Raw genomic sequence first — 113,055 nt, forward strand, 5'->3', positions numbered from 1 at the left:
CGCCCCGGCCCCGCGGCACCGACCCCGGCCGCCGCGGCACCCGCGGCTCCGGCTCCGGCCCCCGCCCGGCAGACGCCCTCGCGTCCGGCGGAGACCCCGGCTCCCGCGAGCCAGGCTCCGGCCGCCGCCGAGTCCCGTCCGGCCGCGTCGACCCCGTCGGCCCCGGCCGCCGCCCCGGCTCCGGCCGGTGGCTCGGCGAGCCCGGCCGCCCCGTCGGCCCCCTCCGCGGGCACCGACAAGGCGGCAGAGAAGCCCGCCTCCGACAACGCGGCGCCTCGTCCCGGCGGCCCGCGTCCGGGCATCCCGCGCCCCGGCAACAATCCCTTCGCCAGCCAGCAGGGAATGCAGCGCCCCGGCGCCCCGCGCCCCGGCAACAACCCCTTCGCGAGCCAGCAGGGCATGCAGCGCGGCGGCTCGGGCGGCGGCGCCGGCGGCGCGATCCCGCGTCCCGGTGCTCCTCGTCCCGGCGCCCCGCGTCCGGGCGCCCCTCGTCCCGGCGCTCCGCGTCCGGGTGGCTTCCAGCGCCCCGGTACCGGTGCGGGCTTCCGGCCCGGCGCCGCTCAGGGTGGCGGCGCTCGTCCGGCTCCGGGTTCGCCCGGCTTCCGTCCGGGCGGCGCGCCCGGTGGCTTCGCACCCCGTCCGGGTGCGGGCGGCCGTGGCCGTGGGCCCGGTGGTGGAACCGCCGGTGCGTTCGGCCGTGGTGGCGGAAAGAGCAAGGCACGCAAGTCGAAGCGGACGAAGAGGGCCGAGTTCGAGCTACGGGAAGCCCCGTCGCTCGGTGGCGTCAGCGTTCCCCGCGGCGACGGCAACACCGTCATCCGTCTGCGTCGCGGCGCGTCGATCACCGACTTCGCCGACAAGATCGACGCGAGCCCCGGCAACCTGGTGACCGTGCTGTTCCACCTCGGCGAGATGGCCACGGCGACCGAGTCGCTGGACGAGGCCACCTTCCAGGTGCTCGGCGAGGAGCTCGGCTACAAGATCATGGTCGTCTCCCCCGAGGAGGAGGACCGCGAGCTGCTCGAGGGCTTCGACATCGACCTCGACCAGGAGCTGGAAGACGAGACCGACGAAGACCTGGAGATCCGTCCCCCGGTCGTCACCGTCATGGGTCACGTCGACCACGGTAAGACGCGCCTTCTGGATGCGATCCGGAACGCGAACGTCGTCGCCGGCGAGGCGGGTGGCATCACCCAGCACATCGGTGCCTACCAGGTCGTCACCGAGCACGAGGGCATCGAGCGACCGATCACCTTCATCGACACCCCGGGTCACGAGGCGTTCACCGCCATGCGAGCCCGTGGTGCCCAGGTGACCGACATCGCCATCCTCGTGGTCGCGGCCGACGACGGCATCATGCCGCAGACGATCGAGGCGCTGAACCACGCCCAGGCGGCCAACGTGCCGATCGTGGTCGCGGTCAACAAGATCGACAAGCCCGACGCCAACCCGGCCAAGGTGCGCCAGCAGCTGACCGAGTACAACCTGGTCGCCGAGGAGTACGGCGGAGACGTCATGTTCGTCGACGTGTCGGCGCGCAACGACATCGGCATCCAGGACCTCCTGGACGCGGTGCTGCTGACCGCCGACGCCGGGCTCGACCTGCGGGCGAACCCCAACAAGGATGCTCGCGGTGTGGCCATCGAGGCCAAGCTCGACAAGGGCCGCGGCGCCGTCGCGACCGTGCTCATCCAGTCGGGGACACTGCGCGTCGGAGACGCGATCGTGGCCGGCACCGCCTACGGGCGAGTGCGGGCGATGGTCGACGAGAACGGCGAGACCGTCACCGAGGCCACGCCGTCGCGTCCGGTCCAGGTGCAGGGTCTGTCGACCGTGCCCCGCGCGGGCGACACCTTCCTCGTCACCGAGGAGGACCGCACCGCTCGTCAGATCGCCGAGAAGCGTGAAGCCGCCGAGCGCAACGCCTCGCTGGCCAAGGCCCGCAAGCGCATCTCGCTCGAGGACTTCACCCGTGCACTCGAAGAGGGCAAGGTCGAGGCGCTCAACCTCATCATCAAGGGTGACGTCTCCGGTGCCGTCGAGGCACTCGAGGAGTCGCTGCTCAAGATCGAGGTCGACGACAGCGTGCAGCTGCGGATCATCCACCGCGGTGTCGGTGCGGTCACGGAGTCGGACGTCAACCTGGCGACCGTCGACAACGCCATCATCATCGGGTTCAACGTGCGACCCGACACGAAGGCGCGCGAGCGTGCGGCCCGCGAGGGTGTGGACATCCGGTTCTACTCGGTCATCTACAACGCGCTCGACGACATCGAGTCCTCGCTCAAGGGCATGCTCAAGCCCGAGTTCGAAGAGGTGCAGTCGGGTGTGGCCGAGATCCGCGAGGTGTTCCGCTCCTCGAAGTTCGGCAACATCGCCGGTGTCATCGTCCGATCCGGGACGATCACCCGCAACGCGAAGGCTCGTGTCATCCGCGAGGGTGTCGTGGTGGGGGACAACCTCGCCATCGAGTCGCTGCGTCGCTTCAAGGACGACGTCACCGAGGTGCGGACGGACTTCGAGGCCGGTATCGGTCTCGGCAAGTTCAACGACATCCAGGTCGGCGACGAGATCGAGACGATCGAGATGAAGGAAAAGCCCCGGGTGTAACCCGTGGTCGGGCCCGTCGGGGTTCCGGTTCTCCCTCACCGCTTCGGTCGGGCATTCGCCCGAAGGCGCGGAGAGGGAGAACCGGAACCCCGCCGGGCCCTTACGATTTACACTCGCTGCTGAGAGAGAAGAGGAAAGATGGCTGATCCGGCTCGGGCCGCCAAGATGGCGGACCGCATCAAGGTGATCGTGGCCAAGCGACTGGAGAAGGGGATCAAGGATCCCCGGCTCGGGTTCGTGACCATTACCGACGTGCGCGTGACGGGCGACCTCCAGCACGCCTCGATCTTCTATACCGTCTACGGCGACGAGAAGGAGCGCGCCGACTCGGCCGCCGCCCTCAAGTCGGCCACCGGGATGCTGCGCAGCGAGGTCGGCAAGAACATCACGGCGCGGCTGACGCCGTCGCTGGAGTTCATCGCCGACGCGCTGCCGGAGAACGCGAAGGTGCTCGAGGATCTTCTCGCCGAGGCGAAGGCCCGCGACGCGCAGGTCGAGGGGCTCGCGAAGTCGGCGACCTACGCCGGCGAGGAGGACCCCTACGTCAAGCCGCGGGTCATCGACGACGAGGACGACGACAAGTAGTCAGTCACCACACCTCTGCCCTCTCCTTCCCCACTGGGGCTAGGGGAGGGCGAAGGTGTCGTCGGCGGGCGACGTGATGAGGCCGTCCGCGAGGAGGCCGGCGATGGCGCGGCCGTACTGGGCGGCGTCGGGCACCGCCGCCGCGAGCTGCGCCGCGGTCACCGGATGCGCCTGCGCCCGCAGGACGGCGAGGATCGCGCCGCGGGCCTGGCGGTCCGACCCCTCGTACTTCTTCTGCGGGGCCCGGCGGGGCACCTCGGTGGCGGGGTAGCCGGCGGCGCGCCAGGCGCAGCGGTCGGCCAGGGGGCAGAGGTCGCACTTCGGGGAACGGGCCGTGCAGACGAGGGCGCCGAGCTCCATCATCCCCGCGTTGAAGCGGGCGGCGTCGTCGTCGTCCTCGGGGAGGAGCGCGGTCATCGCCGGCAGGTCGCGCCTGGCGTTCGGCGCCGGCGCCTCGGGGAGGCCGTCGACCGCCCGGGCGATGACGCGTCGGATGTTGGTGTCGACCACCGGATGGCGGGAGCCGAACGCGAAGACCGCGACCGCGCGCGCCGTGTAGTCGCCGACGCCCGGCAGGGCCAGCAGGGCCTCGACGTCGTTCGGCACGACACCGCCGTGCCGCTCGGTGATCGCGACGGCGCAGGCGTGCAGGTTGAGCGCGCGGCGCGGGTAGCCGAGCGACCGCCAGGCGCGCACGGCCTCGCCCGCCGGCTCCGCCGCGAGGTCGGCCGGCGTGGGCCAGCGGGTGAGCCATTCGTCCAGGCGCGGGATCACCCGCACCACCGGGGTCTGCTGCAGCATGAACTCGCTGACCAGCGTGCCCCAGGCCGGGAATCCCGGGCGACGCCACGGCAGATCGCGGGCATGCCGGGCGAACCAGGCGACGACGGGACCGGAGAGATCGGGGTTCCCGGGCATCCGTCAACTGTAAGGGAATTAGACTTCGGACATGTCCATCCCCGCCACCCCCGCGAGCGACTTCGCCGACGCCCTCGTGGGCGAGATCCGGCACAACTACCGGGCCGGCCGCGTGATCGTCGCCGTCGACGGGGTGGAGGACACCGGGCCCTTCGCGGCGACGCTGGCCGAAGCCTTCCGCCGCGACGGCGTGCACACCGTGCAGGCCTCGCTGGAGGACTTCCAGCGGCCCCGGGATGCCCGTGACCTGCGCGGCGCCGGTTCGCCCGAGGGCTACTACTTCGACCGCTACGACATCTCGACCCTGAAGCGCGTGCTGATCGAGCCGTTCCGGCTCGCCGGGAGCACCGGCTTCCAGACCTCCTCCTTCGACGCCGCACGCGACCAGCCGGCCGAGTCGCGGTGGCTGACGGCGCCCGCGGACGCGGTGCTCGTGCTCGACGGCCCGTTCCTGCAGCGACCGGGCCTCCGCGGCCAGATCAACTTCACCGTCTACCTCGAGGGCTCGTCCTTCGGGCTGCCGGCAGAGTTGCGGGGCGCCGACGAGCTCTACCAGGCCGAGGCCGGGCCCCGGTTCGGGGCGAGCGCGATCGTCTCGGTGGCCGACCCCGAGCATCCGCGGCGCGTCTTCGCCGACTCCTGCTGACTGTTAGCGTTGCAGGCGTGAGAACTGCGTCGTCGTCCGAGAGCGGCATCCTGCTCGTCGACAAGCCGGACGGCTTGACCAGCCACGACGTCGTGGCCCGCACCCGCCGCCTCGCCGGCACGCGGAAGGTCGGCCACGCCGGCACCCTCGACCCGATGGCGACCGGGCTGCTGATCCTCGGCCTGAACAGCTCGACCCGCCTGCTCACCTACGTGGTCGGCCTCGACAAGGAGTACCTCGCGACCGTGCGACTGGGCTCCGCCACCACGACCGACGACGCCGAGGGCGAGACCACGACCACGGCCCCGGTCGGCGCCGTGGCGGCGCTCTGCGCCGATTCGTTGGGTGCCGGCTCGCTCAGTGCCGATTCGCTGGGTGCCGGTTCGCTGGGTGCCGGCTCCCTCGCCGCGGCCTTCGCGGAGCAGACCGGCACGATCACCCAGGTGCCGAGCAGCGTCAGCGCCATCAAGGTCGACGGCCAGCGCGCCTACGCCCGGGTGCGGGCGGGGGAGGACGTCGTGCTCGCGGGCCGCACCGTGACGATCTCCGAGATCGAGCTGCTGGGGGCGCCGCGCCCGGCGGTCGCCGAGGGCCGGGACGTGCTCGACGTCGACGTCCGGGTGGTCTGCTCCTCCGGCACCTACATCCGGGCGATCGCCCGCGACGTCGGATCGACCCTCGGCGTCGGTGGGCACCTGACCGCCCTCCGGCGCACCCGGATCGGGCCGTTCCCGGTCGAGGACGCGCCCACGCTCGAACTCCTGCAGGCCGGCGTCGAGAGCGGCGAGCCGCTGCCGCTCCTTCCGGCGGCCGAGGTGGCCCGCGCCCTCTTCCCCGTCGAGGAGGTCGACCGCGACCAGGCGCTCGCGCTCGGCCACGGCCAGCGCATCCCGCTCGACCGGCCGGACGGCGGCCCGGTCGCGGCCGTCACCGCCGACGGCCGGCTGCTCGGGCTGCTGGAGATCAAGGACGGCACCGCCAAGAGCATCGTCAATTTCCCGCCCGACGAGTACCAGACCGCCCCCGAGCCGGGAGACCCCGCATGATCGAGTGGTTCACCGTCGTGCAGGTCGTCGTCGCCGTGGCGGCGGGCCTGCTCTGCATCGTGCTCGGCCTCGCCGGGCGCCGGCCCACCGACCTCACGATGGGCGCCACGGCCCTGGTCGAGCTGCTGCTGCTCGCCCAGCTGGTGATCGCCATCGTCTCCCCGGCGGTCGGCAACCAGCCCAGCGGCAGCCTGCTCGAGTTCTACATCTACCTGATCTCGGCGGTGCTGCTGCCGGTCGCCGGCGGGTTCTGGGCCCTGATCGAACGCAGTCGCTGGAGCACGGTCGTGCTCGGGGCCGTCTGTCTCGCCGTCGCCGTGATGGTGTACCGGATGAACGTGATCTGGTTCGTGCAGGGAGCCTGAGCCGCCCGGTGGCGGCGGTGCCATAAACTCATACTGCCATGGCTCACGACACCCTCGCTCCTCCCGCTCGACGAACCCGAACCCGGGGGATCGGGGCGGTGCTGATCATCGTGTACGGCATCCTCGCCCTCGCGGCCACCGGTCGGTCGGTCTACGAGATCATCGCGAAGTTCGACCAGGCGCCCGTGGCCTACACGCTCTCGGCGGTGGCCGCGGTGGTCTACATCGTGGCCACGGTCGCCCTGATCGCACCGGGCCGGTTCTGGTACCGCCTCGCCTGGGGCACCATCTCGTTCGAGCTGCTCGGCGTGCTCACGGTCGGCACGCTCAGCATCTTCCTCCCCGAGTTGTTCGCGAAGGCCTCGGTCTGGTCGTGGTACGGCATGGGCTACCTCTTCATTCCGCTGGTGCTGCCCGTGCTCGGCATGCTGTGGCTGCGGCGGAACCGGTGAAGACCTACCTCGGCCTCGACGCGATCCCCGCCGACCTGGGGCCCTCCGCGGTCACCATCGGCAAGTTCGACGGCGTGCACACCGGCCACCTCGCCGTGATCGACGAGCTGAACCGGGTCTCGCGCGAGCGCGGCCTCACCTCGGTGGTGATCACCTTCGACCGCCATCCGCTCGCCCAGCTCAACCCCGCGGCGCGGCCGGACGAGCTGGTGAGCAACGAGCAGCGGCTCGAGCTCCTGGCCGCAGCCGGGGTCGACGTCACCATCCTGCTGCCCTTCGACGGCGCCCTCGCCGCCATGCCTCCCCGCGACTTCGTCGAGCGCGTGCTCGGCTCGGCGTGCCGGGCCCGCGTCGTGATGGTGGGGGAGGACTTCCGGTTCGGTGCGAAGGGGAGCGGCACCCTGCAGACCCTCCGCGAGCTCGCGCCGGAGTTCGGCTTCGAGGTCGACGAGATCGCCGAGGTCACCCCCGATGCGCACGAGAGCGGTCGGAAGGTCTCCTCGACCTGGATCCGCGAGCTGCTCGCGGAGGGTGACGTGACCCGCGCGGCCGCCCTCCTCGGCCGGGTGCCGAGCGTGCGGGGCGTCGTCGTGCACGGCGCCGCCCGCGGCCGCGAGCTCGGGTACCCGACCGCGAACCTCTCGGCGGAGTCGGAGGGGCTGATCCCGGCCGACGGCGTGTACGCGGGCTGGCTGACCGACGACGGCATCCGCTACCCGGCCGCCATCTCGGTCGGCAGCAATCCCACCTTCGAGGGCGTGCCGCCCAAGCAGGTCGAGGCCTACGTGCTCGACCGCGAGCTCGACCTCTACGATCATGTGGTGGAGATCGCGTTCGTGGCGCGCATCCGGGGCATGGTGCGGTTCACCGGCATCGAGCCGCTGATCGCCCAGATGGACGACGACGTCGATCGGGTGCGCGGGCTGCTCGCCGAGCGGTGAGCGCGATCACGAACACGACCACGAACACCGAGTAGCACCGGCACGCGCGACAAGCGCGCGCGACCGACGAGCACGACCAGAATCAGCCAGCAGTCACCGACCGGGGGAGCACCAGATGACCGAGCCGGCGACACCGCCCCGCCGAGCGCCGCTGTGGGCCGGGCGCACCCTGGCCCTGCTGGCCATCGTCTTCACGGCGCTCAACCTGCGCACGGCGGTCGCCGCGCTCTCGCCGATCTTCGAGCAGATGTCCTCGGACATCGCCCTCGGCAGCATCGGCATCGGTTTCCTCGGCACCCTGCCGCCCATCTGCTTCGCCGTGGCGGGCCTGTTCGCTCCGTTGCTGCACCGGCGCTTCGGGCTCGAGCCGGTGGTCGTGGGGGCGCTCCTGGCGGTCCTGGCGGGCCACCTCGTGCGGGCCGCCTCGGGCGACTACCTGGTGCTCGTGCTCGGCAGCACGCTCGCCTTCGCGGGCATGGGCGTGGCGAACGTGCTGCTGCCGCCGCTGGTCAAGAAGTACTTCCCCGACCGGATCGGTCTGGTCACCTCGCTGTACGCGACCGTGATGGCGATCGGTGCGACACTGCCGCCGCTGGTCGCCGTGCCGGTCGCCGAGGCCGCGGGCTGGCGCACCTCGGTGGGCCTCTGGTCGGTGTTCGCGGTGATCGCGCTCGTGCCGATGCTCTCGCTGGCCGTCGGCGCGCGCCGGGCGACGGGACGGGCCACGCGGGAGTCCACGTCGCAGTCCACGCCGGACTCGACGCGGCAGGACGCGCGCGGCGCGTCCCCCGCCACGGGCCGGCCGGACGAGGAGCCGCGTCCGGCGAGCTTCGGCCGGGTGCTGCGGTCGCCCATCGCCTGGTCGCTCATGCTCACCTTCGCGCTCACCACGATGAACGCCTACGCCATGTTCGCCTGGCTGCCGGAGATCGTGACCGACGTCGCCGGCACCTCACCGGCCGACGCGGGCGCCCTGCTCTCGCTGTTCTCGGTCGCCGGGCTCCCGGCCTCGCTGATCGTGCCGCTGCTGGCGGCGCGGATGCGGAACGTCTTCCCGCTGATCATCGCGGGCGTGGCCGCCTACCTGATCGGGTACGCCGGGCTCCTGGTCGTGCCGACCGCCGCGACCTGGCTCTGGGCGCTGCTGATCGGCTTCGGCCCGCTGATCTTCCCGCTCACCCTGGTGCTGATCAACCTCCGCACCCGCACCCACGACGGCTCGGTGGCCCTCAGCTCCTTCACGCAGAGCTTCGGCTACGCGTTCGGAGCCCTGGGGCCCCTGGTGGTCGGCATCCTGCACGACGCGACCGGGGGCTGGACCGTGCCGATCCTGTTCCTGATCGTCACCGCCGTCTCCCTGCTGATCACCGGTGCAGTCGTCTCCCGCCCGCGCATGCTCGAGGACCAGTGGCAGAATCGACAGATGCGCACCAACAGTTCGGAGAACCCGTGACGATAGACAGAGCGGTCAGCCCCGCCCAGCGAGCCCTCGAGGTGCTCGGCGACGACCTGACCGAATCCACCCTCAAGCGCTACCTCGACGGCATCCCCGGCGTCGACGCCGTGGGCCTGGAGCAGCGTGCCGCGGGCCTCGGCACCCGCTCGATCAAGACCACCTCGAAGGCCTGGGCGCTCGACCGCATCATCGAGCTGATCGACCTCACCACGCTCGAGGGCGCCGACACCCCCGGCAAGGTGCGCTCCCTGGTCGCCAAGGCGCTGGTTCCGGATGCGGGCGACCCGTCGACCCCGCGCGTCGCCGCCGTCTGCGTCTACGGCGACATGGTGCCGTACGCGGTCGAGGCCCTCGGCGCCGCCCACTCGGCCGGCACCGACGAGGGCGTGAACGTCGCCGCCGTCGCCACCGCGTTCCCCTCGGGTCGCGCCTCGCTCGCCGTCAAGCTCGCCGACACCGCCGACGCGGTCGCCGCCGGAGCGGACGAGATCGACATGGTGATCGACCGCGGAGCCTTCCTCTCCGGCCGCTACGGCCTCGTCTTCGACGAGATCGTGGCCGTCAAGGAGGCCTGCCGCCGGGCCGACGGGAGCTTCGCGCACCTCAAGGTCATCCTGGAGACCGGCGAGCTGAACACCTACGACAACGTCCGTCGTGCGTCGTGGCTCTCGATCCTCGCGGGCGGCGACTTCATCAAGACCTCCACCGGCAAGGTCTCGCCGGCGGCGACGCTGCCGGTGACCCTGCTCATGCTGGAGGTCGTGCGCGACTGGAACCGCCTGACCGGCGAGAAGATCGGGGTGAAGCCGGCCGGCGGCATCCGGTCGTCGAAAGACGCCATCAAGTACCTCGTCACCGTCGCCGAGACGGTCGGTGAGGAGTGGCTTCAGCCCCACCTGTTCCGCTTCGGCGCGTCGAGCCTGCTCAACGACGTGCTGCTCCAGCGCCAGAAGCTCCGCACCGGGCACTACTCCGGCGCCGACTACGTCACGATCGACTAGGACCCCCTGATGTCATTCCTCGAATACGCCCCCGCCCCCGAGTCGACGGCGATCCTCGACCTCAAGCCCGAGTACGGCCTGTTCATCGGCAACGAGTTCGTGCCCGGATCCGGAGACTCCTTCGTCACGATCTCGCCCGCCACCGAGAAGCCGATCGCGCGCATCGCGAACGGCGACGCCTCGGACGTCGACCGCGCGGTCGCCGCGGCCCGCACGGCCTACGAGAAGACCTGGTCGCGGATGTCGGGCCGCGATCGCGGCAAGTACCTGTTCCGGATCGCGCGACTGGTGCAGGAGCGCGCCCGCGAGCTCGCCGTCGCCGAGTCGCTGGACAACGGCAAGCCGATCAAGGAGAGCCGGGACGTGGACGTGCCGCTCGTCGCCGCCTGGTTCTTCTACTACGCCGGCTGGGCCGACAAGCTCGACCACGCCGGCCTCGGCGGAAACCCCCGCTCGCTCGGGGTCGCAGCCCAGGTCATCCCGTGGAACTTCCCGCTGCTGATGCTCGCCTGGAAGATCGCGCCCGCCCTCGCGGCCGGCAACACCGTGGTGCTGAAGCCCGCCGAGACCACCTCGCTGACCGCGCTGCTGTTCGCCGAGATCGTGCAGCAGGCCGACCTCCCCGCCGGAGTCGTCAACATCGTCACCGGCGCCGGGGAGACCGGACGCCTGCTGGTGAACCACCCCGACGTCAACAAGGTCGCATTCACGGGATCCACGGCCGTCGGCCGCGAGATCGCCCGCTCGACCGCGGGCACCGGGAAGAAGCTGACGCTCGAGCTCGGCGGCAAGGCGGCGAACATCGTGTTCGACGACGCGCCGATCGACCAGGCGATCGAGGGCATCGTCAACGGCATCTTCTTCAACCAGGGCCACGTCTGCTGCGCCGGATCCCGCCTGCTGGTGCAGGAGAGCATCCACGACGACGTCGTCGACCGGCTGAAGGCGCGACTGGAGACGCTCCGGGTCGGCGATCCGCTGGACAAGAACACCGACGTCGGAGCGATCAACAGCGCCGAGCAGCTCGCCCGCATCCGCGAGCTCTCCGAGATCGGCGAGGCCGAAGGGGCCGAGCGGTGGAGCCCGGCCTGCGACCTGCCCGAGAACGGCTTCTGGTTTGCGCCGACGATCTTCACGAACGTGTCGACCAGTCACCGGATCGCGCGCGAGGAGATCTTCGGCCCGGTGCTGTCGGTACTGAGCTTCCGCACCCCGGCCGAGGCGATCGCCAAGGCCAACAACACCCCGTACGGCCTGTCGGCCGGTATCTGGAGCGACAAGGGCAGCCGCATCCTCGCGGTCGCCGACAAGCTGCGGGCCGGTGTGATCTGGGCCAACACCTTCAACCGCTTCGACCCCGCGAGCCCGTTCGGCGGCTACAAGGAGTCCGGCTACGGCCGCGAAGGCGGCCGCCACGGTCTGGCCGCGTATCTCAAGGAGGGGCTCAAGTGAGCAACCACGTCAAGGTTCCGAAGACCTACAAGCTGTTCGTGAACGGCGCCTTCCCGCGCAGCGAGTCCGGGCGGGTCTACGAGGTCGCCACGCCCAAGGGCGAGTTCCTCGCGAACGCCGCCAAGGCCTCGCGGAAGGATGCGCGCGACGCGATCGTCGCCGCCCGCGCCGCGGTCTCCGGCTGGTCGGGTGCGACCGCGTACAACCGCGGGCAGGTGCTCTACCGCGTCGCCGAGGTGCTCGAGGGCCGCCGCGCCCAGTTCGAGGACGAGATCGTGCGACTGCAGGGCGTCTCCTCCTCGGCCGCGCGCGACCAGGTCGACGAGGCGATCGACCGCTGGGTCTGGTACGCGGGATGGGCCGACAAGTTCGCCCAGGTCGCGGGCAACGCCAACCCGGTCTCCGGCCCTTACTTCAACCTCAGCGTGCCCGAGCCGACCGGGGTCGTGGCGATCGTGGCTCCGGAGGACTCGGCCCTCGTCGGGCTGGTCAGTGCGATCGCGCCGGCCCTCGTCTCCGGCAACACGGTCGTCGTGGTCGCGAGCGAGGCCTACCCGCTCTCGGCGATCACCCTCGCCGAGGTGCTGGCCACCAGCGACCTGCCCAAGGGCGTCGTCAACGTGCTCACCGGGTCGCCGGCCGAGATCGCGCCGTGGCTGGCCAGTCACGCCGACGTCAACGCGCTCGACCTGGTGGGCGCCGGAGCGCTCGAGTGGATCGATCTGGAGATCGCGGCCGCCGAGACGCTGAAGCGGGTGCTGCCGCCGGAGGACGGGGTGGATGCGGCCGCGCCGTCGTTGCGGCGGATCACGGCGTTCACGGAGGTCAAGACTGTGTGGCACACGAAGAGCTTGATCTGAGTTAGGCCGGCTGTTTTTTTGCCGCGCCGCCGCCTCTGCGGCGCGGGCGACGTGTTCGGGTGCGGTCAAGCGGCGCGGCCTTCGGTCGTGCCGCTTGGCCGCGCCCTCACCTTGGGGTGGGATTCGTAGGGCCTGTTGCGATGTGGCGCTGGAGTTGTGGGTAGGTTTTGCTGCGCGGTTTTCTGGGTGGCTGGGAGTCGCTCTGGGAAGGGAGCGGGTGTCGGGGGTGCGGGCTAGCTTGAAGAGATGAGCGACACGCGCAGGGCACTGGTGACGGGAGCGACCGGGTACATCGGCGGGCGGCTGGTGCCGCGGCTGCTGGCCGCGGGGTTCACGGTGCGGGTGCTGGTGCGCAACCCCGACAAGCTCCGCGACGTGCCCTGGGCCGGCGACGTCGAGATCGTACAGGGCGACCTGGGTGACCCCGAGGGTCTGGTGAAGGCCTGCGCCGACGTCGACGTCTTCTACTACCTCGTGCACTCCATGGGCGGCAAGAAGAAGAACTTCGAAGAGGTCGAGAAGGAATCGGCCGAGAACGTCGCCGTGGCCGCCGCCGCCGCGGGCGTGAAGCGGATCGTCTACCTCGGCGGCCTGCATCCCCTCACCGGCGAGCTGTCGCCGCACCTCCGCTCGCGGGTCGAGGTCGGCCGCATCCTGCTCGAGTCCGGTGTGCCCACGGCGGCGCTCCAGGCCGGCGTCGTCATCGGCTCCGGTTCGACGTCGTTCGAGATGATCCGGCACCTGACCGACGTGCTTCCCTACATGCCCGCCCCCAAGTGGGTGCGCAACTTCATCCAGCCCATCGCCGTGCGCGACGTGCTCTACTACCTGCTGAAGAGCGCCGACCTGCCCGAAGACGTCAACCGCACCTTCGACATCGGCGGCCCCGACCGCCTCCGCTACGGCCAGATGATGAACGGCTACGCCGTCGAGGCGGGGCTGAAGCAGCGCCCGATCGCGCAGCTGCCGGTGCTCACCCCCTGGCTCGCCTCGCAGTGGGTCAACCTCGTCACCCCGATCCCGCGCAGCCTCGCCATCCCGATCATCGCCTCGTTGCAGTTCGACTGCGTCACGCACGAGCACGACATCCGCAGCTACATCCCCGATCCGGAGGGCGGCCTCACCTCCTACCGCCGGGCCGTGCGGCTGGCTCTGGAGAAGGAGAAGGCCGGCGAGGTCGAGACGAGCTGGCAGGACGCCTTCGTCGAGGGCGCCGCGAGCGACCCGCTGCCGAGCGACCCCGACTGGGCCGGTCACACCGTGTTCACCGACGTGAAGCAGCGCACCACCAAGGCGGCCCCGGCCGCGGTGTGGCGGGTCGTCGAGGGGATCGGCGGTCAGAACGGCTGGTACTCCTTCCCGCTCGCCTGGGCGGTGCGTGGGCTGATGGACAAAGCGGTCGGCGGGGTGGGGCTCCGCCGGGGCCGCCGCAGCGCCACCCGCCTCAACACCGGCGACGCCCTCGACTTCTGGCGGGTCGAGGAGATCGATCGCGGCTCGTTCCTGCGACTGCGCGCCGAGATGAAGGTCCCCGGCCGCGCCTGGCTCGAGATGCGGGTCGCCCCGACCGACGACGGAGGCTCGGTCTACGACCAGCGGGCCGTCTTCTTCCCCCGCGGACTCAGCGGGCGACTCTACTGGTTCGCCATCCTGCCCTTCCACGGCGCCATCTTCAACGGCATGGCGAACCGCATCACGGCGACGGCGCTGGCGGCGGGCGCCGAGGCCTGATTGGCGCTCCCGGCCGAACCCGGGGAGACTGGAGTGCACCGAACGTCAGAGGAGGCATTCATGTCCGGCAAGCCGAAGACAGTGTTCGTGGGAGACAGTCTCACGGAGGGCGGACGATGGCAGGAGTGGTTCCCCGAGCTCGAGGCCTTCAACCTGGGCGTCGGCGGTGACACCACCGACGGCCTGATCGAGCGGATCGACGAGGTCGCCGCGCTCGACCCCGACACGGTCGTGCTGCTGATCGGCACCAACGACGTCGCCAATCGCCGCGCGGTCGAGCACGTCGTGCGCGGTATCGAGACCGTGCTGGTGAACCTCAGGTCGGCGATGCCGGATGCGCGCATCCTGGTGCAGTCGGTGCTGCCGCGCGGCGCCGAGTACGCCGAGTTCGTCAAGGAGATCAACCGCCACGTCTGGCAGTTCGCCGCGACCGTGCGCGCGCACTACCTCGACCTGTGGCCCGTGATGGCCCGGGAGGACGGCGAGCTCCGCCCCGAGTACACCGAAGACCGCCTGCACCTCAACGAGGCCGGCTACGAGGCCTGGCTCTCCGAGCTTGTGCCCGCGCTCGAGCGGGTGCACGACCTGCCGCCGTCGTCGCGGCCGATCCGGCTGCCCGAACTCGGCAGCGTCGACTAGGAGCTCCGGTTAGAGCCGGCGACCGGAGCAGGTGATCAGAGCCGGTACTAGAGCCGGCCGATCAGCCCCTCGTAGAACCGGATGCCGGTGAACCAGGTCGCGACCCGGATCCGCTCGTCCTTCGCGTGCAGGGTGCCCCGCTCCTCGCCCGACATCTCGAACGGGCTGAACCGGTAGACCGTGCGGCTCGCGCGCGTGAAGCGCCGCGAGTCGGTGGCGCCGGTCTGCACGTAGGGCGTGACGATCGCGTCCGGGTAGGTCGCCGAGATCGCGGCCGCGAGGAGATCCCAGACCGGCCCCTCCATATCCGAGACCGGCGAGGGCTCGTCGGCGCTCAGGATCTCGACCGCCACGAGCGGGTCGGCGATCGCCCGCTCGAGGTGCCGCCGGGTCTCGTCGACCGAGGAGCCGATCGCGATCCGCACGTTCACGACCGCCTGGGCCCGTTCGGCCAGGGCGTTGGCGGCGAGGCTCCCGGAGAGCTGGGTGACCGCCATCGTGGTGCGGACCATCGCGGCGGTGTCGACGCCGAGCCGCTGGAACGCCGCGACGATGAGCGGCCGGAACAGACCCACCCGGGTGAAGACGAAGCGCAGCGGATCGCGACCGGCCGCACCGACGGTCGCGATCATCCGCGCCGTCACCTCGTTCAGCCCCGACGGGAACGGATGCCGGGACAGGCGCACGATGGCCCGGGCCAGTCGATCGGTCGCCGGGTCACGCGGGGGAGTCGAGGCGTGCCCGCCGTTCTGCCGCACGGTCAGCGTGAAGTTCGAGGTGCCCTTCTCGGAGACGCCGACGACCGCGATCGGGCGCTCGACGGTGGGGAAGACCTGCTCGACCACGGCGCCGCCCTCGTCGAGCACGAGACCGATGCGCACGCCGCGAGCCTCGAGCAGTCGGGCCGCGGCCTCGGCACCGGTGCCCTCGGTCTCCTCGTCGTGGCCGAAGAAGAGGTAGACGTCTGCGGCCGGCCGCACCCCCGCGAGCACCGAGCGTTCCACGGCCTCCAGGAGGGCGACGCCGGAGCCTTTGTTGTCGAGCGTGCCGCGGCCCCAGAGCAGCCGTTCCGCTCCGCTGCCGGTGACGACGGCCTCGAACGGCGGATGCTGCCAGCCCTCGTCGGTCGCGGGCACGACGTCGTAGTGCGCCATCAGGACGGTGGCGGGCGGAGGGGATGCCGGGGGAGCATCGCCCGAGGCCGTGCCGGCCGTCGAAGCTGTGTTGGCCGTCGAATCCGTACCCGCCTCGTGCCCCGATCCGGATCCGGACCCCGATCCGGACCCAGCCCAGCGATACAGCAGCGACCCGCCCGGGAGCACCTCCCGCTCGAGCGCGCCGTGGACCGCCGGGTACAAGCGCTCGAGCGCATCCCGGTATGCGGCGAAGGCGGCCCCGTCGACCCGGGCCGCATCCGGAAGCGACATGGTCGGGATGCGCAGCAACGTTCGGAAGCGCTCCAGCGCCTCGTCGTCGACCTCGGCCCCGGTCATGCGACCTCCCGCTCGATCCGCGCGCCCACGCCCTCGGGCGGTCGGCCCCCGGAGGTCGTCACGGCGATCGCCGCACACCGCACCCCCTGGTGGCCGGCCCGGGTCAGTCGCTCCGGGGTCGCCGCGGCGCTCGTGACCGGCCCGCCGGCGAGCAGCGACGCCAGGAATCCGGCGCTGAACGCGTCGCCGGCGCCGGTGGTGTCAATCGGGTCGACGGGGAGCGCGGGAACCTCGACCGGGCCGTGGTGCCGGGTCGCGGCGAGCACCCCGCGACGGCCCCGGGTGAGGGCGACGATCTCGTAGTGCGCGAGCAGGGCCTCCAGCACCGCCCGCTCGTCGTCGAGACCGGTGAGGGCGCGGCCCTCATCGAGGTTGGGGAGGAAGACGGTCGCGCCCGCGGTGCCCGCGAGCACGCTGGTCGCACCGTGGTCGGCGATGAACCCGGCCGAGCCGGGATTGACGGAGACGGTCGCCCCCGCATCCCGCGCCGCCTGGATCAACCGCGCGAACGCGGCCAGGCGGGAGTCGTTCGTGTCGCTGAACAGGGAGTAGCCGGTGAAGTGCAGGAGCGCGCCCGGCCCGAGCAGGCCCGCGTCGACGTCGGCCGGACCCACCAGGGCGTTGGAGCCCCGCTCGGTCAGCATGGTGCGGGTGCGGTCGGCCTCGAGGATGACCACGATCGTGCCGGTGGGCAGCTCGGGGTCCTCCTCCAGGTGGGCGGTGACCCCGGAGCGGCGGAGCACCTCGCCGTGCAGGCCGCGGGTGCCGCGGCCCACCCGCCCGAAGAAGTCGGTGGGGAGGCCGAGCTCGCCGAACCAGGCGGCGGCGTTCGCGGCCGAGCCGCCCGCGCGCCGTTCGATCCGGGCCGTGGTGTCGGTGTCCGGGCGGATGCCGGTGGCCGGGGTGACGATGATGTCCTCGATCACGTCGCCGAAGACGACGACCCGGCCCGCGCCCGTCACACTCAGTCCTCGGGCTGTGCGGTCAGACCGCTCCAGGCGATCGCGATCTCGGCCGCGAGCCGCACGTTGTTGCGGGCGATGTCGAGGTTCACCTCGAGGCTCCGGCCCTCGGACGCGTCGACGATGTAGCCGAGGAGGAAGGGTGTGACCGCCTTGCCGGAGACCCCCGCCTGCTCCGCGGCCGCGAAGGCCGTCGCGAGCACGCGGTCGTGCTCCTCCGGATCCCACTGCTGCTCGGCCGGGAGCGGGTTCGCGACGACGATGCCCTGACCGTCGCCCAACTCGTCCTGCGCCTGCATGACCCGGGCGATCTCGACCGCGTCGTCGACCTGCCAGTCGATCCGGTACCCGGACTCGCGGAGCCAGAAGCTCGGGAAGTCGGTGGTGCGATAGCCGACGACCGGCACGCTCAGGGTCTCGAGGCGCTCGAGGGTGCCGGGGATGTCGAGCACGCTCTTGACGCCCGCCGAGACCACGGTGACGCCGGCCCGGGCGAGCGTGCTGAGGTCGGCCGACTCGTCGAACGACTCCGAGGCGCCGCGGTGCACGCCGCCGAGGCCTCCGGTCGCGAAGACCCGCAGGCCCGCGCGGCCGGCGAGATAGGCGGTCGCGGCCACGGTCGTCGCGCCGCTCGCCTTCTTCGCGGCGAGGATCGGCAGGTCGCGCACGCTGGCCTTCGTCAGGTCCTCGAACGCGATCCGGCGGACGCCCTCCTCGTCGAGACCGATCCGGGGCACGCCGTCGAGCACGGCGATGGTCGCCGGGGTGACGCCGGCGGAGCGGAGGATCTCCTCGAACTCCTGGGCGGCCTCGTGGTTGCGGGGTCGGGGGAGCCCGTGCGAGATGATGGTCGACTCGAGGGCGACGACGGGGCGGCCGGCGCGCAGCGCCTCGGCCACCTCGTCGGAGACGAGGAAGGGTGAAGCCACGGTGGGGCCTTTCTAGTGCAGTCGCGCCTTGAGCGCGGCGACGGGGTCGGTCGAGGTCAGGATGCCCGGACCGAAGCGGAGCATAGTGATCGTGTGCGAGACCGGCCCGGTGCCGGCGCTCAGACGGGTGGCGACGGTCGCGCGCTCCCAGATCAGGATGGCCTCCTGGGCGAGCTGCACCGTGAGGCCGAGTGGCTGGGTGTTGCCGGACCGCACGTCGGGAAGCGAGTAGCCGCCGAGGGCGGCGAGCGTCGAATAGACCTCGGAGACGTCCTTCTGGGGCAGCGGCACCGCTCCCTGACCGGTGAAGACCGCGACCAGCAGACGGGCGGCGAGCTCCTCGGGATCAGCGGTCCACAACCCTTCCGGACCGGCGAACAGGGGTGACGTGGAAGCCGAGGGGATCGTCATGGATTCACCCTACCGAGCCGCGCGTAGGATTGGCGAGACATGAGCAACCGACAGGCCGTACCGGCTTTCACCCGCCCCGCACTCGCCCCCGGACTCCTCGGAGCGATCGCCCTGATGGCCTTCATCGCCGTCGTCGACACCGACTGGTTCACGATCGCGCGGTACGTCGTGAGCATCCTCGCGTTGATCATCTGCGTGTTCGCCGGGCAGGCCAAGCAATGGTGGTGGCTGCCTCCGCTCCTGGCGGTGGCGGTGCTCTGGAACCCGGTGCTCCCCTTCGACCTGCCGCTGGTCGCCTGGTACATCGCCCACGTGGTCGGCGCCATCGTGTTCGTGGCGAGTGGCCTCCTGATCAAGGTGCATCGCGTAGACTAGTCGCACCGCGGGTGAACCGCTCTTCGCGCCGACCGTGACTCCCGTCACGTTGCTCAGGTGCCCAGGCCTCCCGTGGTTTCCGCAGACTCCCCAGGAGAACGATGTCAAGGTCCGGCACCCGCCGAACGCGCACGGCAGACAACACCGGTCTGATCCCCATCCTCGCCCGCAAGGTGCGCGAGGTCGAAGCGGCCGCCCAGCGCGGCAAGGTCGCACCCGCCAACCGCACGAAGTTCCTCGTGGTGGCGCTGCTGATGCGTGAGGAGCGCGCCTCGATCAAGGCCGACGAGGCGCTCAGCGACTCCGAGCGTGCCGAGCAGCTGAAGCGGCTCGACGGCATCGCCTCGATCCTCGCCCGCACCGCGGCGCGCGACACCTCGCTGATCGCGCTGCTGGAGAACGACGCGGCCATCTCGCCCGCCGCCCGCAAGATGAAGCGCGAATACCTGGAGGACGCCGGGTACGACGTGCCCGACGAGGAGCCCGAGCTTCCGACCCCCTCGGCCACCGTCGTGCCGCCCGAGCTCGCCGAGCGGCAGGTCGTGCCGACCTCGGTCAAGTCGCGTCAGCTCGCGAACCCCTTCATGGCCCCCGACCTCACCCCGGCGAAGCCGCACGGCGTGGGCCGGCTGTCGAACTGGGAGCTGCTCGGCCCCCTCTACCGTGCCTTCGAGTACGGCGCAGGCGGCCGGGCGGCCAGCATGGAGCTGCCCGAGGCTCCGACGATCGACCGGCTCTCGCCCGCCGGGCACGAGCTGATGGTGCACCAGTCGCGGTTCCTGCAGTCGGTGCAGGCCGGCCACCGCACCTTCCTGCTGGCCGACGAACCCGGCCTCGGCAAGACCGCGCAGTCGCTGCTGGCCGCATCCGTCGCCGACGCCTACCCGCTGCTGGCCGTGGTGCCCAACGTGGTCAAGATGAACTGGGCCCGCGAGGTCGAGATCTGGACCCCGCACCGCCGCGCCACCGTCGTCAACGGCGACGGCGAGAACCTCGACGCCTTCGCCGACGTCGTGGTCGTCAACTACGAGGTGCTCGACCGGCACCTCTCCTGGCTCGGAACCATGGGCTTCCGCGGCATGGTCGTCGACGAGGCCCACTTCATCAAGAACATGTCGTCGCTGCGCTCGCGCAACGTGCTGGCGCTGGCCGACCGCATCCGTCACACCGCACCCGGCGGCAACCCGCTGATGATGGCGCTGACCGGTACCCCGCTGATCAACGACGTCGACGACTTCCGGGCCATCTGGCAGTTCCTCGGCTGGATCGACGGCACCAAGCCCACCCCCGTGCTGATGGAACGACTCGAGGAGGTCGGGCTCACCCCGGCTGACACCGGCTTCTTCGCCGAGGCCCGCGAGGCCGTCATCGACATGGGCATCGTGCGCCGTCGCAAGATCGACGTCGCCGCCGACCTTCCCGCCAAGCGCATCGTCGACCTGCCCGTCGAGCTCGACGACGACCTGGGCCGCTCCATCCGCGAGGCCGAGCGCGAGCTCGGCGCCCGACTGGTCACCCGCTACCGCCGGCTGGTCGCCGCCCGGGCGAACGCGCGCGGCGACGACGCCGACGAGCTGCCGGACGACGACCTCATGCGACTGGTCGCCCGCCAGGAGCTGGAAGACACCAAGACCACCGAAGACGGCCTGAACGTCTTCACCATGGTGCGCCGCATCGGCACCGCGAAGGCCGGGCTCGCCGCCGACTACACCGCCCAGCTCGCCCGCTCGGTGGGCAAGGTCGTGTTCTTCGCCAAGCACATCGACGTGATGGATGCGGCGGAGGATCTCTTCGCCCGCCGCGAGCTCAAGACCGTCTCCATCCGCGGCGACCAGTCGGCGACGCTGCGCCAGCGCGAGATCGACGCCTTCAACAACGATCCCGATGTGTCGGTCGCGGTCTGCTCGCTCACCGCGGCGGGCGTCGGCCTCAACCTCCAGGCCGCCTCGAACGTCGTGCTGGCCGAGCTGTCGTGGACGGCGGCCGAGCAGACCCAGGCCATCGACCGGGTGCACCGGATCGGGCAGGAGGAGCCGGTGACGGCGTGGCGGATCATCGCAGCGCAGACCATCGACACCCGCATCGCCGAGCTGATCGACTCGAAGCAGGGGCTCGCGGCGCGGGCGCTGGACGGGTCGGACGTCGAGGTCGGGTCGTCGGATTCGGTGCAGCTCGACGCTCTCGTCGGTCTTCTGCGGACGGCGCTCGAGGGCTAATTCGGGCTCGGGCTCGGGCCCCGGCTTCGGCCGAGAACCGGGGTTTCCGGTCCGAGCCATCTCCGGCGTTCGCTGCGCGACCGCTGCCAGACCCAGCCAATGGCTCGGACCGGAAACCCCGGTCCTCGGCCGGAGCCTCCGTTTCGGGTCAGTCGGCCTTGTTCAGGACGTCGAGGGTCCAGGCGTACTCGTCGGCGACCTCGTGCCAGCGGGCGTAGCGGCCCGAGACACCACCGTGGCCGGCGGTCATCTCCGTCTTCAGCAGCACGGGGGCGTCGACGTCTCTGAGGCGGGCGGTCCACTTCGCCGGCTCGACGTAGAGCACCCTCGTGTCGTTCAGCGACGTGACGGCGAGGATGCGCGGGTAGGGCTGGTCGGTGACGTTCTCGTACGGCGAGTACGACTTCATGTAGGCGTAGACCTCGGGATCGTGCAGCGGGTCGCCCCACTCGTCCCACTCGATCACCGTCAGCGGGAGCGACGGGTCGAGGATCGAGGTCAGCGCATCCACGAACGGCACCTGGGCCAGGATGCCGGCGAACAGGTGCGGGGCCAGGTTCGCGACGGCCCCCATCAGAAGGCCTCCCGCGCTGCCGCCCTGGGCGACGAGCTGCCCGGGCGTCGTCAGGCCCCGGGCGATCACGTGCTCGGCGCAGGCGACGAAGTCGGTGAAGGTGGTGCGCTTGGCGAGGGTCTTGCCCTCCTCGTACCAGTGCCGGCCGAGCTCGCCGCCGCCACGGACATGGGCGATCGCGAAGACGACCCCGCGCTCCAGCAGCGAGAGCCGGGGCACCGAGAAGCCGGGATCGATCGAGGCCTCGTACGAGCCGTAGCCGTAGAGCACGAACGGCGCGGGATCCCCGGACTCCAGCACGTCCTTCCGCCCGACGATCGAGATCGGCACGCGGGTGCCGTCGGGGGCCGTCGCCCACTCGCGGCGCTCGGCGTAAGCCGCGGGGTCGTAGTCGCCGAGCACCCGCTGCTGCTTGAGCAGCGTCGAGCTACCGGCCGCCACGTCGTAGTCGAAGACCGAGGACGGCGTCACGAACGAGGTGAACCCGTACCGGATGGTGGGCTGCTCCCACTCCGGGTTGCCCGAGGTGCCGACCGAGAACAGCGGCTCGTCGAACTGCAGCTCGGTGAAGGCCGACCCGTCGATCGTCGTGCTCTCCGGGTCGAGGCGCAGCACGGCCAGGCGGGTCAGGCCGTCGCGCCGGTAGTCGACCGTGAGGTGCCCGGCGAAGGCGTCGACGTCCTCCAGGCGCACCGCGGGGTCGTGGGGGAGGACGGTGCTCCAGCGCGACCGGTCGACCGGGTCGGCCGCATCCACCGCGATCAGCTCGAAGTTGAGGGCGCCGTCGTTGTGCAGCACCAGCAGCTTGTCCTCACCGCCCACGACGGCGTGCTCGACCGAGTACTCCACGCCCTCGCGCCGCGGCCAGACGAGCGTGAAGGCGGCGTCCGCATCCGTCGTGTCCAGCAGCCACACCTCGGAGGTGATCTTCGAGCCGACCGCGATCTCGAGGTACTTCTTGCTCCGGGTCAGGCCGACGCCCACCCAGTAGCGCTCGTCGGGCTCCACGAAGACGGTCTCGTCGGCCTCCGCGGCCGTGCCGAGGCGATGGCGCCAGATCGTGTCCGGCCGCCAGGCGTCGTCGACCGTCGGGTAGTAGACGCTCCGGCCGTCGCCGGAGAAGACCGCTCCCGGGAAGGTGCCGGTGACCTCGTCGGCGAGATCCTCGCCGGTCGCGAGATCTCGGATGCGCAGGGTGTACCGCTCGTCGCCGACCGTGTCGACGGCGTAGGCCAGCAGCGAGCCGTCGGGGCTGATGTCGAAGGAGCCCAGCGAGTAGAACTCGTGGCCCTCGGCCTCGGCGTTGTCGTCGAGCACCAGCTGCTCGCCCTCGACCGGGACGCCCGGTTCGAGCAGCGGCGGGGTCCAGTCGTCGGGGCCGCTGATCGGAGCGCGGCAGTGCCGGCCGTACTGCGAGCCCTCGGCGGTGCGGGTGTAGTACCAGTAGCCGCCCTCGCGGACCGGCACGGAGAGGTCGGTCTCCTGCGTGCGCGACTTGATCTCGTCGAACAGCCGCTGCCGCAGGGGCGCCAGGTGCGCCGTCTCGGCCTCGGTGTAGGCGTTCTCGGCCTCGAGGTAGGCGATCACCTCGGGGTCGCCCTTGTCGCGCAGCCACTCGTAGGGATCGACGACGACGTCACCGTGGTGGACGCGTTCGAAGGGGACCTTCCGGGCACGGGGAGCGGGAGCAGAAGCCATGCCTCCAGCGTAGGACGCCGGTCGAGTTGACCTCGACCGGAGCGGGTGCGAGTATCGTCACGGCCGGTCGGCCACCCGACGCGCGTGAACATCCCGTGAACATCCGGAACGCGCGCCGAACCCGTGACGCAGTCTGGAGAACGCAGCCGGTGGACCCCGTTCTCATCGTCGTCCTGGTCATCGCCCTGGCCCTGTTCTTCGACTTCACCAACGGGTTCCACGACACCGCCAACGCGATGGCGACCCCCATCGCGACGGGTGCGCTGAAGCCCAAGGTCGCCGTGGCCCTCGCCGCCGGCCTCAACCTGGTCGGCGCGTTCCTCAGCACCGAGGTGGCCAAGACCATCTCGGGCGGCCTGATCCGAGAGGGCGACGGCGGGGTGCAGATCCTGCCCGAGATGATCTTCGCCGGGCTGATCGGCGCGATCGTCTGGAACCTGGTGACCTGGCTCTACGGCCTGCCCTCCAGCTCCTCCCACGCCCTGTTCGGCGGGCTGATCGGTGCGGCCGTGGTCGGCGCCGGCTTCGGGGTCGTCGACTACTCGGTGCTGGTCAGCAAGGTCGTGCTGCCGGCCCTGGTGGCTCCGGTCGTCGCCGGGCTCGTCGCCTTCGTGGCGACCCGCCTCGCCTACGCCATCACCCGGATGCCCGCCTCCAGCTCGCAGTCCGGCGTGCGCGGGCGGTTCCGCTACGGCCAGATCTTCTCCTCCTCGCTCGTGGCGCTGGCCCACGGCACCAACGACGCGCAGAAGACCATGGGCGTGATCACGCTCACCTTCATCGCCGCGGGCATCCAGAGCTCGGGCAGCGGGCCGGAGCTCTGGGTCATCGTCGCCTGCGCCCTCGCGATCGCGCTCGGCACTTACATGGGCGGCTGGCGGATCATCCGCACCCTCGGGGCCGGCCTCACCGAGGTCAAGCCGGCGCAGGGCTTCGCGGCCGAGACCAGCACCGCCGCCACGATCCTCGCCTCGAGCCACCTCGGCTTCGCCCTCTCGACCACGCAGGTCGCCTCCGGCTCGGTGATCGGGTCGGGTCTGGGGCGGAGGGGCGCGTCCGTCCGCTGGCGCACCGCGGGGCGGATCGCGCTCGGCTGGGCGATGACGCTCCCCGCCTCGGCGATCGTCGGCGCCCTGGCCGCGCTGATCGCCCGGATCGGCCCGGTGGGCATCCTGATCGACCTGATCGTCGGCCTCGGCGTGATCGTCACGATCTTCCTGCTCTCCCGGCGCAATCGCGTCGACTCGAACAACGCCATCAGCGAGGTCGACGCGGCCGGCGGCGCCGTGCGGAGCCCGAAGGCCACGCGCCGCAAGCGGAAGGCGACCTCATGATCGACTGGGGCGCGTTCGTCGTCGTCGCACTGGCCTCGCTCGTGGCGACCGCCGTGGTGGTGAGCCTGTACTCGTTCGGGCTGCGCTTCCACGGTCTGACCCGGCCCGATCCGCAGAGCGGCGAGCCGGTGCGGCCCAGCTACGCCACGGTGCTCGCCTTCACCTGCTTCGCCCTGAGCACCTGCGCCGTGCTCTACGGGATCTACCTGATCGTGCCTTTCCTGCACGGCTGAGCACTCCTACGATGTGGTCATGACGCTCGAGTCGCCCACCGTTCCCAGCAGTCCCGTCGTGCCGGTGCTCCGCGCCGCGTTCGACTCCGGCCTCACCTGCTCGCTGCGCTGGCGCACCCAGCAGCTCCAGGCCCTGAGACGGATGCTCGTGGAGCGTTCGGCGGAGTTCGAGGACGCCCTGTTCGCCGACCTCGGCAAGAACCCGGCCGAGGCGCAGCTGACCGAGATCGGCATCGTGCTCTCCGAGATCGAGTACACCCTGGCGCACCTGAAGACCTGGCTCCGGCCCCGCCGGGTGCGGGTGCCGCTCGCCATCGCCCCCGCGACCGCGTCGACGATGCTCGAGCCGCTCGGCGTCGTGCTGGTGATCGCGCCGTGGAACTACCCGCTGCAACTGCTGCTCGCCCCGGTCGCCGGCGCCCTCGCCGCCGGCAACGCGGTGCTGCTGAAGCCCAGCGAGCTGGCCCCGGCGACCTCGGCGCTGATGGCCGAGCTCGTGCCGCAGTACCTCGACAGCCGTGCTGTGACCGTGGTGGAGGGTGGCGTGGAGATCACGACCGAGCTGCTCGCCGAGAAGTTCGACCACATCTTCTACACCGGCAACGGCACCGTGGGCCGGATCGTCATGACCGCGGCGGCCAAGCACCTCACCCCGGTCACGCTCGAGCTCGGCGGCAAGTCGCCGGTCTACGTCGACGACACGGTCGACCTCGCCACGACGGCCCGCCGGATCGCCTGGGGCAAGTTCATGAACGCCGGTCAGACCTGCGTGGCGCCGGACTACCTGCTCGCCACCCGCGCGGTCGCCGACGCGCTGGTGCCCCACCTGGTCGATGCGATCGCCGAGCTCTACGACGGCGACCCGCGGTCGAGCTCGAGCTACGGCCGGATCGTCAACGACAAGCAGTTCAGCCGGCTCAGCGGGCTCCTCGAGGGCCAGACGGTGCTCACCGGTGGCCGCGCCGACGAGCGCACGCGCTACCTCGCGCCGACCATCCTCGCCGACGTCGACCGTGACGCGCCGGTGATGCAGCAGGAGATCTTCGGTCCGCTGCTGCCGATCGTGCACGTGACGGGCCTCGACGACGCGATCGGGTTCATCCGCTCGGGCGATAAGCCGTTGGCGCTGTACGCGTTCACGAACTCGAAGACCACGGCCCGGCGCATCTTGACCGAGACCTCGTCGGGGGCGGTCGGCTTCGGCGTGCCCGTCGCCCACCTCAGCGTGCCCGGACTGCCCTTCGGCGGCGTGGGCGAGAGCGGGATGGGCAACTACCACGGGCGGCGCAGCATCGAGACCTTCAGCCACGAGAAGTCGGTGCTGACCAAGCGTCTGGTGCCCGACACGCTGAAGCTCGTGTACCCGCCCTTCACCGAGAAGAAGGACGGCTTCATCCGGGGTCTGCTCCGAAGGCTGAGCTGAGCGGTAGAGTCGTTGCCGTCCAGCCACAAGCGACACGACACAGCAATGGAGCGAACCGTGACACCCACGACGGCCACCCGTACCGAAACCGACAGCCTCGGCAGCATCGAGATCCCGAAGGACGCCTTCTGGGGCATCCACACGGCTCGGGCGATGGAGAACTTCCCGATCAGCCGGCGGCCGATCTCGGTCTATCCCGACCTGGTCGACGCCCTCGCGATTGTGAAGCAGGCGGCCGCCCGGGCCAACCGCGAGATCGGCGTGCTCGACCCGCGGAAGGCCGACTGGATCGACGAGGCCTGCCAGCGCATCCGTAACGGGGAGTTCCACGACCAGTTCGTGGTCGGGGTGATCCAGGGCGGGGCCGGGACCTCGACGAACATGAACGCGAACGAGGTCATCGCGAACGTCGCACTGGTCGAGCACGGCTACCCGCAGGGCTCCTACGACGTGCTGCACCCGCTCGACGACGTTAACCGCAGCCAGAGCACGAATGACGTCTACCCGACCGCGGTCAAGCTCGCCCTCTGCTTCTCGCTCGAACGGCTGATGGCCGAGCACGCGCTGCTGCGCGACGCGTTCGGCGCCAAGGGGCACGAGTTCGCCCACGTGCTCAAGGTCGGCCGCACCCAGTTGCAGGATGCCGTGCCGATGACCCTGGGCCAGGAGTTCCACGGCTTCGCGACGACCCTCACCGAAGACCTCGAGCGGATGCGGCACACCCTGCCCCTGCTCTGGGAGATCAACCTCGGGGCCACGGCCATCGGCACCGGGATCACGGCCGATCCCGCGTACGCGGCCACGGTCTGCCGGCACCTGCGCGAGCTGACCGGGTTCCAGCACGTCACCGCCGCCGACCTGGTCGAGGCCACCAGCGACGCGGGTGTGTTCATGACGCTCTCCGGGGTGCTCAAGCGCTCGGCGATCAAGCTGTCGAAGATCTGCAACGACCTGCGCCTGCTCTCCTCCGGGCCCCAGGCCGGGCTCGGCGAGATCAACCTCCCGCCGCGCCAGGCGGGCTCGAGCATCATGCCGGGCAAGGTCAACCCGGTCATCCCCGAGGTGGTCAACCAGGTCGCCTTCTCCGTCGCCGGGGCCGACGTGACGGTCACGATGGCGGCCGAGGGCGGGCAGCTGCAGCTCAACGCCTTCGAGCCGGTGATCGCGCACTCGCTGCTGCAGAGCCTGGCCTGGATGACGGGCGGCTGGCGCACCCTGCGGGTCAACTGTGTCGACGGGATCACCGCGAACCTCGACCGCCTCGACACGATGGTGTCGACCTCGGTCGGCGTGGTCACCGCCCTCACCCCGTACATCGGGTACGCGGCCTCGTCGGCGCTGGCGAAGACCGCGCTGCTGACGCACCGGAACATCGCCGACCTCGTGGTGGAGGCCGGTCTGATGAGCCGGGAGCGGGTGACGAAGCTGCTGTCGCCGGCGCGGCTGTCGGGCATCGAGGCGATCACGCAGGCGATCCCGGTGATCGAGGTCGACGCCGTCGAGAGCTGAGGGCGGTGTCGGCGGGGCTCCGTAGAATCGGGGGATGACGACTTCCGAGGCCGTCGCCGAGCTCCGTGGGGCGCTGGGCGACCGGGTCAGCATCGACCCCGCCGTGCTCGACCGGCTGCGTACCGACAAGTCCGGCTGGTGGTCCGAGGGCGGTGCGATCGCGTTTGTGGACGCCGGCTCGGTGGAGGACGTGCAGGCCGCGGTGCGGATCGCGGCACGGCACGGCATCCCGATCGTGCCCCGCGGCGCCGGCACCGGTCTCGCCGGCGGCGCGACCGCGACCCCCGGCAGCATCGTGCTGGGCGTGGCCTCGATGAACCGGATCCTCGAGATCTCTCTCGAGGACGAGCTTGCGGTCGTCGAGCCCGGCGTCATCAACCAGCACCTCTCTGACGCGTTGGCGCCCCACGGTTACGTCTACTCGCCCGACCCGGCGTCGAAGGCGATCTCGAGCATCGGCGGCAACATCGCGACGAACGCGGGCGGCCTGCTCTGCGCGAAGTACGGCGTCACCCGCGAGGCCGTGCTGGGGCTCAGCGTGGTGCTCGCCGACGGCACGCTGCTGCACACCGGCCGGCGCACCGCGAAGGGCGTGACCGGGTTCGATCTGACGGCGCTGCTCACCGGGTCGGAGGGCACGCTGGGGGTCATCGTCGCGGCAACCGTGCGCATCCGCCCGATCCCCGCCGGGGCAGTGCACACGATCGGAGCCTTCTTCGCCGACGTGACCACCGCTGCCGCGGCCTGCACCGCGGTGACGGCCGCGCGCATCCGGCCCGCCCTGATGGAGCTGATGGACCCACTCTCGGTCGCGGCGGTGGCCCGACTGCTCGGCGAGACGCCGGCGGCGCCGGGGGCGACCTACCTGCTGCTGCAGACCGACGGACCGGGCGCGGCGGCCGAGGCCGAGGCGATCGGGGCGGTCTTGACGGCCGCGGGGGCGCTGGCGGTGCAGTCGACCGACGATCGCGACGAGGGGGAGCGGCTGCTGCAGTTCCGGCGGAGCATGCACCCGGCTTTCGCCGATCAGGGCGAGATGCTGATCGAGGACATCTGCGTGCCGCGGTCGCAGCTGGCGGCGATGTTCGCCGAGATCGAGCGGATCGGGGCGGAGTACGGGGTGCTCATCCCGACGATCGCGCATGCGGGGGACGGGAATCTGCATCCGAACTTCATCCTGCCTCCTGGGGTGGGGGGCTCTGCGGGGGGTGTCGGGCCGGCAAGTGCTGCGGCCGCGGGCGGGTCCGGGGTCGGCTCGACCGGGACTGGCGCGAGCGGGGCGGGCGCGGCCGGGGCTGGTGCGAGCGGGGTCGGGACGACCGAGGCGGGTGCGGTGCCCGAGCGGGTGTGGGCGGCGGCCGACGAGGTGTTTAGGGCCGGGATGCGGCTGGGCGGTACCCTGACCGGTGAGCACGGGGTCGGGGTGCTCAAGCGGCGCTGGCTCGCTGCGGAGCTCGGCGACGAGCAGGTGCGGCTGCAGCAGGGGATCAAGGCAGTCTTCGACCCCCAGGGGCTGATGAACCCGGGCAAGGTGTTCTGAGACCCGGCGGTCGGCTACGCTGGCGCCGACAGGAAGGCGAGGATTGCTCGTGACGATGTTCGAACCGCGGCCCAGGGCGGCGGCTGAGGTTGCGGCGGTGCCGGCGGCTGAAGTTGCGGCGGTGCCGACGGCCGGGGCGCAGCCGCAGTCGCAGCCGATGCCGAGCACGCAGCCGCAGGTCTTCCAGAATGCGCAGCCGCAGCCGGGCTCTCAGCCGCAGGTGCTACCGAACGCGCAGCCGCAGGCATTCCCGAGCGTGCAGCCGCTGCCCGGCGTGCAGCCGCAGGCGCTCCCGGACGTGCAGCCGCAGGCGTTCCCCGCCGCCCAGTCGATGCCGGGCGCGCAGCCGCAGCGCGGCACGCAGCCGATGCCGGGCGGGCAGCCGCAGACTCAGGTGGTGCCGCCCGGGCCGGCGCCGCGCACCAGCACGGCGGCCGCGGTGCTCGCGATCGTGGGGCTCATCCTGCTCGGGCTGCTGTTCCTCCTCGTCGCGGCCTTCCTGGCGCTCGCGCTCGGCCCGGTGGCGTTCGTCGTCTGCGGGTTGCTCGCGCTCATCCCGCTGGCGGTCGTCGTCACCGCGATCACGCTGATCGACCGGTGGGAGCCCGAGCCGCGGCCCGCGCTCTGGTTCGCGTTGCTCTGGGGTGCGGCGGCGGCCGTCGCGATCGCGCTGATCGTCGACCTCGGCTTCGAGTTGGCGGCGGGGGCGGCCGCCGGGGATCCGGCCGGAGCGGGCGAGGTGCTCGGCTCGGTGGTGCAGGCGCCGATCGTCGAGGAGAGCGCGAAGGCACTGGGTGTCCTCATCCTGCTGCTCGTGCTGCGGCGGCAGTTCGACGGTCCCGTCGACGGGCTGGTCTACGGTGCGACCGTGGCGGCCGGGTTCGCGTTCACCGAGAACATCCTCTATTTCGGCCAGGCGCTGGTCGAGTCGGGCGGGGTCGGGCTCGGGTTCACCTTCGTGCTCCGGGGCATACTGTCGCCGTTCGCGCATGTGATGTTCACCGCGTGCACGGGGGTGGCGCTCGGGTTCGCCGTGCGGCGGCGAAGCCGGCTGGCGGGCGTGGGCCTGTTCGTCGTGGGCCTCGCCCTGGCGATCGGGCTGCACGCGCTGTGGAACGGTTCGACCTACCTCGCCGAGGGCCTGGGCGGGTTCTTCCTGCTGTACCTCGTGGTGCAGGTGCCGTTGTTCGTGCTGGCGGTGGTCTTCGTGGTGCTGCTGCGCAAGGCCGAGCGGTCGCTGACCCGTGCCCGCCTGATCGAGTACGCGCAGGCCGGCTGGTTCACTGCCGCCGAGGTCGAGATGCTCTCGTCGGGGGCGGCGAGGCGCCAGGCGCAGCGCTGGGCCCGCACGCTGCCCGGCGACGGACGCCCGGCGATGCGCGCGTTCATCCGCGACGCCACCCGTCTGGCCTTCGCCCGCCAGCGCCTGGTCACCGGCCGTCCTGCCCCCGCCTACGCCGCCGACGAGGCCCACCTCCTGGCGTCCCTCCAGCACGACCGCCTCGCCCTGGCCGCTGCAGCCACCCCCCGCCCGCGCTGACCCGCGCCTGTTCCGCCTCCACCCCGCGTGTGCGGATCGAGGTGGGTCAGACGGGCGGGGCGTTGAGCCAGGGGAGCGGCAGTGCAGGGCACTCCTCGTCGCCACCGTCGGGTGCGGGCTTCGTCGAGGCGTCGGACGGGGGCATCGTCGAGCCGTCGGCGTGTTGCGTGGTCGGCGTGAGCGAGGCCGACGACTCGAGGATGACGAGGCCGTCGGCTTCGGCCAGGCCGCGCAGCATCGCAGAGCCGGTCCACGCCGTCGGCACGGCTCGGCCGTCGCTCAGACGGTAGGGGGTGACGAAGGCGCTGGGCCGGGTGGTCGGGCGCGCGTCCCGCTCCTCGGCGAGGCGGATGCGGCCGGGTTCGGCGAGCGGCACACCCGCCAGGCCGGCGATCGCGGGCGCGCCCACGAGCAGCAGCCCGACCATGGCGGCGAGCGGGTTCCCCGGCAGCAGCAGCACCAGCCGCCCGTCGGGCAGTCGCGCGAGCGAGGTGGGCCCGCCGGGCCGCACGGCGACCCGGTCGACCACGAACTCCGCGCCCGCGTCCACGAGCGCCTGCCGAACATGATCCACCGCCGACCCGCCGGTGCCCCCCGTCGTCACGATCACCGACGTCCACGGCAGCCCGCCCCCGTCCCCTCGGTGCCCGCCGTCCCGAGCGCCGAAGTCGATCGCGCCCCCGAAGGCCGCGCCGGCCTGTCCGCTCACGTTCTCACCGTCGGTTCCAGCGGGCGTGCCCAGGATGACGCCGCCGGCGTGTCCGCCTTCATCCCTGACCTCGGTTCCGGCGGGCGCGGACAGAGCGTCGGTGTCCACTCCATCATCCTGACCGTGGGTGCCGACGGGACCGTCCGCGACGACCGTGCGGGTAGTTCCGCTCTCACCGGCGGGGGCGGCGGGCGCGGCTGCGAAGACCGCGCGGGTGCGGGCGTAGTCGTCGCCGAGGCGGAGTTCGGCGACGGGCGCCGCGCCGAGCAGCCGCAGCAGGGGAGGCAGGCTGGGCCCGAAGCTGTCCCGCACCTGGCCCGGTCCGGGGGTGCCGGAAGTGACGACCTCGTCGCCGGTGAGCACGAGAGCGACCGTCGGATGCGCGAGAACGGACACAGCGTCGAGCCCGCAGGCGGCCGCCAGCGCCAGCTGGGCCGGGTTCAGCCGAGCGCCGGCCGCAACCAGGACTTCGCCCGCACCCGCCTCGGTCCCCGCTCGCCGGATGTGCTTGCCGTCCGCCCACTCGCCGTCATCCGCGTCTGCAGCGGGTACGACCCACCGTTCGTCGCTCGACGTCACTTCGTCTGCGGAAGCGACCCGCGATTCGAGCGGGTTCGGGGTGGGGGACTCGGAGGCTCGCTCGCTGCGGAGGACTGCGGTGGCGCCGGCCGGGACGATCTGACCGGTCGCTACGCGACAAGCCTCACCGGGGGCGAGCGGTGCGGCGGTTGCACTGCCGGTTCGAGGGCCGTCGGAGATGAGGCGCCAGGGCGGGCGACCTGCGACGGCCCAGCCGTCCATGGCCGAGGAGGCGTAGTGGGGGATGTCGCTCGGCGCGACCACGTCCGCCGCCAGCACCCGACCCGCCGCCTCCACGAGCGTCACCTCGACCGGCGCCAGCCCGGCGGCGACGCCTGCAGCGTGGGCTCGGGTGCGGGCGTCCGGCCAAGAAGAGGCGGCGGAGGGATGGGTCATTCGCCGGCGGCGCGGCGGGCCGCGTACTCCTGCAACAGGGCGTCGGCACGGCGCTCGACGGTGGCGAAGGCGACCGTCTTGTCGACGCGCTCGGATCCGCCGCCGTCGTCGTGCATCCCGGCACCGAGGATCAGGCCCGCGGCGTACCCCACCGCGAAGGTCGTGACGGGGGCTGCCGGACGCACGACCGCGTGCGCCGCCCGACCGGCGAGCGCCAGCACGGCATCGATGTCCACGTCGGAGGGATCGAGGCCGAGGCCGTCGAGCAGAGCCGCCGTCCACTCGACCAGCTTGGTCTGCGGGTCGCGCTGCTCGGCCGCGGGGGTGTCGTTCGTGGTCATCGGGGCTCCGTTCTCGTCGTCGGGGTGGTGCTGTGCTCGATCATGCCCCGGTGGCGGGCGTTCCGCGTCCCGCATTTGTCGGGCGGTCAGCGGACGGCCCCGCTGGAGGCACCGGGGCGGCCGGGAGGACGGAGGAGGCGGGGTCGGAGTAGCCGAAGCGGGTGGCGGCCTCGGGCGTGTCGATGTCGGAGACCGCCTCGGCCGGGAGCGGGACCTCGGTGAGCTCGAGGTCGGCCAGGAGGCGCCACATCGACTGGTCGACCAGACCCTCCGCGCCACCGTTCTCCGCGATCGCGCGGCGGAGGGCGTCAGTGCGCACCAGCACGAGGAGCTGCTGGCGCCTCCCGTCCTCGTCGACTCCGATCCAGCCATCTGCAGAACCGCCCGTCGCGGCGGTGGCGGCTGCGGCGAGCGCCGAGACCGCCAGGTCGACGGCGGGCAGATCGGATGCGACGACGAAGCAGAACGACCCGGTCGCCCCGAGACCGTCGAGACCGTCGAGGGCGTCGAGCGCGCCGATCCCGGCGGCGGTCGCGGCCGCCGGACCCGCGAAGGTCGGCGACTCCCGGGCGAAGACGACATCCGTGCCGAGACCTGCGACGGGCGACCGCACAGCCACGATGCGGTGCGCACCCGCGCGGCGGAGCGCATCCACCGTTCGGCCGAGCAGCGAGCGCCCGTCCCGCTCGAGCAGCGGCTTGTCGCGCCCGCCCAACCGCGACGCCCGCCCGCCCGCCAGCACGACGGCGTCGAACGTGAACGCAGGCACCGACGCAGACCCGGACGCCGACGCAGACCCGAATCCGAACCCACCGGGGCCGGCAGCACCCGACGTGGCACCACCGGGGCCACCCTGATCCGCGATGTCCGCCACGAGTCGCTGTCCTCCGATCAGGTCGAGGTGGTAGACCTTCAAGCATGGGCAGAATCACTGCACGACGCCGGGTCACCCGCCTCACCGTGGGCGGGTCGCGCACGATACGCGAAGACTACCTCGCCGCCGAAGAACCGCTCGAGATCCGCGTCGGAGGCACGTCGCTCGCCATCACGATGCGCACACCCGGCCACGACGTCGATCTGGCCGCCGGCTTCCTCGTCTCCGAGGGGATCATCCGGTCGGCCGACGACTTCGCCGCCGCCCGCTACTGCGTCAGCGCCGAGGGCAACGCCGGCGTCGACGGCAACACCTTCAACGTGCTCGACGTCACCCTGGCCCCCGGTGTGCCCAAGCCCGACCCGAGCCTCGAGCGCAACTTCTACACCACGAGCTCGTGCGGGCTCTGCGGCAAGGCCAGCATCGACGCCGTGCGCACCCTCTCGGCCTACGAGGTGCGCGACGACCTCGGCACGATCGACCCGGCGCTGCTGATCACCTTCCCCGACGCGCTCCGGGCCGGGCAGGACGTCTTCGAGAAGACCGGCGGCCTCCACGCGGCCGGCCTGTTCGACGCCGGCACCGGCGAACTCCTGGTGCTGCGCGAAGACGTCGGTCGGCACAACGCCGTCGACAAGGTCATCGGCTGGGCACTGAAAGAGGGGCTCCTCCCGCTCCGGCACACCGTGCTGATGGTCTCGGGCCGGGCGAGCTTCGAACTCACCCAGAAGGCCTCGATGGCCGGCATCCCGATCCTCGCCGCCGTCTCGGCCCCCTCCTCGCTCGCGGCCGAGCTGGCCGCCGAACTCCGGATGACCCTGATCGGCTTCTTGAGGGGCGACTCGATGGTGATCTACACCGGCTCCGAGCGCGTGCGAGCCGAGGCCCCGACCGCCGAGGTCGCGAACACCGCAGCCGCGACCACCGAAGCCCCGAGCCCCGAGGCCCCGACCACCGAACCCCACCACACCAGAACCCCCGCCCCCGTGGAAGCAGGATCCCGATGACCCGCAAGCCCCCCGTCGACGACCCCGACGCCTCGAACCCCACGGTCACGCATCCCGAGACCTGGGCCACCGGCATCCCGGCGATCACCCACTCGGTCGAGCCGGCCCTTCTCGACCTCGGCCCCCTGCGCAGCGCCAAGCTCTTCACGGCGATCAACCAGAAGGAGGGCTTCGACTGCATGAGCTGCGCCTGGCCCGACCCGGACAAGCGCAAGCACCTCGAGTTCTGCGAGAACGGCGCCAAGGCCGTCACCTGGGAGGCCACGCCCGTCACCGTGCCCGACACGTTCTGGGCCGAGCACTCGGTCACCGACCTGGCCGAGAAGAGCGAGTACTGGCTCGGTATGCAGGGTCGGCTCACCCGCCCGGTCTACAAGCCCGCCGGCGGCGACCACTACGTGCCGATCGAGTGGGACGAGGCCTTCCGCCTGCTCGCCGACACCCTGAACGGCCTCGACTCGCCCGACCAGGCCGCCTTCTACACCAGCGGCCGCGCCTCCAACGAGGTCTCCTTCATCTATCAGTTGTTCGTGCGCGCCTTCGGCACGAACAACATGCCCGACTGCTCGAACATGTGCCACGAGTCCACCGGCAACGCCCTGAGCGACGTCATCGGCGTGGGCAAGTCGACCGTCGTCTACGACGACTTCGAGCGCACGGAGCTCATCATCGTGATGGGCCAGAACCCGGGCACGAACCACCCCCGCATGCTCACCGCGCTCGAGGACGCCAAGCGCAAGGGCACGAAGATCATCGCCGTGAACCCGCTGCCCGAGGCCGGGCTGCTGCGGTTCAAGAACCCCCAGCGCCCCCGCGGCGTGGTGGGCGAGGGCACCAAGATCGCCGACCAGTTCCTCCAGGTGCGGCTCGGTGGCGACATGGCCCTCCTCCAGGCCGTCTCCAAGCGCGTGCTCGAGGCCGAGGCCCGCAACCCCGGCACGGTGCTCGACCATGACTTCCTCGCCGAGCACTGCGTGGGCCTCGAAGAGCTCACCGCCCACCTCGCCCAGCTCGACGAGGCCGAGGTGCTCGAGGCCACCGGTCTGACCTCGGCCGAGATCGACGAGATGGCCGACCGCTACCTCGCCGCCGACCGCGTGATCATCACCTGGGCCATGGGCATCACCCAGCACCGCAAGAGCGTCGACACGATCAAGGAGATCGCCAACCTCCTCCTGCTCCGTGGCAACATCGGCAAGCCCGGCGCCGGGCCCTCGCCCATCCGCGGGCACAGCAACGTGCAGGGCAACCGCACGATGGGCATCTGGGAGCAGATGTCCGACTCCTTCCTCGACTCGCTCGGCGCCGAGTTCTCCTTCGAGCCCCCGCGCGCCCACGGTGTGGATGCGGTGAAGGGGATGCGCGCGATGGAACGCGGCGAGATCAAGGTCTGGTTCGCCCTCGGCGGCAACTTCGTCGGCGCGATCTCCGACACCGCCTTCGCCGAGCGCGCGATGCGCGGCACCGACCTCACCGTGCAGGTCTCGACCAAGCTGAACCGCTCGCACGCGGTCACCGGCGCCGCGGCGATGATCCTGCCCACACTCGGCCGCACCGAGATCGACCACCAGGCCTCCGGCGACCAGTTCGTCACGGTCGAGGACTCGGTCTCGCTGGTGCACGCCTCGCACGGTCGCGTGGAGCCGGTCGCCCCCACGCTGCTCTCCGAGACCGCGATCATCGCCCGCCTCGCCGCCGCGACCCTGGGTGACCGCTACGGCATCGACTGGGCCGGTTTCGAGAACGACTACGACATCATCCGCGAGCACATCGCCCGCGTGGTGCCCGGATGCGAGGACTACAACCGCAAGGTGCGTCAGGAGAACGGCTTCCACCTCCCCAACGGCCCGCGCGACTCCCGCACCTTCACCAACGACATCGGCAAGGCGAAGCTGACGGTGAACGAGCTGGAGCCGGTCGAGCGCCCTGAGGGCCGCCTGCTGCTGCAGACCCTGCGCTCGCACGACCAGTTCAACACCACGATCTACGCGCTGAACGACCGCTACCGCGGCATCAAGAAGGGCCGCGACGTCGTCTTCGTGAACCCCCTCGACCTAGTCGAGCTCGGCTTCGCCGACGGCGACCGGGTGGACGTCTTCAGCGAGTGGAAGGACGAGCCCGACCGGGTGCTCCGCGGCCTCCGGGTCGTCGCTTACCCGACCGCGAAGGGGTGCGCCGCCGCGTACTTCCCCGAGGCCAACGTGCTGGTGCCGCTGGAGAGCACGGCGATCGGGTCGAACACCCCGGTCTCAAAGGCGATCGTCGTGCGGCTCGAGGCCTCGCAGACGGTGTCCTGACCCCGGCACGCGGGGTCGTGACCTCGGCACGCGGGGTTTTGACCTCGGCACGCGGGTGGGATTGGATGGAGTCATGACAGAAGACACTTCGACCAAGCCCGAGATCGACTTCCCCGAGGGCCCGGCCCCGACCACCCTCGAGATCGTCGACCTCGTCGAGGGAACCGGCAAGGAGGCGACCCCCGGCGCCACCGTCGAGGTGCACTACCTCGGCGTCGAGTACGAGACGGGCGACGAGTTCGACTCCTCCTGGGGCCGCGGCGAGACGATCAGCTTCCCGCTGAACGGCCTGATCGCCGGCTGGCAGGAGGGCATCCCCGGCATGAAGGCCGGCGGGCGCCGCAAGCTCACCATCCCGCCGCACCTGGCCTACGGCCCCGAGGGCAGCGGCCACTTCCTGGCCGGCAAGACCCTGATCTTCGTGATCGACCTGATCGACGTCCCGTAGGGCGTTCTCCCAGGGATCACCCGCGCGTCACCTCCGGCCGGATTCCGGCGAGTAGAATTACTTGCCGGATTCCGGGGAGGTGCCGTGGCGGAGACAGAGCTGGCGCGCGAGCGCGAGTACGTGGCGGGGCTGTACGCCCGCCTGGATCGGCTGCGTGCCGAGGCCGAGGCCGAGCTGGCCGCCGTCCGGCGGGAGAGCGTCGGCGGCAACCACCAGTCGCGGTCCGAGCGCGACGCCTTCGCCCGGGTCTACGAAGACCGGATCGCGCAGCTGCGCGAGGTCGGCGAGCGGCTGGCGTTCGGGCGGCTCGAGCTCGTCGATCCGGATGCCGACGGCTCCGACCTGCGGTACATCGGCCGCATCGGGCTCCGTGACGAGAACCTCGAACCCCTGCTGCTCGACTGGCGGGCGCCCCAGGCGCGGGCCTTCTACCAGGCCACGGCGGCGACGCCGCTCGGCGCGCGGGCCCGGCGGCACCTGACGACTCGGGGCCGCGACGTGGTGCGGATCGAGGACGAGGTCTTCGACAGCACCCTCCTCGACGAGGAGGGCACCCAGCTCCAGGGCGAGGGCGCGCTGCTCGCCGCGCTGTCGGCGCAGCGCACCGGCCAGATGCACGACATCGTCTCCACCATCCAGGCCGAGCAGGATCGCGTGATCCGCTCCGAGCTCTCCGGCGTGCTCGTGGTGCAGGGCGGCCCGGGCACCGGCAAGACGGCGGTCGCACTGCACCGCGCCGCCTACCTGCTGTACACCCACCGCGAGCGACTCGGCTCCAGCGGCGTGCTCGTCGTGGGCCCCAGCCGCGCCTTCCTCCAGTACATCAACGCCGTGCTGCCGAGCCTCGGCGAGACCGGCGTCGTGCTCTCGAGCCTCGGCCAGCTCTATCCCGGGCTCGACGTCACCGCCGAAGACACCCCAGCCGTCGCCGCGCTCAAGGGCTCGGCCGAGATGGCCGCACTGGTCCGCCGCGCCGTCCGCTCGCGGCAGCGCGTGCCCGAGGCCGATCAGGTGCTCGAGATCAACGGCGAGAAGCTCGTGCTCCAGCCGTCGGTGATCCAGGATGCGATGACCCGGGCCCGCGAGTCGGGCAAGCCCTACAACGAGGGCCGGGTCTCCTTCGTCAAGTCGGTGCTCGGCCAGCTGACCCGTCAGCTCGCCGACCAGCTGCGCCGGCGCGGGAGCACGGTCGACGACGCCGACCTCGCCTACCTGCGTGAAGACATCCGCACCGCCTACGACGTGCGTGTCGCGCTCAACACGGCCTGGATCCCGCTCACGCCCGAGAAGCTGATCGAGGATCTCTACGCCCGGCCCCAGTGGCTCGCCTCGATCACCGGGCACTGGTCCAAGGCCAAGCGCGAACTCCTCCGCCGCGAGCGCGGTGCGGCCTTCACGGTCTCCGACGTGCCCCTGCTCGACGAGGCGGCCGAGCTGCTCGGCGAGTACGACGCCGGCGACGCGGCCAAGCGCCGCGAGGAGAAAGCCCAGCGCAAGCGCGATCTCGAGAACGCCAAGAACGCGATCCGCAACATGGATGTAGCCGGCCAGGTCTCGGCCGAGTCGGTCGTCGCCGGTTTCGCCGAGCAGACCCTCGCGCTGACCACGGCCGAGCGCGCCGCGTCCGACCGCAGCTGGACCTACGGGCACATCGTGGTCGACGAGGCGCAGGAGCTCTCGCCGATGCAGTGGCGGGTGCTGCTGCGGAAGTCGCCGTTGCGCTCCTTCACCATCGTCGGTGACGTGGCCCAGGCCAGCTCCGCTGCCTCCACCACCAGCTGGGAGGCGACCCTGTCGCCCCTGATCGGCGAGAACTGGCGGCTCGAGGAGCTCACGGTCAACTACCGCACCCCCTCGCAGATCGTGGCTGCGGCCGAACGCGTCGCGGTCGCCTCCGGTCTCGAGGTCACCCGATCCCGCTCGGTGCGCACCACCGAGTGGCCGGTCCGGGCGCTGCCCACCGCATCCGAGTCCGAGTTCGCCGACCAGGTGGTCGCGCTGGCCGACGAGATGGAGGAGTCCGGCGGCACTACCGCGGTCATCGTCCCGTCGTCGCGGCTGGCCGCGCTCACCGGGGTGTTCGCCGAAGCCTTCGGCGACCGGGTCGGGGTCGGAGTGCAGGGGCTGTCGCGCCCGATCGCGCTGCTCGCCCCCGCCGACGCGAAGGGTCTGGAGTTCGACTCGGTCGTCGTGGCGAGCCCGGCCGGCGTGGTGCGCGAGAGCACGCGCGGCGCATCCGCTCTGTACGTGGCGATGACGCGGTCGACCCAGCGGCTCGAGCTGGTGCTGGCGCCGGGCGAGACCGCGCCGGAGGGCCTGGCCGCCGAAGCCGAGGCCTGAGCCTAAAGCTCGGGCTGGGCCTAGGGCTGCGGGTCGTGCGCGTCGTAGGCGCGGAAGCTGTGCACGAAGCGCAGGATGACGGCGGCCGCGGCGACGATCACGATGCCGCCGAGCAGCGGCGGGAACCACAGGGCGGCGAAGACCGAGAGCGCGCCGACGTAGAGGTCGCCCACGCGCGGCCCCCCGGTGACGACGACGGTGAAGACGCCCTGCAGGCGCCCCCGCATGTTGTCGGGCACGGCGGTCTGCAGCATGGTCGAGCGGAAGATCGCGCTCACCTCGTCCGAGGCGCCGGCGCCGGTGAGGGCGAGCGAGGCGAGCACCAGGGCGACCCAGTTCGCGTCGGCGAGTTCCTCCGAGGCTGGCGTGCCGCTCAGGGCCGCGGCCAGGGTCACGACCCCGAAGAGCGCGATGAACACCCCGTACGACTGCACCGCGCGGGCGATCGCCCTGCCCTGCCAGCGGACGTGGCCGAGTCGCCCGGAGAAGATGCTCGCGAGCATGGAGCCGACCGCGAACGCGGCGGTGAGGATGCCGACCGTGATCGGCCCGCCCCCGAGCACCAGCACACCGATCGCGGGGTACAGCACGCGCGGCTGGCCGAAGGTCATCGCGGCGATGTCGATCAGGAACGAGGCGCGGATGTTCGGGGCGCGCCGGAGGAACGCGAAGCCCTGCCGCAACGACTCCAGCCCCGGGCGGTGGATCTCGCCCTCGGGCAGGATCTTCGGCAGGCCCAGGATGCCCACGAAGGCCGAGACGAACAGGATCACGTCGACCGAGTAGGTCCAGCCGAAGCCGACGGTCGCGACGAGCACGCCGGCGAGCGCGGGCCCGACGGTCACCATCACGCCGATCGTGATGCCGTTCAGGGCGGCAGCGGCCGGCAGTAGCTCGCGGGGGAGGATGCGCGGGTAGATCGCCGAGCGGGTGGTCTGGATGACCGTGGCCGCGACGGCGTTCACGGTCGCGAGCGCGTACAGCGCGATCAGGCTGTCGGCGCCCGACCAGGCCAAGGCCGCGAGCGTGGCGGTGGAGCCCCAGGCGACGATCGCCGCGATCAGCGCGACCTTCCTCCGGTCGAAGGCGTCGGCGAGCATCCCGCCGTACAGCCCCGCCACGATCATCGGCAGCAGCGCGAACAGCGCGACGCCGGAGACCGCGACGGTCGACGAGGTGAGCCGGTAGATGTCCAGGCCCACCGCGACGATCGTCATCTGGCTGCCGATGCCCGAGATCGCCTGACCGGCCCAGAGGCGCGCGAACGCCGGGGACGCCCGGAGCGGGGTCAGATCGGCGAAGTGGCTCCGGCGCCGAACAGGTTCGTCCGAGCTCACGCCCGGCTGTTCTGGGCGGCGGCGGCCGCGTTCTTCTCCACGAGGTCCGAGTGGTGGAGGGCCGCGACGTCCGGGTGCGCCCGGAGCCGGCTCTTCAGCGCGTTCTCGCCGTAGGTGCCGAAGATCGGGTTGCCCGGGTCGACGGTGATGCCGTGGGCCTCGGCCGCGAGCTCGGCGGGAAGGGTCAGGACCGGGATCGTCGCGTCCAGCGCGGGGGAGTAGAAGAAGGGGATCGAGATGCGGTCGTCGCCGATCCGGGGCGAGATCACCCGGTGCACGGTCGCCTTGAGGTAGCCGTCGGTCGCGACCTCGAGCAGCTCGCCGATGTTCACCACGAAGGCGTCCTCCAGCGGGGGAGCGTCGATCCACTCGCCGTCCTTCTCCACCTGAAGTCCGCCCTTGCCGGGCTCGACCAGCAGCAGGGTCAGCACACCGCTGTCCTTGTGGGCGCCGACGCCCTGCTTGGGCTCGGGGTCGCTCTTGCCGGGGTAGCGCACGATCTTGATCAGGGTCGAGGGCCGCTCGGCGAAGGCGGCGTCGAACACGTCCTCGGGAGCGCCGAGCGAGACGGCCCAGGCGCGCAGCAGCGTGAGGCTGACCCGGCTGAGCTCGTCGTACCACTCGGCGACGGTCTGCTGCAGCTCGGGCAGAGCGGCCGGCCACTGGTTCGGACCCTCGAGGCGCAGGTAGTCCGGCGTGCCCTCGGTGCGCTCGACCGGCTCGCGCTCGGTGCCGATGTCGATCTGCTCGCGCCAGTCGACCTTGCCCTGGGTGAGCTCGCCGCCGACCCGGGTGTAGCCACGGAAGTGCGGACTCTTCAGGTTCTCGATCGCGAGCTTGTCGGCCTCGGGGAGGTCGAAGAACCGGCGCGAGACCGCCATCACCCGCTCGATCAGCTCGTGGGGCACCCCGTGCCCGGTGAGGTAGAAGAAGCCGTAGTCGTGCGTGGCCTCCCGGAGGTCGATGCGGAAGGCCTCCGCTTCGGTGTCGCCGTCGTTCAGACGGGAGAGGTCGAGCACCGGGAGAGTGGCGGTGCTGAGTGCGTCGAGTGTCATATGTCTGTATCCGTTCCGCGATCTACCAACACCGGACAACTCTGGCGTGTTCCCGCTTCGGAGTCGATTCCCCGGTCGAATTGTTACGGCCGTGTTTCTGGTAGTCTCTACAGGTTGCCGTTCGAACGGCCGCGGATAAAGAGAGCCTCAGCATCGGGCTGGCAGGCACCGCGCAACGAGAGAAAGGGGATCCCATCTATGGCACTCGAAGCAGACGTCAAGAAGGCGATCATCGAAGAGTACGCAACCCACCCCGGTGACACCGGATCCCCCGAAGTGCAGGTCGCAATGATGACCCGTCGCATCAAGGATCTCACCGAGCACCTCAAGGAGCACAAGCACGACCACCACTCGCGTCGTGGTCTGCTGCTGCTCGTGGGCCAGCGTCGTCGCCTCCTCGGCTACCTCCAGGACATCGACATCGACCGCTACCGTTCGCTCATCGAGCGTTTGGGCCTGCGTCGCTAGTCGCGTCTCCCTGGCTTCGAGAAGGCCGTCACCCTGCGGGGTGGCGGCCTTTTTCGTGCGCGGGAATAGAACGGCGGGGTGGTAGGTTGGAGTCAATGTTCATGCAAATGCATGAAGTTGGAAGCGCGACTTGAGAGGTCGACATGCAGTTCGGAATCTTCACCGTCGGAGACGTCACGACCGACCCGACGAACAACACCACCCCCACCGAGAACGAGCGCATCAAGGCGATCCTCACCATCGCGCAGAAGGCCGAGGAAGTGGGCCTGGACGTCTTCGCCCTCGGTGAGCACCACAACGAGCCCTTCGTGCCCTCGAGCCCCACCACCATGCTCGGGTACGTCGCAGCCAAGACCGAGAAGCTCCTGCTCTCGACCGCGACCACCCTGATCACCACGAACGACCCCGTGAAGATCGCCGAGGACTACGCGATGCTCCAGCACGTGGCCGACGGCCGCGTCGACCTGATGATGGGCCGCGGCAACACCGGCCCGGTCTACCCGTGGTTCGGCAAGGACATCCGCCAGGGCATCCCGCTGGCGATCGAGAACTACGCCCTGCTGCGTCGCCTCTGGGACGAGGACGTCGTCGACTGGGAGGGGCAGTTCCGCACGCCGCTCCAGGGGTTCACCGCCACGCCCCGCCCGCTGGACGGCGTCGCGCCCTTCGTCTGGCACGGCAGCATCCGCAGCCCCGAGATCGCCGAGCAGGCCGCCTACTACGGCGACGGCTTCTTCGCTAACCACATCTTCTGGCCCAAGGAGCACTTCCAGCGCCTGATCAACTACTACCGCCAGCGCTTCGAGCACTACGGGCACGGCAAGGCCGACCAGGCCTTCGTCGGACTCGGCGGCCAGGTCTTCATGGCGAAGAACTCGCAGGACGCGGTGAACCAGTTCCGCCCCTACTTCGACAACGCCCCGGTCTACGGACACGGGCCGTCGCTGGAGGACTTCACCGAGCAGACCCCGCTGACCGTGGGAAGCCCGCAGCAGGTCATCGACCGCACCCTCACCTTCCGTGAGACCTTCGGCGACTACCAGCGCCAGCTGTTCCTGATGGACCACGCCGGCCTGCCGCTGAAGACCGTGCTCGAGCAGCTCGACATGCTCGGCGAGCTCGTCGTGCCGACCCTCCGCAAGGAGCTCGACGCCCTGCGCCCCACGCACGTGCCGGACGGCCCGACCCACCAGTCGGAGATCGAGCGCATGGCCGCCCGGAACGCCGCCAAGGCGGTCCAGGATGCCGAGGCCCAGTCGGCCGTCGCCGCGGAGGCCGCGCGCTCGGCCGGCTCCACCACCCCCACCACCGCCCGCAGCGGTGCCGCCTTCGGACTCTGAGGAGCATCGTCATGACCGATCCCATCCGCCTGCAGCTGGTGGCCGTCTCCGCCGGCCTCAGCCAGCCCTCGTCCACCCGCCTGCTCACCGACCGTCTCTCGGACGCGACCGTCTCCGACCTCGACGGCCGGGGGGTCTCGGTCGAGCTCCGCACGATCGACCTCCGCGACCTCGCGCAGGAGATCACCAACAACCTCGTCACGGGCTTCGCCAGCACGAAGCTGCAGGATGCGATCGACGCGGTCGCGAACGCCGACGGACTGATCGCGGTCACCCCGATCTTCACCGCCAGCTACAGCGGGCTGTTCAAGTCGTTCTTCGACGTGATCGACAACACCGCACTGACCGGGCTGCCGACCCTGATCGCGGCGACCGGCGGGACCCCGCGGCACTCGCTGGCGCTGGACCACGCGGTGCGGCCGCTGTTCAGCTACCTGCGCGCGCCGGTCATGCCGACCAGCGTCTTCGCCGCCGCGGAGGACTGGGGCAACGGCTCCACGGAGGACGGCTTCGCCGCACTCCCGGACCGCATCCGCCGCGCCGCCGGCGAACTCGCCGGGGCGATGGAGCACTCCACCCGCTCCAGCCGAGTGATCGACCCCTACGCGCTCGAGGGGTTCAGCCCCGTGGGCGGGTACGGCGCGCAGTAACGCCTCCGGCACCTCGACGAAGGGCCCCGCGGACTCCGGTCTGCGGGGCCTTTTCCGTGAGCTCCGCCGCGACACTCCGGAGCCTGACCCGGGCGTCGGCCGATCGTGCTTACATGGGCCTTATGGCTGTCAGCGTGCGAACCATCCAGACCGCGGTGCCCTCCACCGTCCTGCATCAGGACCAGGTGCGCGACGTGTTCGCCTCGCAGCCCGGGCTGACCCGGCTCGGCACGCGGCTCGTCTCGGCCTCCTTCGACGGCTCCGGGATCGACACCCGGTACACCGTGATCGACGAACTGACGCTCGACACCCAGTCGGAGGAGCCGACCTTCTTCGACCTCGCCTCGGGCCGCCTGCTCGCCCCCTCGACCGGGGTGCGCAACGAGCTGTACATCGAGCGGGCCACCGAGCTCTACGTCGAGGCCGGCCGGAAGGCGCTGGCGGCGGTGCCGGGACTCGAACCCTCCGACATCACCCACGTCGTCACGGTCTCGTGCACCGGCTTCTTCGCCCCTGGCCCGGACTACGTGCTCGTGCGCCGGCTGGGCCTGGCCGCGAGCACCCTCCGCTACCACGTGGGCTTCATGGGCTGCTACGCCGCGTTCCCGGCGCTCCGGATGGCGAAGTCGTTCTGCGAGTCCGACCCGGATGCGGTCGTGCTGGTCGTCAGCGCGGAGCTGTGCACCCTGCACGTGCGCTCCTCGAACGAGTCCGATCAGATCGTCGCCTCCTCGGTGTTCGCGGACGGCGCGGCCGCCGCCATCGTCACGGCCCGCCCGCTGCCGGCATCCGCGACGCCCACGCTCGACCTGGATGCGTTCGAGAGCGTGCTCACCCCGGTCGGCGAGCAGGACATGGCCTGGAAGATCGGCGACGAGGGCTTCGAGATGGTGCTGAGCTCCTACGTGCCGAAGATCATCGACGAGCACATCACCGGCGCGCTCGAGCCGCTGCTGGCGCGCGCGCCGGAGCTCGCCGGTGCCCCCTCGGAGGCGATCGCGCACTGGGCGGTGCACCCGGGCGGGCGGAGCATCCTGGACAAGGTCGAGTCGAAGCTCGGGCTCTCCGAGGAGCAGCTGGTGCCGTCGCGGCGGGTCCTCCGGGAGTTCGGGAACATGTCCAGCGCCACCATCCTGTTCGTGCTGAAGGACATCCTGGAGACGAGCGCGTCCTCGACGGCCGCGACTTCGGGCGGCGCGTCGACGGGGCCCGAGCGGGTCTGCGCGATGGCGTTCGGCCCGGGGCTCACCGTGGAGACGGGGCTGATGACGGTGCGGTCGGGCGTCGGGGCCTGAGCCGTGACCACGTCGCTCCGGAAGCGCGCGGTGCACCTGCGCGAGTACATGGACGACCCGGCGTGCGACCCCGTGCTTCTCGACCGCACGTACCAGCAGTTCCGGCTGATCAACGCGGTCGTCGCCGGCTGGCACGGCACCTATCGCGAGCGGATCCGGCCCCTGCTGTCGCGGGAGACCACCTCCTCGCTCCTGGACATCGGCTGCGGCGGGGGAGATCTCGCGCGGGCGCTGGCCCACTGGGCGAAGAAGGACGGCCTGCAGCTGCAGGTCGCCGGGATCGATCCGGACGAGCGGGCCCTCGCCTTCGCGCAGCGCACCCCGAACCCGGACGGCGTGGTGTTCCGGCGGGTGGACAGCAGCGACCTGGTCGACGCCGGGGCGCGGTTCGACTTCGTGATCTCCAACCACGTGCTGCATCACCTCGACGCCGAGCAGTTGAGCGATCTGCTGATCGATTCCGAGCTGCTCTGCCGCACCCTGGCGATCCACAGCGACATACGGCGCAGCACGGTCGCCTACGCGCTGTTCTCGGTGGGCACGGTGCCGTTCTTCCACCGCTCGTTCATCCGCGACGACGGGCTGACCTCGATCCGCCGCAGCTACACGACCGCTGAACTGCGGGTCGCGGCGCGGCGGGGATGGAACGTGGAGGCGCAGGCGCCCTTCCGCAACCTGCTCACCTACGCGGCCAGCGCCGCCGCTCGCGAGGCCGAGCCGGATCCGGATGCCTGAGTCGGCCGCCGCTGACATCGCTGACGTCGCCGTCGCTGATGTTGCCGACGTCGCAGTCGCCGACGTCGCCGTCGTCGGGGCGGGGCCGGTCGGCGTCTTCCTGGCGGCGGCCCTCGCGGCGGAGGGGCTGGACGTCGTGTTGCTCGAGCGGCGGGCGGGGGAGCGGGAGCACTCGCGGGCGATCGGGATCCACCCGCCGTCGCTCGCGGCACTGGAGCGGCTCGGCGTCGGTGAGGAGATCATCCGGGCCGGGGTGCGGGTCGACCACGGGGTGCTGCGCATCGCGGGCCGCGACGCCGCCGCCCTCGACTTCGGGCGCGTGCCCGAGCGGTTCCCGTTCGTGGTGACCCTGCCCCAGGTGCAGACCGAGCGGATCCTGCGGGCCCGGCTCGAGTCGCTGGCGCCGGGGGCGCTCCGCACCGGGTTCACGGTGGGGCGGATCGAGCCGCTGGCCGGGCGGGTGCGACTGCATCCGGCGGGCGGGAGCGGCCCGGCGGTGCCCGTGGAGGCGCGCCTGGTCGTGGGCGCCGACGGCCCGCTCGGCATCGTGCGCCGCGCCGCGGGACTCGACGCCACGACGCACACCTACCGGCACCGGTACGTGATGGGCGACGTGGCCGACGAGACGAGCGACGGCGCGACGGCCGTGCTCCACCTGCATCCCGACGGGATCGTGGAATCGTTCCCGCTGCCCGGGGGCGTGCGCCGGTGGGTGACCCATCTGCCCGAGACGGCCGGCGAGCCCGGCGCCGCCCCGCCCGCCGCCCCGTCCGCCGCCCTGCTCGCCGAACTCGTGGAGGCCCGCACGGGCATCAGGATCGACCCCGCGACCACCACGATGACCAGCGGTTTCGGGGTGCGGCGCGCCGCCGCGAGCGGCATGACCCGTGGCCGGATGCTGCTGGTCGGCGACGCCGCGCACGAGGTCAGCCCGATCGGGGGCCAGGGGATGAACCTCGGCTGGCTCGATGCCGACGCGCTCGCGCCGCTCGTGCCGGCGGTGCTGCGGACCGGGCGCCGCGAACCGCTGCTCGCCTGGCAGCGCCGCCGTCTCCGGTCGGCCGCGCGGGCGGCGCGGATGGCGGAGTTCAACATGGCAATGGGCAGCCCCTGCGGGCCGGTCGCGTTCGCGGCACGGAGGCTCGTGGTCGCCGGGGCCGCCGGCCCGGTGCTCGCCGGGCGGCTCGCCCGGGCCTTCACGATGCACGGGCTCTGAGCCACCGGCCCGGCCGACCCCGTGCATCCTGACCCGCCGCCGCCGGGCGGCGCGGATCGGAGCACCCGGCCCGCACGGCAGACTAGGGGCATGGACGAGAAGCGCATGTGGAAGCCGATCTGGCGCTGGGAGGTGTTCCTCGTCGCCATGGTGCTCCTGCTGGCGATCGCCGCGAACATCGTGGTGCGCGCCGACTGGCCGGTCGTGAGCCCGGTGCTGACCGTCGCCCTCCTGGTCGTCGCGGTCGGGCTCGCCGTGCTCCTGATCGTGCCGCTGGTCACGACGAAGGGCCGCGACAGCGAGAACTCCCGCAAGACGCTCGAGGGCGTCGAACTGGTGGCCCTCGAGCCGCTCGGCGAGACGCGGGTGAGCCTCCGGGTCGAGGAGAGCGAGCGTCGCCAGACCTCGATCGACGCGGCCGTGGCGACGAGCCGCGACACGCCGGTGGCCGTGCTCACGCCGCGGGCCAGCCGCTGGCTCGGGCGCGAGCTCCGCGTCGCGGTCGACCTGGTCGGCGACGGCGGCGGCATCCACCGGGCCGGCTTCGTGCCGCGCCGGTTCACGGCCGCGCTCGACGAACCGCTCCGGATGCTGACGGACGAGGGTCGTGCGGCCCGGGTCCCGGTCGTGGTCAGCGGGGGCGGCGACGCGCGGTTCGCGGTCGACATCCAGCTCTAGCGCGAGCCATCCTCGGTTCCCAGGGCTTCGCCTGGTAGGCTGGGGATGTCGAGAGCAGGCTGGCAGGAAGCTGGTCCTCGGTGGTGGTGTTCCGGCCGCGCAGCTGCATCCGGAGTATTTCTACTGGTGGCCAGCACGCACACCCTTCGACACACGTTCAGGGAACGTCGTAAATCCCTGTCATTCCCGCCTGCTCCGACGCGAGGAGTCGCACGCCCACACGGGGCCGCGACGCTAAACAAAGGAGAAAGACCTCTTGGAAGGTCCTGAAATCAAATTCGCCGAAGCCGTTCTCGACAACGGCCGTTACGGCACCCGCACGGTCCGCTTCGAGACCGGCCGCCTCGCGCAGCAGGCTCAGGGAGCCGTCGCCGCGTACCTCGACGAGGAGACCATGCTGCTCTCCGCGACGAGCGTGAGCAAGCACCCGAAAGACAACTTCGACTTCTTCCCGCTGACGATCGACGTCGAAGAGCGTTCCTACGCCGCCGGCAAGATCCCCGGCTCGTTCTTCCGCCGCGAGGGTCGCCCCTCGACCGAGGCCATCCTGGTCTGCCGTCTGATCGACCGCCCCCTGCGTCCGTCGTTCGTCAACGGACTCCGCAACGAGGTCCAGGTCGTCATCACGGTGCTGAGCATCGCCCCTGACGAGTTCTACGACGCGCTGGCCATCAACGCGGCCTCCGCCTCGAGCCAGATCTCGGGCATCCCGTTCTCGGGGCCGATCGGTGGCGTGCGCCTCGCGCTCATGCCCGGCTACGGCACCGAGCCCGACCAGTGGGTCGCGTTCCCGAAGTACTCCCAGCTCGAGGAGGCCGTCTTCGACCTCGTCGTCGCCGGCCGTGTCGTCACCGACCGTGACGGCAACCAGGACGTCGCGATCATGATGGTCGAGGCCGAGGCCACCGAGAACAGCTGGAACCTGATCAAGGGCGGGGCCGTCAAGCCCAACGAGGCGATCGTGGCCGAGGGCCTCGAGGCCGCCAAGCCCTTCATCAAGCAGCTCGTCGAGGCGCAGGCCTCGATGGCGCAGCAGGCGAACAAGGCCGTGCACGAGTACCCCGTGTTCCTGCCCTACACGCAGGCCGCCTACGACGCCGTCGCCGAGCTCTCCTACGACGAGCTCGTCTCCGTCTACCAGATCGCCGACAAGATCGAGCGTCAGGATGCGGACGACGCGCTGAAGGACCGCGTGAAGGCCGCCGTCGCCGCCAAGGTCGAAGCCGGTGAGCTCGAGCCCGAGGTCCTGGGCATGGTGTCCGCCGCGTACAAGTCCGTCACGAAGGTGGTCGTCCGCGGCCGCATCCTCCGCGACGGCGTGCGCATCGACGGGCGCGGCCTGGCCGACATCCGCCCGCTCGACGCCGAGGTCGCGGTCATCCCGCGCGTGCACGGTTCGGCGATCTTCCAGCGCGGCGAGACCCAGATCCTGGGCGTCACCACGCTGAACATGCTGAAGATGGAGCAGCAGATCGACTCGCTGTCGCCCATCACCAAGAAGCGCTACATGCACCACTACAACTTCCCGCCCTACTCGACCGGTGAGACCGGCCGCGTGGGTTCGCCGAAGCGTCGCGAGATCGGGCACGGCTTCCTCGCCGAGCGCGCCCTCGTGCCGGTGCTGCCGAGCCGCGAGGAGTTCCCCTACGCGATCCGTCAGGTCTCCGAGGCCCTCGGGTCCAACGGGTCGACCTCGATGGGTTCCGTCTGCGCCTCGACCCTGTCCCTGCTGAACGCCGGTGTGCCGCTGCGCGCCCCGGTAGCCGGTATCGCGATGGGCCTCGTCTCCGACGAGGTCGACGGCGAGACCCGCTACGCCGCCCTCACCGACATCCTCGGTGCGGAGGACGCGCTCGGCGACATGGACTTCAAGGTCGCCGGTACGTCTGAGTTCATCACCGCGATCCAGCTCGACACCAAGCTCGACGGCATCCCGACCTCGGTTCTGGACGGCGCGCTCAAGCAGGCGAAGGCCGCGCGCGACGCGATCCTCTCCGTGCTGAACTCGGCGATCGATGCTCCCGACGAGATGGCCCCGACCGCGCCCCGCGTGATCTCGGTGCAGATCCCCGTCGACAAGATCGGCGAGCTGATCGGCCCGAAGGGCAAGACGATCAACGCGATCCAGGACGAGACCGGCGCCGACATCTCGATCGAAGAAGACGGAACCGTGTACATCGGCGCCGTCGACGGCCCCTCGGCCGAGGCCGCGCGTGCGCAGGTCAACGCCATCGCGAACCCGCAGAACCCGGAGATCGGCGAGCAGTTCCTCGGAACCGTCGTGAAGCTCGCCACCTTCGGCGCCTTCATCTCGCTCCTTCCGGGCAAGGACGGCCTGCTGCACATCTCCGAGGTGCGCAAGCTCGCCGGTGGCAAGCGCGTCGAGAACGTCGAGGACGTGCTCGGGGTCGGCCAGAAGATCCTGGTGGAGATCACCAAGATCGACGACCGTGGAAAGCTCTCGCTCGCCCCCGTCCTCGCCGAGGCGGCCGACACCGAGGGCTCCGCGGCCCACAGCGAGGGCCCCGAGGCCCCCGCAGAGGGCTGAGTTAGCTGCCGGAGGGCCTGCGCTTCGCGCAGGCTCTCCGGGTCACGCCGGTCACTGCCCGGCGTGACGCGACATGTGAACGGGTGGTCGCTGACGCGGCCGCCCATTCACCTTTTGCTGTGTTAGTTGCCGGAGGGCCTGTGCTTCGCGCAGGCTCTCCGGGTCACGCCGGTCCCTGCCCGGCGTGACGCGACATGTGAATGGGTGGTCGCTCGCGCGGCCGCCCATTCACCTTGTCTCGGCTTTTCGAAGGCCCGTCACGCGTTCCGTGGCGGGCCTTTCCCGCACCCAAAGCCTCGGTACGGCAGACGGACGCAACGGGCCGTACTCGACGACCCATGGTGAGCGCGCGGCCGCGCCAGCGACCGCACGCGAACATGTCGCGCGGCGCCGGGCGGGGACCGGCGACGCCCGGTGCAGCCGCGCGCAGCACGGCCGCACCGGCAACAGCACACCACCGGCAACAACACAGCCAACACCCCCACCACCCAAGTAGGGTGGTGACCGATGAATGGCGCTGTTGCACTTCCCCTGGACCTTGCAGAACTTTCCATCGGCGACGAAGCCGACGGGGTGGTGCGTCGGACGATCCTGCCGAGCGGGGTGCGCATCCTCACCGAGCACATCCCGGGTTCGCGCAGTGCCACGATCGGCTACTGGGTGGCCGCCGGCTCGCGCGACGAACTGGGCGCCACCGGGTCTACCCCGTCGCGGTACGGCTCGACGCACTTCCTCGAGCACCTGCTGTTCAAGGGCACGCCCTCCCGCTCCGCTCTCGACATCGCGATCGCCTTCGACTCGGTCGGCGGCGAGCACAACGCGGTGACGAGCAAGGAGTACACCTGCTACTACGCGAAGGTGCGCGACGCCGATCTGCCGATGGCGGTCGACGTGCTCTCCGACATGGTCACCTCGGCCCTGCTCGACCGGGACGAGTTCGAGACCGAGCGCGGTGTCATCCTCGAAGAGCTGGCGATGGCCGAGGACGACCCGGGCGACGTCGCGGGGGAGCGCCTGTTCGAGGCGGTGCTCGGCGACAACCCGCTGGGCCGCCCCGTCGGCGGCACTCCCGAGGCGATCAGGGCCGTCACCCGCGACGCGGTGTGGGAGCACTACCGCGCCAACTACAACCCGCACGAGCTGGTCGTGACCGCAGCCGGTGCGGTCGACCACGACAGCCTGGTCGCCGCCGTGACCCGCACCCTCGGCGCCTCCGACTGGGATCTCGAGACCCCCCACGCCCCGCGAGCCCGCCGGAGTCCCGCCTCGAGCGTCGGCGCGTTCCTCGCCCCGGGCCGCCCGCTCACCGTCGTCACCAAGCCCACCGAGCAGGCCAGCGTCATGCTGGGCCTGCCCGGACTCGTCGCCGGCGACGACCGCCGCTCGACCATGGGCGTGCTCAACTCCGTCTTCGGCGGCGGGATGTCGTCGCGCCTGTTCCAGGAGATCCGCGAGAAGCGCGGCCTGGCCTACTCGGTCTACTCCTACGCGGCCAGCTACTCGGATGCGGGCGTGTTCCTGATGTACGCCGGCTGCACCCCCGGCCGCGAGGGCACCGTCAGCGAGCTCCTGCTGAGCGAACTGCACCGCCTCGCCGACGAGGGCATCAGCGCCGACGAACTGCGTCGCGCCCAGGGCCAGCTCTCGGGTTCGGCCGCTCTGGCGCTGGAGGACAGCGACACCCGGATGTCGCGCCTCGGCCGCTCCGAGCTCACTCTCGGCGAGTTCGTCGACCTCGACGAGAGCGTGCGCCGCCTGATGGAGGTCAGCGCCGACGACGTGCAGGCCCTCGCCCGCGACCTCGTGTCCGGACCGGTCAGCATCGCCGCGGTCGGCCCCGTCGACGAAGCGGCCTTCGCCCAGGTGGTGCCCGTCGCATGACGCACACCCTGTACCTGGTGCGCCACGGCGAGCAGCTCGACGCCGAGCACGGCGTGGTCGACGGTCCGCTGTCGCCGCGGGGGCAACGCCAGTCGCGCCTGATCGCCGACCGTCTCGGCGGCGTGCCGTTCGACAACGTCTGGCACTCGCCGCTGCAGCGGGCCGAGCAGACCGCTCTGATCATGAGCGAGCACCTCCCGGCCCTCGACCCGCAGCCGACGGCCCTGCTGTTCGACTGCGTGCCCACCGGCTATTCGCCCCAGATGCCGCACACCTTCGAGCCCTTCTTCAACTCCGTCACCGACGACGAGGTCGAGGCCGGGCGTGCCCAGATGTCGGATGCGGTGGCCGAGTTCCTGACCCCGTCGCGCGGCACGACCCACGACCTCCTGATCACGCACAACTTCGTGATCGCCTGGTTCGTGCGCGAGGCGATGGATGCGCCCGAGTGGCGCTGGGCGGGCCTGAACCAGGCGCACTGCGGCCTCACGATCATCCGCTACAAGACCGGCCGCCTGCCCGAGCTGGTCGCGCACAACGACCTCGGCCACCTGCCCGTAGAACTGCGGACCGGCGTGAACGACCCCCAGCCCTACTGACCCGCCGGTAGATTGGAACCATGACTACGAAGGTTGCCGTCGTGGGTGCGACGGGCAAGATGGGCCGTCTCTTCATCGAGCTGATCGACGGGATGCCCGACTTCGAGCTGGTCGCCGGGCTCGACTCCCGGAGCGATCTCAGCGAGATGCTCCCCGCCGACCTGGTGGTCGACGTGACCGTGCCCGGCGTCAGCGGCTCGGTCGTGGAGTACGCGGTGGCCCACGGCAAGAACGTGCTCATCGGCACCTCCGGCTGGTCGGCCGAACGGATCACGGCGCTCGCGCGCACGCTCGGCGACCCGCCCGCATCCGGTGTCGTCGTCATCCCGAACTTCTCGATCGGCTCGGTGCTCGCGACCTCGTTCGCCGCCATGGCCGCCCGGTTCTTCGACTCGATCGAGATCGTCGAGGCGCACGCGGCCACGAAGATCGACTCGCCGTCGGGCACCGCGGTCAGGACGGCCGAGCTGATGAGCGCGGCCCGTGCCGCCCTCGGCCCGGTCTCGGCACCGCACACCGACCAGCGCGCGCGGGGTCAGCGGGTGGCGAGCATCCCGATCCACAGCCTGCGGCTGAACGGCGTCGTCGCCAAGCAGGACGTCGTGCTCGGCGGCACCGGCGAGGTGCTGACCCTGACGCACGAGACGATCTCGCCCCAGGCCTACGCCGCCGGCATCGTCGTGGCGCTGCGCGCGGCGGCCGGGATGCGCGGGGTCGTGGTGGGGCTGGACCGCCTCATCGACCTCGGCGGGCAGACCGGCACGCCCGGCACCGCCGCCGACGGCGACGCGGCCCCCGAGAACGTCTCAGGACAGGCCGCGACGGCCACGAGCGTTCCCCGATGAAGAGCAGGTTCGCCGCGCTGTTCATGGCGCTGCTGCTCGCGGTCTACCTGGTGCTGGTCGGTCAGCGCGCCGTGATGTTCGTGATGACCGGGGAGCCGATCGGCATCGCCATCGGCGTGGCCCTGATCGTGCTGCCGATCGTCGGCGCCTGGGCGCTGGTGCGCGAGCTGATGTTCGGCTTCCGCACCGAGCAGCTGATCGGCCGCCTCGAGCGCGAGGGCGAGCTGCCGGTCGACGACCTGCCGAAGAAGGCCAGCGGCCGACCGCTCCGGGAGGCCGCGGACGAGGAGTTCCCGCTGTACCGCGACGAGGTCGAGCGCGACGAGAGCGATTGGCGGGCCTGGTTCCGGCTCGGCCTCGCCTACGACGCGAGCGGAGACCGCCGTCGGGCGCGCAAGGCGATCCGCACCGCGATCGCGCTCGAGCAGGGACAGCGACGGGCGAAGGCGGCCTGAGGCACCTCAGAGCGACCGGCTGATCGCCTCGCCGATCGTCTCGTCGCGGAAGACGAAGCCGTCGTCCTGCAGCTTCTGGCTCGAGACGTCCTGATCCGCCAGCAGCAGGTCGCGCCCCGCATCCGCCAGCACGGTCTTGAGCGCCCACGCCGGTGTCTTCAGCCAGTACGGCCGGTTGAGTTCGGAGGCCAGTTCGCGCACGATCACGCTCGCCGGCACCGGCTGCGGCCCCGTGAGGTCGACCGGCCCCGCCAGCTTCGACGTGATCAGGTGCCGGATGGCGGCGGCCTCGTCGTGCAGGCTGATCCAGGGCCAGATCTGCTCGCCGCTGCCGATCGGCCCGGCGAGGCCGAACTTCGCAAGCAGGGCGAGCGGCTTCAACGCCCCGCCGCCCTTGCCGACCACGAGCCCGGTGCGAACCGTCACGAGCCGCGTGACCTCGGCGGCGGGCTGCGCGGCGCGCTCCCAGGCGTCGCTGACCTTCGCGAGGAAGCCGGTGCCGACGGGGGAGGCCTCGGTGAGCAGCTCGCCCGGGCGGTCGCCGTAGAAGCCGACCGCCGAACCGCTGATGAAGACGGCCGGGGGAGCGTCGTGACGCCGGATCGCCTGGGTGAGCGTGCTGGTCGCCTGAAGGCGCGACTGGAGGATCTCGCGCTTGTACGACAGGGTCCACGGCAGCCGGGAGATCGAGGCGCCGGAGAGGTTGACCACCGCGTCGACGCCGTCGAGGATCGAGGTCTTCAGCCAGCCGGCCTCCGGATCCCAGCTGCGCTCGGTCGCGCTGCGCGCCGGCCGGCGCACCAGGATCTGCACGGTGTACCCGGCGGCCCTGAGTTGCGCGGCGAGCTCGGTGCCGATGAATCCGGAGCCGCCCGCGATCAGGACCGTCCCCGGCCCCGCCCCGGTCGATCCGCCCGTCGCGTCGTTCGTCGCAGCCATCGGTGACCCTCCTGTCGGTGCCTCCAGACTATTGCGCCGGGCGCTCTCGTGACGGGTTCTCACGGCGTGCTAGCCTTAAGTCGTGCGTTTTGGTCTGCTCCTTCTTAGCTGCCGCGACGAGTCCTAGTTCTCAGGCCTCCCTCGTCGCGGAGTTCGCCGTTGGCTGACCACCCGGGTTCGACCCACACGAAGAGGGACACACGATGAAGAACAATCAGGCCGCCTCGGCCATGCCGATCCACAAGTACCGCCCGTACCACGAGCAGTTCTCGGTCGATCTGCCCGACCGCACCTGGCCGTCGAAGCACGTGACCGAAGCGCCGCGCTGGTGCGCCGTCGACCTGCGCGACGGCAACCAGGCGCTCATCGACCCGATGAGCCCCGAGCGCAAGCGCATCATGTTCGATCTGCTGGTGCGGATGGGCTACAAGGAGATCGAGGTCGGCTTCCCGAGCGCCAGCCAGACCGACTTCGATTTCGTCCGTTCGCTGATCGACGAGGACGCGATCCCGGACGACGTCACCATCCAGGTGCTGACCCAGGCGCGCGAGCACCTGATCCGCCGCACCTACGAGTCGATCGCGGGCGCCAAGCAGGCCGTGGTGCACCTCTACAACTCCACGAGCATCCTGCAGCGCGACGTGGTGTTCCGCACCGACCGTCAGGGGATCGTCGACATCGCCCTGGAGGGCGCCCGGCTGTGCCGCGAGTTCGAGAAGACCATCCCGGGCACCACCGTCTACTACGAGTACTCGCCCGAGAGCTACACCGGCACCGAGCTGGAGTTCGCGCTCGAGATCTGCAACCAGGTGATCGAGGTCTTCGAGCCCACGCCCGAGCGCAAGGTGATCATCAACCTGCCTTCGACGGTCGAGATGGCGAGCCCGAACGTCTACGCCGACTCGATCGAGTGGATGAGCCGCCGCCTGGCGCACCGCGAGAACGTCATCCTGTCGCTGCACCCCCACAACGACCGCGGCACGGCCGTGGCCGCCGCCGAGCTCGGCTACCTGGCCGGCGCCGACCGCATCGAGGGGTGCCTGTTCGGCAACGGCGAGCGCACCGGCAACGTCGACCTGGTCGCCCTGGGCATCAACCTGTTCACCCAGGGCATCGATCCGCAGATCGACTTCTCCGACCTCGACGACGTGCGGCGCACGGCGGAGTACTGCAACCAGCTGCGCGTGCACGAGCGGAGCCCCTGGGCAGGCGACCTGGTCTACACCGCCTTCAGCGGCTCGCACCAGGATGCGATCAAGAAGGGCTTCGAGGCGATGGCGGCCGACGCCAAGGAGCAGGGGAAGGACGTCGACGACCTGGTCTGGGCCGTTCCCTACCTGCCGGTCGACCCGAAGGATCTGGGCCGCTCGTACGAGGCGGTCATCCGGGTCAACTCGCAGTCGGGCAAGGGCGGCGTGGCCTACCTGCTGAAGACCGACCACGCGATCGACCTGCCGCGCAAGCTGCAGATCGAGTTCTCCGGCGTGGTGCAGGCCAAGACGGATGCGGAGGGCGGCGAGGTCACGAGCGACCAGATCTGGTCGATCTTCAACGACGAGTACCTGCCGGCCCCGGCCGACCGGGTCGAGGACAAGTGGGGCCGCTTCGAGCTGACCCGCACCCGCACGGCGAGCGACCTGGGCGGCTCGGTGTCGCTCGAGGTCGAGCTGCGCGTCGGCGACGAGGTGATCGACGCCTCGGCCACCGGCAACGGCCCGATCGCCGCGTTCCTCAACGTGATGAGCGAGCAGGGCGTGGAGATCAAGCTCTACGACTACGTCGAGCACGCGCTGAGCGCCTCCGGCGACGCGCTGGCCGCGGCCTACGTCGAGCTGCAGGTCGACGGCAACCGGCTCTGGGGTGTGGGCATCGACGCCGACATCTCGACGGCCTCGCTCAAGGCCGTCGTCAGCGCGGTGAACCGGGCCATCCGGGTCGCCGACGCCGACCGGGAGCTGGCCGCGGTCTGACCGCTACAGTGAGCTCATGTTCTGGCATGTGCTCGGCGGGCTGATACCGCTCGCCTTCGCGGTCATCATCTCCCCGCTCCCTCTGGTCGCCGTCATCACGCTGATGCTGGGGCCGAGGGGGCGGGGGAACGCCCTCCTGTTCGCGGTGGTCTTCGCGGTGGGGTTCTTCGCCCTGACCCTGGCCTTCGCCTCGGGGTCGAAGGGCACGACGCAGAGCGATTCGTTCTTCGCGCAGCTGCTGCACATCGTGCTCGGCTTCGCGTTCGCCGCGCTGTTCTTCTTCCTCGCCTATCGGAGCTGGAAGAAGCGGCCGCGGAAGGGCGTGCCGGCGGTGGAACCGAAGTGGCTCGTCGCGATGGACTCGTTCGGGGTGGTGAAGACGGCCGGGCTCGCCCTCGTGCTGGCGATCGCCAACGCCAAGAACGTGCCCGTCGCGATCGCGGCCGGGGCGGAGATCGGTGCCGCCGACCTCGCCTGGGGGCTCGTCTTCGTGGCCTGCGCGGTGTTCGCCGTGATCTCCTCGCTCGGCCTGATCGCGGTGGCCGTGCTCGGCGGCAGCCCGTCCGCGACCGGGCTGCTGACCTCGGCGAAGGCCGGTCTCATCCGGCACAACGCCCTGATCATGGTGGTGCTGTTCGTCATCCTCGGGGCGCTGCAGCTGGGCAAGGCCTTCGAGGCGTTCTGAGCCGACGTGTTCTGAGCAGACGTGTTCTGAGCCGGCGCGTTCTGAGCCGGCGCGTTCTGAGCCGAGCAGGGACGACCCGCGGCGTTCAGCCGTCGTGGTGCTCGGCCGAGTGATACTTGAGAGGTGCCCACCTACCGAGACGAAGCCGTGGTGCTGCGCACCCACAAGCTGGGTGAGGCCGACCGGATCGTGACGATGCTCACGCGCCAGCACGGCAAGGTGCGCGCGGTCGCCCGGGGGGTCAGGCGCACGGGCTCGAAGTTCGGCGCCCGGCTCGAGCCGTTCATGGTGGCCGACGTGCAGTTCTACGAGGGGCGCTCGCTCGACACCATCACCCAGGCGGTGACGATCGGATCGTACGGCGCCGAGATCTCGAGCGACTACGCCAGCTACACGGCCGCGACCGCGATGGTCGAGACCGCCGACAAGCTCACCGAGGAGGAGCCGTCGCTGCAGCAGTACCTGCTGCTGGTCGGCGCCCTCCGTTCGCTCGCTCGCGGGGAGCACGGGTCGACGCTGACCCTCGACTCCTACCTGCTCCGCGCCCTGTCGATGGCCGGGTGGGCGCCGAGCTTCCACGACTGCGCGGTCACCGGCGAGGCCGGCCCGCACTCGGCGTTCGTCGTGCAGCTGGGCGGGGTGGTCAGCGACGAGGTCGCGCCGCCCGGCACCCCGCGGCTGGATCTCAGCACGCTCGAACTGCTCTCGGCCCTGCTGACCGGCGACTGGGCGGTCGCCGACGCGAGCGACTCGGCGATCCGGTCGCGGGCCAGCGGTATCGTGGCGGCGTACACGCAATGGCACCTCGAACGCGGGCTCCGCTCCCTGGAGCACGTCGAACGGTCGCAGAAGACGAAAGCGCAGACGTGAGAACTCCCGCAGAACCGTTCCGTCCCCTCGACTGGACCGGGCTCCAGCCCCCTCCCGTCCCGCTCGCCGCGGTGCCGCAGCACGTCGCCATCGTGATGGACGGCAACGGACGATGGGCGAACCAGCGCGGCCTCACCCGCGTGGAGGGTCACCGGGCGGGCGAGGCGGCGCTGCTGGACGTGGTCGCCGGCGCCATCCAGATCGGGGTCAAGCACATCTCGGTCTACGCCTTCTCGACCGAGAACTGGAAGCGGTCGCCCGACGAGGTGCGGTTCCTGATGGGATTCAACCGGGAGGTGCTGCACCGCCGACGCGACCAGCTGAACGAGTGGGGTGTGCGCATCCGCTGGGCCGGCCGCAAGCCCCGCCTCTGGGCCTCGGTGATCAAGGAGCTGCAGTTCGCCGAGCGGATGACGGCGCACAACTCCACCCTGACCCTCACGATGTGCGTCAACTACGGCGGCCGCAACGAGATCACGGATGCGGTGCGCGCGATCGCCGACGAGGTGGCGGCCGGGCGGCTGCGCCCGTCGGCCGTCTCGGAGAAGCTGATCCAGCGCCACCTCTACGTTCCCGACCTGCCCGACGTCGACCTCTTCGTGCGCAGCTCGGGGGAGCAGCGCACGAGCAACTTCCTGCCCTGGCAGTCGGTCTATGCCGAGATGGTCTTCCTCGACCGGCTCTGGCCCGACTTCACGCGGGTCGATCTCTGGCAGGCGATCGAGCACTACGCCGGGCGCAACCGCCGTTTCGGTGGCGCGGTCGACACCCCGACCGCGACGGCCGAGCCGGAATAACCGCGTCGGCCGCGCGTTGACCTTGAGGTGAGCGAAGCAATCAAGATCGACGTGTGGTCCGACGTCGCCTGCCCGTGGTGCTACATCGGCAAGCGCAAACTCGAGAACGGCCTGGCGGAGTACGCCACCGGGGAAGGCGCGCTGGAGGTCGAGGTCGAGTACCACTCCTTCGAGCTCTCGCCCGACACCCCGGTCGACTTCGACGGCACCACCACCTCCTACCTGGCCGATCGAAAAGGAATGCCGGTCGCCCAGGTCGAGCAGATGCTCGAGCGGGTCACCGGCATCGCGGCCGAGGTCGGCCTCGACTACCACTTCGACAGCGTCAAGCACACCAACACGGTGAAGGCGCACCAGCTGATCCACTACGCCAAGGCGCACGGGGTGCAGCTCGAGGCGAAGGAGCGGCTGCTCAAGGCCTACTTCGTCGAGGGCCGGCACGTCGGGCGGGTCGAGGATCTCGCCGACCTGGCCGTGGAGATGGGGCTCGACCGCGACGACGTGCTGCGCTCGCTCGAAGCCGACGAGTACCTTCCCGCCGTGCACGCCGACCAGCAGCAGGCGATCGCCTACGGCATCCAGGGCGTGCCGTTCTTCGTCATCGACGGCCGGTACGGCGTCTCGGGCGCGCAGGAGGCCGCGGCCTTCGTGCAGGTGCTGGAGCAGGTCGGCTCCGAGCGCGTCGAGGTCGGCTCGTGAGCGCGGAACCGGGGTCGGTCGTGACCGAGGTCGCGCCGGATGCCGGAACAGAGACCCGGGCGCCGTTCGCCGGCGGGCTCACGCTGCTCGGCGGGCCGGGAGTCGTCTGCGAGGGCGACTCCTGCGCGCTGCCGGGCGAGGGCGGGGTCAGCGCGGAGTGATCGGCTCCGAGATGTCGGCGACGACCGCGCCGAGCTTCTCGGCGAGCAGGTCGGCGTCGACGTAGGCGCTGTGGCCGTGCGCCCCGGCGCCCATCGCGACGCGGCGACCCGAGAACGCCGAGTCCTGGTAGACCGGCCACGCGGTCGTGCTGCCGAGCGGGGTGATCGTGCCGCGCTCGTAGCCGGTCGCCTCCTTCGCGACGTCCTGGTGCGGCATCGAGAGCTTGTTCACACCGACCAGGGCCCGCAGCTTCGGCCAGCTGATCTGACGGTCCCCCGGGATCAGGGCGAACAGGAAGCCTCCGTCGTGGCGCTTGACCACGAGGCTCTTCATCACGTCGCCGGGCTCGAGGTCGAGCAGCCGCGCCGCCTCCTCGAGCGACCCGGCCGCCGGTCGCTCCACGATCTCCACCGGGATGCCGCGCTCGGCCGCATCGCGGAGCACTCGGTCGGTGCCGGATGCCTCGGTGCCGGATGCGTCGGTGCCGGTTGCGTCGGTGCCGGTTGCCTCGGTCTGGGGGTTCGTCTCGTCACTCACAGGTCCATTGAACCCGATCTCCGTCCACAGGATTCCCCCGCCTGACCGAACCGCCCCATCCGTCTGGGAGAATTGACCTCGATGTCCACTACAACCCCTGTCGTCCAGGCCCCGCCGGCACTCGCGATCGGCCCCATTGCGCTCGACGTGCCCGTCGTGCTCGCGCCGATGGCCGGCATCACGAACACCGCGTTCCGCCGGCTCTGCCGCGAGTTCGGCGCCGGTCTCTACGTGAGCGAGATGATCACGAGCCGCGCCCTGGTCGAGCGCACGCCCGAGACCATGCGGCTCATCCAGCACCACCCCTCCGAGACCCCGCGCTCGATCCAGCTCTACGGGGTCGACCCGGCGACCATGGCGGCCGCCGCCCGCATCCTCGTCGAGGAGGATCGCACCGACCACATCGACATGAACTTCGGCTGCCCGGTGCCCAAGGTCACCCGCAAGGGCGGCGGGGCGGCACTGCCCTGGAAGCTCGACCTGTTCCGCGAGATCGTGGAGTCGGTGGTCGACGCCGCCGGTGACATCCCGGTCACGGTCAAGATGCGCAAGGGCATCGACACCGACCACCTCACCTACCTCGAGGCCGCGAAGGCGGCCGAGGGGGCGGGCGCCGCCGCCATCGCGCTGCATGCCCGCACGGCCGCCGACTTCTACAGCGGTCAGGCCGACTGGTCGGCGATCACTCGGCTGAAAGAGACCATCACGAGCATCCCCGTGCTCGGCAACGGCGACATCTGGTCGGGCGAGGACGGGGTGCGGATGATGGACGAGACGGGCTGCGACGGCGTGGTCGTCGGCCGCGGCTGCCTGGGCCGGCCCTGGCTGTTCGGCGACCTGGCCGCGGCCTTCCGGGTGCGCTCGGGCGAGCTCTCCGCGGCGGAGGCCGAGGCGCTCCGGGCCGCTCCCTCGCTCGGCGACGTGGCGAAGACCCTGCGGCGCCACACCGAGCTGCTGGCCGAGTTCTTCGGCGACGAGGATCGCGCGTGCCGCGACATCCGCAAGCACGTCGCCTGGTACCTCAAGGGCTACCCGGCCGGGCACGAGGTGCGGGCAGCGCTCAGCACGGTGACCAGCCTGGCGGCGATGGACGAGATCCTCGCCACCCTCGACTGGTCGCTGCCCTACCCGGGCGCCGACGCCGAGGGGCCGCGCGGGCGGGCGGGCAGCCCGAAGAACCCGTCGCTGCCCGAGCACTGGCTCGAATCCCGCACGCTCGCCGGCGCCGGCCGCGCCGATCTGGCGGATGCAGAACTGAGCCACAGCGGTGGCTGAGGCGTTCGAGAACTTGATGACCTTCGCGCCGACGAAGGGGTACACCGACTCCGACGCGGAGCGCCTCCTGCCGGAGGAGCACTACACCCGGCGCAGCGACTTCGCGCGCGACCGCGCCCGCATCCTGCACTCCTCGTCGCTTCGCCGTCTGGCGGCGAAGACCCAGGTGCTGAGCCCCACGGTCGTCGCCGACTTCGCGCGCAACCGGCTCACCCACTCTCTCGAGGTGGCCCAGGTCGGCCGCGAACTCGCGACCAGCCTCGATCTCGACCCCGACGTCGTCGACTCGGCCTGTCTCGCGCACGACCTCGGGCATCCGCCGTTCGGGCACAACGGCGAGCGCGCCCTGAACGACTGGGCCGCCGACATCGGCGGCTTCGAGGGCAACGCGCAGAGCCTGCGCATCCTCAGCCGACTCGAGCCGAAGGTGATCGCGGCCGACGGCCGCAGCTACGGCCTCAACCTCACCCGGGCGAGCCTGGATGCCAGTTGCAAGTACCCGTGGACGGTGGATGCCCCGGTCGCCGACCCCTCGGGGCGCCTCAAGTACGGGGTCTACGCCGACGACGTCCCGGTGTTCGAGTGGCTGCGCCGCGGGGCCCCCGAGCGCACGCTCTGCGTCGAGGCCCAGGTGATGGATCTGTCGGACGACATCGCCTACTCGGTGCACGACTTCGAGGATGCGGTGCTGAACGGCTACATCGACGTCGAGGTGCTGGGCGCCCGCGTCGACCACGCGGCGCTGGTGCGCAGCATCCACGCCCGCGCGGGCGGAGGCTTCGACCTCGACGAGCTGACCGAGGCCTTCGATCGCCTCGACTCGCTGCAGGTCTGGCTCTCGGAGTGGGAGGACTCGAGGGCCGATCACGCGCGGCTGAAGAACCTGACCAGCCAGCTGATCGGGCGGTTCGCCGGTGCGGCCACCCGCGCCACCCGCGCGGCCTTCCCGGCGCCGAGCATCACCCGCTACGGCGCCGACGTCGTCGTGCCGCGCGAGGTGCAGGCCGAGATCGCGACCCTCAAGGGCATCGTGTCGGTCTTCGTGATGTCCAACGACGCACGGAAGCCGATCTACCAGCGCCAGCGCAGCCTGCTGCTCGAGCTCGCCGACACCCTCTGGGAGTCCGACGGGCAGGCGCTGGACACGGCTTTCGCCGCCGACTGGCGCGACGCCGGTGACGACACGACCCGCAAGCGGATCGTCGTCGACCAGGTCGCCAGCCTCACCGATCAGACCGCCCTCGCCTGGCACGCCCGCCTGTGCTCCGATGCGCGTGCCGAGGCGCCCGCGCGGAACGTATCCTGAGTCCATGGCAGGGCTGATCCGTCGGAGCGACATCGACGAAGTCCGCTCCCGCATCAACATCGCCGACGTGGTCGGCGACTTCGTCACGCTGAAGAGCGCCGGAGTCGGCTCGATGAAGGGCCTGTGCCCCTTCCACGACGAGCGGTCGCCGAGCTTCCACGTGCGCCCCCAGGTCGGCTACTACCACTGCTTCGGCTGCGGCGAGGGCGGCGACGTCTTCACCTTCCTGCAGAAGATGGATCATGTGACCTTCTCCGAGGCGGTCGAGCGCCTCGCCGCGAAGATCGGCTACCAGCTGCACTACGAAGACGGGGGCGCGGCCGCCGACCAGGGCAACCGGGCCCGTCTCCTCGCCGCGAACGAGGCCGCGAGGGAGTACTTCGCCGAGCAGCTGACCGCTCCCGGGGCCGACGCGGGGCGCGCCTTCCTCGGCGAGCGGGGCTTCGACGCCTCGGTCGCCGCGCACTTCGGCGTCGGGTACGCCCCGCAGGGGTGGGACAACCTGGGCAAGCACCTCAAGGGCCGCGGCTTCACCGAGCAGGAGCTCACGGCCGCCGGCCTCCTCAGCGCCGGCGACCGGGGCACCTACGACCGCTTCCGGGGTCGCCTGATCTGGCCGATCCGGGACCAGACCGGGCTGACGGTCGGCTTCGGCGCGCGGCGGTTGTTCGACGACGACAAGGGCCCTAAGTACCTCAACACCCCCGAGACCACGGTGTACCACAAGGCCCAGGTGCTCTACGGGCTCGACCTCGCCAAGCGCGACATCGCGCGGAGCCGTCAGGTGGTCGTGGTCGAGGGGTACACCGACGTCATGGCCTGCCACCTCGCGGGCGTCACCACGGCGGTCGCCACCTGCGGCACCTCGTTCGGCGTCGACCACATCAAGATCATGCGCCGCGTGCTCTCGGACGACTCGGCCGGGCTCGGCGAGGTCATCTTCACCTTCGACCCGGATGCGGCCGGCCAGAAGGCCGCCCTCCGTGCCTTCAGCGAGGAGCAGCGCTTCGCGGCCCAGACCTACGTCGCCGTGGCGCCGGACGGCCTCGACCCGTGCGACCTGCGCCTGGCCAAGGGCGACGACGCGGTGCGCCGGCTGGTCAAGGGCAAGAAGCCGATGTTCGAGTTCGTGATCAAGCAGAAGCTCTCGAACTACGACCTCGAGACCGTCGAGGGGCGCGCGGCGGCCCTCCGTGAAGCGGCGCCGATCGTCGCCGACATCCGCGACCCCGCCATCCGGCCGGGGTACACCCGCCAGCTGGCGCGGATGCTCGGCCTCGAGCTCGGCGAGGTGCAGCGCGCGGTCGCGGCGCGCGGCGGGTCGGGCGGTTCCGCCGGCTCGGGCGACGCGCGCGGCCAGGGCGGATCACGCGGTGGCTCGGGCACGGGCACGGGCTCGGACTCGTCGGGTCACCGCGGGTCGCAGGGCGGCTCGGCGGCGGGCGCCGGCCAGGGCTGGGGTCACGGATCCGGACAGGGTTCGGGCCAGTCGACCGTGGTCGCCGGCCGCGGTCAGGTGACCTCGATCACCGACGTGGCGCCTCCGGTCGGCGGCGCTCCGGGGGAGTCCGCGGAGGTCGTCCGTCCGAGCGTCTCGATCACCCAGCTGCCGTCGACCACCGCCGTGCGCACCGAGCGCGACGCCCTGATGGCGCAGCTGCAGGCGCCCACGGTGATCGGCCGCGACCTGCTGGTGCAGGCCAGCGGCTGCGGTTTCAGCCACCCGGCCCTCGCCGCCATCCGCGACTCGATCGGCCGCAACATCGACGCCTTCGAGCGCCAGGACTGGGTGATGGTCGTGCAGGCCGACGTGCCCGAGGAGTACCGCTCGCTGGTCGAGCAGCTCGCGGTCGCCCCGCTGCCGGAGCGGCCAGAGCGGCAGCCCGAGCTCTACCTCAAGCGCATCACGAGCTCGCTGATCCAGCGGCATCTCTCGCGTCGCAAGGAGGAGCTGCTCGGGCGGCTTCAGCGCACCGACGCGGTCGCCGACCCCGAGGCCTACCGCGAGGTGCAGCGTCAGCTGGTGCAGGTCGAGGCCGACCGGCGCGCCCTGCTCCAGGAGTAACCGCCACACGCGGCCTGCTCACAGCCGGATGCAGGACTCCGGTTTAGGCTCGCAGCGATGGCTACCCGAAACGTGCTGACCGCGTCCGACGTGACGATCGAATACCCCTCCCACAGCGTGAGCCCCGCGCACACGGCGGTGAAGGGGTTCACCCTCACCATCGAGCCCGGTGAGATCGTCGGGCTGGTGGGCTCGAGCGGATCCGGCAAGTCCACGATCGCCCAGGTCGCTTCCGGCCAGGCCGCGATCCGGGCCTCGAAAGACGGTTCGCCGCGCATCATCGGCGGCAGCCTGGAGGTGCTCGGGTACGAGATGCGGGGCATCCGTCGCTCCAAGCTCAACTCCTTCACCCTCGGCGTCGGCTACGTGGCCCAGGATGCGGGGTCGAACCTCACCTCGAACATGACGGTGGCCGAGCTGGTCGCCGAACCGCTCTTCCTCCGCGACAAGCGCTACGACCGCCGGGAGGCGGGGTTGAAGGCGGCGACGCTGGTCGACGCCCTGCTGCTGCCGGTCGGCACGATGCTGAAACAGCCGCACGAGCTCTCGAGCGGCCAGCGTCAGCGGGTGGCGATCGCGCGCGGCCTCATCCTCGACCCGGTTCTGCTGATCGCCGACGAGCCGACCGCCGGCGTGGACGTCTCGGTGCGCGGCGCGGTCGTCGACGTGATCGCGGGGATGCAGCGCGCCCGGGGCGCGGGGGCCCTGATCGTCAGTCACGACCTCGACGCGCTGCGCCGGACGGTCGACCGGATCGCCGTGATCCACGAGGGCGTGGTCGTGGGCCTCGGGACCATCGACGAGGTGCTCGGCGACCCCCGGCATCCCTACGTCAGGAGCCTGGCCCGCGAGGTGCTCGGCGACGAGCTCGTGGAGGAGGACGAGCTGGACGAGGAGGACGAGCTGGTGGACGAGGACGAGCTCGACGACGAACTGGAGGACGGCGTCGAGCTTGACGGCGAACTCGACGGCGACGACGAACTCGAGAGCGCGGACCGCGATGAGGACGGCCCCCGATGACCTCCCGTCACCGCGAGGTCCTCGCCACGCCCGTCACCTCCGTCCCCATGGCCGACCGACCCGAGCCGGGCCCGATCGCGGTGCTCCCGCGCGAGAAGGCGGTCTTCGTCGACGCCGTCGAGAGCGCCGGTGGCACGGTCGCGCCGCTCTCCGACCAGACGCGCGGACTGATCTGGCTGAGCAGCGGCCGGGCCGAGGAGTTCGAGCGCATCCTCGAGGAGCATCCGGCCATCGGCTGGATCCAGCTGCCGTTCGCCGGGGTCGACGCCTTTCGGGAGGTCCTCCGGCGTCAGGCGCGCCCTGGGCGGATCTGGACCAGCGCCAAGGGCGCGTACGCCCAACCGGTCGCCGAACACGCACTGACCCTGGTCCTGGCGCTCCTCCGAGTGCTGCCCACCCGGATCGTCGCCCGCAGCTGGGGTGAGAAGTCCGGGACCTCGCTCTACGGACTGCACGTCGTGATCATCGGTGCGGGCGGGATCGCGCTCGAGCTGCTGCGGCTGCTCGAGCCCTTCGGGGTGCGGACCACGGTGGTGCGCCGGACGGCCGAGCCGGTCGCCACTGCCACGCGCACCGTCGCCGTCGACCAGCTCGCGGACGTCCTGCCGGACGCGGACGTGGTGGTTGTCGCCGCGGCCCTGACCGACGGCACCTCCGGGCTGATCGGGGAGGCCGAGCTCGCCCTCCTGCCGGAGACGGCCCACCTCGTCAACATCGCCCGCGGCGGTCTCGTCGACACCGACGCGCTCGACCGGGCCCTGAGGGCGGGCACCCTGGCCGGGGCAGGTCTGGACGTGACCGATCCGGAGCCGTTGCCGGACGGGCATCCGCTCTGGACGGCACCGAACACGATCATCACCCCGCACACCGCCGACACGCCCGAGATGACCGCGCCGCTGCTGGCGGAGCGCATCCGGGGCAACGTCCGTGGATTCCGGGAAACCGGTGATTTCTCCGGCGTCGTCGACCCCACGGCCGGCTACTGATCATCGCGCGCCGAAAACGATGGTAATGTCGTTCCCGCAGTAATCCTCGATAGCTCAATTGGCAGAGCAGCCGGCTGTTAACCGGCAGGTTCTTGGTTCGAGTCCAAGTCGGGGAGCGAAGGCCTCGCGGCTCCACCCGCGGGGCCTTTCTTCGTTCCGGGCATCCCCGTCCGGCGGCGCGGAGCCTCGTCAGGGCCGAGCCGACGTCGTCTGCACCACCGTGATCGAGAACCCGTTCGCGGGCGAGATCAGCAGCAGGTCCACTCCGGTGCTGTGCAGCAGCGGGACGAGCTCGGTGTCGCCGCGAGCGAGGATGTCGTTCGCGTGGGCCGCGAAGATCTCCGCCATGGTCGTGGTCGCGCGGAAGGTGCGGCCGCCATGATGCACCAGCCGGCTGTACTCGTAGTCAATCGCCATCGATCGTCAACTCCATCGTTTCCGTGATCGCACCGTACGCCCGCCCGATTCGCTCTCACAGGGCTTGCGGAACGAGCATTTCCCACTCGTCTGCCATGATCGAGGGATGGCCCGGTCCCGCACTCCCGAGGAGTCCGCAGCCCTCCGGGCGGCCTGGGCCGTCGGGCTCGCGACCGCCGTCTACGGGGTCTCGTTCGGGGCCCTCGCGGTGCTCTCGGGGCTCGACATCTGGCAGACGATGTTCCTCAGCCTGGTGATGTTCACCGGCGGCTCGCAGTTCGCCCTGATCGGCGTGCTCGCCTCGGGCGGGCTCGCCGCCGGCGGGGCCGCCATCACCAGCGCCGCCCTCCTCGGCACCCGCAACGTGTTCTATGCGATCCGGATGTCGCCGGTCGTCGGCCCGGGCTTCTTCCGCCGCGCCGCGGCCGCACACCTGACGATCGACGAGTCGGTCGCGGTGTCGGCCGCGCAACCGACGCCGGCCGCGGCGCGCCTGGGTTTCTGGGCGACCGGCATCCTGATCTATCTGGGCTGGAACCTCACCACGCTGCTCGGGGCGCTGATCGGCGATCTCATCGGCGACGTCAGCGCCTACGGGCTGGACGCGGCGGCCGCTGCCGCCTTCCTGGGGCTGCTGTGGCCGCGGCTGAAGGCACGGCAGACCCAGGCGGTCGCGGTGGCCGCCGCCGTGGTGGCGACGCTGCTGACGCCCGTGCTGGTGCCGGGGCTGCCGGTGCTCGTGGCGGGCGCGGTCGCGATCGTCGTCGGCGGGCTGGACCTGTTCGGCACGGGCCGCACCCGCGAGGCGGGAGGGGCCGGATGAACGCGTGGACCGTGATCATCACCGCGTCGGTGATCTGCCTGGCGCTCAAGCTCTCCGGCTACCTCATCCCGGCACGCGCCTTCGAGCATCCGACCGTGGCGCGCACGGCGAACCTCCTGACGGTCGCCCTGCTCGCCGCGCTGATCGCCGTGCAGACGCTCGGGGCCGGTCAGGGCATCCAGGTCGACGCCCGGCTCCCGGCGCTGGTCGTGGCCGCGGGCCTGTACGCGCTGCGAGTGCCGTTCGTGGTCGTCGTGATCGCGGCCGCGGGGGTCGCGGCGCTCATCCGCGCGCTGACCTGACGGGCGGGCACCGGGTCGTCATCCGCGTTCTGAGCTGAGGGTCGCGCGCCGGTCCGAGCGGTCGCTCAGGGCTCGACGTCGTCCTGCCCGGGCAGCCAGGCGAGCCCGGGCACGCCCCAGCCCTTCTTGCGCTCGATCTTCGCCGCGACCTTGCCGTAGACCCGGTCGATCCGGTCGACGTAGAGCAGGCCGTCCAGGTGGTCGAACTCGTGCTGGAAGATCCTCGCCAGCCAGCCGCTCGTCCGGATCTCGAACGGCTCGCCGTCGAGATCGGTCGCGCGCAGGATGGCGGACTCGCCGCGCACCAGCGGAAAGCGCTCGCCCGGGAACGACAGGCAGCCCTCGGACTCTGTGTCGGGGTCGGCGGGCTCGACCGAGGTCGGCGTGATGTAGAGCTCCGGGTTGATCGCGACCCCGCGGTGCTCGACGTCGTCGTCGTCGATGTAGCCGTAGACGAACAGTCGGAGCGGGACGCCGACCTGGGGGCCGGCGAGACCGACGCCGGGCGCGGCATCCATCGTCTCGAACATGTCGGCGACGAGGGAGCGGAGCTCGTCGTCGATCGTCTCGACAGGGGCGGCGGGGGAGTGGAGCACCGGATCCCCGGAGATCCGAATCGGGAGAACGGCCATTCGCTAAGCCTAACGGCGGGGGCCGCGGGGTAGTGTCGACGGGTGCCACCTGAACTCCTGCAGCTCGGCGACGCGGTCGCCCTGGATCCCAAGCAGTTCATCGGCATCCCGATCGCGCTCGTCGGCGCCGTCTTCCTGAGCTTCGGCGCCCAGTTCCAGCACCGCGGCGTCGCCAAGGTCGAGGCGAACACGCACGCGGCCCAGAAGGGGCTGAACGTCCGCCAGCTGCTCGCGCTGCTCAGTCGCCCGTCGTGGGTGATCGGCACCCTCATGCTCGGGCTCGCGATCGTGTTCCAGCTGACCAGCCTCGGCTTCTCGCCGATCATCGTGGTGCAGCCGCTCGGCGCCGTCGCGCTGGTGATCACGGCGATCCTCAACTCCCGAGTCAGCAAGACCTCGCTGAACCGCAGCTCGGTCATCTCGATCACCCTCTGCGTCGGCGGCGTCGCTGCCTTCGTGCTGGTCGCCGCCTTCACCGCGGTCGACAAGCCGGTGACCGCCAACGACCTCGTGATCATCCTGATCATCCTCGCGGTGGTGCTGGTGCTGTTCGGGCTGACCTTCGCGTTCTTCGGCCGCACCTTCAAGGCGATCGCCTACATCGTCGGCACCGGCGTGCTGTACGGCTTCGTCGCCACCCTGGCCAAGGTCGTGATCAGCCGGGTGTTCCAGTCGCAGTTCGACTGGCTGACCGTGCTGGCCCTCGTCGGCCTGCTGGCGGCCGCTGCCCTCGGCGGCTACTTCGTGCAGAACGCCTACGCCTCCGGTCCGCCCGACCTCGTGATCGCCGGTCTCACGGTGATCGACCCGCTCGTCGCGGTCGGCATCGGCATCCTCGTGCTCGGTGAGGCTTCGCAGGCGCCGCTGTGGGCGCTGTTCGCGTTCCTCGCGTTCGGCATCGTCGCCATCCTGGGAGTGTTCGGGCTGGCGCGTTACCACCCTCAGGCCCAGCGCTAAGGTAGTTTCTTCGTAATCGAGCAACACCGCTCTCGACGACCACAGAAAGACGACGGTTTGAGCAACTCGCACGATCCGCATCCCGGCGAAGCCGACGCGACCGCAGGCGACGGGGCGACCCGGCCGCTGCGCATCCTGATCGGAGCCGACACCTTCACCCCCGACGTCAACGGCTCGGCACGGTTCGCCGAGCACCTCGCCTCGGGCCTCGCGGGCCGCGGCCACGACGTGCACATGGTCGTCCCCTCGTCCGGCCTGCCGGTCGGCACCCGCAAAGAGGTCTTCGACGGCCAGGAGGTCACGGTGCACCGGCTCTACAGCTGGCGCTGGTACCCGCACGACTGGCTCACCTTCGCGCTGCCCTGGCGCATCAAGCAGAACAGCGCCCGCATCATCGACGAGGTGAAGCCCGACGTGGTGCACTTCCAGTCGCACATCATCGTCGGCCGCGGTGTCTCGACCGAGGCGCAGAAGCGCGGCATCCGCATCGTGGGCACCAACCACGTCATGCCCGAGAACATGCTCGCCTTCACCGGCATCCCGAAGTTCCTGCAGAACTGGGCGATCGGGCTGGCCTGGGCGGCCGCCCGTCGTTCCTTCATCCGGGCGGATGCGGTCACCGCGCCGACCCGGCGCGCCGCCGACTTCTTCGAGCAGGCGACCGGCATCGACGACGTCTACGCCATCTCCTGCGGCATCAACGCCTCCAGCTACACCCCGGACTTCGCGCCGCGCACCGAGAACCGCGTGCTCTTCGTCGGCCGTGTCGCCGGCGAGAAGCACATCGACGTGCTGCTCCGGGCGATCGCGCTGCTTCCCGCCGACCTCGACACGAAGGTCGAGATCGTCGGCGGTGGCGACCAGCTGAAGAACCTGCAGGCCATGGCCCAGCAGCTGGGGCTCGGCGACCGTGCCACCTTCACCGGCTACGTGACCGAGGAGGAGCTCCGTCGGGCCTACACGCGCTCCACGGTCTTCGCGATGCCCTCGATCGCCGAGCTGCAGTCGATCGCGACCATGGAGGCGATGGCGAGCGGTCTGCCGGTCGTCGCGGCCGACGCGATGGCGCTGCCGCACCTGGTGCACGACGGCGAGAACGGGTACCTGTTCCGGCCGGGCGAGGAGCGCGATCTCGCCGACAAGCTCGAGAAGGTGCTCCGGATGCCCCAGGACGAGCTGGCCCGCCTCAAAAACGAGTCCCTCGCCATCGTCGCAGCGCACGACATCGACCGCACCCTGACGACCTTCGAGCACCTCTACCGCGGCGAGCCGGTGACCGATCCGTTGGTCGTGCCGCACGCCAAGACCCGCGCTGCCGACGACAAGCACTGAGCGGACGCGCTGGCCGGACCCACTGAGCGGACGCGCTGAGCGGCGAACGCCGGTCGTCCCGCGCCGAGGCGGTATCGTGGTGACTCGGTCGTCCTCCGGGGCGGCCGTTTCGGGGCGGTAGCTCAGCTGGTTAGAGCAGCGGACTCATAATCCGTCGGTCACGGGTTCAAGTCCCGTCCGCCCTACCTGGGGGGAACGATGCTTCTGATATTGGCTGTTCTGGCTGGGCTCGCGGGCGTGTGGTGTCTCGTCGCGCCGCCCCGGGCCATGCTCTTCGGGTCGCGTTGGCAGCTGCAGGGCGGGCAGGACGCGGAGCCGAGCCGGCTCTGGGTGCTCGTCAACCGCGGCTCGGGCGTGGTCTGGCTCGTGATCGCCGCGGTGCTGGTCATCGTCCACTTCGTGACCCAGGGTCAGGGCGACACGCGCCAGTCGCTCGAGGAGGCCTGGGGAATCGGGCGCTACCTGCCGGGCGACGAGCTGACCATCGACCTCGACCCCGAGGTGCAGTCGGTCTCCGACGTCGAGTCGACCCTCGCCGGGTACTCGGGCATCGAGCAGGGCCTCACGGTCTGGCGGTCCGCCGTCGTCGGCACCGACCCGGTCGGCGACCTCGGTGGCGAGGTGGCCGACGGCGACCTCGTGCTGGCGGTGTGGGCCGGCGGTTGCCGTCCCGGCCCGGTGCTGGTCGAGGAGACGGATTCGGCCGTCACCGTGTCGGTGACCGGCGTCGGCCTCGAGGTCGCGGGCTCCCCGGTGGTCTGCGGGAGTGCCGCCCGGCGTCATCCCGAGCCGGAGGCCGAGGACCTCCTCATCGTGCGCGTCCCGCTCGCCAGCCCCCTCGGCGACCGGGAACTGTCGCTCCCGGATCCGCCGGTCCGGGAGCGCGACCCGGGCCCGGTCCCGGGTCTCCCAACCACGGCCGGCTAGGTGCGGGAGCGCGCCGGACGCTGCCGCGGATCGCGTGCAGAAGCTGGGAGTCGGGGCGACGGGTCGCGGATGTCGGGCGCGGCGTTTATCGTGGGGAGACGTCAACGGCGCGACCCGAGGAGCAGAGTGCCCGGCAACAACGATTCCCAGTTCGACTCCCGGTTCGATGCGGCCTTCCAGCCCGGCTTCGAGCACGGTCCGAGCGACACGGCGCTCTACGACGCCTTCGCCCAGCTCGGTTCCACCGATCCGGATGCGGATGTGCGGGCAGCGACCGCGCCCTCCCGGCCCCGGCCGCTGATCGACCGCTTCATCGTCGCGCTGTGGATCGTGGGGGCCGGCATGATGGCCCTGGGCTTCGCCATCGTGCTCTCCGGCAACTCGATCTTCGCCACGGGCTTCTCGTCGGCGCCGAGCGGCGTGCTGATCGCCCTCTCGCAACTGTCGCAGTGGCTCCTGCCGGTCGGGCTGGTCACGCTGGTCGGCACGCTGTTCCTCCTGGCCGGTCGATGGGAGCGACGCCGATGAGCACACCACCCCTGAGCACAGCCCCTCAAGGCTCCGATCCCGCCGCCTCGGCGACGGTCGCGGAGGCCCCGCTCACCCTCGCCGAGTTCGGCGAGCTGACCGGCGCGATCCTCGGCAACCTCGAATCCGTGATCGACGGCAAGACCGAGGCGGCGACGCTGGCGCTGATCGTGCTGATCGCCGAGGGACACCTGCTGGTCGAAGACGTGCCGGGCGTCGGCAAGACGACGCTCGCGAAGGCGCTGGCGACGAGCGTCGGGTGCTCGGTCGCGCGCATCCAGTTCACCCCCGACCTCCTGCCGTCGGACGTGACGGGCGTGTCGATCTACAACCAGGTCGACCACGCCTTCGAGTTCAAGCGCGGCGCGGTCTTCGCGAACATCGTCATCGCCGACGAGATCAACCGGGCCTCGCCGAAGACCCAGTCGGCCCTGCTGGAGTGCATGGAGGAGGGTCAGGTCTCGGTCGACGGCACCACGCATCCGCTCGACGCGCCCTTCATCGTCGTCGCCACCCAGAACCCGATCGAGATGGAGGGCACCTACGCCCTCCCCGAGGCCCAGCGCGACCGCTTCATGGCCCGCATCTCGATGGGGTACCCGGATGCATCGGCCGAGCTGCAGATGCTGCACCACCGGGAGAACGGCAGCCCGCTGGATGCGCTGCGTGCCGTCGTCGACAAGCGGCAGCTCGCCGAACTGATCGCGACGGCCCGGTCGATCTACGTCAGCCGCGCGGTCGAGTCGTACGTCGTCTCGCTCGTGCAGGCCACCCGCGGTCACCCCGAGTTCCGCCTGGGCGCGAGCCCGCGCGGCACCCTGCACCTGGTGCGGGCCGCCAAGGTGCTGGCGGCGCTGAACGGGCGCGAGTTCGTGGTGCCCGACGACGTGAACCAGCTCGTCGTGCCGATCCTGGCCCACCGGATCGTCGCCACCCGCCGCGCCGCGAGCGATGCCCGGGGCGGCGGGTCGGAGGCGATCGCCACGGCACTGCGCGCGATCGTCGCGGCGACCCCGGTTCCGCTCAGCAGGACCAGGCAGTCGTGACCCGTCCCGCCGGTTCCCCCTCGTCCGCACCCGGGCTCGATCACCGATCCGTCCGGCCATGACGGCGCCCCGCGTCCGTGGCAGCCTGCCGCGCCCCACGGTGCGGGGCTGGGGGCTGCTGGTGGCCGCCGTCGTCGCCTTCGCGCTCGTCCCGGTGCTCCGGCGGCAGGAGGTCGCGTACCTCGCCTGCTTCCTGCTCGCCGTGCCGGTGTTCTCGCTCTGCTGGGTGGCCTTCCGGCCGTTCGCGCTCACGGTGCGGCGCCGGTTCACCCCCGAGTCGGGCACGGTCGGCGAGGCGGTCCAAGCCACCCTCTTCGTGCAGAACCAGGGGTCGTTCCGCACCCCGTCCGCCGTGTGGGTCGATCGCGCCTCTGCGCCGCTTGACTCGAGCGAACCGGCCACCCTCGCACCGCTGCCGGGCACCGGCGCCGGATCGGTCGACGACGCGCCCGTGGAGCGGATCGGGTACCGGGTCGACACGGGGCTCCGGGGCGCGCACGAGATCGGACCGTTCGAACTGACCGTCACCGACCCCTTCGGCTGCGCCACCCGGAAGCGTCGTTTCGGCGGCACGGACACCCTGCTCGTCACCCCCACGGTCTTCGAGCTCGCGCGGATCGACCTCCGGCTCTCCACCGGCGACGGCGCCGAGCAGGTCTCCCGGCGGCTCGTCGGCGCGGGGGAGCAGGACGTGATCGCCCGCAAGTACCTTCCGGGCGACTCGATGCGCCGCGTGCACTGGCCGGCGACGGCGAAGCACGGCGAGTTGATGGTGCGGCAGGACGACCAGCGCAACGACCAGGATGCGGTGCTGCTCCTGGATGCGGCGTCGTTCCACGAGGGCCCCGCGTTCGAGTGGGCCGTCAGCGCCATCGCATCCGCCGCCCTGCACCTGATGAACGAGGGCTTCGGCGTGCGCCTGGTCGGGCACGCGCGACCGGGGTCCGGCCTGCCCGGCGACGAGGTCTTCACGGCGCCGTTCGGCGCGGCGCGGATCGTGCGCGACCTGGCGCTGGCCACGACGGCCGGGGTGCACGACGCCGCCGACTTCCGCCTCGCCGTCGACGAGGCCGCCCTGACCTCACCGGATGCGCCGCCCGTGTTCGCGGTGGTCTCGGCGGGTGCGGGAGGCGGTGACCGCATCCGTCCGCTCGCGGGCATGTCGTCGCATCCGATCGCCTTCGTGGTCGGCGAGCCGTCGGCCAGAACCTCTGTGCCGTCGGCCACGGCCGGGGTGCCGTCGGGCACCGCGGCCGAGCTGCGTCAGGCCGGGTGGACGACGGTCGAGTGCGCCTGGACCGATCACCTCCCCTCGCTCTGGAAGGCCATCGGCGAGGCACGGGGGATCGCATGAGTCCGTCTTCTCGCGTCAGCGCCCGTCGCGCCGTCAAGGCCGGAGCCTGGAAGAGCACGCTCGCCGTGGCGGTGTGCCTCGGCGCGGCCCTGCTCGGGCTCGCTCCGATGCTGCAGGGTGCCGGCTGGTGGTTCCAGACCATGACGATGGTGACGGTGCTGCTGGCGTCGATGGCGGTGCTCCGGGCCCGCGGGGTCGCCGAGGTCACGGTCGTCGCGGTCTCGGCGGTCATCTGGGGCGCGCTCGTCGTGCTGCTCTACGCCGGCGACTCGCTCTGGTTCGGGCTGCCGACCCTCGCGACCATCGGCGACATCTCCGGTGACCTCGCCGCCGCGCGCGAGTCGATCGCGGTGCAGGAGATCCCCGCGATCGCCGACGGCCCGATCACGCAGCTGATCGTGATGGCGGTCGGCCTGATCGCGATCATCACCGACGAGCTCGCCAGCGGCCTCCGCACCCCGGTGCTCGCAGGGGTCGGGCCGCTCGCGGTGCTGTCGATCGCACCCCTGGTGCGGCGCACCGATCCGGACGTGCCGGTCTACGTGCTGGTCGCGATCGCCTTCCTCGGCGTCATCTGGTTCAGCTCGCGGATCGGTGGTCGCTCCGGCGCGGCCGACGGCGCCCCGCGCCGGCCCCGCTCGCCGGCACTGCCGGTCGTCTCGCCGGTCTCCCGGGGCACCGGCCGCAACCCCGGCCTCGCGATCGCCCTCGGGGCAGCAGCCGTCACAGCGATGGTGGTGCTGCCGCTGGTGACTCCGGGCCTGACCGCGAAGTCGCTCGCCGACGACCCCTCGGCCAACCGCTTCCCCTCGGTCTACGCCACCGGTGTCGACCCCACGATCCAGCTCGGCCGCGACCTCCGGCGCAGCGACGCGGTGCTCTCCCTGACCTATTCGACGGATGCGCCGGACGGCCTCTACCTGAAGATGGTCACCCTCGGCGACTTCACCACCGGCACCTGGGAGCCCGAGAGCTCGTACGACGGCGTCGGGTACGAGGGGCAGGACTTCGGGACGCCCCCGGGCCTGGCCGCCGACGTGCCGACCACGGATTCGACCACCAGCATCTCGATCGCGGGCCTCCGGAGCGACTGGCTGCCGATGCCCTACCCGGCCCGCCAGGTCGACGAGCTGAGCGGCAATTGGCTGCTCACGCCCTCCACCTTCACGATGACCGACCTCCAGGGCGACACGCGGGGCCTCAACTACCGGGTGACGAGCCTGGCCGTCAGCCCGACCGCCGAGCAGCTGGCGGCCGCCGGGGGCACGGTTCCGGATTCGGTCCGCGACTTCCTCCAGGTGCCCGTCGACCTCCCGCCCGTGATCGCCCAGACCGCCGCGGAGGTGACCAAGGGCGCGACGACGAACTACGACCAGGCCGTGGCGCTGCAGGAGTACTTCCGGTCGCCGCAGTTCCGCTACTCGCTCTCCGCGCCCGACTCCGGCGGCTACGACGGCGACAACGCCCAGATGATCGCGGCGTTCCTCCAGGCCAAGGAGGGCTACTGCGTGCACTTCGCGGCCTCGATGGCGGTGATGGCCCGCACGCTCGGCATCCCCTCGCGCATCGCCGTGGGCTACGCGCCCGGCCAGGCCCCCGACAGCACGGCCGACGGTCTGCCGGTCTACGAGGTCTACACCGATCAGCTGCACGCCTGGCCCGAGCTGTACTTCGACGGCATCGGCTGGCTGCCGTTCGAGCCCACCCCCGGCCTCGACATCACCCCGCCTGACTACAGTCTTCCGGACTACGCCCAGGCCGGGGCCGCCGGTTCGACGAGCGTGCCGCTGCCCTCGAGCACCGCGACCGGCACCGCCAACCAGGATCGCGCCGACACCGACGGGGGCCCGGCCGCCGCGACCGGCCAGGAGGCGGTGCTCGCCCAGGTGCGCGGCTGGGGCGTGTTCGCGCTCATCCTCGGCCTGGTCGCCGCGATCGTGCTGCTGCCGTGGGCGGTCCGCGCCGGGCTGCGCCGATCGCGGTTCCGGCGCATCGCCACCGATGCGCTCCCGGGCACCCTCGCCTGGTCGGAGTTCGAGGCGACCCTCGACGACCATCGCATCCATCGATCGGCCGGCGAGACCGTGGGCGACGTCGAGCGACGTCTGCTCGCCGATCTGGTGCTGCCCGCCGAGCCGCTCGAACGGCTGCGGCGCCAGGTCGAGTTCGAGCAGTACGCGCCGGAGCTCGGTATCGACGACGAGACCCGGAGCCGGGTGGCCGCCGATCTGCGCGAGCTGCTCAGGGCGCTCGACGCCCAGGCGGAGTCACGGACGCGGTTCGCAGCGCGGATGCTGCCGGCCTCGCTCTGGTCACGCCGACGGACGCCGGCCTCGGCGGGGACGCTCGTTCCGTAGCGGGCGGGCGAGCCCGGCCAGGCCCCCGGGCAGGGTCTCGAGATCGTCGAGCCAGGCCAGGGCGGCGTCGGCGAGCCGGATGCGCGCCCGGGTCGCCGCATCCGCACCGGCCGCGCCCACTGCGGGACCGGCCCCGCCGGCCGCCGCCCCGCCGGCCGCGGCGGCCTCGATCCGCCAGGCCTCGCGGTACCGCTCGACCAGCGCTGCGGTCTTTTCACCGCGGAGACTGGTGGCGAGCAGGAGCTTGAACGTCATGTCAGACCAGGGGGTCAGCGATCCGGCCTCCGTCGTCGCCAGCCACTCCTCGGCCTCGGCACGGCCGGCGGGGGAAAGGCCGTAGAGCGGGAGCCCGTCGTCGGTGCTGCCGGAGACCTCGACGAGCCCGGCGGTGCAGAGCCGGTCGAGCGTCGAGTAGATCTGGCCGACGTTGATGCGCCCGACGCGATCGGTGCGCTCCTCGAGCTCGGAGTGCAGCTGCAGGCCGTAGGCCCCGGATGCGGTCAGGACGGCGAGGATGCCCGCACGAATCGACATCCGCAGCCCGCCTCTCAAATACTCGCTCAGTATAGGTCTGAGAGTCTCCGAAACACGGATGACACGGTTGTCATTCGCGCGTGCGCTCGGCCATAATGACATCACAACCGCATATCAGACGCCGCCAGGCTGCACTCCCGTTCACAGGTCGTTGGGGAAGACGTACCTCACGAATAGGAGAGAAAAATGGCGGCAACCGTTGCACGCGGGGTGGTCTACGTCCACTCCGCGCCCCGCGCGCTCTGCCCCCACGTCGAGTGGGCCGCAGGTCGCGCTATCGGTCGTGCAGTGAACTTCGACTGGATCGAGCAGCCCGTGCTGCGTGGATCCCAGCGGGCCGACTTCTTCTGGGAGGGCGCGCCGGGCACCGGAGCCGCGATCGCCTCCGCTCTCCGCGGCTGGGAGCACCTGCGCTACGAGGTCACCGAGGACGCCAGTGAGAACCACGACGGCGGTCGCTGGATGCACACCCCGGATCTCGGCATCTTCTATGCGCAGCTCGACTCGGCCGGCAACACGGTCATCCCGGAGGACCGCATCCGGAACGCCATGGAGACCGCCGGCACGAACGCCCTCGAGCTGCACCGCGAACTGCGCCTCGCCCTCGGCCAGGCCTGGGACGACGAGCTCGAGCCCTTCCGCTACGCCTCGGACATGTCCCCGGTCATCTACCTCCACCGAGGGGTGGGCTAGCCTGCTGCGCTCGGACCCGTCACCTGCGGTGGCGGGTCCGAGCGGTCGCGCCGGTCCCCGCCCGGCGCGACGCGACATGTTCGCGTGCGGTCGCTGACGCGGCCGCGCGCTCACCCTGGGTCGTCGAGTACGGCCCGCTGCTTGGTTCTCGGGGCTGGACTCTTCGGCGTCTGCTAAGCCGTTTTAAACGCTACGACGGCGTTGTGGCCGCCGAAGCCGAAGGAGTTCGAGATCGCCAGGAGGTCGCCCGACGGCAGCTCGCGCGGGGTGCGCACGACGTCGAGGGGGATGTCCGGGTCCTGCTCCGAGAGGTTGATCGTCGGGGGAGCGACGCGGTCGTGCAGCGCCATCACCGTGAAGATCGCCTCGATGCCGCCCGCGCCACCCAGCAGGTGACCGGTGGACGCCTTCGTGGCCGAGACCGGGATTTCGTGCAGGCGGTCGCCGAAGGTGTGCAGCAGCGCCTTGTACTCGGCGATGTCGCCGACCGGGGTCGAGGTGGCGTGGGCGTTGATGTGGGCGACGTCGTCGAGCGAGAACCCGGCGTTCGCCACGGCCCCGATCATCGCGCGTGCCGCCGCCGAACCCTCGGGGTCCGGAGCCGTGATGTGGTACGCGTCGCTGGTCACCGCACCGCCGAGCACCTCGGCGTAGATCTTCGCTCCGCGGGCCTTGGCGTGCTCCTCGGTCTCGAGCACGAGCGCCGCGGCGCCCTCGCCGAGCACGAAGCCGTCCCGGGTGAGGTCGTAGGGGCGGGATGCGGTGGCCGGGTCGTCGTTGCGCTTGGACAGCGCCTGCATCGCGGCGAACGCGGCGATGGGCAGCGGGTGGATGGCCGCCTCCGAGCCGCCCGCGATGATGATGTCGGCGAAGCCGGCCTGCAGGTGGTCGTAGGCGTTGACGATCGACTCGGTGCTCGAGGCGCAGGCCGAGACGACCGTGCGGGCGCCGGCGCGGGCGCCGAGCGACATCTCGATGGCCGCCGCGGGACCGTTCGGCATGAGCATCGGGACCGTCATCGGGAGGACCCGGCGGGGGCCCTTCTCGCGCAGCGTGTCCCAGGCGTCGAGCAAGGTCCAGACCCCGCCGATGCCGGTGGCCCAGTCGACGCCGAAGCGCTCGGGGACCACCTCGGGGGAACCGGCATCCGCCCACGCCTCGCGCGCGGCGATCAGCGCGAACTGGCTCGACGGGTCGAGGCGCTTCGTCTCAATCCGCTCGAGCACGTCACCGGCGCCGACCCGGGCCTGAGCCGCGAAGGTCACCGGGAGCTCCAGCTCGGAGACCCACGGCTGCTCGAGCGTGGTCGCCCCGGACTCGCCGGCGAGCAGGTTCTTCCAGCTCTCGACGGCGGTGCCGCCCAAGGGGGTGGTGGCACCGATACCGGTGACGACGATCTTCTTCGTGCTCATGGTGAAACTTTCTGTGGGTGGTCAGTCCAGGTGCGCCCGGATGGCGCGATTGGGTCGACAGGATCGTGAGCGTGGTCGCGATCCTGCCGACCTGCCGCGGGAGGGGAGGGCCTCAGCCCTGTGCTGCGACGATGAAGGTGACGGCGTCGCCGACGGTCTTGAGGTTCTTGACCTCTTCGTCGGGGATCTTGACGTCGAACTTCTCCTCGGCGTTCACGACGATGGTCATCATCGAGATCGAGTCGATGTCCAGGTCGTCGGTGAAGGACTTGTCCAGCTCGACAGTGTCGGTCGCGATGCCGGTCTCGTCGTTGATGAGCTCAGCCAGTCCGGCCAGTACTTCTTCGGTGGACAATGCCATTGTTCTCTCCTTGGGGGTGTCGTGTGACCGAGACTTAGTTTAGTCGGGCCGGGGGTGTCGATTCGTGCAGCCGCTAGGGCAGAACGACGACCTGGGCGCCGAAGACGAGTCCGGCTCCGAAGCCGATCTGCAGGGCGAGGCCGCCCGAGAGCTCGGGCTGCTCCTCGAGCAGACGATGGGTGGCGAGGGGGATCGAGGCGGCCGAGGTGTTGCCGGTCGTGGCGATGTCGCGGCCGATCGCGACCGACTCGGGCAGCTTCAGCTGCTTCGCGAACTCGTCGATGATGCGCATGTTCGCCTGGTGCGGGACGAAGGCGGCGAGGTCGTCGACCGTGACGCCGGCGGCCTCGAGGGCCTGGTTGGCGACCTTCACCATCTCCCAGACGGCCCAGCGGAACACGGCCTGCCCGTTCTGGCGCAGGGTCGGCCACTCCGACTCCGAGTCGCGGAAGGCGATGGAGGTGCCGGTCATGTAGATCTCCTCGCGCTTGGTCGCGTCGGAGCCCCAGATGGTCGGGCCGATGCCGACGGTGTCGCTCGGGCCGACGATCGCGGCGCCCGCGCCGTCGCCGAGCAGGAACGAGATCGAGCGGTCGGTCGGGTCGACGTACTCGGAGAGCTTCTCGGCGCCCACGACCAGCACGTACTCGGCGAGCCCCGAGCGCACCAGCGAGTCGGCCTGGCCGATGCCGTAGGCGTAGCCGGCGCAGGCGGCGCTGATGTCGTACGCGGCGGCCTCGGGCGCGCCGATCCGCGCCGCCAGCAGGGTCGCGAGCGAGGGGGTGATCACCGGGTTGCTGATCGTCGAGACCAGGATCGCGCCGATCTGCGAGGGCAGGATGCCGGCGCCCTCGATCGCCTCGAGCGACGCGGCCTCGGCCAGGTCGACCGCGAAGACGTCGTGCGAGGCACGCATCCGGGTGACGATCCCGGTGCGCTGCCGGATCCACTCGTCGGAGGAGTCGATCGGGCCGACCAGGTCGTCGTTGGGCACGGTGAGGTCGCCGCGGGCGGCGCCGATCGCGTGGATGCGCGTGTACTGGGCGCCGGTGGACTGCTTCAGGGTGGGCTGGGTCATGGTTGTCCGTGGACCTTCCGGGGGGATGCGGGGGAGTCGGTGGTCGCTCAGGCGGCCTGGTCGAGGAGTTCGAACGCGGCGGGCAGGTCGTCCGGGGTCTTGACGGCGACCGCGGGGACGCCCTTGAGCCCGCGCTTGGCGAGCCCGGTGAGGGCTCCGGCCGGCGCGACCTCGATCAGCCCGGTGACACCGGCGGCCGCGAAGGCCTCCATGTCGAGATCCCAGCGCACGGGCGACGAGACCTGGCCGACGAGCAGGTCGACGAAGCGGGAGCCGTCCTCGACGAGCGAGCCGTCCTTGTTGGTCCAGATCGGCAGCGTCGGGTCGGCGGGCGCGAGCGTCGCCGCGACGGCGGCCAGCCGGTCGACCGCGGGAGCCATGTACCGGGTGTGGAAGGCGCCGGCGACCTGCAGCGGGATGACCCGCACGCCGCGCGGGGTGCTCTCGGTGAGGCGGGCCAGCGCATCCGGCTCGCCGGCCACCACGATCTGCCCGCCGCCGTTGAAGTTCGCCGGCATGACGCCGACCTCCTCGAAGAGCGCGAGCAGTTCGGTCTGGTCTCCGCCGACGACGGCGCTCATGCCGGTCGGGGTCAGTGCTGCCGCCTCGGCCATCGCCCGGCCCCGTTCGCCGACGAAGCGGAGGGCCTCGTCGTCGGTCAGGATGCCCGCACCGGCCGCGGCCGTGATCTCGCCGACCGAGTGACCGGCGATCCCGCCGACCCGCTCGCGGCGGCCCTCGGCGAACAGCGCGCGGAGGGTGAGGAAGCCGGCGGCCACGATCAGCGGCTGCGCGACGGCGGTGTCACGGATGGTCTCGGCGTCGCTCTCGGTGCCGTGGCGGATGAGGTCGACCCCGGAGGCGGCGCCCAGACTCTCGAGCAGGTCGCGGCCCGAGTGGTCGATCCACGGGCCGAGGAAGCCGGGGGTCTGCGACCCCTGGCCGGGGCATACGACGACGATCATTGCTTCAGTCTCCCAAGAGTTCGTGCCTACGGTGTGTCGAACGCGCGCAACAGATGTGCGAATTCGTTGTGAGAAGTCGACAGCCGGTCAGCGGCGCTGGCCCGGGCTGTCGTGGTCGTTCATGGAGCCGAGGATGAGCGCCGACTGCAGGATGAGCGCTTCCCGGGCACCGGTCGCGTCCCAGCCGATCACCTGGGTGACCCGCTTCAAGCGGTAGCGCACGGTGTTCGGATGCACGAAGAGCTCGCGGGCCGTCGCCTCGAGGGAGCGCCCGTTGTCGAGGTAGCACCACAGGGTGGTCATCAGCTCGGGCGACTGGTCCTGCAGCGGCCGGTAGACCCGGTTGACCAGCGTCGACCGTGCCAGCGGATCCCCGGCCAGCGCGCGCTCGGGGAGCAGGTCGTCGGCCATCATCGGGCGCGGGGCGTTGCGCCAGGCCTTCGCCACGGCGAAGCCGGCGAGAGCCGCCTTGGCGCTCCGCGAGGCGTCGACCAGGCTCGGCACCTCGTGGCCGAGCACCAGGTAGCCCGGGCCGAAGCCCGGCTCGAGCTTCGTGGCGATGTCGAGGAAGGAGAGCACCTCGTCCGGCGCGGCGACGGCCTCGTCGGGGCTGACCGAGGGGTCGGCCGCATCCACCGGGGGCCCGCCGATGCCGTTGACCGGATGCGCGCGCCCGATCACGAGCACGAGGCGCCCGCCCTGCACCCCGATCAGCACGTCGGCGTTCAGGTGCCGGGCCGTACGGCGCAGCTGGTCGACGTCGAGCTGCCGCGGGGTGGTGCCGACGAGCACGCTCACCTCGCCGTGGCCGTGCCAGCCGAGCGCCGCGATCCGGCTCGGCAGCTCGTCGTCGTACTCGCCGCTCAGGATGCTGTCGACGACCAGGGCCTCGAGCCGCGCATCCCACAGACCGCGGGCCTCGGCCGCACGGGCGTAGACGTCGGCGGCGGCGAACGCGATCTCGCGCGAGTAGAGAAGGATGCCCTCGCGGAGCGACTGGTCGCCGCTCGCGACCCGCTCCTCCACGACCTCGACCACGACCCGGATCAGCTGCAGCGTCTGCTGCAGGCTGACCGAGCGGAGGAGTTCCCGCGGCGCGGAGCCGAACACGTCGGCCGCGATCCAAGTGGTGGTGGTCGGGTCGTCGTACCACTGGATGAACGACTTGATGCCGGCCTGCGCCACCAGGCCGACGGCCGAGCGCCGCCCCGGCGGCATGTCGCCGTACCAGGGCAGCGTCGCATCCAGCTTCTTGATCGTCGCGGTCGAGAGCTCGCCCTGGATGGTGCGGAGCCAGGCCAGGGTCTGAGCCTTCGTCTTAGCGGGCATCGTCGCCCCCGACCGCGATCAATCGAGTGGTCATTCCGACCGGTATCAGCTCTCGCCGCCCGCCGAGCCGGAGGTTCCGGCCGTGACGTCGTAGAGGCGGTACTTCTCGATCGCCCAGGAGGGCGCGTTCTGGTCGACCTCGCCGCGGGCGGCGAGCTGCTCCAGCACGCGGACGACCACCGAGGGGCCGTCGATCTTGAAGAACCGGCGCGCGGCGGGTCGCGTGTCCGAGAAGCCGAAGTCGTCGGCCCCCAGCGTCGCGAACTCGCCGGGCACGAACTGACGGATCTGGTCAGGCACCGCGTGCATGTAGTCGGTCACCGCGACGAAGGGCCCGGGCGCATCCTGGAGCTTCGTGGTGACGTAGGGCACCTGTCGCTCCTCGGTCGGGTGCAGGAAGTTGTGCGACTCGGCGTTCAGGCCGTCGCGACGCAACTCCGTCCACGACGTCACGGACCAGACGTCCGCCGACACGCCCCAGTCGTTGGCGAGCAGCTCCTGCGCCTCGAGGGCCCACGGGACCGCGACGCCGGAGGACAGGATCTGCGCCTTCGGGCCCTCGATCGTGCCGGACTTGAGACGGTAGATTCCCCGCACCACGCCGTCGACGTCGAGACCCTCGGGCTCGGCCGGCTGCACGTGCGGCTCGTTGTACACCGTGAGGTAGTACATGACGTTGGGGTCGGAGTGCGTGCCGCCGTACATCCGCTCCAGGCCCGACCGCACGATGTGGTTGAGCTCGTAGCCGTAGGCCGCGTCGTAGGTGACGACGGCGGGGTTGGTCGACGCGAGGAGCAGCGAGTGCCCGTCGGCGTGCTGGAGGCCCTCACCGGTCAGCGTCGTGCGACCCGCGGTGGCGCCGATCACGAAGCCGCGTGCCATCTGGTCGCCCGCCGCCCATAGGGCGTCGCCCGTGCGCTGGAAGCCGAACATCGAGTAGAACACGTAGATCGGGATGAGCGGCTCGCCCTGGGTCGAGTAGCTCGTGCCCACCGCGGTGAACGCCGCGAGGGCGCCCGCCTCGTTGATGCCGACGTGGATGATCTGGCCCTGGGGGCTCTCCTTATACGCCAGCAGGAGCTCGCGGTCGACGGAGGTGTAGGTCTGGCCCTTGGGGTTGTAGATCTTGTTCGAGGGGAAGAACGCGTCCATGCCGAAGGTGCGCGCCTCGTCCGGGATGATCGGGACGACGCGATTGCCGAAGTCCTTCGCCCGGGTGAGGTCTTTCAACAGCCGCACGAACGCCATGGTGGTGGCGATCTCCTGGTTGCCGGAGCCCTTCTTCAGCGTCTGGTACGACGAGTCGTCCGGCAGAGTGAAGTCGGTGTACTTCGTGCGGCGCTCGGGCAGGTAGCCGCCGAGCGCACGACGGCGCTCCTGCAGGTACTGGATCGCCTCGTCCTGCTCGCCGGGGTTGTAGTACGGCGGGAGGTAGGGGTTCTCCTCGAGCTGCGCATCCGAGATCGGGATGTGCATCTGGTCGCGGAAGGTCTTGAGGTTGTCCAGGGTCATCTTCTTCATCTGGTGCGTCGCGTTGCGCCCCTCGAAGGCCGGACCCAGGCCGTAGCCCTTGATGGTGTGCGCCAGGATGACCGTCGGCTGGCCCTTGTGCTCGGACGCCGCCTTGAAGGCCGCGTAGACCTTGCGGTAGTCGTGGCCGCCGCGCTTGAGGTTCCAGATGTCGTCGTCGGAGTAGTCCTTGACGAGCTCGAGGGCGCGCGGGTCGCGGCCGAAGAAGTTCTCGCGCACGTAGGCGCCGGACTCGGCCTTGTAGGTCTGGAAGTCGCCATCCGGAACCGTGTTCATCAGGTTGAGCAGGGCGCCGTCGGTGTCACGGGCGAGCAGGTCGTCCCACTCGCGGCCCCAGACCACCTTGATGACGTTCCAGCCCGCGCCGCGGAAGAAGCTCTCGAGCTCCTGGATGATCTTGCCGTTGCCGCGCACCGGGCCGTCCAGGCGCTGCAGGTTGCAGTTGATGACGAAGTTCAGGTTGTCGAGGCCGTCGTTGGCGGCGACCTGCAGCTGACCGCGGCTCTCCACCTCGTCCATCTCGCCGTCGCCGAGGAAGGCCCAGACCTGCTGGTCGGACGCATCCTTGATGCCGCGGCTGGTGATGTACTTGTTCAGCTGCGCCTGGTAGATCGCGTTGATCGGGCCGAGGCCCATCGAGACCGTCGGGAACTGCCAGAACTCCGGCATCAGCCGCGGGTGCGGGTAGGAGCTGAGCCCGCCGCCCGGGTGCGACTTCTCCTGGCGGAAGCCGTCGAGCTGGTCGGTGGTGAGCCGGCCCTCGAGGAAGGCGCGGGCGTAGGTGCCGGGGGAGGCGTGGCCCTGGATGAAGATCTGGTCGCCGCCGGACGGGTGGTCCTGCCCACGGAAGAAGTGGTTGAAGCCCACCTCGTAGAGGGCCGCGCTCGAGGCGTAGGTGGAGATGTGGCCGCCGACCGCGATACCGGGCCGCTGTGCCCGGTGGACGGTCATCGCCGCGTTCCAGCGGATCCACGCCCGGTACTTGCGCTCCAGGGCCTCGTCGCCGGGGAACTCGGGCTCGTTCTCAGGAGCGATGGTGTTGATGTAATCGGTGGTCGGCACCATGGGCACGCCGAGATGCAGCTCCTTCGAGCGCTTCAGCAGGCTGAGCATGATGTCGCGAGCCCGGCCGTGACCCTGAGCCGCGACGAGCGCGTCGAGCGACTCGTTCCATTCCGCGGTCTCTTCGGGATCGGAGTCGGTGTGTCCCGCGGAATACGGGTCCTGGTCGTTGACAGTCACGGCGACCTTTCTTCTGTGTTTACAGATCGTTTCGTGTCGTGCGCCCGTGCGTGGTGGGCCCGGAACGCCACAGACAAGCCTAGTGAGTTAATCCGTGAGTCCGCGCTCGGCGTGACAACCCGTCGCGCTTGGTGTATCGCGTGGGGAGGACTAAGATTGCTGCGTTTGTCCGGTAGACGACCGGACTGAAAGGAAGCCGATCATGGCTTTGGAGAACGACACCCTCGCTCCCGACTTCGACCTCCCGAACCAGTACGGGGAGCGTGTGCGCCTCAGCCAGTTCCAGGGCAAGAAGCCCGTGGCACTCGTCTTCTTCCCTCTCGCCTTCTCGGGGGTGTGCACGAGCGAGCTCTGCGCCCTCGAGGACAACCTGGCCCTGTTCAAGGCCGCCGACGTCGAGCTGATCGGCATCTCCGTCGACTCCAAGGCCACTCTGCGCGCCTGGTCGGAGAAGGAGGGCTACGACTTCTCGCTCGTCGCCGACTTCTGGCCCCACGGCGACGTCGCGAAGGACTACGGCGTCTTCCTGGAGGAGAAGGGCTTCGCGAACCGCGCCACCTTCGTGATCGACCAGAACCGGATCATCCGGGCCTCCTTCATCACCGCCCCCGGCGAGGCGCGCTCGATCGCGGCCTACCGCGCGGCGCTGGAAGAACTGCAGCCCGCTCGGGTCTGAGCCGCTCGGGTCTGAGCCACGCGCTCCGCGCTACCCCAGCAGGCTCACGCCGCGGGCGATCACGAGTGCGAGCAGCACGAAGCCCGTGAAGGCCTCGAGCCCCATCAGCAGCTTGGTGCGATGCGTCAGCGGCACCACGTCGGTGGGGCTGAAGGCCATCGAGTTCGACAGCGAGAAGTAGAGGTAGTCGACGAAGCCCGGCCGCCAGTTGCTGTGGATGGACGAGTGCACCGCGACCTCGCTCACGGCGTCGTGATCCTCGTCCTGCGGAAAGCGGAAGTCGGCCGGCGGAAGCTGCTTGCGGGGTCGCTGCGTGCGGGCGACGGGGCCGCCGCGGTCGAGCTCCCAGAACAGCAGGGCGAAGCCGATCACGTTGGTGAGCCAGATCTGCAGGGCGCCGAGCAGCAGCGTCGGGCCGTCCTCGGTGTTCTGCACCAGCTTCATGATCAAGACGACCAGCAGCACCTGATTGGTCGCGCCGATCACGAGCACCAGCATCATGCCGAGCCGGCGCGACCACCGGGTCTGCCTCACCAGCCGGTGGGGGTTGATCACGATCACCGCCAGCAGCAACGCCAGGCACACCGGGATGACCAGGTACCGGGTGAAGCCCAACAGGCTGTCCGGAAGCAGGGCGTAGCTCGCGATGATCGCGATGACCCCCACGGCCGCCGGCCAGCGGTGCTCGGCCTGGGCCTTCTCCTCGGCGACGCTCTCGCCCTCGTCCTCTGACACCAGAGCAGTGTAGGCCGGTATGCTGGTCTCGCCTCGTGCGGCACGAGGGCCTTTAGCTCAGTTGGTAGAGCGCCACGTTTACACCGTGGATGTCATCGGTTCGAGCCCGGTAGGGCCCACTGATCCGGTCTTGTTCCCGGCTAGGGGCGTGGGCCGGGAGCCGGGGGCAGAATGGGGTCATGGAACCCACTGCCTCCTCCTCTTCTCGCGTCCTCCTCGTCACCGGCACCTCCTCCGGCATCGGTCTCTCCGTGGCGGTCGCCGCGGCGGCGGCCGGCTGGACGACGATCGCCACGCTCCGCGACACCGGCCGCGCCGCGGCACTGGAGGCGGCGGCCACGGCCGCCGGGGTCATGGTCGAGGTGCTCCCGCTCGACGTCACCGACCCCGCATCGGTCGAGGCCGCCATCGCGGCCGTCGAGGAGCGCCACGGGCGTCTGGATGCGCTGGTCAACAACGCCGGTGCCGCGACGGTCGGCACGCTGGAGACCCTCGAGGTCGACGACTTCCGCCGGGCGATGGAGGTCAACTTCTTCGGTGTGGTCCAGCTGACGCGGGCGGCGATGCCGCTGCTGCGTGCGTCCGGCGGCCGCGTGATCACGGTGTCGAGCGTCGGCGGGATCGTGGGCCAGCCCTTCAACGACGCCTACTGCGCCGCCAAGTTCGCCGTCGAGGGCTTCCTCGAGAGCCTGCAGCCGGTCGCCCGCACCGTCGGCGTCTCGGTGAGCGTCGTCGAGCCGGGCGCGGTCTCGACCGAGTTCGTGGCGAACGCGAAGATCGACCCCGCCGCCGCCCTCGCCGAGGCCGGGCCGTACGCACCGGCTCTCGGTGCGTACCTCGAGCGCACGCGGGCGGCCTTCGACCCCGCCAACGCCCAGACGCCCGACGGGGTCGCCCGGGTGATCGTCGACCTGCTCGACGCCGAGGAGCCGCCGTTCCGGGTGCAGACCTCCGACGCGGCGCGGGCGTTCGTGGGCGGCAAGCTCGCCGACCTCGACGGCTCGGTGGTCACCTCGATGACCGCCGGGTGGGTCGGGGCCTGATCCGGATGCACGGTGCCGGCCGGTGCGCGGGCCTGAGCGGGATGCGCGGCGCCCGCCGCGTCAGACCCGCGCGATGAGGTCGATGTCCTCCAGGAACGCCTCGGCGACCTCGGGTGACACGGTCGCCCGGGTGTCGGCGATGGCGGCCCGGTAGTCCGCCGTCCGCGGCCCCTCCAGCGGAGCACCCGCCTCCTCGGCGTCGACGGCCTGCTCGAGCGCGCGCTGCGAGGCCTTCTGGGCGGCGTACTCGATGTCGGCCGGGGAGAAGCCGGCGGTGCCCGCGACCAGGGCCTCGACGTCGATCCCGTCGAGCACGGCGTCGGGGATGTACCGCGACCAGATCGACCGCCGGGCCTCCTCGTCGGGCAGTCCGATCGGGATCACGTAGTCGAAGCGGCCGTGCCGGAGGAAGGCCGAGTCCAGCGAGCGGATGAAGTTGGTCGCGCAGACCAGCAGCCGGTTCGGCTGATCGCGGAAGGTCGGGATGATCTTCAGCAGCTCGTTCGTCACGCCCTGCATCGCCGAGGGCGGCTCGCCGCCGCGCTGCACCGCGATCTCCTCGACCTCGTCGATGAACACGACCGCGTGCTCGAGGTCGGCGATCTTCTCGAAGGTCTCCCGCAGCGCACCGGCCAGCCCGGCCGGGTCGGCCGCGAGCCGCGACGGGAAGACCTCGACGAACGACCACTCGAGCCGCGAAGCGATCGCGCGCGCGAACGTGGTCTTCCCGGTGCCGGGCGGACCGAAGAGGACGACCGCACTCGGCGCGACGACCCCGAAGCGCTCCGCGAGGTCGGACCGCGCGAGCGGCATCACCAGCCGCCGCTCCAGCAGGTCCTTCTCCCGCTGCATCCCGCCGATCGACTCCCAGAGCCCGCGGGGGAGCACCCTCCCGCCGAGCTCGCTGAGCGCGTTCAGCTCGTCGCGCTGCACCGGGATGCGGCGCTCGAAGTAGAGCAGGTTTTTCTTGGCCGCGAACCCCTGGTCGGCGAAGGCATCGACCGGCAGGCCGCTCTCCGGCAGCAGCACCGAGAGCTTCGTCAGCCCGAGCGGGGCCATCCGCTTCTCCAGGGCCGCCAGCAGCCGACCGCCGACACCCTGCCCGCGGTCGTCGGCGTCGGTGGCCAGGAAGACGATCCACCCCTGGGCGTGCGCGGCCCGCCCGACCGCGGCACCGACGACCCGGTCGTCCTGCACCGCGACCACGGCGTGGTCCTGCCGGCAGGACGCCAGCACTTCGGAGAGGCCGTAGACCGGCTCGGCCCGGGTCGCACGCATCTGCTCCCAGAGGTGCAGGATGTCGTCGATGTCGTCGGGATGGAAATCGCGGATGCGGATCTGTGCCATGGGGTGCCTGTCGCTCGACGGATCTCGTCGTCCTTCCGACTCTCGCAACCTCCAGCGCGTGTCGGGCGCCCTCGCCCCCGGAAGAACCGCGTTTCTTCTGTCCCTGTCGAATCCAGGAGGAAACGGATGCGGTGAGGACTCGGATCAGCCGTCGCGCACGTGCTCCGTCGCGCGGGCCAGCGCGCGGGTCATCGTCTCGATCCCCGGCCAGCGGACGACGACGAGGTCGGTGTAGCTCATCAGGTCGTCGTCCTCGGCGTAGTGCCGCCACCCGGCGATCTCGGCCGTCAGCGCATCCGCGGTCACCACCCGCACCTGCCAGCTCCGCCCGTCGGCGAGCGTGAGCACCACGAGCGCGTCGGCCAGCTGCTCCACGTCGACCAGGTCGGGGCCGATCAGGAACTCCAGCCGTCGTCCCTCCAGCTCGACTCGCACCCAGTGGGCTCCGCTCGGCGTGACCATGGGCTGAGCATACCTCACCTGTCGGGCGGGGCGCAGGACTCCGTCCTTCGGTTCTGCTCGGATCCGCGGCATCGACCTAGGCTGAGGCCATGAGTGAGAACGCGCGCACGGTCGTCATCACGGGGGCGAGCTCGGGGATCGGGGCGGTCGCCGCACAGCACTTCGCCGAGCAGGGCGACCGGGTCGTCGTCGTCGGCCGCGACCCCGAGCGCACCAAGGCGGTCGCCGAGCGGATCGGGGCCGAACACGTCCTCGCCGACTACGCCCGCCTCGACGACGTGCGGGCCCTCGCCGCCGGCATCCTGGAGCGGTACGACCGGGTCGACGTGCTGATGAACAACGCGGGCGGCCTGGTCTCCGAGCGAACCACGACCGTCGACGGCCACGACCTCACCCTGCAGAGCAACCACCTCGCGCCCTATCTGCTCACCCGGCTGCTGCTGCCCGCCCTCGAGCGCTCGGCCCGGGCCGGCGGCCCGGCGCGCGTCGTCTCGACGTCGAGTCTCGCCAACCGTTTCGGCAGGCTCGACCTCGCCGACCTGGACGGCACCGGCCGGGCCTGGAACGGCGGCTGGCGGGCCTACGGCACGGCGAAGCTCGCCGTCATCCTCTTCACCCGGGAGCTCGCCCGCCGGGCCGCGGATGCGGGGACGGGCGTCGAGGCCTACTCCGTGCATCCGGGAGCCGTCGTCACCGGGTTCGGGCGCAGCTCGGCCCTCATCCGGATCGGCACCACCCTCACCGGCGGCCGCTGGGGCGTGTCGGCCGAGGTGGGCGCGGCACCGCTGATCGCGCTCGCCTCGCCGACACCCGTGCCGGCCGCGAGCGGCGCGTACTTCGACCGGATGCGGCCGAACGGGCGGATGGCGCGCCAGGCGCACGACGAGCAACTGCAGCGCGGGCTCTGGATCGAGTCGGCCCGGTTCACCGGGCTGCCCGAGGACGACGGGCCCGGAAGCGACGCGCAGGCGGGGAAGTAGGCTGGAGCCGTGCCGCACACGCTCTCCGAATTCAACGCCGTCGTCGAAGACCTCTGGCCCACCGGCTCCGCCGAGGACTGGGATGCACCCGGAGTGCTGAGCGGGTCAGGCGACGACCCGGTGCGACGGGTGCTGCTCGCGGTCGACGCCGTCGCGGCCACGGTCGAGGAGGCGGTCGCCGCCCGCGCCGACGTGCTCCTGGTGCACCACCCGCTGCTGCTCCGCGGGGTCACGAGCGTCGCCGAGTCCGGGTACAAGGGCCGCCTGCTCGCCACCCTCATCCGTGCCCGCTGCGGCCTGATCGCGGCGCACACGAACGCCGACATCGTCGAGGAGGGCACCTCGGCCGTCATCGCGGCACGACTCGGGCTGCAGGATGCGCGTCCGATCGTCGCCGGTCACCGCGACGACAGCGACGCGACGACCGGCGCCTCGGCCCGCCCCGCCGTCGGCCTCGGCCGGGTCGGGCGGCTGCCCGAACCGATCCCGCTCGGCCGGCTCGCCCTCGCGCTCGGCGAGCTGCTCCCGGCGACGGCCACCGGCATCCGGGTCTCGGGCGACTACGACCGGCCCGTCTCCACCGTCGCCCTCTGCGGCGGTGCCGGGGACTCCCTGCTGGGGTCGCCCGAGGTGCGCGGCGCCGACGTCTACATCACCTCCGACCTGCGGCACCACCCGGCGTCCGAGTCGCGCGAGCAGTCGCTCGCCGGCGGCGGCCCGGCCCTGATCGACGTGTCACACTGGGCGAGCGAGTGGCTCTGGCTCGACACCGCGGCCCGGCAGCTCGCCGAGCGGCTCCCCGAGGTGGAGTTCGTGGTGAGCGAGCTGAACACCGACCCGTGGGACTTCGTCATCACCCAGTGACCCGGCCCGTGCCCTCCCGTGAGAGCACGACCCGAGACCGAATCCCACCCTCCGAGCGACCACCCCTCCGACCGAAGGAACACCGATGAAGGCACCCGCCCTCGAACAACGCAAGCTCCTCGATCTGCAGGCCGCCGACAACCGCGTGGCGCAGATCCAGCACTCGCTGCGCACTCTCCCGCAGGAGGCCCGGCTCGCCGAGCTGCAGCGCGACTCCGCGGCCGCGCGCCAGGAGTTCGGCGGGGTGAACGGCGAGCTCGAGGATGCGAAGGCCGAGATCGCGCGGGTCGAGGGCGACATCGACACGGTCTCCGCCCGCGAGAAGCGCGACCGGGAGCGCCTGCAGGCGAGCTCGTCGTCGAAAGACATCCAGGGGCTCGAGCACGAGCTCGCCTCGCTGGCCGTGCGCCGGTCGAACCTCGAGGACATCGAGCTCGCTGTGATGGAACGGGTCGAGGAGATCGAGGTGCGCCTCGCGGCGATCACCGCGCGCCGCGACGACATCGCCACCGAGGAGCGCCTGCTCGCCGCCCAGCGGGACGAGCAGAAGGGGCGCCTCACCGCGCAGCTCGAGGTCGCCCGTTCCGAGCGGTCCGCCGTCGCCGGCGGCATCACGCCCGAACTCCTCGCGCTCTACGAGCGTCAGCGCGAGCGCTACGGCGTGGGGGCGGCGCTGCTGCAGCGCGGGGTGTCGATGGGCAGCAATGTGGCGCTGACCGAGTCCGACCTCGCCCAGATCCGGGCGGCCGACCCCGACGAAGTGCTGATGGACCCGGAGGGCACCTGCATCCTGATCCGCACGGACGAGTCGGGGCTCTGACGCCGAGCCGACGCCGACACCGAGCCGACGCCGTCGCCCGAGTCGCGTAAGCTTGCAGGCGTGAATGGGCCGGCAGACGGTCGCGTCGCCGCGCAAGCGGTGCCGAGGAACGTCCGGGCTCCACAGAGCAGGGCGGTGGGTAACACCCACCCGGGGCAACCCGCGAGACAGTGCCACAGAAAGTAGACCGCCACGGGCTCCGGCCCGCGGTAAGGGTGAAACGGTGGTGTAAGAGACCACCAGAGGCTGCGGTGACGCAGTCGGCTCGGTAAACCTCGCCCGGAGCAAGGTCAGACAGGAAGCGCTAACGCTGCTCGCTCAGTTTCCGGGTAGACCGCTCGAGGGCTGCGGCAACGCAGCTCCTAGATAGATGGCCGTCAGGGAGCGATCCCGACAGAACCCGGCGTATCGCCGGCCCATTCACCTCGATCGCTCCCCGATGCCCGGCGCACTCGGCCGCCCGGCCGTTCCGGACGCCCGGCTACTGCAGGAAGGTCGCCCGCATCGTCGACAGGCAGGCCGCGCCCAGGATGCCGGCGTTGTTGCGCAGGGTCGCCGGCACGATCGGCGTGTCCAGCTTCAGAAGCGGCAGGAAGTCCTCGTAGTTCTTCGAGACCCCGCCGCCGACGATGAACTCGTCGGGGGAGAAGAGGCGCTCGAGGGTCTCGTAGTAGACCTGCAGCCGCTCGGCCCACTTCTTCCAGCTCAGGTCGTCGCGCTCCTTCGCGGAGTACGCCGCCTTGGTCTCGTAGTCGACCCCGCCGATCTCGAGGTGCCCGAGCTCGGCGTTCGGGATGAGCACGCCGTCGTTGATCAACGCGGTGCCGATGCCGGTGCCGAGCGTCGTGACGATGATCAGCCCGCCCTTGCCCTTGGCGGCTCCGTACTTCACCTCGCCGAAGCCGGCCGCATCCGCGTCGTTGACGAAGGTGATGTCGCGGCCCAGGGTCTTCTCGAACAGCTTCTCGGCCTCGAAGCCGATCCACTTCTTCGACACGTTCGCCGCCGACATGGTGACGCCGCGACGCACGACGGCGGGGAAGCAGATGCCCACCGAGGCGCCGCCCGGGATCTCGCCCAGGGAGTCCACGAGCTCGAGCACGGTCGCCGCGATGTCGTCGGGCTTGCCGCCCGCGGGGGTCGGGATCTTCTTGCGGTCGGTGAGCAGCTCGCCGGCCGTGACGTCGACGATGGCGCCCTTGATCCCGGTGCCGCCGATGTCGATGCCGACGGCGACGGTGTTCGGAGTGTTCTCGGTCATCGGTCGCGCTCGTCGGCGGCGTCGTCCTCGGCCCACTTCGCGCTGTTCGCCCGGAGCGTCTCGAGCGCGTGCTCGGCCTCCTCGTGCGTGGCGAACGGCCCGACCCGGTCGACGACCGACGACACGTAGCCCTTCTCGACCTCACCGGTCTTCATGTTGTACCAATACTGGGTCGACGGGTCTTCGCTCATGGTTCCTCCGTGATCTCGTGCACGTGCGCGGCTGTATCCGCCCACGATCCTATTGCCGCGCCCGTGCGCCGTGCTGGGCCACCCGAGGTCGCCCGCATCCGGCCGGCCCGTCAGTAACTGTGCTCGGGGCCGGGGTAGGACCCGGCTTCGACCTCGCCGCGGAAGGCGGTCACCGCGTCGGTGAGCGCACCCCGCAGGTCGGCGTACTGCTTGACGAACTTGGGGATGCGCCCGGTCGAGAAGCCCGCGAAATCGGTCCAGACCAGCAGCTGCCCGTCGACGTGAGGACCGGCGCCGACCCCGATGGTCGGGATGCGGAGCGCCTCGGTGACCCGGCCCGCGGCCTCGGCCGGCACCATCTCGAGCACGACCGCGAACGCCCCGGCCTCCTCGACCGCCTTCGCGTCGGCGAGCAGGGCCGCCTCGCCCTCGCCCCGGCCCTGGATGATGTGGCCGCCCAGGCCGTGCTCGCTCTGCGGGGTGAAGCCGATATGCGCCATCACCGGGATGCCGGCGTCGACGATGCGGCGGATCTTGTCGGCGCTGCGCACCCCGCCCTCGAGCTTGACGGCGTGGGCTCTGGTCTCCTTCATGAAGCGCACGGCGGTGTGCAGGGCCTCCTCGGCGCTGTTCTCGTAGGAGCCGAACGGCATGTCGGCGACCACGAAGGCGCGCTTGACGGCGCCGGCGACCCCGCGGGCGAGCGGGATGAGCTCGTCGACCGTCACCGGGAGGGTCGTGTCGTAGCCGAGAACGTTGTTGCCGGCCGAATCGCCGACGAGCAGGAAGTCGATGCCGGCCTCGTCGAAGATCTGGGCCGAGAGCATGTCGTAGCTGGTCAGCCCCGTGATCCGGATGCCGTTCTCTTTCGCGTTCTGGAAGTGCCGCGTGCGGACCCGCTTCGGAGCAGCGGTGTCGGAGGGCGTCGTCGGCTCTGGCATGTCACCAGTCTAGTTCCGCGGTCGGGGACGGGGGATGCGTTAGGTTGGGGGCACGTCACACCCGAAGTGCGTGAATCGTGACCCCGGATCGAAGGGACGTCGTGGGCCGTCGAACAATTGCGCAATGGGCGATGGGTGTGGTCGTCGCCGGCCTCCTGGTCGCAGGGCAGGCGCCAGTGGCGAATGCCGCAACCACCGCGGAGCGATCCTGCGACGAGGGTCTGCCGGCCACCGCCGTCTGCGGCACCCTCACCGTTCCGGAGTCCCGCACCGTCGGGGGCGGTCGCACGATCGATCTGCCCTACGTCGTCATCCCGGCGTCGACGCAGCCGGCCACCGGCACCCCGATCGTCACGATGAGCGGGGGCCCCGGCCAGGTGAGCGACCGGGTCGCCGAGGCCCTGGCCGCCGACCCGCGAATCGGCGCATCCCGCGACGTGGTGCTGCTGAGCCAGCGCGGCGGAGCGGACACCAGCGCCTCGTTGGACTGCCCGGGCGCGACCTCGGCCTACGTCGACACCTTCACCACCGACGACTCGCCCAAGGACGAGATGTCGGCCGTCGCTCTGGCCCTGAAGAACTGCGTCTCCGAGTTCGCCGCGGGCGGCGGAGACATCACCTCGTACACGAAGACCGACACGGCGCTCGACGTCATCGACCTGCGCCAGACCCTGGGCTACCCGACCTGGACCCTGTACGGCGACAGCTGGTCGACCAAGGTCATGCAGATCGTCGCGAACCGCGACCCCCAGGGGGTCGACGCGGTCGTGCTCGACGCCTTGACCCCGGTCGACCGCAACATCAAGGGCGATGCCTATCAGGCCCTGTACGACACCCTCGGCACGCTCTCGGCGCGATCCGACGGCGCCTACCCCGACCTCAACGGCGACCTCGCGACCGCGACCGACCTCTTCAACGACGACCCGGGGCACGGCCTGCTCACCAACCCGGTCACCGGCCAGCAGCGGTACTACTCGCTGACCGGCTCCGACGTCGTGACGATCGTGCAGCAGGCGCTCTACGACCCCGCGACCGCTCCGGCCGTCCCGTTCCTGCTGCACCAGCTGGCCGCCGGCAAGACGGATGCGATCAGCACGTTCATCCCGGGCGCGCTCGAGCACCTCACCGACACCAGCCTCGGTCAGTACTGGGTCGAGATGTGCCGCGACGAGAAGCCCTACTGGTCGCCGGACCCGGTGCTGCCGGCACCGGACGGTGCGGATGCGTCGGCGGCGACCCCGCTCCCGGTGCTGACCTACTTCACCGCGGCCGACGAGATCTGCGACACGGCCGGGATCCCGGCGTCGAGCCCGGACACCCGGCAGTTCCAGCCGCAGGGCATGCCCGCGCTGATCATCGCCAGCGACACCGACCCGCTCATCCCGCTCGTCGCGGTACAGAGCGGGGGACCGGCGTTCCCCAACAACCAGCTGATCACCATGCAGTCGGCCGGCCGAGGCGGAGTCGTGTCCGACCCGTGCGCGCTCGACCAGCTCGCGACCTGGCTCGCCGCCCCCGGCACCGGGGTGCAGGCGGTCTGCGCCGACCTCACCGACACCTACCCGGTGCCGGCGCCCGACTCCGTGCATCCGAGTTCCCGGTTCGCCTCGGTCGTCTCGGCGGTCGACGACCGCAACCTGTTCGAACTGACCATCCCGCTGATCTTCGGCGCCTTCGTGGTGCTGTGGCTGGTCGGCTGGCTGATCGCCGTGCTCGTGCAGGTGCTGCGGCAGGAGCCGTTCGGCCTGCTCATCGCGAGCGGCATCGCGCCGGTCACCGGGGCCGCGTTCCTCCTGGTCGCCTGGCTCATGGTGAGCTCGACGCTGGCGCAGTACCCGGGCTTCACGCTCGTGGGTGTGCCGCCGATGCTTCCGTGGGTCGGCATCCTGCTCGGAGTCGGCTTCCTCGGACTCATCCCCGTCTGGCGCCTCGGCAACCGCCCCTCGGCGGCCCTGGCGGCGGCGGCCACCCTGGTCTGGCTGGCGATGATCGTCTGGTTCGTGTGGGTGGCGGTGCTGCCGAGCTAGTTGCCGCGCCGGGCTGTGCTGGTTGCCGCGCCGGGCTGTGCTGATTGCCGCGCCGGTCCCTGCCCGGCGCGGGCGACATGTTCGCGTGCCGTCGGAGAGCGCGGCCTTCGGTCGTGCTCTCCGGCGCCGCGCTCACCCTGGGTCGGCGAGTGCGGCCCGCAGCTTCGCATCCCGTACCTTCTGTGCCGAGTAATGTCCCAAATCTCGTCGACCGACGCCCTATAGGGCGCCACTCTTCGAAATTCGGGACGTAACTAATCACCCACCCCAGACATGGAGGACGAGGGCGAACGCAACGGGCCTTTATCGACGACCAAGGCGGCGGCGTGGCCGCGGATCACGACCGTAGGCCGCGATCCGCGACCGCACCGACGCATGTCGCCCGCGCCGGGCAGGGACCGGCGCGGAAACGAAAACAGCGCGCCGACTAGACCCCTGTGGGGCGGTACGTGATCGGGAGGCGGCGGTCTCTGCCGAAAGCGGTGCGGGAGATCTTCGGGCCTATGGCTGACTGGCGGCGCTTCCACTCGGCTCGGTCGACGAGGGTCGTGATGCGGGTGACGGTGGGCTCGTCGAAGCCCAGGGCCACGATGTCCGCGATGCTTTGACCACCGTTGATGTAGGCCTCGAGGATGGCGTCGAGCACGTCGTAGTCCGGCAGCGAGTCCTGGTCGGTCTGGTCGGGGCGCAGCTCCGCCGACGGCGGCTTCGAGATCGAGTTCTCCGGGATCGGCGCGACCTCGCCGCGGCGCTCGGCGTGGGCGTTGCGCCAGCGTGCGAGCTCCCAGACGAGCATCTTCGGCACGTCCTTCAGCGGACCGAACCCGCCGACCGAGTCGCCGTAGATCGTCGAGTAGCCGACCGCGAGCTCGCTCTTGTTGCCCGTCGTGAGCACGAGGTGCCCCTCCTGGTTCGACAGGCCCATCAGGATGACGCCACGGGCCCGTGCCTGCAGGTTCTCGGCGGCGATCTCCGTGAGCCCGAGCTGGTTCTCGAACGGGATCACCAGGTCGGCGATCGCCTCGGTGCGGAAGTGCAGGCCGATCCGCTCGGCCAGGTCGTCCGCATCCGACCGCGAGTGGTCGGACGAGTACCGGGACGGCATCGAGACCCCGAACACCCGATCGGCGCCGATCGCGTCGGCGGCGATCGCGGCGCAGACGGCCGAGTCGATGCCGCCCGAGAGCCCGAGGACGACCGAGGGGAAGTGGTTCTTCTCGACGTAGTCGCGGAGGGCGAGCACCAACGCGTCCCAGATCTGCTCGAGGTCATCGGGGAGCTGGGCGATGTCGACCGGGATCGGCGGCTTCGCGGTCTCGGTCGCAAGGGCGGCGGCCGAGGTGTCCGAGGCGGCAGAAGCGTCCGAGGCGTCGACGCCCCCGTCTGCCGGCACGTCGAGCTCGACCCGCCGCACGTCCGACGGCAGCGGCGTGTCGGTCGCGCCCTCGGCGTCGACGTCGACGAACAGCAGGTGCTCCCGGAACTGCGGCGCCCGCGCGAGGATCGCCCCGTCGCGGTCGACCACGACGCTGTCCCCGTCGAAGACCAGGTCGTCCTGGCCGCCGACCAGGTTGACGTAGGCCACGATCGTGTCGGTCTCGGTCGCGCGCCGGGTGACCAGCGGCAGCCGCACCTCGTCCTTGTCGCGCTCGTAGGGCGAGCCGTTGATCACCACGAGCAGCCCCGCATCCGCGTGCAGCACCCGCCCGACCGGCCCGCCGTCGCGCCACAGGTCTTCGCAGATGATCAGAGCGACGTCGACCCCGTGCATCCGCAGCACCAGCAGCTCGTCGCCCGGGATGAAGATGCGGTACTCGTCGAAGACCGAGTAGTTGGGCAGGTGGTGCTTCGCGTAGCGGGCGACGACCCGGCCGCCCTGCAGCACGCTCGCGGCGTTCTGGGCGATCGCCGTCGGAGCGTTGCTGGTGCCGAGCAGTCGCGGCTCGAACGGGCCGTCCGGGTGCCCGACGATGACCGGCACGTCACCCAGCCCGGCCTCGGCCAGCTCGGCCGCCAGCCGATCGATCCGCTCGTGCGCGGCGGCGAGGAAACTGGGCCGCATCGCCAGGTCTTCGATCGGGTATCCGGAGATCGCCATCTCGCCGAAAGCGACCAGATCGGCGCCCCCGGCCACGGCATCCCGGACCCAATGGATGATCGACCGGGCGTTGCCGTCCAGGTCGCCCAGAACGGGGTTGGTTTGGGCCAACGCTAAGCGAAGTCTCGGCATAGCCACTAGCCTAATAGGGGCATGAACCAATGCCGGAGAGAGGGTCTGTTCCGCCGATGGATAAGCAAAGGGACTTCGTTCTTCGCACGATCGAAGAGCGGGGCATCAAGTTCGTGCGACTGTGGTTCACAGACGTCGTGGGCACCCTGAAATCCGTCGCCATCGCTCCCGCCGAGGTCGAAGGGGCCTTCGCCGAAGGCCTCGGTTTCGACGGCTCCGCCATCGAGGGTCTCACCCGGTCGTTCGAGGCCGACGTGCTCGCGCATCCCGATCCCACCACCTTCCAGATCCTGCCCTGGCGCGGGGAGATCGACCCCACCGCCCGCATGTTCTGCGACATCACCACCCCCGACGGCCAGCCCGCCGTGGCCGACCCGCGCAACGTGCTGAAGCGCACCCTTGCGAAGGCGGCCGATCGCGGCTTCACCTTCTACACGCATCCCGAGATCGAGTTCTACCTGCTGAAGTCGTCGCAGTACGGCCCCGACGGCCCCGTGCCCGTCGACTCGGCCGGCTACTTCGACAACGTGCCCGGCGGCACGGCCCACGACTTCCGCCGCCGCTCGGTGCGCATGCTCGAAGACCTCGGCATCTCGGTCGAGTTCAGCCACCACGAGGCGGGCCCCGGCCAGAACGAGATCGACCTCCGATACGCCGACGCGCTGACGACGGCCGACAACATCATGACCTTCCGCACCGTGATCAAGGAGGTGGCGATCGAGCAGGGCGTGTACGCGACCTTCATGCCGAAGCCGCTCTCCGGCCACCCCGGCTCGGGCATGCACACGCACCTCTCGCTGTTCGAGGGGGATGCGAACGCCTTCTACGAGGCGGGTGCCGAGTACCAGCTCTCGAAGATCGGCCGCAACTTCATCGCCGGTCTGCTGCGACACGCCCCCGAGATCACGGCCGTGACGAACCAGTTCGTCAACTCCTACAAGCGCCTCTGGGGCGGCGACGAGGCCCCGAGCTTCGTCTGCTGGGGCCACAACAACCGCTCGGCGCTCGTGCGCGTGCCGCTGTACAAGCCGAACAAGGGCCAGTCCTCGCGCATCGAGTACCGTGCCATCGACTCCGCGGCGAACCCGTACCTGTCGTACTCGCTGCTGCTGGCCGCGGGCCTCAAGGGCATCGAGGAGAACTACGAGCTGCCGCCCGAGGCGGAGGACAACGTCTGGAGCCTCACCGACGCCGAGCGCAAGGCTCTGGGCTACGACCCGCTGCCCGCGTCGTTGGATCGCGCGATCTCGCTGATGGAGGACTCCGAGCTCGTCGCCGAGACGCTCGGCGAGCAGGTCTTCAACTACGTGCTGCTGAACAAGCGGCAGGAGTGGAAGGCGTACCGCGCCCAGGTCACCCCGTTCGAGCTCGAGTCCAACCTGGAGATGCTCTGACCTCAGGGTCCGGCCGTCGGCCGGCAAGTCGCTCCGCCTGTTCGCCTCTCTCGTAGGTCGCTCGCGTCGGATGTGCCGGGCCGTGGCCGTCTCCGTCGAAACATGATCTGGTAGCACCATGCCCCGCTCGCAGAACTCCCTCACCGAACTCGCCCGGATCGGCTTCGCCCGGCTCGGCTGGGCCTCGGAGGAGCTGCGCGCGCTGGCGGCGTCGACCGAGGTCGAGACGGGGGCGCTGCTCGCGTCGTTCTCGGCGGCCGCGGATCCGGATCTGGCCCTCGCCGGCATCCTGAAGCTGCAGCAACGGTCGCCCGAGATCGCGCTCGGCACGCTGAAGGACGACCGGTTGCGCGACCGCGTGGCCCGGGTGTTCGGGGCCTCGGAGGGGCTGGCCGACTTCTTCTGCCGGCATCCCCGGCAGCTGGCCGTGCTCGGCGACGACCGGCTGCTCCTGCCGGACGCCGACAGAGCGCGACGAGAGCTGCTCGACTCGGTCGGCGCGGTCGACGGCTTCTCGACACTGGTCGGTGAGGATGCCTGGACGGCGTTGCGCGTGCGCTACCGCACCCTGCTGGCCCAGGTCACCGCCGTCGACCTCGAGCAGGGCAACCCCGTCGCCGGGCTGGACGGCGTGGCCGCGGCCCTCGCCGACCTCGCCGCCGGGGCGCTCGAGGCGGCTCTCGCCGTCGCCCGCACCCAGCTCTCGACCAAGGGGCACGGCCTGTGGCACTTCCCGGTCGCCGAGGTTGCCGCCACCCGCTTCGCCGTGATCGGCATGGGCAAGGCCGGGGCGGGTGAGCTCAATTACGTCAGCGACGTCGACGTGATCTTCGTCGCCGAGGGCGACGAGGAGGCGGGCCTGCCCACGAGCACGGCCATCGAGATCGGCACCCGGCTCGCGATGGTGCTGATGCGCGGGATCAGTGAGTCCGGCATCGAGCCCGGGCTGTGGGAGGTCGACCCGAACCTGCGCCCGGAGGGCAAGGCGGGGGCGCTGGTGCGGTCGCTCGAGTCGCACGCCGCGTACTACGACCGCTGGGCGAAGAATTGGGAGTTTCAGGCCCTGCTCAAGGCGCGCCCGCTGGCCGGCGACCTCGCCCTGGGCGAGGACTACACGCGCATCGTGGCCCCGAAGGTCTGGTCGAGCGCGTCGCGGGAGAACTTCGTCGAGTCGGTGCAGCGGATGCGCGAGCGGGTCACCTCGAACATCAAGGCCTCCGACGTGGAGTACCAGCTGAAGCTCGGCCCCGGGGGCCTCCGCGACATCGAGTTCACGGTGCAGCTGCTGCAGCTCGTGCACGGGCAGGTGGATGAGACGGTGCGGCAGCGCGGCACGCTCGCCGCTCTCGGCGCATTGGCCGACGGCGGCTACATCGGCCGGGTCGAGGCGGTGGAGTTCGCGCAGGACTACCGGGTGCTGCGGTTGCTCGAGCACCGCCTTCAGCTGCGGCACCTCACCCGCACGCACCTGATGCCGCGCGAGGAGTCGGAGCAGCGCGTGCTGGCCCGGGGGAGCGGGCTGGCCTCCAGCGCGCAAGACCTGGTCCGCCGGTGGAGCGACATCAAGGTGCGGGTGCGCACCCTGCACGAGCGGCTGTTCTACCGGCCGCTGCTGGCTGCGGTGGCGGCGCTCTCGCCGGACGAGCAGGCGCTGACCAGCGCTCAGGCCGAGGCCCGGCTCGCCGCGATCGGCTTCCTCAACCCGGCCGGTGCGCTCAACCACATCCGCGCGATGACGGCCGGGGTGTCCCGGCGGGCGGCCATCCAGCGCACGCTCCTGCCCGTGATGCTGCAGTGGTTCGCGAACGGCGCCGATCCCGACTACGGGCTGCTCGCCTTCCGGAGGCTGTCGGACACGCTGGGCGAGACCTACTGGTTCCTGCGGATGCTGCGCGACTCCTCGGGTGCGGCCGCGCGGCTGACTCAGGTACTGTCGGGCTCGCGGTTCGTGGGGGAGCTGCTCGAGCGCATCCCCGAGGCCGCGGCCTGGCTCGAGAACGACGAGGAGCTGCGTCCGCGCTCCCCGGCCGTGCTCGAGGACGAGACCCGGGCGATCGTCGCGCGGCACGAGTCACCGGATGCGGCCGCGATGGCCCTGCGGACCGCGCGCCGGCGCGAGGTGCTGCGGATGGCGATCTCGTCGATCCTCGGCATGTGCACGGTGGAGGAGCTCGGGGTCGCACTCACCGACATCACCACGGCGCACCTCCAGGGCACGCTGAGCGTCATCCGGCAGTCGGCCGCGCCCGCCTCCGGCGACGGCATCGAGTTCGCGATCATCGGGATGGGCCGCTACGGCGGCGCGGAGCTCGGCTTCGGGTCGGATGCGGACGTGCTGTACGTCTACCGGGCCGTGCGGGTCGACAAGGCGACCGCGCAGTCCGTGGCCCAGTTCATCGTGAACGAACTCAAGCGCCTCACCGAGGATGCGCGGTTGCCGCTCGACCTCGACATCGACCTGCGGCCCGAGGGCAAGAACGGACCGACCGTGCGCTCGCTCGAGTCGTACGCGACCTACTACGAGCGCTGGTCGCTCACCTGGGAGGCGCAGGCACTGCTGCGCGCGAACGGCGTGGCGGGGGATCGGGCGCTGATCGAGGACTTCCACGCCCTCGCCGACACCGTGCGGTACCCGGTCGCGATCTCGGAGACCGAGGTGCGGGAGGTCAAGCGGATCAAGGCGCGCGTCGAGAAGGAACGGCTGCCCCAGGGCGCCGACCCGGCCCGGCACCTCAAGCTCGGCCGCGGGTCGCTGAGCGATGTCGAGTGGTACGTGCAGCTGCTCCAGCTGCAGTACGCCCTGCGCATCCCGGGCCTCCGCACGACCTCAACGCTTGACGCCCTCGCCGCGGCCGAGGATGCGGGGCTCGTCAACCACGACGACGCCCGCAAACTGCGCGAGGCCTGGCTCTTCGCGTCGCGCGCGCGGTCGGCGATGACGCTGTGGACCAACAAGACCTCGGATGTGCTGCCCTCGGACCGCCGGCAGCTCGAGGGCGTCGCGCGCCTGCTCGAGTACCCGCCCGGCTCGGCGACCCGTCTCGAGGAGGACTACCTCGGGGTGACGCGGAGGGCGCGGACGGTGTTCGATCGGTTGTTCTACGGGGAGTAGCTGTGCCTGTTGCCGCGCCGGTCCTTGCCCGGCGCGGGCGACATGTTCGCGTGCCGTCGCGAAGCGCGGCCTGCGGTCGTGCTTCGCGGCGACGCGCTCACGCTGGGTCGTCGGGTACGGCCCGCGGCTTTGTGTGCCGGTGCTTCGTCTCTCGTGCGCCCCTGACTGTCCGCGATCCGGCAGTTGTTGCCGCTATGGGGTTCGGTTAGCGACGACGAGTGACGGATCGGGGACCTGAAGACGGCGTTCGGCCCTGGAGTCGCGGGGCCGGGGCGATGCTGCGGGCCGTACTCGATGAGACAAGGTGAGGCCTCGGCCGCGTCAGCGACCGAGGCCTCACATGTCGCGCTGCGCCGGGCAGGGACCGGCGCAGCCCGGGAGACGCGCGCGAAGCACGCGCCTCCCGGCAGCTCACTCAGACGCCGTAGTAGAGCTCGTACTCGAAGGGGTGCGGGCGCTGGGCGATGGGCTTGATCTCGTTCTCGCGCTTGTACGAGATCCAGGTCTCGATCAGGTCGGGAGTGAAGACGTTGCCCTTGGTCAGGAACTCGTGGTCGGCCTCGAGCGCGTCGAGCGCCTCACCGAGCGACGCGGGAACCTGGGGGATGTTCTTGGCTTCCTCGGGGGGCAGCTCGTAGAGGTCCTTGTCGACCGGCTCGTGCGGCTCGATGCGGTTGATGATGCCGTCCAGGCCCGCCATGAGCTGCGCCGCGAAGGCGAGGTACGGGTTGCCGGAGGCGTCGGGCGCACGGAACTCGATGCGCTTGGCCTTCGGGTTCGTGCCCGTGATCGGGATGCGGATCGACGCCGAGCGGTTTCCGGCCGAGTAGACCAGGTTGACGGGAGCCTCGAAGCCCGGCACCAGGCGGTGGTAGGAGTTCACGGTCGGGTTGGTGAACGCGAGCACCGCGGGAGCGTGCTTCAGCAGACCGCCGATGTACCAGCGGGCCAGGTCGCTGAGGCCGCCATAGCCGGCCTCGTCGTAGAACAGCGGCTTGCCGTCGTTCCAGAGCGACTGGTGGGTGTGCATGCCCGAACCGTTGTCGCCGAACAGCGGCTTCGGCATGAAGGTCGCGGTCTTGCCCCAGAGGTTCGCCGTGTTCTTGACGATGTACTTGAACTTCAGGATGTCGTCGGCCGCGTGCACCATGGTGTCGAAGCGGTAGTTGATCTCGCCCTGGCCGGCGGTGCCGACCTCGTGATGCGCGCGCTCGAGGATGAGGCCCGCGTCGATCAGCTTGAGCGAGATGTCGTCGCGCAGGTCGGCGTGCTGGTCGACCGGCGAGACGGGGAAGTAGCCGCCCTTGTAGGGGGTCTTGTTACCGAGGTTGCCGCCCTCTTCGACGCGGCCCGTGTTCCACGCGGCCTCGTCCGAGTCGACCACGTAGAAGCTCGAGTTCTGCTTCACCTCGTAGCGCACGTCGTCGAAGATGTAGAACTCCGCCTCGGGGGCGAAGAACGCGGTGTCGGCGATGCCGGTCGAGGCGAGGTACTTCTCGGCCTTCTTGGCCACCTGGCGCGGGTCGCGCGAGTAGATCTCGCCGTTACGGGGGTTGTAGATGTCGAAGACCAGGATGAGCGTGCGCTCGGCGCGGAACGGGTCGACGTAAGCCGTGGAGACGTCAGGGATGAGCTGCATGTCGGACTCGTGGATCGACGCGAAGCCGCGGATCGACGAACCGTCGAAGAGCTGGCCGACGGCGAAGAACTCCTCGTCGACGGTGGAGGCGGGGATGTTGAAGTGCTGCTGCACGCCGGGGAGGTCGGTGAAGCGGATATCAAGGAACTTGACGTCGGTGTCCTTGATGAACTTGAGCACCTCGGAAGAATCACTGAACATGTGAGGGGTCTCCAACTGGCTTGGAACTGGAAAAACTACAAGGGTGTAGCCCTCGTCAGGGTAGCCGTAGGGCATTACTCGGCGGTGTCACGATTGTTTCGGGGATGTTACGTCTCCTCGAGATCGGCATCATTCCGGGCTCAGCGCCGCACCAACACCGTTCCTGAGAAGACGTCGTGGAGGCCGCGCTGGTCCGAGTCCCAGACCACTGCGGGCACCACGAGCATGAGCAGCACGGTGCGGAGCATGGGGCGCCACCAGCCGGCGTACCCGCCGTTCAGGCGCACCACGCGCATCCCGAGCAGCAGGTGACCGAGGCCGCCGCCGAGCGTGATCATCAGCACGACCTGCTCGATGAAGAAGATGATGCTCGAGGCGAAGGGGTTGTCGAAGAAGAACGCGAAGTAGATCACGTAGCAGAACGCGAAGTCGATCAGGAGCGCGGCGATGCGGCGGCCCGGTCGCGCGATCGAGCCACGGCCCTCGCGGATGAACCCGAGACGCTGTCCCGGCCACTCGCTGGGTGCGGTGCTGCCGGAGGAGGTCGTCACGCCGCGGCTCAGCGGCCGCGCTGCGGACGCATCCGCATGGGGTCGATGCCCTTGGGGATGGGCAGCGGCGAGGAGTTGAGCGAGGTCAGACGGTTGCTGACGGCCAGCACCTCGGGCTTGGTGAGGGTGGGCTTGATGCGCGCCATCTTCGGCGCGACGCGGTGCAGCGGCAGCGAGTCGGCGTCGGGGCCGACCGAGAGGAAGGTGACCGGCACGTTGGGGAGGATGCGGAGCACCTTGCGTCGCTCGTCCTCCAGCATGCGGGTGGTGCGCGAGCGGGGGCCTTCGCCGATGAGCACGACGCCGCCGCGGCCGACGGCGCGGTAGACCGCATCCTGCGTCTTGCCGTTGACGGCCACGGGCATCTCGCTGCCGGTCCAGCTGCGCTTGAGCGAGCTGCGGAGCACGGCACCGACGGCCCCTGGCTGCCCCTCGATCTGCTTGTAGGCGGCGCGCTCGGCGCGTCGGCCCAGGATGATCAGGGCGGCGAGGAGGCCGGCGAGCACGCCCGCGAGGATCCACATCACGAGCCCGAAGACGTTGTCGCGCGAGAAGACGAGCGCGAGCACCACGCCGAGCACGACGGGGATGAGGAAGCCGGCGAGCATGATCCAGATCGCCTTGGAGTCGTAGCGGCGGGTCATGTTGAAGACCTGCACCATCTGCTTCAGACGGCCCGGCTCCTTCGGGGCCTTCGGAGCTTTCGGGGTGGAGTCGGTCTTGCGTGCCATGGCTCCAAGGATACTTGCTCGCGCCGGTCGGCGGGTGCACGGGATGCCTGCCTCGACTTCTGCACACCCCGGCGTCTCCGGGCGGTTCTCCACCGGTCTGCGACGAGCGGATGCGCGGGGTGCGCGGGCGGGCAGGATCGCTCCATGGACCCTCCCGTCGCACCCCGCAGAGCCCGCCGAACGTCGAGCCCCGGCTACGCCCGGGGCCGCGGGGACGGCGGGACGCGCGCGGATGGTGGGGATCGGTCGGTGGGCGAGGGGTGGGGCGGATCGGTGCCCGGGTTCGAGTTGCTCGAGGTGCTCGGCGTGGGCGAGCGGGCTGAGGTCTACCGGGCACGGATGCATGCCCGAGCGGGCGGGGCGCCGGTGCCGCCCGGGCGGCACGTCTCCGCGGTCGCCGGCGGGGGCGACGCGTCACCCGCGCGACGGGACGTGGTCGTCAAGGTCTTCGCGCCCGGCGTCCGACCGACTCCGGCTGAGCGGGAGGTGCTCGCCGAGCGGCCGATCGCGGCGATGCCGGTTCTGCTCGGCGAGACGGTCACGGCTGACGGCTGCGCGGCGGTCGTGATGACGTTCTGCTCGGATCCGACCCTCCGTATCCGGGCCGCCCTCGCGCCGGCCGGGCGTGGTCTCCAGGTTGCGCTTGGGAAGGCTCCGGCGGGAGGTAGGGCGCCGACGCCGGCGGGCGCGGGGGCGGCGCAGGCGGGTGCGGGGGCGGCGGCGCAGGCGGGTGAGGGGGCGGCGGCGGCGCTGGATGGGCCGCTGGTCGGGCTGGTCGAGTCGCTGCATCGGGCGGGCTGGGCGCACGGCGGGATCGATGCGGCGAGCGTTCTGGTCGGCGATGACGGGCTGCTCACCCTGGTCGGCTTCGGTCGAGCCAAGCCACGAGGAGATCCGGCGTTCGACGTCGCCGTGGTGGCCGACCTCCGTGCTGCTCGAGCCCTCGGGCCGCTGTCGGCCGCGGTGGAGCCTGCGCCGATCGCAGAGCTCGCGCGAGACCCGGTGCACGGGGTCGGCGCGGAGTGGGTCTGGGACGACGACCCGGAGGTCGAGGACGACGTGGGGGAGCCGCGGTTCGTCGAGACGGTCGAACCCGCGTTGCTTGCCGTGACGGAGAGTGCGGCGGCCCTTCGCGGGCTCGTCGGACGCCGGGGGCGCGCCCTCGTGCGGGGACGCGGACGGCGGATCATGGTGGGAGCGGCTGCCGCGCTGGTCGTCATGGTCGCGGTCTGGCTCACGCTGCCGCCGCCCCGGGACGACGCGAGCGCCGACGGGGTGAACGCGCCATCGACCAGCTCCTCCCCGTCCGCCGCCGTCTCACATGGCGCGAATCCGGCAGGCGCGAATTCCGCAGGCGAGGTGGTGGGACGGAACGACGTCCCGAATGGAGCGAACACCGCCATCCTCGACGGGGACGATCCGGTGGCCGCGGCGCGCGAGTTGTTGCGGCTGCGAGACGCCTGCTTGATGGCCGCCGACGCCGCGTGCCTCGGCTCGGTGGACCAGTGGGGGTCACCGGCCGAGGAAGCCGACCGTGCCCTGCTGGCCCGAGCGGCCGCAACCCCGCCTGAGACTGCGCCTCAGGCGACCACGCCGCATGCGGGTTCGGCCGAAGCGAGCACGCCCCATACGGCTGAGCCCGAGGCGGACAGCTCGGGCGGTCCCATCGGCGAGGGCTCCGACCCGAGCGGCTCGGCCGCTGAGGCGGTGCCACCGGGCGAGGTGGGGCCGGGCGCGGGGGAGGTGCGGCTGGTTCAGCGGGTCGGGGGAGTCGCTCTGCTGGAGGTGGTGGGGTGGAGTGACGGTGGAGTGGCCACGGGCGCAGGGGCACAGACGAAACCGGTCCCGCTCCTGGTGATCAGGGGCGGGACCGGTTGGCGCATCCGTTCGTTCGGCGTCGACCCGTGACGCGTCTGGATTCAGCGCATCGGCGGGTCGGCCGGGAGCCTAGAGGCCCAGGTCGTTCTCGAAGTCCGCCTCTTCCAGGCGCTCCTTGACCGCGGTGAGGAAGCGTGCGGCGTCGGCACCGTCGACGATGCGGTGGTCGTAGCTGAGCGCCAGGTACACCATCGAGCGGATGGCGATCGCCTCTCCGCCGTCGACCTTGACCACGGCCGGCTTCTTGGCCACGATGCCCGTGCCCAGGATGGCGACCTGCGGGAGGAAGACCAGCGGGGTGTCGAACAGCGCGCCGCGCGAACCGGTGTTGGTCAGCGTGAAGGTGCCGCCGGCGAGCTCGTCGGGCTTCAGCTTGTTGTCGCGGGTGCGAGCCGCGAGGTCGGCGATCTGCGTCGCGAACCCGGCGATGTCGAGGTCGCCCGCGTTCTTCACCACGGGGGTGAGGAGGCCGCGCTCGGTGTCGACAGCGATGCTGATGCTCTCGTGGTCGGGGTAGACGATCGTGTCACCGTCGACCGAGGCGTTGATGATCGGGAACGCCTTCAGCGCCTCGGCGGCGGCCAGACCGAAGAAGGGCAGGAACGAGAGCTTCGTGCCGGTCTTCTCCAGGAACGCGCCCTTGACCTTGTCGCGCAGCGCCGCCACCTTCGTGACGTCGACCTCGACGACGGTCGTCAGCTGGGCCGACGCCTGCATCGAGGCCACGGCGCGCTCGGCGACGACCTTGCGCAGGCGGGACATCGGCTGGGTCGTGCCGCGCAGCGGCGACGTCTCCAGCGGCGTCCGGGCCGCACCGGCTGCAGGAGCCGCGGCCGCGGGAGCCGCAGCCTTCTCGGCGGCCGCGAGCACGTCCTCCTTGCGGATGCGCCCGCCGACACCGGTTCCGGTGACGGTGGCGAGGTCGATGCCGCGGTCGTGCGCGAGCTTGCGCACCAGCGGGGTCACGTAGCCGGCGTTCGAGCCGCTCGGGGCCGAAGCGTCGGCGGCCGGCGCGGCAGCGGCGGGAGCCGGAGCAGCAGCGGCAGGTGCCGGAGCAGCAGATGCCGGAGCGGCAGCCGCCGGGGCCGGCGCCGCGGCAGCAGCAGGAGCGGCGGCAGCCGGAGCCGGAGCAGCCGGGGCCTCCTGCACCGGAGCGGGAGCAGCCGGGGCGGGCTGCTCGGCGGGGGCCGGAGCCTCGGTCGACGGCTGCACGACCTCGCTCGGGGCCTCCTGCGACGGGGCGGCCGGAGCCGGCTCCTCGGCAGCGGGCGCCGGGGCGGCGGCCTCAGCCGGAGCAGCCTCGGCGGAAGCCGGAGCAGGAGCAGCCTCAGGCGCAGCGCCCGAGTCGCCGCCCGCGCCGGAACCGTCGCCGATGGTCACGAGGGCGGTACCCACCTCGACCGTCTCGTCCTCCTGGACGAGAATCGCTTCGATCACCCCCGCGACGGGCGAGGGGATCTCCGTGTCGACCTTGTCGGTCGACACTTCGAGAAGGGGCTCGTCAACCTCGACACGATCGCCGACGTTCTTGAGCCACCGGGTGACCGTTCCTTCGGTGACACTCTCACCGAGTGCGGGAAGGTTGACGGATTCGCTCATGACCTTTGTCTCCTTATGGAACCGTTCGTTGTCGAGCCTAGTGGGCCGACGTGGATGTTGCTCTGGCCGGGGCGGCGATCGGTCAGATCGCGTGCAGCGGCTTTCCGGCCAGCGCGAGGTGCGCTTCGCCGAGGGCTTCGTTCTGGGTCGGGTGCGCGTGCACGAGCGAGGCCACGTCTTCGGGGTAGGCCTCCCAGTTCACGATCAACTG

At 71.0% G+C, this 113,055-nt stretch carries 101 protein-coding genes, 3 tRNA genes and 1 other RNA gene (1 of these 105 only partly in view); 71 read left to right on the plus strand and 34 right to left on the minus strand.

Going from position 1 to position 113,055, the window contains the following annotated elements; translation table 11 throughout:
* Both infB and rbfA read left to right on the plus strand, forming a co-directional pair.
* Positions 1-2,610, plus strand: a 2,610-nt coding sequence (gene infB / locus AC59HU_RS00005) for a translation initiation factor IF-2 (protein WP_497221267.1), incomplete at its 5' end; no start/stop codon positions are given.
* A gap of 138 nt (positions 2,611-2,748) precedes the next feature.
* Positions 2,749-3,195 carry a 30S ribosome-binding factor RbfA gene (gene rbfA, locus AC59HU_RS00010; protein ID WP_497221268.1) on the plus strand — a complete coding sequence of 149 codons (447 nt, stop codon included), beginning with the start codon at positions 2,749-2,751 and terminating at the stop codon, positions 3,193-3,195.
* Positions 3,196-3,234: 39 nt separating this feature from the next.
* Here rbfA and AC59HU_RS00015 read toward each other — a convergent pair whose 3' ends face one another.
* The gene (locus tag AC59HU_RS00015) at positions 3,235-4,113 is read right to left on the minus strand and encodes an iron-sulfur binding domain-containing protein (protein WP_497221269.1); all 879 of its coding nucleotides are present in this window, start codon (positions 4,111-4,113) and stop codon (positions 3,235-3,237) included.
* A 31-nt stretch (positions 4,114-4,144) separates the two neighbouring features.
* Here AC59HU_RS00015 and AC59HU_RS00020 point away from each other — a divergent pair, with 31 nt between their 5' ends.
* The 11 genes from AC59HU_RS00020 to AC59HU_RS00070 all read left to right on the plus strand — a co-directional run bounded on the left by AC59HU_RS00020 (position 4,145) and on the right by AC59HU_RS00070 (position 14,702).
* Positions 4,145-4,759, plus strand: a complete 615-nt coding sequence (locus tag AC59HU_RS00020; protein ID WP_497221270.1) for a nucleoside/nucleotide kinase family protein — start codon at positions 4,145-4,147, stop codon at positions 4,757-4,759.
* A gap of 17 nt (positions 4,760-4,776) precedes the next feature.
* Entirely contained in the window at positions 4,777-5,805 is a 1,029-nt protein-coding gene (locus tag AC59HU_RS00025; RefSeq protein ID WP_497221271.1) for a tRNA pseudouridine synthase B, read from the plus strand.
* A complete protein-coding gene (locus tag AC59HU_RS00030) occupies positions 5,802-6,170 on the plus strand; it encodes a hypothetical protein (RefSeq protein WP_497221272.1) in 369 nt (122 codons plus the stop codon). The genes AC59HU_RS00025 and AC59HU_RS00030 overlap by 4 nt, the downstream gene beginning before the upstream one ends.
* Before the next feature lie 38 nt (positions 6,171-6,208).
* On the plus strand, positions 6,209-6,622 hold the full coding sequence (locus AC59HU_RS00035) for a hypothetical protein (RefSeq protein ID WP_497221273.1): 414 nt from the start codon (positions 6,209-6,211) through the stop codon (positions 6,620-6,622).
* Positions 6,619-7,563 carry a bifunctional riboflavin kinase/FAD synthetase gene (locus AC59HU_RS00040; protein WP_497221274.1) on the plus strand — a complete coding sequence of 315 codons (945 nt, stop codon included), beginning with the start codon at positions 6,619-6,621 and terminating at the stop codon, positions 7,561-7,563. Before AC59HU_RS00035 ends, AC59HU_RS00040 begins: the two co-directional genes overlap by 4 nt.
* 115 nt (positions 7,564-7,678) lie before the next feature.
* On the plus strand, positions 7,679-9,016 hold the full coding sequence (locus AC59HU_RS00045) for a CynX/NimT family MFS transporter (protein ID WP_497221275.1): 1,338 nt from the start codon (positions 7,679-7,681) through the stop codon (positions 9,014-9,016).
* Complete coding sequence (deoC, locus tag AC59HU_RS00050; protein WP_497221276.1) at positions 9,013-10,020, plus strand: deoxyribose-phosphate aldolase; 1,008 nt, start codon at positions 9,013-9,015, stop codon at positions 10,018-10,020. The genes AC59HU_RS00045 and deoC overlap by 4 nt, the downstream gene beginning before the upstream one ends.
* Before the next feature lie 9 nt (positions 10,021-10,029).
* Complete coding sequence (locus AC59HU_RS00055; RefSeq protein ID WP_497221277.1) at positions 10,030-11,472, plus strand: aldehyde dehydrogenase family protein; 1,443 nt, start codon at positions 10,030-10,032, stop codon at positions 11,470-11,472.
* Complete coding sequence (locus AC59HU_RS00060; RefSeq protein WP_497221278.1) at positions 11,469-12,332, plus strand: aldehyde dehydrogenase family protein; 864 nt, start codon at positions 11,469-11,471, stop codon at positions 12,330-12,332. The genes AC59HU_RS00055 and AC59HU_RS00060 overlap by 4 nt, the downstream gene beginning before the upstream one ends.
* Positions 12,333-12,578: 246 nt before the next feature.
* Positions 12,579-14,063: an SDR family oxidoreductase gene (locus tag AC59HU_RS00065; protein ID WP_497221279.1), complete on the plus strand. Its 1,485-nt coding sequence runs from the start codon at positions 12,579-12,581 to the stop codon at positions 14,061-14,063.
* 87 nt (positions 14,064-14,150) lie between these two features.
* A complete protein-coding gene (locus tag AC59HU_RS00070) occupies positions 14,151-14,702 on the plus strand; it encodes a GDSL-type esterase/lipase family protein (RefSeq protein ID WP_497221280.1) in 552 nt (183 codons plus the stop codon).
* A 47-nt stretch (positions 14,703-14,749) separates the two neighbouring features.
* On the opposite strand, the gene AC59HU_RS00075 is transcribed toward AC59HU_RS00070, so the two are convergent.
* Genes AC59HU_RS00075 through AC59HU_RS00090 form a run of 4 tightly spaced genes read right to left on the minus strand, consistent with a single transcriptional unit; the run spans position 14,750 to position 18,497 of the window.
* Entirely contained in the window at positions 14,750-16,195 is a 1,446-nt protein-coding gene (locus AC59HU_RS00075; RefSeq protein WP_497221281.1) for a M20/M25/M40 family metallo-hydrolase, read from the minus strand.
* Complete coding sequence (locus tag AC59HU_RS00080; protein ID WP_497221282.1) at positions 16,192-17,157, minus strand: carbohydrate kinase family protein; 966 nt, start codon at positions 17,155-17,157, stop codon at positions 16,192-16,194. Before AC59HU_RS00080 ends, AC59HU_RS00075 begins: the two co-directional genes overlap by 4 nt.
* Before the next feature lie 2 nt (positions 17,158-17,159).
* Positions 17,160-18,086, minus strand: a complete 927-nt coding sequence (locus AC59HU_RS00085; protein WP_497221283.1) for a pseudouridine-5'-phosphate glycosidase — start codon at positions 18,084-18,086, stop codon at positions 17,160-17,162.
* Between the two features lie 12 nt (positions 18,087-18,098).
* Complete coding sequence (locus tag AC59HU_RS00090) at positions 18,099-18,497, minus strand: hypothetical protein (RefSeq protein ID WP_497221284.1); 399 nt, start codon at positions 18,495-18,497, stop codon at positions 18,099-18,101.
* 39 nt (positions 18,498-18,536) lie between these two features.
* Between AC59HU_RS00090 and AC59HU_RS00095 the strand changes: the two genes are divergently transcribed.
* Positions 18,537-18,872 carry a DUF6804 family protein gene (locus tag AC59HU_RS00095; RefSeq protein WP_497221285.1) on the plus strand — a complete coding sequence of 112 codons (336 nt, stop codon included), beginning with the start codon at positions 18,537-18,539 and terminating at the stop codon, positions 18,870-18,872.
* A gap of 101 nt (positions 18,873-18,973) precedes the next feature.
* Positions 18,974-21,088, plus strand: a complete 2,115-nt coding sequence (locus AC59HU_RS00100) for a DEAD/DEAH box helicase (protein WP_497221286.1) — start codon at positions 18,974-18,976, stop codon at positions 21,086-21,088.
* Positions 21,089-21,236: 148 nt separating this feature from the next.
* Here the strand turns inward: AC59HU_RS00100 and AC59HU_RS00105 are convergent, their stop codons facing one another.
* Positions 21,237-23,360 (minus strand): S9 family peptidase, encoded by a 2,124-nt coding sequence (locus tag AC59HU_RS00105; protein WP_497221287.1) that lies wholly within the window; start codon positions 23,358-23,360, stop codon positions 21,237-21,239.
* A 149-nt stretch (positions 23,361-23,509) separates the two neighbouring features.
* Here AC59HU_RS00105 and AC59HU_RS00110 point away from each other — a divergent pair, with 149 nt between their 5' ends.
* From AC59HU_RS00110 to AC59HU_RS00135, 6 genes are all read left to right on the plus strand, one after another.
* Positions 23,510-24,694 carry an inorganic phosphate transporter gene (locus AC59HU_RS00110; RefSeq protein WP_497221288.1) on the plus strand — a complete coding sequence of 395 codons (1,185 nt, stop codon included), beginning with the start codon at positions 23,510-23,512 and terminating at the stop codon, positions 24,692-24,694.
* A complete protein-coding gene (locus AC59HU_RS00115; protein WP_497221289.1) occupies positions 24,691-24,927 on the plus strand; it encodes a hypothetical protein in 237 nt (78 codons plus the stop codon). The genes AC59HU_RS00110 and AC59HU_RS00115 overlap by 4 nt, the downstream gene beginning before the upstream one ends.
* A gap of 19 nt (positions 24,928-24,946) precedes the next feature.
* Entirely contained in the window at positions 24,947-26,350 is a 1,404-nt protein-coding gene (locus AC59HU_RS00120) for an aldehyde dehydrogenase family protein (protein WP_497221290.1), read from the plus strand.
* A 45-nt stretch (positions 26,351-26,395) separates the two neighbouring features.
* Positions 26,396-27,859: an aspartate ammonia-lyase gene (locus tag AC59HU_RS00125; protein ID WP_497221291.1), complete on the plus strand. Its 1,464-nt coding sequence runs from the start codon at positions 26,396-26,398 to the stop codon at positions 27,857-27,859.
* A gap of 34 nt (positions 27,860-27,893) precedes the next feature.
* Positions 27,894-29,399, plus strand: a complete 1,506-nt coding sequence (locus AC59HU_RS00130; RefSeq protein ID WP_497221292.1) for an FAD-binding oxidoreductase — start codon at positions 27,894-27,896, stop codon at positions 29,397-29,399.
* 97 nt (positions 29,400-29,496) lie between these two features.
* The gene (locus AC59HU_RS00135) at positions 29,497-30,939 is read left to right on the plus strand and encodes a PrsW family intramembrane metalloprotease (protein ID WP_497221293.1); all 1,443 of its coding nucleotides are present in this window, start codon (positions 29,497-29,499) and stop codon (positions 30,937-30,939) included.
* A 46-nt stretch (positions 30,940-30,985) separates the two neighbouring features.
* On the opposite strand, the gene AC59HU_RS00140 is transcribed toward AC59HU_RS00135, so the two are convergent.
* The 3 genes from AC59HU_RS00140 to mobA are packed head-to-tail and all read right to left on the minus strand — an operon-like array spanning position 30,986 to position 33,733.
* Complete coding sequence (locus AC59HU_RS00140) at positions 30,986-32,623, minus strand: molybdopterin molybdotransferase MoeA (protein WP_497221294.1); 1,638 nt, start codon at positions 32,621-32,623, stop codon at positions 30,986-30,988.
* On the minus strand, positions 32,620-32,964 hold the full coding sequence (locus tag AC59HU_RS00145) for a DUF6457 domain-containing protein (RefSeq protein WP_497221295.1): 345 nt from the start codon (positions 32,962-32,964) through the stop codon (positions 32,620-32,622). Before AC59HU_RS00145 ends, AC59HU_RS00140 begins: the two co-directional genes overlap by 4 nt.
* A 40-nt stretch (positions 32,965-33,004) precedes the next feature.
* On the minus strand, positions 33,005-33,733 hold the full coding sequence (gene mobA, locus AC59HU_RS00150; RefSeq protein WP_497221296.1) for a molybdenum cofactor guanylyltransferase: 729 nt from the start codon (positions 33,731-33,733) through the stop codon (positions 33,005-33,007).
* 149 nt (positions 33,734-33,882) lie between these two features.
* Between mobA and fdhD the strand changes: the two genes are divergently transcribed.
* The 4 genes from fdhD to AC59HU_RS00170 all read left to right on the plus strand — a co-directional run bounded on the left by fdhD (position 33,883) and on the right by AC59HU_RS00170 (position 39,930).
* Entirely contained in the window at positions 33,883-34,845 is a 963-nt protein-coding gene (gene fdhD / locus AC59HU_RS00155) for a formate dehydrogenase accessory sulfurtransferase FdhD (protein WP_497221297.1), read from the plus strand.
* Positions 34,842-37,142, plus strand: a complete 2,301-nt coding sequence (locus tag AC59HU_RS00160) for an FdhF/YdeP family oxidoreductase (protein ID WP_497221298.1) — start codon at positions 34,842-34,844, stop codon at positions 37,140-37,142. Before fdhD ends, AC59HU_RS00160 begins: the two co-directional genes overlap by 4 nt.
* Positions 37,143-37,215: 73 nt before the next feature.
* Positions 37,216-37,590: an FKBP-type peptidyl-prolyl cis-trans isomerase gene (locus AC59HU_RS00165; RefSeq protein WP_497221299.1), complete on the plus strand. Its 375-nt coding sequence runs from the start codon at positions 37,216-37,218 to the stop codon at positions 37,588-37,590.
* An 84-nt stretch (positions 37,591-37,674) separates the two neighbouring features.
* Positions 37,675-39,930, plus strand: coding sequence for a HelD family protein (locus tag AC59HU_RS00170; RefSeq protein WP_497221300.1), 2,256 nt, complete (start codon positions 37,675-37,677; stop codon positions 39,928-39,930).
* A gap of 20 nt (positions 39,931-39,950) precedes the next feature.
* Here AC59HU_RS00170 and AC59HU_RS00175 read toward each other — a convergent pair whose 3' ends face one another.
* Positions 39,951-41,267 (minus strand): MFS transporter, encoded by a 1,317-nt coding sequence (locus AC59HU_RS00175; protein WP_497221301.1) that lies wholly within the window; start codon positions 41,265-41,267, stop codon positions 39,951-39,953.
* Positions 41,264-42,322, minus strand: coding sequence for an isopenicillin N synthase family dioxygenase (locus AC59HU_RS00180; RefSeq protein WP_497221302.1), 1,059 nt, complete (start codon positions 42,320-42,322; stop codon positions 41,264-41,266). The genes AC59HU_RS00175 and AC59HU_RS00180 overlap by 4 nt, the downstream gene beginning before the upstream one ends.
* 198 nt (positions 42,323-42,520) lie before the next feature.
* Between AC59HU_RS00180 and rpsO the strand changes: the two genes are divergently transcribed.
* The 12 genes from rpsO to AC59HU_RS00240 all read left to right on the plus strand — a co-directional run bounded on the left by rpsO (position 42,521) and on the right by AC59HU_RS00240 (position 55,032).
* On the plus strand, positions 42,521-42,790 hold the full coding sequence (rpsO, locus tag AC59HU_RS00185) for a 30S ribosomal protein S15 (RefSeq protein ID WP_066038577.1): 270 nt from the start codon (positions 42,521-42,523) through the stop codon (positions 42,788-42,790).
* Between the two features lie 143 nt (positions 42,791-42,933).
* Positions 42,934-44,130 carry an LLM class flavin-dependent oxidoreductase gene (locus AC59HU_RS00190; RefSeq protein WP_497221303.1) on the plus strand — a complete coding sequence of 399 codons (1,197 nt, stop codon included), beginning with the start codon at positions 42,934-42,936 and terminating at the stop codon, positions 44,128-44,130.
* 11 nt (positions 44,131-44,141) lie between these two features.
* Positions 44,142-44,780, plus strand: coding sequence for an FMN reductase (locus tag AC59HU_RS00195; protein WP_497221304.1), 639 nt, complete (start codon positions 44,142-44,144; stop codon positions 44,778-44,780).
* Between the two features lie 122 nt (positions 44,781-44,902).
* Positions 44,903-46,075, plus strand: a complete 1,173-nt coding sequence (locus tag AC59HU_RS00200; protein ID WP_497221305.1) for a type III polyketide synthase — start codon at positions 44,903-44,905, stop codon at positions 46,073-46,075.
* Positions 46,076-46,078: 3 nt separating this feature from the next.
* Positions 46,079-46,810 carry a class I SAM-dependent methyltransferase gene (locus AC59HU_RS00205; protein ID WP_497221306.1) on the plus strand — a complete coding sequence of 244 codons (732 nt, stop codon included), beginning with the start codon at positions 46,079-46,081 and terminating at the stop codon, positions 46,808-46,810.
* Positions 46,803-48,026, plus strand: coding sequence for an FAD-dependent oxidoreductase (locus AC59HU_RS00210; protein WP_497221307.1), 1,224 nt, complete (start codon positions 46,803-46,805; stop codon positions 48,024-48,026). The genes AC59HU_RS00205 and AC59HU_RS00210 overlap by 8 nt, the downstream gene beginning before the upstream one ends.
* Positions 48,027-48,116: 90 nt before the next feature.
* The gene (locus AC59HU_RS00215; RefSeq protein WP_497221308.1) at positions 48,117-48,704 is read left to right on the plus strand and encodes a hypothetical protein; all 588 of its coding nucleotides are present in this window, start codon (positions 48,117-48,119) and stop codon (positions 48,702-48,704) included.
* A gap of 256 nt (positions 48,705-48,960) precedes the next feature.
* Positions 48,961-51,252: a polyribonucleotide nucleotidyltransferase gene (locus tag AC59HU_RS00220; protein ID WP_497221309.1), complete on the plus strand. Its 2,292-nt coding sequence runs from the start codon at positions 48,961-48,963 to the stop codon at positions 51,250-51,252.
* A 507-nt stretch (positions 51,253-51,759) separates the two neighbouring features.
* A complete protein-coding gene (locus AC59HU_RS00225) occupies positions 51,760-53,133 on the plus strand; it encodes a M16 family metallopeptidase (protein ID WP_497221310.1) in 1,374 nt (457 codons plus the stop codon).
* Complete coding sequence (locus AC59HU_RS00230; RefSeq protein WP_497221311.1) at positions 53,130-53,732, plus strand: histidine phosphatase family protein; 603 nt, start codon at positions 53,130-53,132, stop codon at positions 53,730-53,732. Before AC59HU_RS00225 ends, AC59HU_RS00230 begins: the two co-directional genes overlap by 4 nt.
* A gap of 20 nt (positions 53,733-53,752) precedes the next feature.
* On the plus strand, positions 53,753-54,577 hold the full coding sequence (gene dapB / locus AC59HU_RS00235; RefSeq protein WP_497221312.1) for a 4-hydroxy-tetrahydrodipicolinate reductase: 825 nt from the start codon (positions 53,753-53,755) through the stop codon (positions 54,575-54,577).
* The gene (locus AC59HU_RS00240; protein WP_497221313.1) at positions 54,574-55,032 is read left to right on the plus strand and encodes a tetratricopeptide repeat protein; all 459 of its coding nucleotides are present in this window, start codon (positions 54,574-54,576) and stop codon (positions 55,030-55,032) included. The genes dapB and AC59HU_RS00240 overlap by 4 nt, the downstream gene beginning before the upstream one ends.
* Positions 55,033-55,038: 6 nt before the next feature.
* Here the strand turns inward: AC59HU_RS00240 and AC59HU_RS00245 are convergent, their stop codons facing one another.
* Positions 55,039-55,971, minus strand: coding sequence for a TIGR01777 family oxidoreductase (locus AC59HU_RS00245; protein ID WP_497221314.1), 933 nt, complete (start codon positions 55,969-55,971; stop codon positions 55,039-55,041).
* Positions 55,972-56,174: 203 nt separating this feature from the next.
* On the opposite strand from AC59HU_RS00245, the gene leuA reads away from it, so the two are divergent.
* The 6 genes from leuA to AC59HU_RS00275 all read left to right on the plus strand — a co-directional run bounded on the left by leuA (position 56,175) and on the right by AC59HU_RS00275 (position 61,153).
* Positions 56,175-57,941, plus strand: coding sequence for a 2-isopropylmalate synthase (leuA, locus tag AC59HU_RS00250; RefSeq protein WP_497221315.1), 1,767 nt, complete (start codon positions 56,175-56,177; stop codon positions 57,939-57,941).
* A gap of 16 nt (positions 57,942-57,957) precedes the next feature.
* Complete coding sequence (locus AC59HU_RS00255; protein ID WP_497221316.1) at positions 57,958-58,626, plus strand: GAP family protein; 669 nt, start codon at positions 57,958-57,960, stop codon at positions 58,624-58,626.
* Positions 58,627-58,749: 123 nt separating this feature from the next.
* A complete protein-coding gene (recO, locus tag AC59HU_RS00260) occupies positions 58,750-59,496 on the plus strand; it encodes a DNA repair protein RecO (protein ID WP_497221317.1) in 747 nt (248 codons plus the stop codon).
* Positions 59,493-60,293, plus strand: a complete 801-nt coding sequence (locus tag AC59HU_RS00265) for an isoprenyl transferase (RefSeq protein WP_497221318.1) — start codon at positions 59,493-59,495, stop codon at positions 60,291-60,293. The genes recO and AC59HU_RS00265 overlap by 4 nt, the downstream gene beginning before the upstream one ends.
* A 27-nt stretch (positions 60,294-60,320) precedes the next feature.
* Positions 60,321-60,992 (plus strand): DsbA family oxidoreductase, encoded by a 672-nt coding sequence (locus AC59HU_RS00270; protein WP_497221319.1) that lies wholly within the window; start codon positions 60,321-60,323, stop codon positions 60,990-60,992.
* Positions 60,989-61,153 (plus strand): hypothetical protein, encoded by a 165-nt coding sequence (locus AC59HU_RS00275; protein WP_497221320.1) that lies wholly within the window; start codon positions 60,989-60,991, stop codon positions 61,151-61,153. The genes AC59HU_RS00270 and AC59HU_RS00275 overlap by 4 nt, the downstream gene beginning before the upstream one ends.
* On the opposite strand, the gene AC59HU_RS00280 is transcribed toward AC59HU_RS00275, so the two are convergent.
* On the minus strand, positions 61,140-61,598 hold the full coding sequence (locus AC59HU_RS00280) for an aminoacyl-tRNA deacylase (RefSeq protein ID WP_497222058.1): 459 nt from the start codon (positions 61,596-61,598) through the stop codon (positions 61,140-61,142). The genes AC59HU_RS00275 and AC59HU_RS00280 overlap by 14 nt on opposite strands.
* 174 nt (positions 61,599-61,772) lie before the next feature.
* Here AC59HU_RS00280 and dusB point away from each other — a divergent pair, with 174 nt between their 5' ends.
* The 6 genes from dusB to AC59HU_RS00310 all read left to right on the plus strand — a co-directional run bounded on the left by dusB (position 61,773) and on the right by AC59HU_RS00310 (position 68,459).
* Positions 61,773-62,966: a tRNA dihydrouridine synthase DusB gene (gene dusB, locus AC59HU_RS00285; protein ID WP_497221321.1), complete on the plus strand. Its 1,194-nt coding sequence runs from the start codon at positions 61,773-61,775 to the stop codon at positions 62,964-62,966.
* A gap of 16 nt (positions 62,967-62,982) precedes the next feature.
* Positions 62,983-64,272, plus strand: coding sequence for a deoxyguanosinetriphosphate triphosphohydrolase (locus AC59HU_RS00290; RefSeq protein WP_497222059.1), 1,290 nt, complete (start codon positions 62,983-62,985; stop codon positions 64,270-64,272).
* A 4-nt stretch (positions 64,273-64,276) separates the two neighbouring features.
* Positions 64,277-66,337: a DNA primase gene (dnaG, locus tag AC59HU_RS00295; RefSeq protein WP_497221322.1), complete on the plus strand. Its 2,061-nt coding sequence runs from the start codon at positions 64,277-64,279 to the stop codon at positions 66,335-66,337.
* A gap of 57 nt (positions 66,338-66,394) precedes the next feature.
* A complete protein-coding gene (locus AC59HU_RS00300) occupies positions 66,395-67,357 on the plus strand; it encodes an ATP-binding cassette domain-containing protein (RefSeq protein WP_497221323.1) in 963 nt (320 codons plus the stop codon).
* Positions 67,354-68,343 (plus strand): D-isomer specific 2-hydroxyacid dehydrogenase family protein, encoded by a 990-nt coding sequence (locus AC59HU_RS00305; RefSeq protein WP_497221324.1) that lies wholly within the window; start codon positions 67,354-67,356, stop codon positions 68,341-68,343. The genes AC59HU_RS00300 and AC59HU_RS00305 overlap by 4 nt, the downstream gene beginning before the upstream one ends.
* Positions 68,344-68,386: 43 nt before the next feature.
* A tRNA-Asn gene (locus AC59HU_RS00310) sits at positions 68,387-68,459 on the plus strand.
* A 73-nt stretch (positions 68,460-68,532) separates the two neighbouring features.
* On the opposite strand, the gene AC59HU_RS00315 is transcribed toward AC59HU_RS00310, so the two are convergent.
* Positions 68,533-68,760, minus strand: a complete 228-nt coding sequence (locus AC59HU_RS00315; protein ID WP_497221325.1) for a hypothetical protein — start codon at positions 68,758-68,760, stop codon at positions 68,533-68,535.
* Between the two features lie 106 nt (positions 68,761-68,866).
* On the opposite strand from AC59HU_RS00315, the gene AC59HU_RS00320 reads away from it, so the two are divergent.
* Both AC59HU_RS00320 and AC59HU_RS00325 read left to right on the plus strand, forming a co-directional pair.
* On the plus strand, positions 68,867-69,583 hold the full coding sequence (locus tag AC59HU_RS00320) for an AzlC family ABC transporter permease (RefSeq protein WP_497221326.1): 717 nt from the start codon (positions 68,867-68,869) through the stop codon (positions 69,581-69,583).
* On the plus strand, positions 69,580-69,885 hold the full coding sequence (locus AC59HU_RS00325; RefSeq protein WP_497221327.1) for an AzlD domain-containing protein: 306 nt from the start codon (positions 69,580-69,582) through the stop codon (positions 69,883-69,885). The genes AC59HU_RS00320 and AC59HU_RS00325 overlap by 4 nt, the downstream gene beginning before the upstream one ends.
* A 65-nt stretch (positions 69,886-69,950) precedes the next feature.
* Here AC59HU_RS00325 and def read toward each other — a convergent pair whose 3' ends face one another.
* Positions 69,951-70,517, minus strand: a complete 567-nt coding sequence (gene def / locus AC59HU_RS00330; RefSeq protein ID WP_497221328.1) for a peptide deformylase — start codon at positions 70,515-70,517, stop codon at positions 69,951-69,953.
* 42 nt (positions 70,518-70,559) lie between these two features.
* Here def and AC59HU_RS00335 point away from each other — a divergent pair, with 42 nt between their 5' ends.
* The 8 genes from AC59HU_RS00335 (at position 70,560) to AC59HU_RS00370 (ending at position 79,018) form a co-directional block, all read left to right on the plus strand.
* Entirely contained in the window at positions 70,560-71,474 is a 915-nt protein-coding gene (locus AC59HU_RS00335; RefSeq protein WP_497221329.1) for a DMT family transporter, read from the plus strand.
* Positions 71,475-71,531: 57 nt separating this feature from the next.
* Complete coding sequence (locus tag AC59HU_RS00340; protein WP_497221330.1) at positions 71,532-72,806, plus strand: glycosyltransferase; 1,275 nt, start codon at positions 71,532-71,534, stop codon at positions 72,804-72,806.
* 111 nt (positions 72,807-72,917) lie between these two features.
* Positions 72,918-72,991 (plus strand) — tRNA-Ile (locus tag AC59HU_RS00345).
* 25 nt (positions 72,992-73,016) lie between these two features.
* Complete coding sequence (locus AC59HU_RS00350; RefSeq protein WP_497221331.1) at positions 73,017-73,733, plus strand: DUF6199 family natural product biosynthesis protein; 717 nt, start codon at positions 73,017-73,019, stop codon at positions 73,731-73,733.
* A gap of 126 nt (positions 73,734-73,859) precedes the next feature.
* The gene (locus AC59HU_RS00355; RefSeq protein ID WP_497221332.1) at positions 73,860-74,261 is read left to right on the plus strand and encodes a hypothetical protein; all 402 of its coding nucleotides are present in this window, start codon (positions 73,860-73,862) and stop codon (positions 74,259-74,261) included.
* The gene (locus tag AC59HU_RS00360; protein ID WP_497221333.1) at positions 74,258-75,307 is read left to right on the plus strand and encodes an AAA family ATPase; all 1,050 of its coding nucleotides are present in this window, start codon (positions 74,258-74,260) and stop codon (positions 75,305-75,307) included. The genes AC59HU_RS00355 and AC59HU_RS00360 overlap by 4 nt, the downstream gene beginning before the upstream one ends.
* 58 nt (positions 75,308-75,365) lie before the next feature.
* Entirely contained in the window at positions 75,366-76,661 is a 1,296-nt protein-coding gene (locus AC59HU_RS00365) for a DUF58 domain-containing protein (RefSeq protein WP_497221334.1), read from the plus strand.
* Positions 76,658-79,018: a transglutaminase TgpA family protein gene (locus AC59HU_RS00370; RefSeq protein ID WP_497221335.1), complete on the plus strand. Its 2,361-nt coding sequence runs from the start codon at positions 76,658-76,660 to the stop codon at positions 79,016-79,018. The genes AC59HU_RS00365 and AC59HU_RS00370 overlap by 4 nt, the downstream gene beginning before the upstream one ends.
* Here AC59HU_RS00370 and AC59HU_RS00375 read toward each other — a convergent pair.
* Positions 78,974-79,552, minus strand: a complete 579-nt coding sequence (locus tag AC59HU_RS00375; RefSeq protein WP_497221336.1) for a PadR family transcriptional regulator — start codon at positions 79,550-79,552, stop codon at positions 78,974-78,976. The genes AC59HU_RS00370 and AC59HU_RS00375 overlap by 45 nt on opposite strands.
* A 186-nt stretch (positions 79,553-79,738) precedes the next feature.
* On the opposite strand from AC59HU_RS00375, the gene AC59HU_RS00380 reads away from it, so the two are divergent.
* Entirely contained in the window at positions 79,739-80,245 is a 507-nt protein-coding gene (locus AC59HU_RS00380; protein ID WP_497221337.1) for a DUF3145 domain-containing protein, read from the plus strand.
* A gap of 173 nt (positions 80,246-80,418) precedes the next feature.
* On the opposite strand, the gene AC59HU_RS00385 is transcribed toward AC59HU_RS00380, so the two are convergent.
* From AC59HU_RS00385 to aceE, 6 genes are all read right to left on the minus strand, one after another.
* Positions 80,419-81,657, minus strand: coding sequence for a beta-ketoacyl-[acyl-carrier-protein] synthase family protein (locus tag AC59HU_RS00385; protein ID WP_497221338.1), 1,239 nt, complete (start codon positions 81,655-81,657; stop codon positions 80,419-80,421).
* Between the two features lie 112 nt (positions 81,658-81,769).
* Positions 81,770-82,018, minus strand: a complete 249-nt coding sequence (locus tag AC59HU_RS00390) for an acyl carrier protein (protein WP_066038612.1) — start codon at positions 82,016-82,018, stop codon at positions 81,770-81,772.
* A gap of 73 nt (positions 82,019-82,091) precedes the next feature.
* Positions 82,092-83,096, minus strand: coding sequence for a beta-ketoacyl-ACP synthase III (locus AC59HU_RS00395; protein WP_497221339.1), 1,005 nt, complete (start codon positions 83,094-83,096; stop codon positions 82,092-82,094).
* A 47-nt stretch (positions 83,097-83,143) separates the two neighbouring features.
* Positions 83,144-84,061 carry an ACP S-malonyltransferase gene (locus tag AC59HU_RS00400; protein ID WP_497221340.1) on the minus strand — a complete coding sequence of 306 codons (918 nt, stop codon included), beginning with the start codon at positions 84,059-84,061 and terminating at the stop codon, positions 83,144-83,146.
* A gap of 87 nt (positions 84,062-84,148) precedes the next feature.
* Positions 84,149-85,390, minus strand: coding sequence for a PucR family transcriptional regulator (locus tag AC59HU_RS00405; protein WP_497221341.1), 1,242 nt, complete (start codon positions 85,388-85,390; stop codon positions 84,149-84,151).
* Positions 85,391-85,435: 45 nt separating this feature from the next.
* Positions 85,436-88,162, minus strand: a complete 2,727-nt coding sequence (gene aceE / locus AC59HU_RS00410; protein WP_497221342.1) for a pyruvate dehydrogenase (acetyl-transferring), homodimeric type — start codon at positions 88,160-88,162, stop codon at positions 85,436-85,438.
* Between the two features lie 202 nt (positions 88,163-88,364).
* Here aceE and AC59HU_RS00415 point away from each other — a divergent pair, with 202 nt between their 5' ends.
* Positions 88,365-88,838, plus strand: coding sequence for a peroxiredoxin (locus tag AC59HU_RS00415; RefSeq protein ID WP_497221343.1), 474 nt, complete (start codon positions 88,365-88,367; stop codon positions 88,836-88,838).
* Positions 88,839-88,868: 30 nt separating this feature from the next.
* On the opposite strand, the gene AC59HU_RS00420 is transcribed toward AC59HU_RS00415, so the two are convergent.
* A complete protein-coding gene (locus AC59HU_RS00420) occupies positions 88,869-89,573 on the minus strand; it encodes a hypothetical protein (protein ID WP_497221344.1) in 705 nt (234 codons plus the stop codon).
* Positions 89,574-89,619: 46 nt separating this feature from the next.
* Here AC59HU_RS00420 and AC59HU_RS00425 point away from each other — a divergent pair.
* A tRNA-Val gene (locus AC59HU_RS00425) sits at positions 89,620-89,692 on the plus strand.
* 60 nt (positions 89,693-89,752) lie between these two features.
* Positions 89,753-90,616 carry an SDR family oxidoreductase gene (locus AC59HU_RS00430; protein WP_497221345.1) on the plus strand — a complete coding sequence of 288 codons (864 nt, stop codon included), beginning with the start codon at positions 89,753-89,755 and terminating at the stop codon, positions 90,614-90,616.
* Positions 90,617-90,676: 60 nt separating this feature from the next.
* Here AC59HU_RS00430 and AC59HU_RS00435 read toward each other — a convergent pair whose 3' ends face one another.
* Together AC59HU_RS00435 and AC59HU_RS00440 are read right to left on the minus strand one after the other, a co-directional pair.
* Positions 90,677-91,963, minus strand: coding sequence for an ATP-binding protein (locus AC59HU_RS00435; RefSeq protein ID WP_497221346.1), 1,287 nt, complete (start codon positions 91,961-91,963; stop codon positions 90,677-90,679).
* Positions 91,964-92,107: 144 nt separating this feature from the next.
* A complete protein-coding gene (locus tag AC59HU_RS00440) occupies positions 92,108-92,425 on the minus strand; it encodes a hypothetical protein (protein ID WP_497221347.1) in 318 nt (105 codons plus the stop codon).
* Positions 92,426-92,514: 89 nt separating this feature from the next.
* Between AC59HU_RS00440 and AC59HU_RS00445 the strand changes: the two genes are divergently transcribed.
* From AC59HU_RS00445 to rnpB, 4 genes are all read left to right on the plus strand, one after another.
* Positions 92,515-93,405 (plus strand): SDR family NAD(P)-dependent oxidoreductase, encoded by an 891-nt coding sequence (locus AC59HU_RS00445; protein ID WP_497221348.1) that lies wholly within the window; start codon positions 92,515-92,517, stop codon positions 93,403-93,405.
* 9 nt (positions 93,406-93,414) lie between these two features.
* Positions 93,415-94,269 (plus strand): Nif3-like dinuclear metal center hexameric protein, encoded by an 855-nt coding sequence (locus tag AC59HU_RS00450; protein WP_497221349.1) that lies wholly within the window; start codon positions 93,415-93,417, stop codon positions 94,267-94,269.
* An 85-nt stretch (positions 94,270-94,354) separates the two neighbouring features.
* Positions 94,355-95,089: a zinc ribbon domain-containing protein gene (locus AC59HU_RS00455; RefSeq protein ID WP_497221350.1), complete on the plus strand. Its 735-nt coding sequence runs from the start codon at positions 94,355-94,357 to the stop codon at positions 95,087-95,089.
* 64 nt (positions 95,090-95,153) lie between these two features.
* An RNA gene (gene rnpB, locus AC59HU_RS00460) (RNase P RNA component class A) lies at positions 95,154-95,513 on the plus strand.
* Positions 95,514-95,570: 57 nt separating this feature from the next.
* Here rnpB and ppgK read toward each other — a convergent pair.
* The 3 genes from ppgK to panB form a co-directional block, all read right to left on the minus strand.
* Positions 95,571-96,350, minus strand: a complete 780-nt coding sequence (gene ppgK / locus AC59HU_RS00465) for a polyphosphate--glucose phosphotransferase (RefSeq protein WP_497221351.1) — start codon at positions 96,348-96,350, stop codon at positions 95,571-95,573.
* Positions 96,347-96,541 (minus strand): SPOR domain-containing protein, encoded by a 195-nt coding sequence (locus AC59HU_RS00470; protein ID WP_497221352.1) that lies wholly within the window; start codon positions 96,539-96,541, stop codon positions 96,347-96,349. The genes ppgK and AC59HU_RS00470 overlap by 4 nt, the downstream gene beginning before the upstream one ends.
* Positions 96,542-96,651: 110 nt before the next feature.
* Positions 96,652-97,482 (minus strand): 3-methyl-2-oxobutanoate hydroxymethyltransferase, encoded by an 831-nt coding sequence (panB, locus tag AC59HU_RS00475; protein WP_497221353.1) that lies wholly within the window; start codon positions 97,480-97,482, stop codon positions 96,652-96,654.
* Between the two features lie 176 nt (positions 97,483-97,658).
* Here panB and AC59HU_RS00480 point away from each other — a divergent pair, with 176 nt between their 5' ends.
* Complete coding sequence (locus AC59HU_RS00480) at positions 97,659-99,509, plus strand: alpha/beta fold hydrolase (RefSeq protein ID WP_497221354.1); 1,851 nt, start codon at positions 97,659-97,661, stop codon at positions 99,507-99,509.
* A 427-nt stretch (positions 99,510-99,936) separates the two neighbouring features.
* Here the strand turns inward: AC59HU_RS00480 and AC59HU_RS00485 are convergent, their stop codons facing one another.
* Entirely contained in the window at positions 99,937-101,739 is a 1,803-nt protein-coding gene (locus tag AC59HU_RS00485) for an NAD+ synthase (protein WP_497221355.1), read from the minus strand.
* Positions 101,740-101,795: 56 nt separating this feature from the next.
* Here AC59HU_RS00485 and AC59HU_RS00490 point away from each other — a divergent pair, with 56 nt between their 5' ends.
* Both AC59HU_RS00490 and AC59HU_RS00495 read left to right on the plus strand, forming a co-directional pair.
* Positions 101,796-103,133 carry a glutamine synthetase family protein gene (locus tag AC59HU_RS00490; protein ID WP_497221356.1) on the plus strand — a complete coding sequence of 446 codons (1,338 nt, stop codon included), beginning with the start codon at positions 101,796-101,798 and terminating at the stop codon, positions 103,131-103,133.
* Between the two features lie 118 nt (positions 103,134-103,251).
* Positions 103,252-106,245, plus strand: a complete 2,994-nt coding sequence (locus AC59HU_RS00495) for a bifunctional [glutamine synthetase] adenylyltransferase/[glutamine synthetase]-adenylyl-L-tyrosine phosphorylase (protein WP_497221357.1) — start codon at positions 103,252-103,254, stop codon at positions 106,243-106,245.
* 415 nt (positions 106,246-106,660) lie between these two features.
* On the opposite strand, the gene glnA is transcribed toward AC59HU_RS00495, so the two are convergent.
* The 3 genes from glnA to AC59HU_RS00510 all read right to left on the minus strand — a co-directional run bounded on the left by glnA (position 106,661) and on the right by AC59HU_RS00510 (position 109,367).
* Positions 106,661-108,085 carry a type I glutamate--ammonia ligase gene (gene glnA / locus AC59HU_RS00500; RefSeq protein WP_497221358.1) on the minus strand — a complete coding sequence of 475 codons (1,425 nt, stop codon included), beginning with the start codon at positions 108,083-108,085 and terminating at the stop codon, positions 106,661-106,663.
* A 140-nt stretch (positions 108,086-108,225) separates the two neighbouring features.
* Positions 108,226-108,636 (minus strand): RDD family protein, encoded by a 411-nt coding sequence (locus AC59HU_RS00505; RefSeq protein ID WP_497221359.1) that lies wholly within the window; start codon positions 108,634-108,636, stop codon positions 108,226-108,228.
* An 8-nt stretch (positions 108,637-108,644) separates the two neighbouring features.
* Positions 108,645-109,367, minus strand: a complete 723-nt coding sequence (locus tag AC59HU_RS00510) for a DUF4191 domain-containing protein (protein WP_497221360.1) — start codon at positions 109,365-109,367, stop codon at positions 108,645-108,647.
* A gap of 486 nt (positions 109,368-109,853) precedes the next feature.
* Here AC59HU_RS00510 and AC59HU_RS00515 point away from each other — a divergent pair, with 486 nt between their 5' ends.
* Positions 109,854-111,275 (plus strand): hypothetical protein, encoded by a 1,422-nt coding sequence (locus tag AC59HU_RS00515; RefSeq protein ID WP_497221361.1) that lies wholly within the window; start codon positions 109,854-109,856, stop codon positions 111,273-111,275.
* A gap of 39 nt (positions 111,276-111,314) precedes the next feature.
* Here AC59HU_RS00515 and sucB read toward each other — a convergent pair whose 3' ends face one another.
* Together sucB and lpdA are read right to left on the minus strand one after the other, a co-directional pair.
* Positions 111,315-112,844: a 2-oxoglutarate dehydrogenase, E2 component, dihydrolipoamide succinyltransferase gene (sucB, locus tag AC59HU_RS00520; protein ID WP_497221362.1), complete on the minus strand. Its 1,530-nt coding sequence runs from the start codon at positions 112,842-112,844 to the stop codon at positions 111,315-111,317.
* Positions 112,845-112,926: 82 nt separating this feature from the next.
* Positions 112,927-113,055 carry the final stretch of a dihydrolipoyl dehydrogenase gene (gene lpdA / locus AC59HU_RS00525; RefSeq protein ID WP_497221363.1) on the minus strand. 1,245 nt of this gene lie beyond the right edge of the window, so the window shows 129 of its 1,374 coding nt (coding positions 1,246-1,374); its start codon lies off the right edge, out of view; the stop codon is at positions 112,927-112,929.

This window comes from Herbiconiux sp. 320_LB (assembly GCF_059691755.1).

What these genes read in the sequence shown, in the direction of transcription:
- AC59HU_RS00090 (WP_497221284.1), bottom strand. Translation starts at nt 18,497, where the DNA reads ATGACGATCCCCTCGGCTTCCACGTCACCCCTGTTCGCCGGTCCGGAA.
- AC59HU_RS00415 (WP_497221343.1), top strand. Translation starts at nt 88,365, where the DNA reads ATGGCTTTGGAGAACGACACCCTCGCTCCCGACTTCGACCTCCCGAAC.
- ppgK (WP_497221351.1), bottom strand. Translation starts at nt 96,350, where the DNA reads ATGACCGAGAACACTCCGAACACCGTCGCCGTCGGCATCGACATCGGC.
- AC59HU_RS00200 (WP_497221305.1), top strand. Translation starts at nt 44,903, where the DNA reads ATGGCTGTCAGCGTGCGAACCATCCAGACCGCGGTGCCCTCCACCGTC.
- AC59HU_RS00240 (WP_497221313.1), top strand. Translation starts at nt 54,574, where the DNA reads ATGAAGAGCAGGTTCGCCGCGCTGTTCATGGCGCTGCTGCTCGCGGTC.
- def (WP_497221328.1), bottom strand. Translation starts at nt 70,517, where the DNA reads ATGGCCGTTCTCCCGATTCGGATCTCCGGGGATCCGGTGCTCCACTCC.
- rpsO (WP_066038577.1), top strand. Translation starts at nt 42,521, where the DNA reads ATGGCACTCGAAGCAGACGTCAAGAAGGCGATCATCGAAGAGTACGCA.
- AC59HU_RS00380 (WP_497221337.1), top strand. Translation starts at nt 79,739, where the DNA reads ATGGCGGCAACCGTTGCACGCGGGGTGGTCTACGTCCACTCCGCGCCC.
- AC59HU_RS00020 (WP_497221270.1), top strand. Translation starts at nt 4,145, where the DNA reads ATGTCCATCCCCGCCACCCCCGCGAGCGACTTCGCCGACGCCCTCGTG.
- AC59HU_RS00370 (WP_497221335.1), top strand. Translation starts at nt 76,658, where the DNA reads ATGAGTCCGTCTTCTCGCGTCAGCGCCCGTCGCGCCGTCAAGGCCGGA.
- fdhD (WP_497221297.1), top strand. Translation starts at nt 33,883, where the DNA reads ATGGGCAGAATCACTGCACGACGCCGGGTCACCCGCCTCACCGTGGGC.
- AC59HU_RS00210 (WP_497221307.1), top strand. Translation starts at nt 46,803, where the DNA reads ATGCCTGAGTCGGCCGCCGCTGACATCGCTGACGTCGCCGTCGCTGAT.
- AC59HU_RS00015 (WP_497221269.1), bottom strand. Translation starts at nt 4,113, where the DNA reads ATGCCCGGGAACCCCGATCTCTCCGGTCCCGTCGTCGCCTGGTTCGCC.
- AC59HU_RS00125 (WP_497221291.1), top strand. Translation starts at nt 26,396, where the DNA reads ATGGAGCGAACCGTGACACCCACGACGGCCACCCGTACCGAAACCGAC.
- AC59HU_RS00245 (WP_497221314.1), bottom strand. Translation starts at nt 55,971, where the DNA reads ATGGCTGCGACGAACGACGCGACGGGCGGATCGACCGGGGCGGGGCCG.
- AC59HU_RS00385 (WP_497221338.1), bottom strand. Translation starts at nt 81,657, where the DNA reads ATGAGCACGAAGAAGATCGTCGTCACCGGTATCGGTGCCACCACCCCC.
- AC59HU_RS00470 (WP_497221352.1), bottom strand. Translation starts at nt 96,541, where the DNA reads ATGAGCGAAGACCCGTCGACCCAGTATTGGTACAACATGAAGACCGGT.
- AC59HU_RS00435 (WP_497221346.1), bottom strand. Translation starts at nt 91,963, where the DNA reads ATGGCACAGATCCGCATCCGCGATTTCCATCCCGACGACATCGACGAC.
- AC59HU_RS00225 (WP_497221310.1), top strand. Translation starts at nt 51,760, where the DNA reads ATGAATGGCGCTGTTGCACTTCCCCTGGACCTTGCAGAACTTTCCATC.
- AC59HU_RS00485 (WP_497221355.1), bottom strand. Translation starts at nt 101,739, where the DNA reads ATGCCGAGACTTCGCTTAGCGTTGGCCCAAACCAACCCCGTTCTGGGC.
- panB (WP_497221353.1), bottom strand. Translation starts at nt 97,482, where the DNA reads ATGCCAGAGCCGACGACGCCCTCCGACACCGCTGCTCCGAAGCGGGTC.
- AC59HU_RS00165 (WP_497221299.1), top strand. Translation starts at nt 37,216, where the DNA reads ATGACAGAAGACACTTCGACCAAGCCCGAGATCGACTTCCCCGAGGGC.
- AC59HU_RS00105 (WP_497221287.1), bottom strand. Translation starts at nt 23,360, where the DNA reads ATGGCTTCTGCTCCCGCTCCCCGTGCCCGGAAGGTCCCCTTCGAACGC.
- AC59HU_RS00075 (WP_497221281.1), bottom strand. Translation starts at nt 16,195, where the DNA reads ATGACCGGGGCCGAGGTCGACGACGAGGCGCTGGAGCGCTTCCGAACG.
- AC59HU_RS00095 (WP_497221285.1), top strand. Translation starts at nt 18,537, where the DNA reads ATGAGCAACCGACAGGCCGTACCGGCTTTCACCCGCCCCGCACTCGCC.
- dapB (WP_497221312.1), top strand. Translation starts at nt 53,753, where the DNA reads ATGACTACGAAGGTTGCCGTCGTGGGTGCGACGGGCAAGATGGGCCGT.
- dnaG (WP_497221322.1), top strand. Translation starts at nt 64,277, where the DNA reads ATGGCAGGGCTGATCCGTCGGAGCGACATCGACGAAGTCCGCTCCCGC.
- AC59HU_RS00305 (WP_497221324.1), top strand. Translation starts at nt 67,354, where the DNA reads ATGACCTCCCGTCACCGCGAGGTCCTCGCCACGCCCGTCACCTCCGTC.
- AC59HU_RS00320 (WP_497221326.1), top strand. Translation starts at nt 68,867, where the DNA reads ATGGCCCGGTCCCGCACTCCCGAGGAGTCCGCAGCCCTCCGGGCGGCC.
- AC59HU_RS00120 (WP_497221290.1), top strand. Translation starts at nt 24,947, where the DNA reads ATGACGCTCGAGTCGCCCACCGTTCCCAGCAGTCCCGTCGTGCCGGTG.
- leuA (WP_497221315.1), top strand. Translation starts at nt 56,175, where the DNA reads ATGAAGAACAATCAGGCCGCCTCGGCCATGCCGATCCACAAGTACCGC.
- AC59HU_RS00365 (WP_497221334.1), top strand. Translation starts at nt 75,366, where the DNA reads ATGACGGCGCCCCGCGTCCGTGGCAGCCTGCCGCGCCCCACGGTGCGG.
- AC59HU_RS00400 (WP_497221340.1), bottom strand. Translation starts at nt 84,061, where the DNA reads ATGATCGTCGTCGTATGCCCCGGCCAGGGGTCGCAGACCCCCGGCTTC.
- sucB (WP_497221362.1), bottom strand. Translation starts at nt 112,844, where the DNA reads ATGAGCGAATCCGTCAACCTTCCCGCACTCGGTGAGAGTGTCACCGAA.
- AC59HU_RS00375 (WP_497221336.1), bottom strand. Translation starts at nt 79,552, where the DNA reads ATGTCGATTCGTGCGGGCATCCTCGCCGTCCTGACCGCATCCGGGGCC.
- AC59HU_RS00180 (WP_497221302.1), bottom strand. Translation starts at nt 42,322, where the DNA reads ATGACACTCGACGCACTCAGCACCGCCACTCTCCCGGTGCTCGACCTC.
- AC59HU_RS00045 (WP_497221275.1), top strand. Translation starts at nt 7,679, where the DNA reads ATGACCGAGCCGGCGACACCGCCCCGCCGAGCGCCGCTGTGGGCCGGG.
- AC59HU_RS00315 (WP_497221325.1), bottom strand. Translation starts at nt 68,760, where the DNA reads ATGGCGATTGACTACGAGTACAGCCGGCTGGTGCATCATGGCGGCCGC.
- AC59HU_RS00440 (WP_497221347.1), bottom strand. Translation starts at nt 92,425, where the DNA reads ATGGTCACGCCGAGCGGAGCCCACTGGGTGCGAGTCGAGCTGGAGGGA.
- AC59HU_RS00065 (WP_497221279.1), top strand. Translation starts at nt 12,579, where the DNA reads ATGAGCGACACGCGCAGGGCACTGGTGACGGGAGCGACCGGGTACATC.
- AC59HU_RS00230 (WP_497221311.1), top strand. Translation starts at nt 53,130, where the DNA reads ATGACGCACACCCTGTACCTGGTGCGCCACGGCGAGCAGCTCGACGCC.
- AC59HU_RS00430 (WP_497221345.1), top strand. Translation starts at nt 89,753, where the DNA reads ATGGAACCCACTGCCTCCTCCTCTTCTCGCGTCCTCCTCGTCACCGGC.
- AC59HU_RS00300 (WP_497221323.1), top strand. Translation starts at nt 66,395, where the DNA reads ATGGCTACCCGAAACGTGCTGACCGCGTCCGACGTGACGATCGAATAC.
- AC59HU_RS00445 (WP_497221348.1), top strand. Translation starts at nt 92,515, where the DNA reads ATGAGTGAGAACGCGCGCACGGTCGTCATCACGGGGGCGAGCTCGGGG.
- AC59HU_RS00100 (WP_497221286.1), top strand. Translation starts at nt 18,974, where the DNA reads ATGTCAAGGTCCGGCACCCGCCGAACGCGCACGGCAGACAACACCGGT.
- AC59HU_RS00190 (WP_497221303.1), top strand. Translation starts at nt 42,934, where the DNA reads ATGCAGTTCGGAATCTTCACCGTCGGAGACGTCACGACCGACCCGACG.
- AC59HU_RS00290 (WP_497222059.1), top strand. Translation starts at nt 62,983, where the DNA reads ATGACCTTCGCGCCGACGAAGGGGTACACCGACTCCGACGCGGAGCGC.
- AC59HU_RS00395 (WP_497221339.1), bottom strand. Translation starts at nt 83,096, where the DNA reads ATGACCCAGCCCACCCTGAAGCAGTCCACCGGCGCCCAGTACACGCGC.
- AC59HU_RS00405 (WP_497221341.1), bottom strand. Translation starts at nt 85,390, where the DNA reads ATGCCCGCTAAGACGAAGGCTCAGACCCTGGCCTGGCTCCGCACCATC.
- rbfA (WP_497221268.1), top strand. Translation starts at nt 2,749, where the DNA reads ATGGCTGATCCGGCTCGGGCCGCCAAGATGGCGGACCGCATCAAGGTG.
- AC59HU_RS00160 (WP_497221298.1), top strand. Translation starts at nt 34,842, where the DNA reads ATGACCCGCAAGCCCCCCGTCGACGACCCCGACGCCTCGAACCCCACG.
- AC59HU_RS00195 (WP_497221304.1), top strand. Translation starts at nt 44,142, where the DNA reads ATGACCGATCCCATCCGCCTGCAGCTGGTGGCCGTCTCCGCCGGCCTC.
- AC59HU_RS00495 (WP_497221357.1), top strand. Translation starts at nt 103,252, where the DNA reads ATGCCCCGCTCGCAGAACTCCCTCACCGAACTCGCCCGGATCGGCTTC.
- AC59HU_RS00455 (WP_497221350.1), top strand. Translation starts at nt 94,355, where the DNA reads ATGAAGGCACCCGCCCTCGAACAACGCAAGCTCCTCGATCTGCAGGCC.
- AC59HU_RS00140 (WP_497221294.1), bottom strand. Translation starts at nt 32,623, where the DNA reads ATGACCCATCCCTCCGCCGCCTCTTCTTGGCCGGACGCCCGCACCCGA.
- AC59HU_RS00360 (WP_497221333.1), top strand. Translation starts at nt 74,258, where the DNA reads ATGAGCACACCACCCCTGAGCACAGCCCCTCAAGGCTCCGATCCCGCC.
- AC59HU_RS00390 (WP_066038612.1), bottom strand. Translation starts at nt 82,018, where the DNA reads ATGGCATTGTCCACCGAAGAAGTACTGGCCGGACTGGCTGAGCTCATC.
- AC59HU_RS00255 (WP_497221316.1), top strand. Translation starts at nt 57,958, where the DNA reads ATGTTCTGGCATGTGCTCGGCGGGCTGATACCGCTCGCCTTCGCGGTC.
- AC59HU_RS00215 (WP_497221308.1), top strand. Translation starts at nt 48,117, where the DNA reads ATGGACGAGAAGCGCATGTGGAAGCCGATCTGGCGCTGGGAGGTGTTC.
- AC59HU_RS00055 (WP_497221277.1), top strand. Translation starts at nt 10,030, where the DNA reads ATGTCATTCCTCGAATACGCCCCCGCCCCCGAGTCGACGGCGATCCTC.
- AC59HU_RS00035 (WP_497221273.1), top strand. Translation starts at nt 6,209, where the DNA reads ATGGCTCACGACACCCTCGCTCCTCCCGCTCGACGAACCCGAACCCGG.
- AC59HU_RS00145 (WP_497221295.1), bottom strand. Translation starts at nt 32,964, where the DNA reads ATGACCACGAACGACACCCCCGCGGCCGAGCAGCGCGACCCGCAGACC.
- AC59HU_RS00030 (WP_497221272.1), top strand. Translation starts at nt 5,802, where the DNA reads ATGATCGAGTGGTTCACCGTCGTGCAGGTCGTCGTCGCCGTGGCGGCG.
- AC59HU_RS00115 (WP_497221289.1), top strand. Translation starts at nt 24,691, where the DNA reads ATGATCGACTGGGGCGCGTTCGTCGTCGTCGCACTGGCCTCGCTCGTG.
- AC59HU_RS00490 (WP_497221356.1), top strand. Translation starts at nt 101,796, where the DNA reads ATGGATAAGCAAAGGGACTTCGTTCTTCGCACGATCGAAGAGCGGGGC.
- AC59HU_RS00130 (WP_497221292.1), top strand. Translation starts at nt 27,894, where the DNA reads ATGACGACTTCCGAGGCCGTCGCCGAGCTCCGTGGGGCGCTGGGCGAC.
- AC59HU_RS00325 (WP_497221327.1), top strand. Translation starts at nt 69,580, where the DNA reads ATGAACGCGTGGACCGTGATCATCACCGCGTCGGTGATCTGCCTGGCG.
- AC59HU_RS00510 (WP_497221360.1), bottom strand. Translation starts at nt 109,367, where the DNA reads ATGGCACGCAAGACCGACTCCACCCCGAAAGCTCCGAAGGCCCCGAAG.
- dusB (WP_497221321.1), top strand. Translation starts at nt 61,773, where the DNA reads ATGTCCACTACAACCCCTGTCGTCCAGGCCCCGCCGGCACTCGCGATC.
- glnA (WP_497221358.1), bottom strand. Translation starts at nt 108,085, where the DNA reads ATGTTCAGTGATTCTTCCGAGGTGCTCAAGTTCATCAAGGACACCGAC.